Annotated in this window: 110 protein-coding genes, 3 tRNA genes, 3 rRNA genes, 1 pseudogene and 2 riboswitches (2 of these 119 only partly in view); of the genes and pseudogenes, 65 read left to right on the forward strand and 52 right to left on the reverse strand. The window is 43.1% G+C overall.

Annotation, left to right across the window (positions count from 1 at the left end; translation table 11 throughout):
* The 3 genes in view from rsmE to ruvX are tightly spaced (at most 16 nt apart) and all read left to right on the forward strand, a layout consistent with a single transcriptional unit that may run on beyond the window.
* A protein-coding gene (rsmE, locus tag AC30SH_RS00915) for a 16S rRNA (uracil(1498)-N(3))-methyltransferase (protein ID WP_109128795.1) crosses the window boundary here: on the forward strand, positions 1-438 show its 3' portion. It extends 297 nt beyond the left edge of the window; only the last 438 of its 735 coding nucleotides appear in the window; its start codon lies off the left edge, out of view; its stop codon occupies positions 436-438.
* A gap of 16 nt (positions 439-454) precedes the next feature.
* Entirely contained in the window at positions 455-1012 is a 558-nt protein-coding gene (locus AC30SH_RS00920; RefSeq protein ID WP_032998018.1) for a YqgE/AlgH family protein, read from the forward strand.
* Positions 1012-1431, forward strand: a complete 420-nt coding sequence (gene ruvX / locus AC30SH_RS00925) for a Holliday junction resolvase RuvX (protein WP_109128796.1) — start codon at positions 1012-1014, stop codon at positions 1429-1431. Before AC30SH_RS00920 ends, ruvX begins: the two co-directional genes overlap by 1 nt.
* Positions 1432-1529: 98 nt before the next feature.
* Here the strand turns inward: ruvX and eno are convergent, their stop codons facing one another.
* From eno to pyrG, 3 genes are all read right to left on the reverse strand, one after another.
* Positions 1530-2840 (reverse strand): phosphopyruvate hydratase, encoded by a 1311-nt coding sequence (eno, locus tag AC30SH_RS00930; protein ID WP_314885845.1) that lies wholly within the window; start codon positions 2838-2840, stop codon positions 1530-1532.
* Positions 2841-3041: 201 nt separating this feature from the next.
* Entirely contained in the window at positions 3042-3704 is a 663-nt protein-coding gene (gene thiE, locus AC30SH_RS00935; RefSeq protein WP_212510047.1) for a thiamine phosphate synthase, read from the reverse strand.
* Positions 3705-3762: 58 nt separating this feature from the next.
* A riboswitch (TPP riboswitch) is annotated at positions 3763-3862 on the reverse strand.
* Between the two features lie 144 nt (positions 3863-4006).
* Positions 4007-5641, reverse strand: a complete 1635-nt coding sequence (pyrG, locus tag AC30SH_RS00940) for a glutamine hydrolyzing CTP synthase (protein WP_485861563.1) — start codon at positions 5639-5641, stop codon at positions 4007-4009.
* A gap of 90 nt (positions 5642-5731) precedes the next feature.
* Between pyrG and brnQ the strand changes: the two are divergent.
* Positions 5732-7183: pseudogene (brnQ, locus tag AC30SH_RS00945) on the forward strand (branched-chain amino acid transport system II carrier protein).
* 49 nt (positions 7184-7232) lie between these two features.
* Here brnQ and nfuA read toward each other — a convergent pair.
* Both nfuA and AC30SH_RS00955 read right to left on the reverse strand, forming a co-directional pair.
* Positions 7233-7817: a Fe-S biogenesis protein NfuA gene (gene nfuA, locus AC30SH_RS00950; RefSeq protein ID WP_048750865.1), complete on the reverse strand. Its 585-nt coding sequence runs from the start codon at positions 7815-7817 to the stop codon at positions 7233-7235.
* 109 nt (positions 7818-7926) lie between these two features.
* The gene (locus AC30SH_RS00955; RefSeq protein ID WP_212510045.1) at positions 7927-8613 is read right to left on the reverse strand and encodes a phosphoribosyltransferase family protein; all 687 of its coding nucleotides are present in this window, start codon (positions 8611-8613) and stop codon (positions 7927-7929) included.
* Between the two features lie 154 nt (positions 8614-8767).
* Here AC30SH_RS00955 and AC30SH_RS00960 point away from each other — a divergent pair, with 154 nt between their 5' ends.
* Complete coding sequence (locus AC30SH_RS00960) at positions 8768-9583, forward strand: Cof-type HAD-IIB family hydrolase (RefSeq protein WP_212510044.1); 816 nt, start codon at positions 8768-8770, stop codon at positions 9581-9583.
* Positions 9584-9618: 35 nt separating this feature from the next.
* Here AC30SH_RS00960 and purN read toward each other — a convergent pair whose 3' ends face one another.
* Together purN and purM are read right to left on the reverse strand one after the other, a co-directional pair.
* Positions 9619-10257, reverse strand: a complete 639-nt coding sequence (purN, locus tag AC30SH_RS00965; RefSeq protein ID WP_489581968.1) for a phosphoribosylglycinamide formyltransferase — start codon at positions 10255-10257, stop codon at positions 9619-9621.
* Positions 10257-11297 carry a phosphoribosylformylglycinamidine cyclo-ligase gene (gene purM, locus AC30SH_RS00970; protein WP_485862718.1) on the reverse strand — a complete coding sequence of 347 codons (1041 nt, stop codon included), beginning with the start codon at positions 11295-11297 and terminating at the stop codon, positions 10257-10259. The genes purN and purM overlap by 1 nt, the downstream gene beginning before the upstream one ends.
* Positions 11298-11481: 184 nt before the next feature.
* Between purM and AC30SH_RS00975 the strand changes: the two genes are divergently transcribed.
* Entirely contained in the window at positions 11482-11982 is a 501-nt protein-coding gene (locus AC30SH_RS00975) for a surface-adhesin E family protein (RefSeq protein WP_485861567.1), read from the forward strand.
* A gap of 88 nt (positions 11983-12070) precedes the next feature.
* Here the strand turns inward: AC30SH_RS00975 and AC30SH_RS00980 are convergent, their stop codons facing one another.
* From AC30SH_RS00980 to AC30SH_RS00995, 4 genes are all read right to left on the reverse strand, one after another.
* Complete coding sequence (locus tag AC30SH_RS00980) at positions 12071-12469, reverse strand: hypothetical protein (protein WP_489581969.1); 399 nt, start codon at positions 12467-12469, stop codon at positions 12071-12073.
* Complete coding sequence (locus AC30SH_RS00985) at positions 12460-13203, reverse strand: hypothetical protein (protein ID WP_489581970.1); 744 nt, start codon at positions 13201-13203, stop codon at positions 12460-12462. Before AC30SH_RS00985 ends, AC30SH_RS00980 begins: the two co-directional genes overlap by 10 nt.
* A gap of 122 nt (positions 13204-13325) precedes the next feature.
* Positions 13326-13592, reverse strand: coding sequence for a hypothetical protein (locus AC30SH_RS00990; protein WP_489581971.1), 267 nt, complete (start codon positions 13590-13592; stop codon positions 13326-13328).
* Positions 13593-13594: 2 nt separating this feature from the next.
* Positions 13595-13822, reverse strand: coding sequence for a hypothetical protein (locus AC30SH_RS00995; protein WP_489581972.1), 228 nt, complete (start codon positions 13820-13822; stop codon positions 13595-13597).
* A gap of 149 nt (positions 13823-13971) precedes the next feature.
* Between AC30SH_RS00995 and AC30SH_RS01000 the strand changes: the two genes are divergently transcribed.
* Positions 13972-14310: a helix-turn-helix domain-containing protein gene (locus AC30SH_RS01000; RefSeq protein WP_315544344.1), complete on the forward strand. Its 339-nt coding sequence runs from the start codon at positions 13972-13974 to the stop codon at positions 14308-14310.
* 52 nt (positions 14311-14362) lie between these two features.
* Here the strand turns inward: AC30SH_RS01000 and clpB are convergent, their stop codons facing one another.
* Positions 14363-16933 carry an ATP-dependent chaperone ClpB gene (gene clpB, locus AC30SH_RS01005; RefSeq protein WP_489581973.1) on the reverse strand — a complete coding sequence of 857 codons (2571 nt, stop codon included), beginning with the start codon at positions 16931-16933 and terminating at the stop codon, positions 14363-14365.
* Between the two features lie 244 nt (positions 16934-17177).
* On the opposite strand from clpB, the gene AC30SH_RS01010 reads away from it, so the two are divergent.
* Positions 17178-17792, forward strand: a complete 615-nt coding sequence (locus tag AC30SH_RS01010) for a ComEA family DNA-binding protein (RefSeq protein WP_489581974.1) — start codon at positions 17178-17180, stop codon at positions 17790-17792.
* A 59-nt stretch (positions 17793-17851) separates the two neighbouring features.
* Here AC30SH_RS01010 and asd read toward each other — a convergent pair whose 3' ends face one another.
* The gene (asd, locus tag AC30SH_RS01015; RefSeq protein WP_489581975.1) at positions 17852-18964 is read right to left on the reverse strand and encodes an aspartate-semialdehyde dehydrogenase; all 1113 of its coding nucleotides are present in this window, start codon (positions 18962-18964) and stop codon (positions 17852-17854) included.
* A gap of 254 nt (positions 18965-19218) precedes the next feature.
* On the opposite strand from asd, the gene pyrR reads away from it, so the two are divergent.
* The 9 genes from pyrR to AC30SH_RS01060 all read left to right on the forward strand — a co-directional run bounded on the left by pyrR (position 19219) and on the right by AC30SH_RS01060 (position 27844).
* Positions 19219-19755, forward strand: coding sequence for a bifunctional pyr operon transcriptional regulator/uracil phosphoribosyltransferase PyrR (gene pyrR / locus AC30SH_RS01020; protein WP_109128830.1), 537 nt, complete (start codon positions 19219-19221; stop codon positions 19753-19755).
* 70 nt (positions 19756-19825) lie between these two features.
* Positions 19826-20749: a peptidylprolyl isomerase gene (locus tag AC30SH_RS01025; protein WP_489581976.1), complete on the forward strand. Its 924-nt coding sequence runs from the start codon at positions 19826-19828 to the stop codon at positions 20747-20749.
* Between the two features lie 78 nt (positions 20750-20827).
* Positions 20828-21691, forward strand: coding sequence for a 16S rRNA (adenine(1518)-N(6)/adenine(1519)-N(6))-dimethyltransferase RsmA (rsmA, locus tag AC30SH_RS01030; protein ID WP_489581977.1), 864 nt, complete (start codon positions 20828-20830; stop codon positions 21689-21691).
* A 14-nt stretch (positions 21692-21705) separates the two neighbouring features.
* Positions 21706-22533, forward strand: a complete 828-nt coding sequence (gene apaH, locus AC30SH_RS01035) for a bis(5'-nucleosyl)-tetraphosphatase (symmetrical) ApaH (RefSeq protein WP_489581978.1) — start codon at positions 21706-21708, stop codon at positions 22531-22533.
* A gap of 8 nt (positions 22534-22541) precedes the next feature.
* The gene (locus AC30SH_RS01040; RefSeq protein WP_489581979.1) at positions 22542-23174 is read left to right on the forward strand and encodes a glucose-6-phosphate 1-dehydrogenase family protein; all 633 of its coding nucleotides are present in this window, start codon (positions 22542-22544) and stop codon (positions 23172-23174) included.
* A 118-nt stretch (positions 23175-23292) separates the two neighbouring features.
* Entirely contained in the window at positions 23293-25881 is a 2589-nt protein-coding gene (gene leuS, locus AC30SH_RS01045; protein ID WP_489581980.1) for a leucine--tRNA ligase, read from the forward strand.
* A gap of 59 nt (positions 25882-25940) precedes the next feature.
* Entirely contained in the window at positions 25941-26444 is a 504-nt protein-coding gene (locus AC30SH_RS01050; RefSeq protein ID WP_212510033.1) for an LPS-assembly lipoprotein LptE, read from the forward strand.
* Positions 26444-27484, forward strand: a complete 1041-nt coding sequence (gene holA, locus AC30SH_RS01055; protein ID WP_489581981.1) for a DNA polymerase III subunit delta — start codon at positions 26444-26446, stop codon at positions 27482-27484. Before AC30SH_RS01050 ends, holA begins: the two co-directional genes overlap by 1 nt.
* 99 nt (positions 27485-27583) lie before the next feature.
* On the forward strand, positions 27584-27844 hold the full coding sequence (locus tag AC30SH_RS01060) for a DUF5339 domain-containing protein (protein ID WP_109128813.1): 261 nt from the start codon (positions 27584-27586) through the stop codon (positions 27842-27844).
* A 61-nt stretch (positions 27845-27905) separates the two neighbouring features.
* On the opposite strand, the gene mutT is transcribed toward AC30SH_RS01060, so the two are convergent.
* From mutT to secM, 3 genes are all read right to left on the reverse strand, one after another.
* A complete protein-coding gene (gene mutT, locus AC30SH_RS01065; protein ID WP_489581982.1) occupies positions 27906-28304 on the reverse strand; it encodes an 8-oxo-dGTP diphosphatase MutT in 399 nt (132 codons plus the stop codon).
* A gap of 86 nt (positions 28305-28390) precedes the next feature.
* Positions 28391-31099 carry a preprotein translocase subunit SecA gene (gene secA, locus AC30SH_RS01070; protein WP_489581983.1) on the reverse strand — a complete coding sequence of 903 codons (2709 nt, stop codon included), beginning with the start codon at positions 31097-31099 and terminating at the stop codon, positions 28391-28393.
* 75 nt (positions 31100-31174) lie between these two features.
* Positions 31175-31492 carry a secA translation cis-regulator SecM gene (secM, locus tag AC30SH_RS01075; protein WP_489581984.1) on the reverse strand — a complete coding sequence of 106 codons (318 nt, stop codon included), beginning with the start codon at positions 31490-31492 and terminating at the stop codon, positions 31175-31177.
* Between the two features lie 91 nt (positions 31493-31583).
* Between secM and AC30SH_RS01080 the strand changes: the two genes are divergently transcribed.
* Positions 31584-31895: a DciA family protein gene (locus AC30SH_RS01080; protein ID WP_489581985.1), complete on the forward strand. Its 312-nt coding sequence runs from the start codon at positions 31584-31586 to the stop codon at positions 31893-31895.
* A 39-nt stretch (positions 31896-31934) separates the two neighbouring features.
* Positions 31935-32342 (forward strand): MerR family transcriptional regulator, encoded by a 408-nt coding sequence (locus AC30SH_RS01085; protein WP_489581986.1) that lies wholly within the window; start codon positions 31935-31937, stop codon positions 32340-32342.
* Positions 32343-32406: 64 nt separating this feature from the next.
* Here AC30SH_RS01085 and AC30SH_RS01090 read toward each other — a convergent pair whose 3' ends face one another.
* From AC30SH_RS01090 to nadR, 3 genes are all read right to left on the reverse strand, one after another.
* Positions 32407-33630: an aromatic amino acid transporter gene (locus tag AC30SH_RS01090; RefSeq protein WP_489581987.1), complete on the reverse strand. Its 1224-nt coding sequence runs from the start codon at positions 33628-33630 to the stop codon at positions 32407-32409.
* Positions 33631-33740: 110 nt separating this feature from the next.
* On the reverse strand, positions 33741-34427 hold the full coding sequence (locus tag AC30SH_RS01095) for a metallophosphoesterase family protein (RefSeq protein WP_489581988.1): 687 nt from the start codon (positions 34425-34427) through the stop codon (positions 33741-33743).
* Between the two features lie 12 nt (positions 34428-34439).
* Positions 34440-35711, reverse strand: a complete 1272-nt coding sequence (nadR, locus tag AC30SH_RS01100; protein WP_489581989.1) for a multifunctional transcriptional regulator/nicotinamide-nucleotide adenylyltransferase/ribosylnicotinamide kinase NadR — start codon at positions 35709-35711, stop codon at positions 34440-34442.
* 235 nt (positions 35712-35946) lie between these two features.
* Positions 35947-36094, forward strand: a riboswitch (FMN riboswitch).
* 108 nt (positions 36095-36202) lie between these two features.
* Between nadR and ribB the strand changes: the two genes are divergently transcribed.
* On the forward strand, positions 36203-36847 hold the full coding sequence (ribB, locus tag AC30SH_RS01105) for a 3,4-dihydroxy-2-butanone-4-phosphate synthase (protein WP_212510024.1): 645 nt from the start codon (positions 36203-36205) through the stop codon (positions 36845-36847).
* 70 nt (positions 36848-36917) lie between these two features.
* Here the strand turns inward: ribB and tusA are convergent, their stop codons facing one another.
* Positions 36918-37157, reverse strand: a complete 240-nt coding sequence (gene tusA / locus AC30SH_RS01110; RefSeq protein ID WP_109128821.1) for a sulfurtransferase TusA — start codon at positions 37155-37157, stop codon at positions 36918-36920.
* Positions 37158-37243: 86 nt separating this feature from the next.
* On the opposite strand from tusA, the gene AC30SH_RS01115 reads away from it, so the two are divergent.
* The 15 genes from AC30SH_RS01115 (at position 37244) to slyD (ending at position 52190) form a co-directional block, all read left to right on the forward strand.
* Positions 37244-37855 (forward strand): YigZ family protein, encoded by a 612-nt coding sequence (locus AC30SH_RS01115; RefSeq protein WP_314886362.1) that lies wholly within the window; start codon positions 37244-37246, stop codon positions 37853-37855.
* 12 nt (positions 37856-37867) lie between these two features.
* Entirely contained in the window at positions 37868-39331 is a 1464-nt protein-coding gene (locus tag AC30SH_RS01120; protein ID WP_212510022.1) for a TrkH family potassium uptake protein, read from the forward strand.
* Positions 39331-39843, forward strand: a complete 513-nt coding sequence (gene hemG, locus AC30SH_RS01125) for a menaquinone-dependent protoporphyrinogen IX dehydrogenase (protein ID WP_212510021.1) — start codon at positions 39331-39333, stop codon at positions 39841-39843. The genes AC30SH_RS01120 and hemG overlap by 1 nt, the downstream gene beginning before the upstream one ends.
* 327 nt (positions 39844-40170) lie before the next feature.
* A 16S ribosomal RNA gene (locus AC30SH_RS01130) occupies positions 40171-41710 on the forward strand.
* A gap of 101 nt (positions 41711-41811) precedes the next feature.
* Positions 41812-41887 (forward strand) — tRNA-Glu (locus tag AC30SH_RS01135).
* Positions 41888-42087: 200 nt separating this feature from the next.
* Positions 42088-44984 (forward strand): 23S ribosomal RNA (locus AC30SH_RS01140).
* Positions 44985-45134: 150 nt separating this feature from the next.
* Positions 45135-45250, forward strand: a 5S ribosomal RNA gene (gene rrf, locus AC30SH_RS01145).
* The 16S, 23S and 5S rRNA genes sit together here with 1 tRNA gene alongside, the layout of an rRNA operon.
* 112 nt (positions 45251-45362) lie before the next feature.
* A complete protein-coding gene (gene def / locus AC30SH_RS01150; protein ID WP_314886256.1) occupies positions 45363-45875 on the forward strand; it encodes a peptide deformylase in 513 nt (170 codons plus the stop codon).
* Positions 45876-45941: 66 nt separating this feature from the next.
* Positions 45942-46898, forward strand: a complete 957-nt coding sequence (gene fmt / locus AC30SH_RS01155) for a methionyl-tRNA formyltransferase (RefSeq protein WP_212510019.1) — start codon at positions 45942-45944, stop codon at positions 46896-46898.
* On the forward strand, positions 46898-48259 hold the full coding sequence (rsmB, locus tag AC30SH_RS01160; protein ID WP_212510018.1) for a 16S rRNA (cytosine(967)-C(5))-methyltransferase RsmB: 1362 nt from the start codon (positions 46898-46900) through the stop codon (positions 48257-48259). The genes fmt and rsmB overlap by 1 nt, the downstream gene beginning before the upstream one ends.
* A 22-nt stretch (positions 48260-48281) precedes the next feature.
* Complete coding sequence (gene trkA / locus AC30SH_RS01165; protein WP_489581990.1) at positions 48282-49658, forward strand: Trk system potassium transporter TrkA; 1377 nt, start codon at positions 48282-48284, stop codon at positions 49656-49658.
* Between the two features lie 105 nt (positions 49659-49763).
* Entirely contained in the window at positions 49764-50150 is a 387-nt protein-coding gene (gene mscL / locus AC30SH_RS01170; RefSeq protein ID WP_006719513.1) for a large-conductance mechanosensitive channel protein MscL, read from the forward strand.
* A 91-nt stretch (positions 50151-50241) separates the two neighbouring features.
* Complete coding sequence (rraB, locus tag AC30SH_RS01175) at positions 50242-50676, forward strand: ribonuclease E inhibitor RraB (protein ID WP_212510017.1); 435 nt, start codon at positions 50242-50244, stop codon at positions 50674-50676.
* Positions 50677-50722: 46 nt separating this feature from the next.
* Positions 50723-51442, forward strand: a complete 720-nt coding sequence (locus tag AC30SH_RS01180; protein ID WP_212510016.1) for an SIMPL domain-containing protein — start codon at positions 50723-50725, stop codon at positions 51440-51442.
* 97 nt (positions 51443-51539) lie between these two features.
* Positions 51540-52190 (forward strand): peptidylprolyl isomerase, encoded by a 651-nt coding sequence (gene slyD, locus AC30SH_RS01185; RefSeq protein WP_212510015.1) that lies wholly within the window; start codon positions 51540-51542, stop codon positions 52188-52190.
* 54 nt (positions 52191-52244) lie between these two features.
* Here slyD and AC30SH_RS01190 read toward each other — a convergent pair whose 3' ends face one another.
* The 3 genes from AC30SH_RS01190 to rimO form a co-directional block, all read right to left on the reverse strand.
* Positions 52245-52463 (reverse strand): HP1242/YdcH family protein, encoded by a 219-nt coding sequence (locus AC30SH_RS01190; RefSeq protein WP_048750699.1) that lies wholly within the window; start codon positions 52461-52463, stop codon positions 52245-52247.
* Between the two features lie 127 nt (positions 52464-52590).
* Positions 52591-53064, reverse strand: coding sequence for a low molecular weight protein-tyrosine-phosphatase (locus tag AC30SH_RS01195; protein ID WP_308666412.1), 474 nt, complete (start codon positions 53062-53064; stop codon positions 52591-52593).
* A gap of 60 nt (positions 53065-53124) precedes the next feature.
* Complete coding sequence (gene rimO / locus AC30SH_RS01200) at positions 53125-54456, reverse strand: 30S ribosomal protein S12 methylthiotransferase RimO (RefSeq protein WP_489581991.1); 1332 nt, start codon at positions 54454-54456, stop codon at positions 53125-53127.
* A gap of 215 nt (positions 54457-54671) precedes the next feature.
* Here rimO and AC30SH_RS01205 point away from each other — a divergent pair, with 215 nt between their 5' ends.
* The gene (locus AC30SH_RS01205) at positions 54672-54956 is read left to right on the forward strand and encodes an alternative ribosome-rescue factor A (protein ID WP_048750702.1); all 285 of its coding nucleotides are present in this window, start codon (positions 54672-54674) and stop codon (positions 54954-54956) included.
* 16 nt (positions 54957-54972) lie between these two features.
* Complete coding sequence (locus tag AC30SH_RS01210; protein WP_311351845.1) at positions 54973-55269, forward strand: DUF5377 family protein; 297 nt, start codon at positions 54973-54975, stop codon at positions 55267-55269.
* A gap of 97 nt (positions 55270-55366) precedes the next feature.
* Here AC30SH_RS01210 and arsC read toward each other — a convergent pair whose 3' ends face one another.
* Complete coding sequence (gene arsC, locus AC30SH_RS01215; RefSeq protein WP_314955701.1) at positions 55367-55717, reverse strand: arsenate reductase (glutaredoxin); 351 nt, start codon at positions 55715-55717, stop codon at positions 55367-55369.
* Positions 55718-55794: 77 nt separating this feature from the next.
* On the opposite strand from arsC, the gene AC30SH_RS01220 reads away from it, so the two are divergent.
* Positions 55795-56853, forward strand: a complete 1059-nt coding sequence (locus AC30SH_RS01220) for an AI-2E family transporter (RefSeq protein WP_489581992.1) — start codon at positions 55795-55797, stop codon at positions 56851-56853.
* A gap of 419 nt (positions 56854-57272) precedes the next feature.
* On the opposite strand, the gene rsmD is transcribed toward AC30SH_RS01220, so the two are convergent.
* Complete coding sequence (gene rsmD / locus AC30SH_RS01225; protein ID WP_489582388.1) at positions 57273-57857, reverse strand: 16S rRNA (guanine(966)-N(2))-methyltransferase RsmD; 585 nt, start codon at positions 57855-57857, stop codon at positions 57273-57275.
* A 79-nt stretch (positions 57858-57936) separates the two neighbouring features.
* Here rsmD and ftsY point away from each other — a divergent pair, with 79 nt between their 5' ends.
* From ftsY to ftsX, 3 genes are read left to right on the forward strand one after another with little or no spacing between them, the layout of a single operon-like run.
* On the forward strand, positions 57937-59346 hold the full coding sequence (gene ftsY / locus AC30SH_RS01230) for a signal recognition particle-docking protein FtsY (protein ID WP_489581993.1): 1410 nt from the start codon (positions 57937-57939) through the stop codon (positions 59344-59346).
* 38 nt (positions 59347-59384) lie between these two features.
* Complete coding sequence (gene ftsE, locus AC30SH_RS01235; protein WP_048750711.1) at positions 59385-60035, forward strand: cell division ATP-binding protein FtsE; 651 nt, start codon at positions 59385-59387, stop codon at positions 60033-60035.
* 8 nt (positions 60036-60043) lie between these two features.
* A complete protein-coding gene (gene ftsX / locus AC30SH_RS01240; RefSeq protein ID WP_489581994.1) occupies positions 60044-60976 on the forward strand; it encodes a permease-like cell division protein FtsX in 933 nt (310 codons plus the stop codon).
* 67 nt (positions 60977-61043) lie between these two features.
* Here the strand turns inward: ftsX and AC30SH_RS01245 are convergent, their stop codons facing one another.
* Positions 61044-61685 carry a cation diffusion facilitator family transporter gene (locus AC30SH_RS01245; RefSeq protein WP_489581995.1) on the reverse strand — a complete coding sequence of 214 codons (642 nt, stop codon included), beginning with the start codon at positions 61683-61685 and terminating at the stop codon, positions 61044-61046.
* Positions 61686-61796: 111 nt separating this feature from the next.
* On the opposite strand from AC30SH_RS01245, the gene AC30SH_RS01250 reads away from it, so the two are divergent.
* Positions 61797-62195: a MerR family transcriptional regulator gene (locus AC30SH_RS01250; RefSeq protein ID WP_489581996.1), complete on the forward strand. Its 399-nt coding sequence runs from the start codon at positions 61797-61799 to the stop codon at positions 62193-62195.
* A 127-nt stretch (positions 62196-62322) separates the two neighbouring features.
* Here the strand turns inward: AC30SH_RS01250 and AC30SH_RS01255 are convergent, their stop codons facing one another.
* The 12 genes from AC30SH_RS01255 to AC30SH_RS01310 all read right to left on the reverse strand — a co-directional run bounded on the left by AC30SH_RS01255 (position 62323) and on the right by AC30SH_RS01310 (position 75532).
* Entirely contained in the window at positions 62323-62679 is a 357-nt protein-coding gene (locus AC30SH_RS01255; protein WP_489581997.1) for a diacylglycerol kinase, read from the reverse strand.
* 28 nt (positions 62680-62707) lie between these two features.
* Entirely contained in the window at positions 62708-64936 is a 2229-nt protein-coding gene (relA, locus tag AC30SH_RS01260; protein WP_489581998.1) for a GTP diphosphokinase, read from the reverse strand.
* 9 nt (positions 64937-64945) lie between these two features.
* Entirely contained in the window at positions 64946-66262 is a 1317-nt protein-coding gene (rlmD, locus tag AC30SH_RS01265) for a 23S rRNA (uracil(1939)-C(5))-methyltransferase RlmD (RefSeq protein ID WP_489581999.1), read from the reverse strand.
* A 1-nt stretch (position 66263) separates the two neighbouring features.
* A complete protein-coding gene (recO, locus tag AC30SH_RS01270; protein ID WP_314401150.1) occupies positions 66264-66977 on the reverse strand; it encodes a DNA repair protein RecO in 714 nt (237 codons plus the stop codon).
* A gap of 189 nt (positions 66978-67166) precedes the next feature.
* Positions 67167-68015, reverse strand: coding sequence for a translation elongation factor Ts (gene tsf, locus AC30SH_RS01275; protein WP_489582000.1), 849 nt, complete (start codon positions 68013-68015; stop codon positions 67167-67169).
* A 141-nt stretch (positions 68016-68156) separates the two neighbouring features.
* Entirely contained in the window at positions 68157-68879 is a 723-nt protein-coding gene (gene rpsB / locus AC30SH_RS01280) for a 30S ribosomal protein S2 (protein ID WP_048750720.1), read from the reverse strand.
* Between the two features lie 270 nt (positions 68880-69149).
* Positions 69150-70961, reverse strand: a complete 1812-nt coding sequence (locus AC30SH_RS01285) for a monovalent cation:proton antiporter-2 (CPA2) family protein (protein WP_314955727.1) — start codon at positions 70959-70961, stop codon at positions 69150-69152.
* A gap of 197 nt (positions 70962-71158) precedes the next feature.
* Positions 71159-71428, reverse strand: coding sequence for a sulfurtransferase-like selenium metabolism protein YedF (yedF, locus tag AC30SH_RS01290; RefSeq protein ID WP_209363221.1), 270 nt, complete (start codon positions 71426-71428; stop codon positions 71159-71161).
* 51 nt (positions 71429-71479) lie between these two features.
* Positions 71480-72691 (reverse strand): selenium metabolism membrane protein YedE/FdhT, encoded by a 1212-nt coding sequence (yedE, locus tag AC30SH_RS01295; protein WP_489582001.1) that lies wholly within the window; start codon positions 72689-72691, stop codon positions 71480-71482.
* A gap of 218 nt (positions 72692-72909) precedes the next feature.
* Positions 72910-73752 carry a patatin-like phospholipase family protein gene (locus AC30SH_RS01300; protein WP_485862766.1) on the reverse strand — a complete coding sequence of 281 codons (843 nt, stop codon included), beginning with the start codon at positions 73750-73752 and terminating at the stop codon, positions 72910-72912.
* Complete coding sequence (gene ygfZ, locus AC30SH_RS01305; protein ID WP_489582002.1) at positions 73752-74639, reverse strand: CAF17-like 4Fe-4S cluster assembly/insertion protein YgfZ; 888 nt, start codon at positions 74637-74639, stop codon at positions 73752-73754. Before ygfZ ends, AC30SH_RS01300 begins: the two co-directional genes overlap by 1 nt.
* A 29-nt stretch (positions 74640-74668) precedes the next feature.
* Positions 74669-75532, reverse strand: coding sequence for a YicC/YloC family endoribonuclease (locus AC30SH_RS01310; protein ID WP_489582003.1), 864 nt, complete (start codon positions 75530-75532; stop codon positions 74669-74671).
* Between the two features lie 118 nt (positions 75533-75650).
* Between AC30SH_RS01310 and rph the strand changes: the two genes are divergently transcribed.
* The 4 genes from rph to dusC all read left to right on the forward strand — a co-directional run bounded on the left by rph (position 75651) and on the right by dusC (position 78908).
* A complete protein-coding gene (gene rph, locus AC30SH_RS01315; RefSeq protein ID WP_296027639.1) occupies positions 75651-76367 on the forward strand; it encodes a ribonuclease PH in 717 nt (238 codons plus the stop codon).
* A 10-nt stretch (positions 76368-76377) separates the two neighbouring features.
* Positions 76378-77022, forward strand: a complete 645-nt coding sequence (gene pyrE, locus AC30SH_RS01320; RefSeq protein WP_489582004.1) for an orotate phosphoribosyltransferase — start codon at positions 76378-76380, stop codon at positions 77020-77022.
* Positions 77023-77105: 83 nt separating this feature from the next.
* The gene (djlA, locus tag AC30SH_RS01325; RefSeq protein WP_489582005.1) at positions 77106-77966 is read left to right on the forward strand and encodes a co-chaperone DjlA; all 861 of its coding nucleotides are present in this window, start codon (positions 77106-77108) and stop codon (positions 77964-77966) included.
* Between the two features lie 3 nt (positions 77967-77969).
* Positions 77970-78908 (forward strand): tRNA dihydrouridine(16) synthase DusC, encoded by a 939-nt coding sequence (gene dusC, locus AC30SH_RS01330; protein ID WP_489582006.1) that lies wholly within the window; start codon positions 77970-77972, stop codon positions 78906-78908.
* 113 nt (positions 78909-79021) lie between these two features.
* On the opposite strand, the gene AC30SH_RS01335 is transcribed toward dusC, so the two are convergent.
* Positions 79022-80083, reverse strand: coding sequence for an ABC transporter ATP-binding protein (locus AC30SH_RS01335; protein WP_489582389.1), 1062 nt, complete (start codon positions 80081-80083; stop codon positions 79022-79024).
* A gap of 17 nt (positions 80084-80100) precedes the next feature.
* Entirely contained in the window at positions 80101-81621 is a 1521-nt protein-coding gene (locus AC30SH_RS01340) for an ABC transporter permease (protein ID WP_489582007.1), read from the reverse strand.
* Positions 81622-81919: 298 nt separating this feature from the next.
* On the opposite strand from AC30SH_RS01340, the gene AC30SH_RS01345 reads away from it, so the two are divergent.
* Positions 81920-84529: a tetratricopeptide repeat protein gene (locus AC30SH_RS01345; protein ID WP_489573805.1), complete on the forward strand. Its 2610-nt coding sequence runs from the start codon at positions 81920-81922 to the stop codon at positions 84527-84529.
* Between the two features lie 170 nt (positions 84530-84699).
* Here AC30SH_RS01345 and AC30SH_RS01350 read toward each other — a convergent pair whose 3' ends face one another.
* The 3 genes from AC30SH_RS01350 to hflD all read right to left on the reverse strand — a co-directional run bounded on the left by AC30SH_RS01350 (position 84700) and on the right by hflD (position 87917).
* Positions 84700-85698 (reverse strand): iron ABC transporter substrate-binding protein, encoded by a 999-nt coding sequence (locus tag AC30SH_RS01350; RefSeq protein ID WP_489582008.1) that lies wholly within the window; start codon positions 85696-85698, stop codon positions 84700-84702.
* Between the two features lie 223 nt (positions 85699-85921).
* Positions 85922-87289, reverse strand: coding sequence for an adenylosuccinate lyase (gene purB, locus AC30SH_RS01355; protein ID WP_489582009.1), 1368 nt, complete (start codon positions 87287-87289; stop codon positions 85922-85924).
* A gap of 16 nt (positions 87290-87305) precedes the next feature.
* On the reverse strand, positions 87306-87917 hold the full coding sequence (hflD, locus tag AC30SH_RS01360; protein ID WP_048750781.1) for a high frequency lysogenization protein HflD: 612 nt from the start codon (positions 87915-87917) through the stop codon (positions 87306-87308).
* A gap of 125 nt (positions 87918-88042) precedes the next feature.
* On the opposite strand from hflD, the gene AC30SH_RS01365 reads away from it, so the two are divergent.
* Positions 88043-88459, forward strand: a complete 417-nt coding sequence (locus AC30SH_RS01365) for a copper chaperone PCu(A)C (protein WP_489582010.1) — start codon at positions 88043-88045, stop codon at positions 88457-88459.
* Between the two features lie 96 nt (positions 88460-88555).
* Here AC30SH_RS01365 and AC30SH_RS01370 read toward each other — a convergent pair whose 3' ends face one another.
* Positions 88556-88894, reverse strand: a complete 339-nt coding sequence (locus tag AC30SH_RS01370; protein WP_109128869.1) for a YggL family protein — start codon at positions 88892-88894, stop codon at positions 88556-88558.
* 30 nt (positions 88895-88924) lie between these two features.
* On the reverse strand, positions 88925-89692 hold the full coding sequence (trmB, locus tag AC30SH_RS01375) for a tRNA (guanosine(46)-N7)-methyltransferase TrmB (RefSeq protein ID WP_489582011.1): 768 nt from the start codon (positions 89690-89692) through the stop codon (positions 88925-88927).
* Between the two features lie 302 nt (positions 89693-89994).
* Here trmB and mutY point away from each other — a divergent pair, with 302 nt between their 5' ends.
* From mutY to AC30SH_RS01400, 5 genes are all read left to right on the forward strand, one after another.
* Positions 89995-91134: an A/G-specific adenine glycosylase gene (gene mutY / locus AC30SH_RS01380; RefSeq protein ID WP_314885127.1), complete on the forward strand. Its 1140-nt coding sequence runs from the start codon at positions 89995-89997 to the stop codon at positions 91132-91134.
* Positions 91112-91387 (forward strand): oxidative damage protection protein, encoded by a 276-nt coding sequence (locus AC30SH_RS01385; RefSeq protein ID WP_048750777.1) that lies wholly within the window; start codon positions 91112-91114, stop codon positions 91385-91387. Before mutY ends, AC30SH_RS01385 begins: the two co-directional genes overlap by 23 nt.
* A gap of 3 nt (positions 91388-91390) precedes the next feature.
* Positions 91391-92467 (forward strand): membrane-bound lytic murein transglycosylase MltC, encoded by a 1077-nt coding sequence (gene mltC / locus AC30SH_RS01390; protein WP_048750776.1) that lies wholly within the window; start codon positions 91391-91393, stop codon positions 92465-92467.
* Positions 92468-92675: 208 nt separating this feature from the next.
* Positions 92676-92751, forward strand: a tRNA-Phe gene (locus AC30SH_RS01395).
* A gap of 4 nt (positions 92752-92755) precedes the next feature.
* A tRNA-Asn gene (locus AC30SH_RS01400) sits at positions 92756-92831 on the forward strand.
* Between the two features lie 197 nt (positions 92832-93028).
* Here AC30SH_RS01400 and AC30SH_RS01405 read toward each other — a convergent pair.
* Entirely contained in the window at positions 93029-93622 is a 594-nt protein-coding gene (locus tag AC30SH_RS01405) for a YajG family lipoprotein (protein ID WP_314885128.1), read from the reverse strand.
* A 106-nt stretch (positions 93623-93728) separates the two neighbouring features.
* Between AC30SH_RS01405 and AC30SH_RS01410 the strand changes: the two genes are divergently transcribed.
* The 11 genes from AC30SH_RS01410 to mnmA all read left to right on the forward strand — a co-directional run bounded on the left by AC30SH_RS01410 (position 93729) and on the right by mnmA (position 103300).
* The gene (locus AC30SH_RS01410; protein ID WP_314885129.1) at positions 93729-94040 is read left to right on the forward strand and encodes a BolA family protein; all 312 of its coding nucleotides are present in this window, start codon (positions 93729-93731) and stop codon (positions 94038-94040) included.
* Positions 94041-94397: 357 nt separating this feature from the next.
* Positions 94398-95738 (forward strand): Na(+)-translocating NADH-quinone reductase subunit A, encoded by a 1341-nt coding sequence (locus AC30SH_RS01415; protein WP_489582012.1) that lies wholly within the window; start codon positions 94398-94400, stop codon positions 95736-95738.
* A 2-nt stretch (positions 95739-95740) separates the two neighbouring features.
* Positions 95741-96976, forward strand: a complete 1236-nt coding sequence (locus tag AC30SH_RS01420; protein WP_489582013.1) for an NADH:ubiquinone reductase (Na(+)-transporting) subunit B — start codon at positions 95741-95743, stop codon at positions 96974-96976.
* The gene (locus tag AC30SH_RS01425; protein WP_489582014.1) at positions 96969-97757 is read left to right on the forward strand and encodes a Na(+)-translocating NADH-quinone reductase subunit C; all 789 of its coding nucleotides are present in this window, start codon (positions 96969-96971) and stop codon (positions 97755-97757) included. The genes AC30SH_RS01420 and AC30SH_RS01425 overlap by 8 nt, the downstream gene beginning before the upstream one ends.
* Positions 97757-98386 carry an NADH:ubiquinone reductase (Na(+)-transporting) subunit D gene (locus AC30SH_RS01430; RefSeq protein ID WP_314815479.1) on the forward strand — a complete coding sequence of 210 codons (630 nt, stop codon included), beginning with the start codon at positions 97757-97759 and terminating at the stop codon, positions 98384-98386. Before AC30SH_RS01425 ends, AC30SH_RS01430 begins: the two co-directional genes overlap by 1 nt.
* Before the next feature lie 3 nt (positions 98387-98389).
* Entirely contained in the window at positions 98390-98986 is a 597-nt protein-coding gene (gene nqrE, locus AC30SH_RS01435) for an NADH:ubiquinone reductase (Na(+)-transporting) subunit E (protein WP_314885136.1), read from the forward strand.
* A gap of 11 nt (positions 98987-98997) precedes the next feature.
* Positions 98998-100233: an NADH:ubiquinone reductase (Na(+)-transporting) subunit F gene (gene nqrF, locus AC30SH_RS01440; RefSeq protein ID WP_048750768.1), complete on the forward strand. Its 1236-nt coding sequence runs from the start codon at positions 98998-99000 to the stop codon at positions 100231-100233.
* A 151-nt stretch (positions 100234-100384) separates the two neighbouring features.
* The gene (locus AC30SH_RS01445; RefSeq protein ID WP_314885137.1) at positions 100385-101473 is read left to right on the forward strand and encodes an FAD:protein FMN transferase; all 1089 of its coding nucleotides are present in this window, start codon (positions 100385-100387) and stop codon (positions 101471-101473) included.
* 73 nt (positions 101474-101546) lie between these two features.
* Entirely contained in the window at positions 101547-101804 is a 258-nt protein-coding gene (gene nqrM, locus AC30SH_RS01450) for a (Na+)-NQR maturation NqrM (protein WP_109083334.1), read from the forward strand.
* Positions 101805-101830: 26 nt separating this feature from the next.
* Positions 101831-102037 carry a tautomerase family protein gene (locus AC30SH_RS01455; protein WP_314885138.1) on the forward strand — a complete coding sequence of 69 codons (207 nt, stop codon included), beginning with the start codon at positions 101831-101833 and terminating at the stop codon, positions 102035-102037.
* 111 nt (positions 102038-102148) lie between these two features.
* Positions 102149-103300 carry a tRNA 2-thiouridine(34) synthase MnmA gene (mnmA, locus tag AC30SH_RS01460; protein ID WP_314885139.1) on the forward strand — a complete coding sequence of 384 codons (1152 nt, stop codon included), beginning with the start codon at positions 102149-102151 and terminating at the stop codon, positions 103298-103300.
* A gap of 97 nt (positions 103301-103397) precedes the next feature.
* On the opposite strand, the gene AC30SH_RS01465 is transcribed toward mnmA, so the two are convergent.
* Entirely contained in the window at positions 103398-104042 is a 645-nt protein-coding gene (locus AC30SH_RS01465) for a hypothetical protein (RefSeq protein WP_212509988.1), read from the reverse strand.
* A 266-nt stretch (positions 104043-104308) separates the two neighbouring features.
* On the opposite strand from AC30SH_RS01465, the gene pckA reads away from it, so the two are divergent.
* Positions 104309-105925 (forward strand): phosphoenolpyruvate carboxykinase (ATP), encoded by a 1617-nt coding sequence (gene pckA, locus AC30SH_RS01470; RefSeq protein WP_212509987.1) that lies wholly within the window; start codon positions 104309-104311, stop codon positions 105923-105925.
* Between the two features lie 65 nt (positions 105926-105990).
* Here the strand turns inward: pckA and ppx are convergent, their stop codons facing one another.
* The 5 genes from ppx to AC30SH_RS01495 all read right to left on the reverse strand — a co-directional run.
* On the reverse strand, positions 105991-107538 hold the full coding sequence (gene ppx, locus AC30SH_RS01475; protein ID WP_314885140.1) for an exopolyphosphatase: 1548 nt from the start codon (positions 107536-107538) through the stop codon (positions 105991-105993).
* 3 nt (positions 107539-107541) lie between these two features.
* A complete protein-coding gene (gene tamB, locus AC30SH_RS01480; RefSeq protein WP_489582015.1) occupies positions 107542-111417 on the reverse strand; it encodes an autotransporter assembly complex protein TamB in 3876 nt (1291 codons plus the stop codon).
* Positions 111418-111438: 21 nt separating this feature from the next.
* Complete coding sequence (gene tamA, locus AC30SH_RS01485) at positions 111439-113196, reverse strand: autotransporter assembly complex protein TamA (protein ID WP_315027956.1); 1758 nt, start codon at positions 113194-113196, stop codon at positions 111439-111441.
* 174 nt (positions 113197-113370) lie between these two features.
* A complete protein-coding gene (gene narL, locus AC30SH_RS01490) occupies positions 113371-114000 on the reverse strand; it encodes a two-component system response regulator NarL (RefSeq protein WP_212509983.1) in 630 nt (209 codons plus the stop codon).
* An 8-nt stretch (positions 114001-114008) separates the two neighbouring features.
* Positions 114009-115343, reverse strand: partial view of a class I adenylate cyclase gene (locus AC30SH_RS01495; RefSeq protein ID WP_489582390.1) — the 3' portion only. Its footprint extends 1167 nt past the window's final position; only the last 1335 of its 2502 coding nucleotides appear in the window; its start codon lies off the right edge, out of view — the gene reads right to left on this strand; its stop codon occupies positions 114009-114011.

Genomic DNA, 115343 nt, shown 5'->3' on the forward strand with positions numbered 1-115343 from the left:
GTTGAACTGGGTGTGAATGTCATTACGCCTCTGTGGTCGGAACGTTGTGGCGTGAAATTAGACGGTGAACGCATGGAGAAAAAAATTCAGCAATGGCAAAAAATTGCGATTGCTGCCTGCGAACAGTGCGGACGGAATACCATCCCGGAAATTCGTCCGTTAATGAAATTACAACAATGGTGTGCCGAACCAGATGACGCACTCAAATTAAATTTACATCCAAGAGCCAGTTATTCCATTCGTACTCTGCCGGCAATCCCTAAGGCGGGGGTTCGCTTATTAATCGGTTCGGAAGGCGGTTTGTCCCCACAAGAAATTGCACAAACCGAGGAACATGGCTTTGTGGAAGTCTTATTAGGAAAACGTGTATTACGCACTGAAACCGCAGCGATGGCGGCAATTACCGCCTTGCAAGTGTGTTTTGGTGATTTAGGATAGAGAAAAACGAAATATGATGGATTTACAAGATCATCTCTTGATTGCTATGCCCAATTTAGATGACAGTTATTTTTACCGCTCGGTGATTTATATCTGTGAACATAATGAAAAAGGTTCTATGGGATTGGTATTAAATCAACCGACAGATTTAAGTATTGCGGAGTTGGGTGCCAAGATGAATTTCATGATGGTTAGCAATCGCACTTATAGTGATAAGTTGGTACTTGCCGGCGGGCCGGTCAATGTTGATCGTGGTTTTATTTTGCATACCAACACCCATGAGCCTTTTGATCATAGTTATCGGGTGAACGACAACCTCATGCTGACGACTTCAGCGGATGTCGTGGATACTTTTGGTACGTTATTGGAGCCGGAAAAATACTTGGTGGCACTTGGTTGTGCGAGTTGGGAACCGAATCAGTTGGAACGGGAAATTATGAATAACTCTTGGTTAGTTGTACCAGCAACCGAGCAGATTTTATTTGATTTGCCGTACGAAGAGCGCTGGCTTGCAGCAAATCAATTGTTAGGTATTGATTCCCATAATTTTGCCGGTCAGGTAGGGCACAGTTAATGGGCATTACGGTTATCGCCTTTGATTTCGGCACAAAAAGTATCGGTTGTGCGGTCGGGCAAAGTATTACCGGCACGGCGCAATCCTTACCCGCATTCAAGGCGCAAGACGGTATTCCAAACTGGGAAGCCATTGAAAAGTGTATTCAAGATTGGCAACCTGAACGACTTGTGGTGGGGTTACCATTGAACATGGACGGCACGGAACAGCCGTTAACTTTACGGGCAAAAAAATTTGCTAACCGTCTTCATGGGCGTTTCAATTTGCCGGTGGAGTTACAGGACGAACGATTAACTACCACAGAAGCCCGTAGCGAGATTTTCGAGCGGGGCGGTTATCGCGCGCTCAATAAAAGTAAAGTGGATGGCATTTCAGCCTGCTTGATTTTAGAAAGTTGGTTTGAAAATTACGTTGAGTGACTGGTCATAAAATACATAAAAAATCACCGCACTTTTTATCTTTCAACAAAAAGTGCGGTGTTTTTTTAGCGCGTTTTAATAACCGCGATGGTTATTAATTAAGCTTGACCTTTAACCGCTTTCAAGCCTGGGAACGGCGCTGGTGTACCTGCGCGTTCTAATGCTTCTTCGATACGGATTAATTGGTTGTATTTCGCAATACGGTCAGAACGGCTCATAGAACCGGTTTTGATTTGACCTGCTGCGGTACCCACTGCTAAGTCAGCAATAGTTGCGTCTTCAGTTTCACCGGAACGGTGAGAGATCACAGCAGTGTAACCAGCATCTTTCGCCATTTTAATCGCAGCCAAGGTTTCACTTAAAGAACCGATTTGGTTGAACTTGATTAAGATGGAGTTTGCGATACCTTTTTCGATACCTTCTTTTAAGATTTTGGTGTTAGTTACGAATAAGTCGTCACCCACTAATTGAACGCGGTCGCCTAACACTTTAGTTTGGTATGCGAAGCCTTCCCAGTCAGATTCGTCTTGACCGTCTTCGATAGACACGATTGGGTATTGTTTGGTTAATTCTTCAAGATAGTGTGTGAACTCTTGAGAAGTGAATGAACGGCCTTCGCCTTTCATTTCATATTTGCCAGTTTCTTTGTTGTAGAATTCAGAAGATGCGCAGTCCATGGCTAAAGTCACGTCTTTACCTAATACATAACCTGCTTTTTCTACTGCTTCTTTGATACAGGCTAACGCGTCTGCATTAGAGGCTAAGTTTGGTGCGAAACCACCTTCATCACCGACAGCTGTGCTCATGCCTTTAGATTTTAATACTTTTGCAAGATTGTGGAACACTTCTGCACCGATACGAAGTGCTTCACGTAAGGTTTTCGCACCAACCGGTTGGATCATGAATTCTTGGATATCAACGTTGTTGTCTGCGTGCTCACCACCGTTGATGATGTTCATCATTGGTAATGGCATAGCGTAAACGCCTGGCGTGCCGTTAAGTTCTGCGATGTAAGCGTAAAGTGGTAAACCTTTAGACGCTGCGGCTGCTTTTGCGTTTGCTAAGGATACCGCTAAGATGGCGTTTGCACCGAAGTTAGATTTGTTGTCAGTGCCATCTAAATCGATCATGATTTGGTCGATTTCAGCTTGGTTAGACGCATCTTTACCAAGAATTGCTTCAGCAATCGGGCCGTTTACTGCGGCAACCGCTTTTAATACGCCTTTACCTAAGAAGCGGGATTTGTCGCCGTCACGTAATTCTAACGCTTCGCGAGAACCGGTAGATGCACCTGATGGCGCCGCTGCAAGACCGACGAATCCGCCTTCTAAATGCACTTCGGCTTCCACTGTTGGGTTACCACGAGAGTCGATAATTTCGCGACCAATGACTTTAACGATTTTTGCCATTTTATTTTCCTCATTAAGTTAATTAAAACGGGTTAGTTTGCTCTAAAAATGTCGGTATCATAAAGCTATTTTGTTCCTTTGTCTTGCAAAAACTACAGACAATTTGATTTTGCTCTATGTTTTCTGGCGTCTGAAGTGCGGTTCAATTTTAAGATGAATTTTTCAAGCTATTTCACCACGAATTTGAACGAAAATGTCTCGTCATTCGGCAAAATATTGCAGTAAATTTTTCACCGCACGTTGCCAGTCTTGCGTTTTGGTTACAGCGGAAATCACGGCTATGCTGCCTACCCCGGTGTCCAAAATATCAGGAAAATGCGAAGCACTGATGCCGCCGATTGCGACAGTCGGCATTTTACCTAAGTTTTTCACCTGTGCGGCCAAATTAGCAACGCCTTGAGGGGCGGAAGGCATCTCTTTGGTTTGTGTCGGGAAAATATGTCCGAGGGCAACATAAGAGGGGCGCAACGGTAACACCAGATCGACTTCTTCTTGATTGTGGGTTGAGACACCGAGACGTAGCCCCGCTTGTTGGATGGCGTTTAAATCCGCTGTGAGCAAATCCTCCTGCCCAAGATGGACGCCATAAGCCTGATACTTAATTGCCAACGGCCAAAAATCATCTACAAATAACCGAACTTGATACTGTTTGGCTAAGGTAATACAGCGCGCAATTTCCTCTTCCGCCTGTTCTGCAGTGCGATCTTTAATACGAATTTGTAACGTTTTCACGCCGGCGTGAATGAGCCTTTCAACCCATTCATAACTGTCCACGATGACATACAAGCCCAACTTAAATTCGGTGGGTGCAAAAGGGGCTTTGGGCGGGATGATTTCTGATAAATGAGACACGGCTTCCGACATGGTAATCTCCGATAAGATGAATAAAAAGTAGCTTGCGCGGAAGGTGTGATGAAATGTAAATGGCTAATAACTTGTTCCCTACGCGGGGATTAACCCACAGGTTCCACGGATCTCGCATTCATTGCGATCTCAGCCTTCCGGCACTCCGACAAGAGGGTTCTCAATATAGTGAAAGACAAGAGGCAGAACAAGAGCAAAGGCCATTTTTTGTGAAGTGGATCACGGCGAGAAAATAAAAAAGTGCGGTCAAAAATCCAAGTGTTTTTCTGATCGCACTTTCATTTCAATTTTTCAGAAAGCCGTTAGTCAGATTTTTTCTGATTGGTTTTTGCCGCTTTCACAAAGCCTTCGAATAACGGGTGACCGTCACGTGGCGTAGAGGTGAATTCCGGGTGGAATTGGCAAGCGACAAACCAAGGGTGGTTTGGCACTTCAATGATTTCCACCAGTTTTTTATCGGCGGATAAACCGGTCACTTTTAAGCCTGCTTTTTCGATTTGTGGAAGCAATACGTTATTGACTTCGTAACGGTGACGATGGCGTTCTTCAATGGTTTCTGCGCCATATAATTGACGTGCTAAGCTGCCTTCAATTAAATGACATTTTTGTGCGCCAAGACGCATGGTGCCACCTAAATCGGATTCATCGCTACGGACTTCTGTATTACCGTCAGCATCTTGCCATTCGGTGATTAAACCTACCACCGGTTGCTGACAAGTGCGGTCGAATTCGGAGGAGTTTGCCTGGCTCATGCCGGCAACATTACGGGCGAATTCGATGAGCGCCACTTGCATCCCTAAGCAAATACCTAAATACGGAATGTTGTTTTCGCGGGCATATTTAGCGGTGAGGATTTTGCCTTCCACACCACGATAGCCGAAGCCGCCTGGTACTAAAATACCGTCTAAGCCTTTTAAGATGTCAACGCCTTTGGTTTCTACATCTTGTGAGTCGATGTATTTAATATTTACGTTCAAGCGATTTTTCAAACCGGCGTGTTTTAAGGCTTCGTTTACGGATTTATAGGCATCCGGCAATTCGGTATATTTACCCACCATACCGATAGTGACTTCGCCCGTCGGGTTGGCTTGTTGATACAATACTTGTTCCCATTCGGATAAATCGGCTTCCGGGCAAGTTAAGTGGAAGCGATTGCAAATGAAATCGTCCAATCCTTGAGATTTCAAGAGTGCCGGAATTTGGTAAATGGAAGACACATCTTTTAACGAAATCACCGCGCGTTCCGGCACGTTACAGAATAATGCGATTTTGGCGCGTTCATTTGGCGGAATCATACGGTCGGAACGGCAAATCAGCACGTCCGGTTGAATGCCGATGGACAACAATTCTTTCACAGAATGTTGTGTCGGTTTGGTTTTGACTTCGCCTGCAGTCGGAATGTACGGCACAAGTGTTAAGTGCATGAAAATCGTGCGTTCACGTCCTACTTGTACGGCAAGCTGACGCAATGCTTCTAAGAACGGGAGGGATTCAATATCGCCTACGGTACCACCCACTTCCACGATGGCCACATCATGCCCCGCTGCACCATCAATTACGCGCGCTTTAATTTCGTTGGTAATGTGTGGAATCACTTGAATGGTGGCGCCTAAATAATCTCCGCGACGCTCTTTGCGTAACACTTCGGAATAGATTTTACCGGTCGTGAAGTTGTTACGTTTGGTCATTTTGGTACGGATAAAACGTTCGTAGTGACCTAAATCTAAATCGGTTTCCGCGCCGTCTTGGGTCACGAAAACTTCACCGTGCTGGGTCGGGCTCATGGTGCCCGGATCGACGTTGATATAAGGGTCGAGTTTCATGATCGTGACATTCAAACCACGCGCTTCTAAGATTGCCGCAAGTGATGCCGCTGCAATGCCTTTACCAAGCGAAGAAACCACGCCGCCTGTGACGAAAATATAATTGGTAGCCATAAGAAACCTATTTGTTGCTATTGGGATGGATGGAAAATTAGGATAAATATAATCTATCAAGACGGGAGCGTAGTTTACAACAAAGGCAGAATGAACTCAATTGCCGAACAGAGAATTACAGGAAAAGTGCAGTCAAATAATACAATGTTTTTTATGTGTTTTTCATCGTTTCGTTACGAATAATCAGGCTTTTATAGTAGAATCCGAAATGCGTCTTTATTTTATTACCAAAGAGAAACGACTATGTTTTCACGCAAAGATATTCTTGTTTTAGGCATGATGATTTTCGCCCTGTTTTTAGGCGCAGGAAACATTATTTTTCCGCCGATGGAAGGCTACACGGCAGGGCAACATTGGGCAACAGCTGCCTTGGGATTTGTGCTCACCGGCGTATTAATGCCGTTTATCACGCTGATTGTGGTGTCTGTGTTAGGTCGTGGCGAAGAACTCACCCGCGACCTTCCCAAATGGGCAGAGATCTTATTTTTAGCCACGTTGTATTTGGTCATTGGTTCTACGTTTGCGATGCCACGCATTACCAACGTCGCATACGAAATGGCATTTGTACCACTTGATATAGTGGCAGACACGTCAGTAAATCATCTGATTTTTGCGGTAGTCTTTAACATTATCGCCATGCTATTTATGTTGAAACCGAACACCATTATTTCCAGCGTGGGCAAATTTATGACCCCGGCCTTATTGGTGTTGTTAGTGGTGGTGACCGTAACCGTCTTTATCTCTCCCTTGTCGGATATTGTCGCGCCAAGCAAAAGCTATGCGGACAGTTCAGCATTGACCACCGGTTTAATTAGCGGTTATCAAACCATGGATGTCTTGGCAGCGATTGCTTTCGGCGGCATCGTAGCTCGCGCGTTAAGCGCAAAAAATATCACCGAACCGAAAAAAATCATGCGTTACACCATATCCGCCGGTGGCATTTCAGTGGTTTTATTAGCCGCACTTTATTTCTCCCTTTTCTATCTTGGCGCAACCAGTGACCAAGTGGCGCAAGGCGTCAGCAACGGTGGTCAAATTTTTTCTCGTTATGTGAACGTATTATTCGGCAAAGAAGGTTCTTGGATTATGTCCGGTATCATCTTCTTGGCAAGCTTAACCACTTTAGTGGGCGTGACCAGTGCTTGTGCTTACTATTTCGCTAAATTCTCTAACCGCTTGCCATATTCTTTCTGGGTAGTGGTGTTTACTGTCATGACGACCATCATTTCCGAAAACGGCTTAACGAAATTATTACAAGTGACGATTCCTGCATTGTTATTAATTTATCCGGTAGCAATCATGTTGGTCGTGTTGCAATTCGTCCGCGCTAAATTGCCTTGTGTGAAATTAACCTATAACGCCACGATTGCGGTCACCGTGTGTTTTAGTCTGTGCGACAGCTTAAATAACGTGGGATTATTGTCTGACGGCGTGAAACAATTCCTTGGCAATTTCCCATTATATGATAATGGTTTGGCGTGGTTAGTGCCGGCATTAGTCGTGATGTTCTTAACCATGTTGGTTGGTAAACGTGCAAAATAGTTTTCACAGACAACAAAAAACCACCTTTTCGGTGGTTTTTTATTTTGGTTTAATAATAAGAATGTTCGCCGCGTTGATGTTCCGTCACATCTTTTGCGCCTTTTAATTCATCCGGGAAGAGGCTGATTAATTGTTTTTCTACGCCGTCCTTCAAGGTGACATCCACCATGGAGCAACCGTTGCAACCACCACCGAATTGTAGAATCGCATACCCGTCATCGGTGATTTCCAATAAGGTGATTTTGCCGCCGTGGCTTGCTAATTGCGGGTTGATTTGGGTTTGAATGACATATTCCACGCGTTCGATTAACGGCGCATCATCTGCCACTTTACGCATTTTGGCGTTTGGTGCTTTTAAGGTGAGTTGTGCGCCTAATTCTTCCGTAACATAGTCGATTTCTGCGTCTTCCAAAAATGGCAGACTGATGTCATCCACAAAGGCAGAAAAGGTGTCGTATTTGAATTCTGTGTCGCTCGCTTCCACTGAGTTTGGTGGGCAATAAGAGACGCCACATTCCGCATTAGGCGTACCAGGGTTGACGACGAAAATACGAATGTTAGTGCCTTCTTCTTGCTGATCTAATAAACGGCGGAAATGTGCTTGTGCTTCCGCTGAAATGGTAATTTGTTGCATAACGCTCCCACGATAAAACCTAATTAAATTTGTCGGATATGATACGCTTCATGCGGTTTTTTTTCCACCTTTTGGTGTAATAAAAAATGCCGCTGCCTTATCATGCGTTTTATGTTCGGGCCAGCCCCCACACTTGAATATGTGTCACATTCGCTTTGCGTAATAACTTGGCGATTTCGTTTAACGTAGAACCGGTGGTGATCACATCGTCTATTAAGGCAACATGACGATAAGGAAAATCTCTGGCTTTATCGGAAAGTTGAAAGGCATTTTTGAGATTTTGACGTCGATCTTTGGCACTAAGGCCTCGTTGGGTCGGTGTGCGTTTGGTACGAGTAATTAAGTCGTTTTTGACGGGAACCTTGAGCCATTGGCTCAGTTGACGCGCCAATAAGTCCGCTTGGTTATATCCCCGTTGCCATTGCCGAACATGATGTAACGGCACAGGCAGGATCACCTCAGGCAAAGGCAATTGATGATTTCGTCGAGTTTCGCGGATGGCCAAATACAGCAGGCGCGCTAAAGTGCGGTCGAGTTGAAATTGTTTTTGAAATTTAAAGCGATGAATCAGCGTGGAAAGCGGTTCGTTGTAACGCCCGATGATGACCATGCGATCCCACGCCGGTTCCTGCTGTAAACAGTTGCCGCAGTGCAAGGCGTTTTCCATCAGTTCTGAACCACAGCAACCACAATAAGGAAAACGCCGAATCGTTCGATTACAACGGCTACATAAGCCATGTTTGGCAAGTTTAAGAGGCGCATGGCAATGCACGCAGCTGGATTGAAAAACGTTCATAAAAGCGACCGCACTTGATTAAGAAAACCGGCACATCATAAAGTGCGGTGCTTTTTTTCGTTGTTTTTTTGCCCGATTTTAGGATCTGCCTCGCAAAAATGCTAAAATCAGGCAACATTTCTGCCAGACAGTGAATTTAATAGAAGAGAAAAGCATGACAATCCCGAATTATCGAGACCAAATCAAAGTGGTCTTTTTTGATATTGACGATACGTTGTTTATGAAAGAACGTGATTTTCTGCCGGCAACGGTGCCGGTGTTTATGCGTAAGTTGAAAGAAAATGGCATTATTCCTGCCATTGCCACAGGGCGTACTCGTTGTGCTTTCCCGCATAAATTGAAGCAGGTGATAGAGCAGGAAGGCATCGATTTGTTTGTGACCATGAACGGGCAAATGGCGAGTTATCGCGGGCAAGTCATTGAGAAACATGTGATTCCAACGGAAAAAATTCGCCGTTTAGTGCATTTTTTTGAGCAACATAATATGCCTTATGCGTTTGTCGCGGATCATACGGTGGCGGTTTCAGAGCGGAATTCAGTGGTGCAGTTTGCGATGGATCCGATCTTGAAAGATTACATCGTGGATAAAGCCTTTTTTGAAACAAATGATGTTAGCCAAGTGCTGCCGTTTTATCGCGCGGAACAGGATGAGTTGGTGCGGAATTCAGGCGTATTAGATGGCTTGCGCGTGGTGCGTTGGCATGAAGATTCTGTGGATTTATTTGATGCAGAAGGCTCGAAAGCACGTGGTATTCAAGCGGTGGTCAAGCATTTGGGACTACAGATGGATAATGTGATGGCGTTCGGTGATCAATTAAACGATTTGGAAATGTTAAGCACCGTGGGCGTAGGTGTGGCGATGGGCAATGGACATGAAAAACTCAAAGCGATTGCCGATCATGTGGCGGAACAGCTTGACCAAGACGGCATTTATCGGTTTTTACTCAAAGCCGGATTAATTGACGAATAAAAAATAACGCGCTGAAAAGCGCGTTTTTTATATCTTTAGTCAATCGCATAACCTTGCGGTGGTAAGCGGTTGCCGTCTAAATAGGCATGGTTGTCGATTAACTTGAGTCTTCCCTCAGCAAACCATTTTATTGCCAACGGATAAAAACGAATTTCCTGTTCTTTGACCCGTTGTTCAATATCCGCAATGTCATCTTCGGCAAAAATAGGCACTTTGGCTTGTAGCACAATGGCGCCGCCATCTACTTCTTCATTTACAAAATGAATGGTCATACCATGCTCTGTTTCACTGGCTTCGATGGCTTGTTGGTAGGTATGCAGCCCGGGATATTTGGGTAATAAAGAAGGGTGAATGTTGAGAATTTTTCCCGCAAAGCGTTGGGTAAATTCTGCCGTAAGGATTTTCATATAGCCGGCAAGCACAATTAAATCCGCACCGAGATTGTCGATTTCATCTGCAATATGGCGATCCATAGCGAGATTGTCGGCATAGTCACTACGTAAAAAAGTGCGGTGAAAAATACCCGCACTTTTTGCCCGCTGTAGCCCAAAGGCATCCGCTTGATTGCTAAACACGCCGACGACTTCACCGTCAATATAGCGCGATTCACAAGCATCAATAATCGCCTGTAAATTCGCGCCATAACCGGAAATAAGAACAACGATTTTTTTCATTAACGAATAACAACTTGCGGTTCGTTTTCATCAGTGAGATGTTGAATATCCCCGATGACCCAAGCGGTTTCACCAGCCTGTTGTAGCAGGCCTAATGCGGTTTCCACGTCTTCTTGTGGCAATGCAATCACCATACCCACGCCACAGTTAAAAGTACGATACATTTCGTAGTCGGTGATATTGCCTTGTTGTTGCAACCAATCAAACACCGCAGGCCATTGCCAGCTGTTTTCATTGATCACCGCTTTGACGCTGTTTGGTAACACGCGCGGGATATTTTCCCAGAAGCCACCACCGGTTAAGTGAGCGATGGCGTGAACATCCACGTGTTTGATTAATTGCAAAATGGATTTTACGTAGATTTTTGTCGGTGCTAGCACATGATCGGCTAATGGACGGCCTTCTAACTGTGCTTCGGCTGGATTTACGCCGGCAACATCAATTACTTTCCGAATTAAAGAATAGCCATTGGAATGTGGACCGCTAGAAGCAAGGGCGATTAATGCATCGCCAACTTTGACTTGACTGCCATCAATGATTTCGGATTTTTCCACCACGCCGACGCAGAAACCGGCAAGGTCGTAATCGCCTTCGTGGTACATGCCCGGCATTTCAGCCGTTTCGCCGCCCACTAAAGCACAGCCGGATTGTTCACAACCATTTGCAATGCCTTTAATGACGTTGGCGGCAACATCTACATCCAATTTGCCAGTGGCATAATAATCCAGGAAGAACAATGGTTCGGCACCTTGCACCACCAAATCGTTTACACACATTGCCACCAAATCGATACCGATACTGTCGTGACGATTTAAATCAATGGCTAAACGCAATTTTGTGCCGACACCGTCAGTACCTGACACCAAAATCGGCTCTTTATATTTAGACGGAATGGCACAAAGTGCGCCGAAACCACCTAAACCGCCCATCACCTCAGGACGAGTGGTGCGTTTTACTTCAGGTTTAATGCGTTCAACTAATTCGTTACCTGCATGGATATCCACGCCGGCATCTTTATAACTTAAGGATTGTGTACTCACGATGGCTTCCCGTTAATGATGACTAAATTAATTAGGGCGCCATTGTACACGCTTACGCAAACGTTTGCGATACGTGTAAAGGATTTTTCTCCGAAAGCCGGCTTTCAATTAGCTATTGAACAAGAATTGTGCCAAAATGAAAGGCATAGGAATAGTGCCCTTTGGCGTGAATAAGGAGTCTGATATGAAAAAAACGTTTGTATTTTTAACCGCACTTTTATTAGCTGCTTGCTCTTCTTCGCCTTCCACCAAGCCGGCGTTAAATTCTCAAGTCAACGCGAAAGCGCAGGGCGATGTGCCGCTTGTTCCGCCGAAAGATACGAAAAACGGATTTTTACAACTTGTACCGGGTATTTTTTATTATGTAGACACCAATTCTGTTTGGGTAGATAACAAGGACAAACGCCTGATTCATTTTGATGTGGTGATTAACTTGGATAAAGGGTTATATGTATTTAAAGATCATCCGACGCTTTATGCCAAATCTATGCGCCAATATAAAATTTTAAATTGTGAGAGCCACTATTTCACCCATGTGCGCAGCGATTTCTACGCTGATTTTTGGGGTGACGGTATTCGCACCGCGCCGAAGCGTCAATCTCAACATACTATCGCGTTACAGCCACAATCTTCCCTTTATACTTTAGGGCAAGTGATGTGTGCGAACATGTACCGTCGGAAATAAGAAAAGAAAAAGTGCGGTGAATGTTGACCGCACTTTCTGTCATCGAGATAACAAAAAAGCCATTTAGCATTCACTAAATGGCTTTTTTTTATCGCTTAAATAATCTTTGAAAAAATGATTTTTTGGGCTGTTTATTGATTGGTTGTTCAGTAGAATTTTGTTTAGATGAAGTTATTAATTCATTTATCTCAGATAAATCCATCCTTATGTTCTTATCTAATACCCAATGTCGGTAACCATACCAGTTCTGATCAAATAATATATTTATTTCAGCATTAAATTTGGAGTAGCTTTTTAATAATGATATAAGATGTGTATAAATTAGTTCAGGCTGAGCACAATATCCATATACACTATATCTATTTTCACTTGGTTGCCTTGTTCTTACAGTTATAACTCCTTTACCTTTTTCATAGATATCAAAAATGGAGCTTTCAAATGTATCGATATCATCTTCATTGTACCCATTCTCTAATGTTACAAACATAAAAAAGAAAACGGATAATCAATAGAGCCAACTAAGTGATTTGCCAACTTATTTCGCATAGGGATAAAGCCATTCATTATCCCTACCTCTTCACCTGATAATGCTGGGAGAAGATATCTATCAAAATGATATCCTTCATTTTTGCTAGAATGTCCTAGCTCATTAATCCATATATTATTAAATGTATCGTATAGTTTAGATAGAGGTATAGGATTTTCTGGCATGTAATCTAACATTTTTATTGAATTTATTTTGCTGTACATACTCCATTCACCTAAAACAAATCGAATAATTACAAAGGCAATATCAAATCTATCTTCACTTATGTTTTCAGAAAAAAACTCAAGATCAATCAAACTTTGATTTTTTGATAATTTAAATTGAATGTTATAGGAATCGGTAAAATCTAATTTATATTGATTTATCATATCCTCTTCAATTAATGATATTCTTAAACCAAAATCGATTTTCGTTTTATCTAAAAACCACAAATAAATGAGATTATTAATATTGCTGTAATCTAAGTTTATTATGAATATTCTTCCGGTTATTTCAGGAAAATATCTAAAACCAATACTTATAGTAGGAAAGTAAATTTTAAATATTTCATTCAAATGATCAACAACATCTAGAGTATCAACCGTTGATAAATCAATATCTTTATATTCTTTATAAATATCTTCCCAAAAAGATATGGCTGTGGTTTTTACATCTACTATTTCTTCAATCTTCATTTTCTGAACCTTATTATGTCATCTTCTAATTTTATAGGGATTTCAATTATTGATAATAATTTTTTTAAATAAATTTTAAGAGAGATAGAAAAAATAGCAGATCATATCTGATCTGCTATTTATTAGATAATTATTTTAATCTCATAATCTGAAAAACAATCTTTAATATCCTCCAAATTTTCTGATATTTTAGATTTATATTGATCTAACTCATCCTTTATAATATCTTCTTTAGAAAAGACTAAGATTATTCTTACATCTTGATTGTTTACTAATTCTTTTTTTGCTTCTAGGAAAATGTATCCTTTAGAAGTCATACTTTCTATCATATAAGCATGTTTTTCTTCACTATTACAAATGAATCTTAGTGTTAGATTATAGGTTTTCATAGTTACCTTTTTACTCTCCCCGTTTCAGGATCAAATTCAACAGTATATGAGCAGGATCCCCTTTTCTGAATTGAAAATCTATAACCTGTGGGGCTTTCATATACACAAGTATGAAATACTCCATCACTTGGAATATCCTCTTGTAAATTAGCATATTCCCAATAAGCAAATGCTTGAGAAGCACTAGCTAATCCAGCAAATAAAATGGTTATTTTCTTTAGGTTAATCATAAATTACCTCTGTTAGTATTCTAAATTTTACTGAATTAAATATGCGATTTACGCATATTTAATAAAATTATATGCTCACTGAGATATTCAGTCAATGCAAAAAATCATAAAAAATAATGCTATGAATGAATAAAATAGCAAAAGAATTTATGGTTCAACCAATCGCAAGTGATGTGGATCGCGCAGTCGGACAACGCATCCAACAAAAACGTAAAGAACTGGGTTACACAGCAGAAAGATTGTCTGAATATGTCGATATCTCTCAACCACAACTTTCCCGCTATGAACGCGGTACAAACAAAATCAACATGTCTCATTTAGTCGCGATTGCTACTTTTCTAAAAACACCGATTAGCTACTTTTTTGCAGATTGTATGGAGTTGGCGGAATGGAATCATGATGAACTAGATAGATATTGGCAGGAATTAACGACACCACAAAAGACAATGCTTGTTGCCTTTTTAAAAGAATTAAAAAAGACAGATTAAAGAAACAAAAAAGTGCGGTTGAAATTAACCGCACTTTTGCATTTAAGATAATCTATTGTTTAGCCACAATTTTGCCATCAACGTAATCCACGCTAATCGGTTTTTCCGGTAACAAACTGCCGGAAAGGATTTGTTGCGCTAACGGGTTCTCAATTTCTTGCTGAATCGCACGTTTTAACGGACGCGCGCCGTAAATCGGGTCATAGCCGATTTCGCTGATGAAATCGAGGGTGGCATCCGTAAAGTGCAACACATAGCCACGGCTTTCCATGCGGTTGATTAAGCGTTTTAACTGAATTTCCGCAATGGCGCGAATGTTGTCTTTATTCAACGGATGGAACACGACGGTTTCATCAATTCGGTTAATAAATTCCGGACGGAAATGTTGGCTCACCACAGACATCACTAACGCTTTCATGTCGTCGTAGCTTTCTTCTTGGTTGCCTTGAATCAAATCGGAACCCAAGTTAGACGTCATGATCACAACGGTATTGCGGAAATCCACGGTTCTGCCTTGTCCGTCGGTTAAACGGCCGTCATCCAACACTTGCAACAAGATGTTGAACACATCGTGGTGCGCTTTTTCCACTTCGTCGAGTAAAATCACAGAATACGGGCGACGACGCACAGCTTCGGTTAAATAACCGCCTTCTTCATAACCCACATAGCCCGGAGGTGCACCTACCAAACGGGACACGCTGTGTTTTTCCATGAATTCGGACATGTCGATACGCACCATGGCATCTTCGCTGTCGAATAGGAATTTAGCTAAAGTCTTACACAATTCGGTTTTACCCACACCGGTTGGCCCTAAGAACAAGAAGGAACCAATTGGGCGATTTGGATCGGAAAGACCGGCACGACTACGACGAATGGCGTTCGCCACGGCATCCACGGCTTCGTTTTGCCCGATAACCCGTTTGTGCAATTCTTCTTCCATGCGTAAGAGTTTTTCTTTTTCGCCTTCCATCATTTTGGCGACTGGAATGCCGGTGGCGCGGGAAAGCACTTCGGCGATTTCCTCATCGGTCACGCGGTAGCGTAATAGGCTCATTTCCTTGCCTTCGCCAGTTTCTGCCTGCGCCAGTTGTTTTTCCAGCGATGGAATCACGCCGTATTGCAATTCGGACATTTTATTTAAATCGCCGGCACGACGGGCTTGTTCCATTTGGGTGCGCGCGTCTTCTAGTTTTTCCTTGATATGCTGCGTACCGGAAAGGGCGGCTTTTTCGGATTTCCACACTTCTTCTAATTCAGCGTATTCACGTTCTTTTTCCGCCAATTCTTTTTCTAACATTTCCAAGCGTTTGCGGCTGGCATCATCATCTTCTTTCTTCAATGCCTGCTGTTCTAACTTCAGTTGGATAATGCGTCGTTCCAAGCGATCCAATGGCAACGGTTTGGAATCGATTTCCATCCGAATGCTGGATGCCGCTTCATCGATCAAATCGATGGCTTTATCCGGCAACTGACGATCGGAAATATAGCGATTCGACAAGGTTGCCGCGGCGACAATGGCCGGGTCGGTAATTTCAACGTGGTGGTGCAATTCATAACGTTCCTGTAAGCCACGCAAAATAGCAATGGTATCTTCCACGCTTGGTTCGCCCACAAACACTTTTTGGAAACGACGTTCAAGAGCCGCGTCTTTTTCAATGTATTGGCGATATTCGTCTAACGTAGTCGCGCCTACACAATGCAATTCACCGCGTGCCAAACTTGGTTTTAACAAGTTGCCGGCATCCATGGCACCGTCGGTTTTACCCGCACCCACCATGGTGTGAATTTCATCAATAAATAAAATGACACGGCCTTCTTCCTGCGCCAATTCTTTCAAAACGGCTTTCAAGCGTTCTTCAAATTCACCGCGATATTTTGCTCCGGCGATTAACGCGCCCATATCGAGTGAAAGTACGCGTTTGTTTTTCAAACCTTCCGGCACTTCGCCGTTCACAATACGTTGTGCCAATCCTTCCACAATGGCGGTTTTACCCACGCCCGGTTCACCGATAAGCACAGGGTTGTTTTTGGTGCGGCGTTGCAATACTTGAATGGTGCGGCGGATTTCTTCATCACGCCCAATCACCGGATCCAATTTGCCACTTTCCGCGCGGGCAGTTAAGTCGATAGTATATTTTTCTAAGGCTTGGCGGCTTTCTTCCGCATTTTGGTCATTCACGTTTTGTCCTCCACGAATATGATCGATGGCTTGTAAAATTTGGTCTTTTTTCGCACCGCACTTTTTCAGTATCTCGCTGATGGCGCCTTTTTCTTCCAAGGCAGCAAGTAAAAAGAGTTCGGAGGAAATAAATTTATCCTGCCGTTGTTGCGCCAATTTATCGCATAAATTCAAAAGGTTAAGCAACTGACGGGAAAGTTGTACATCACCGCCATTGCCGGACACTTGCGGAAGTTTGGCAAGTTCGTTGTTGAGTTCGTTACGCAACACGGCAACGTTCACGCCGCTTGCGGTTAGAATCGGCGCTACTGAACCGTCTTGTTGATTTAACAAGGCACTCAATAAATGCACCGGTTCAATAAATTGATTATCCTTGCCAATCGCTAAAGATTGCGCTTCAGCAATGGCTTGTTGGAATTTGGTCGTAAATTTTTCAATATTCATAGTATTTCCTTCTTCGTTCCATGGATGTTCTGTTGAACATTTGTTCGCCAAATTTAAATAAGATCGTTTTGAGGGATTTCAAGAGAAAAAATAAAAAATTTAGTCTTGCCTATGAATTTTTTAGATTTGATAGGTTTTATTTGTTTGAACTTTTAGTACATCTTTGGCTCTAACAAAAGCGTTTATCATAGAAAAGTGCGGTGTTTTTTCACCGTCTTTTTATTTAGTAAAAAAGGAAGAAAACATGAAATCATTAAAATCTTTGTTGGCGTTAGCGGTTGCTATTGCTGTTTCCTCCACTGCATTGGCGGAAGAAAGTGTTTTATCTGAAGTGAAAGAAGGCGCAAAATCTGCATGGCAAACTGTGAAAGAAGACAGTAAAGTGGCTGGCACTAAAATAAAGAATGGTGCGGTGAAAGTAAAAGAGACGACGAAAGAAAAATTCGGCGAGGCCAAGGATGCAACCAAAGAGAAATTTAGCGAAGCTAAAGATGCAACAAAAGAAAAGTTGGCTGAGGTGAAAGAGGTTACTCAAGAAAAAGTTGCAGAAGGTAAGAAAGCGATAAAAGACAAATTACGCAATGACAAACCGGCGCAGGTGGAAGATAAATCTACCGCGAAAGAAAAAAGTGCGGTGGAAAATAAAGCCAAAATGACACAAGGTAAAAAAGTGGATATTAATACCGCGGATGCGGCGACATTAGAAAGTTTGTCCGGTATTGGTGAGGCGAAAGCCAAAGCGATTATTGAATATCGCGAGAAAAACGGCAAGTTTAAAAATCTCAATGATTTATCCAAAGTCCCAGGTATTGGCGATGCGACGTTAGAAAAAATGAAATCTCACGTGCGTTTTAATTAATTTTCCAAGACAAAAAGAAGGGCTGTATTGAACAGCCCTTTGTTTTTAGAAAATAGAGATTATTTTACTAATTGCACTAAAATACGGCGAATTGGTTCTGCTGCACCCCATAATAATTGGTCGCCCACAGTGAATGCCGCCAAATATTCCGGCCCTAAGTTGAGCTTACGTAAACGTCCTACCGGAACGCTTAATGTGCCGGTGACTTTGGTTGGCGTGAGTTCACGCAAGGTACTTTCTTTATCGTTTGGAATGACCTTCACCCACTCATTGTGTGATGCCAAAATTTGCTCGATTTCTGCCAGTGGAATGTCGCGTTTTAATTTGATGGTGAATGCTTGGCTATGGCAGCGTAATGCACCGATACGCACACATAAACCGTCAACCGGAATTGGATTGTCGCTTAACCCTAAAATCTTATTGGTTTCCGCATAGCCTTTCCATTCTTCTTTGGTTTGACCACTTTCTAATAATTTGTCGATCCAAGGGATCAAGCTGCCTGCAAGAGGCGCACCAAAATTATCAATAGGGAAATCCTTATCGCGCATTTTCGCGGTAACAGCGCGTTCAATATCTAAAATAGAGGAATTCGGATCTGCTAATAAGCCTTTCACTTCACCGTTTAATTCGCCCATTTGCACTAATAATTCACGCATGTTTTTAGCACCGGCACCACTGGCGGCTTGGTAAGTCGCAACGGAGATCCATTCCACTAAATCTTTCTCGAATAAACCGCCTAATGCCATTAACATTAAACTTACGGTACAGTTACCGCCCACATAGGTTTTTACACCGTTTTTCAAGCCTTCGCTGATGACATGTTGGTTTACTGGATCCAACACGATTATCGCATCCTTTTCCATACGTAGTGCAGATGCTGCATCGACCCAGTAGCCGTTCCAACCGGTGGCTTTTAATTTTGGATAAACTTCGTTGGTGTAATCGCCGCCTTGGCAGGTCACGATAATGTCGAGTTTTTTCAGTTCTTCAATATCGAATGCATTTTTTAAGGTGCCTGCATTTTTGCCACCGAAAGTCGGTGCAGGCTGTCCAGCTTGGGAAGTCGTAAAGAAAACCGGATTGATATTTGCAAAATCATTTTCTTGCTGCATGCGATCCATTAAAACGGAACCGACCATTCCGCGCCAACCGATAAAACCAACGTTTTTCATAAGTTTGTCCTTCTAAATAAGATTGAAAATATGTTGTGTAAGCGCGTAATTAATAGCAAGAGAACGCAAATAAAAGCAAGTATTTTTCCGATATTTTTTAACTTTTTAAAATAATCCCAGAACTGACCGCACTTTTTCTTTTATTTATCTTGATGTTAAGGTCAAAAAAACGGGGGGATTGATATGAGCAAAGCGATTGAATTTATGCTATGTTAAATATCGTTTTTATTGTGCTAATGGGTGGCTTTAACTTTATGGAAAAAATCATTATTGATGAAAATCAGTTTTTTAGAACGATTTCTCGTATCTCACATGAAATCATTGAAAAACATCATACGCTAGATAATTTGGTCATTGTCGGTATTAAACGACGGGGAGCGGAAATTGCGGCATTAATTAAACATAAAATTAAAGAATTAACGCAAGTTGAACTCCCATCTTTTGATTTGGATATTACCTTTTATCGTGATGATCTTGAGCCAACCCAAGAAGAGCGGGTGCCTATTTATAGTGGCGCTTCTGATTTTATTAACATCCAACATAAAGAAGTGATTTTAGTGGACGATGTGCTGTTTACCGGTCGCACGATTCGTGCTGCGTTGGATGCGTTAGTGGATTTTGGACGTGCAGCAAAAGTGGAATTGGTGATTTTTGTGGATAGAGGGCATCGTGAATTACCGATCCGTGCTGATTATGTAGGGAAAAACGTACCAACCAGTCGTAGTGAAAATATTCAGGTACGTACCATGAAGTTTGACCAATGTTACGAAGTGGCGTTATTAACGAAATAAATTTGTGAACCTTTATTAAAATTGATAATCTAACCAACAATTTCAACCCTATAATGGAATATTAACGAAGATGAATTTGAAGTCTGTTTTGTTTGTCGCACTTGGTTTTTTGGCATTTATTGCAAATGCGCAAGCTGAGGAAAAAGTGGTTGCGACAGTAAACGGCGTTCCTGTGTTGGAAAGCCAAGTAAAAAGTGCTTTAACTAAGAAAAATAATCGCCAAGCAGCTTTAGATAAAGTGATTGACGACATTTTGGTTGCGCAGGCAGTAAAAGAATCCGGAGTCTCCGTTAATAATGCGCAAGTGGATCAAATTATTGAAGGCATCGCAGCGCAAAACGGTTTAACGTTCGGTCAGTTACTCGATGCCCTTGATTATCAAGGCATTAGTTATGCGGCATATCGTCAACAAATTGCGCAACAACTGATGATGTCGGAAGTACGTAATCGCGCAATTAGCCAAAGCGTTGATGTCTCTCGTGAACAGGTTGAAGCATTAGCGAAAAAAATGTTGGCGGATGCTAAGGCAAAAGGTAACGTGGCGAAACTGACGGATACCCAATACGAAGTGCGTCATATTTTGTTAAAACTCAACCCTTTATTAAACGATGCACAGGCCAAAGCACAGCTTGAACAAATCCGTGCGGATATTCTTGCTGGCAAAACAACGTTTGCTGATGCCGCATTAAAATATTCAAAAGATTATTTATCTGGTGCTAACGGCGGTAGCTTAGGTTATGCTTTCCCGGAAATGTACGTGGGTCCGTTTAATAAAGCAGTACGTACAACAAAACCAGGCGTGATTAGTGCGCCGTTTAAAACCGAATTTGGGTGGCATATTTTGGAAGTGACCAATACCCGCCAGGCGGACCGCACAGAAGATGCTTATCGTCAAAAAGCCTACGAGCAAATCGTTAATCAGCAATTGCAAGATTCGGCACGCGACTGGGTACAAGCGTTGCGTAAACGAGCCAACATTAAATACATAAATTAACGGAAATCCCGACCCAATGGTCGGGATTTTGCTTTATAATACACCGCACTTTTCATTATTTTTATAAGATCTTATTCAATGAATTCAAAAAAGCATTTAGGCCATACGGCGCGTAAACGGTTCGGGCAAAATTTCTTGCACGACAATAATGTAATTCAAAATATCGTGGCGGCAATTTACCCGCAAGCTAACCAATTTTTAGTGGAAATCGGTCCTGGGTTAGGCGCATTGACAGAGCCGGTTGCGGAGCAGGTAGATCGCTTGACCGTATTGGAGCTTGACCGCGATTTGGCGGAACGTTTACGTCACCACCCGTTTTTACATCAAAAACTCAATGTCATCGAAACCGATGCCATGCAGTTTGATTTTTCCTCCCTTTATGAACAAGAGCATTTGGCAGAGAAAGGGCAAAAATTGCGCGTGTTTGGTAACTTGCCGTATAACATTTCTACGCCGTTAATGTTCCATTTGTTTAAATATCACAACATCATTCAAGACATGCATTTCATGTTGCAAAAAGAAGTGGTGAAACGCCTATGTGCTGCCCCAAATAGTAAGGCTTACGGAAGATTGACTATCATGGCGCAATATTTTTGCCAAGTCATGCCGGTGTTGGAAGTGCCGCCAAGTGCCTTCAAGCCTGCGCCGAAAGTCGATTCTGCCGTGGTTCGTTTAATCCCGCATACCACACTGCCGTATCCGGTGAAAGATTTGTATTGGCTGAATCGCGTCTGTTCTCAGGCATTTAATCAACGTCGTAAAACGTTGCGTAATGCCTTGTCCGGCTTATTTTTACCGGAAAATTTGACCGCACTTAACATCGATTTAAATGCACGTGCAGAAAATCTTAGCATTGCCGATTATGCCCGTTTATCGAACTGGTTGGCGGATAACCCGCCGGCAGAGGTGAGCAAAGAGGATGTGGTGGATTCGGAAGCATAAAAGAGCGGTCAAAAATGGCGACATATTTAGTGGGCGACCTACAAGGTTGTTATGACGAATTGCAGATGTTATTGGATCGAGTGAAATTCGACCCAACACAAGATACACTTTATTTAACCGGTGATTTGGTGGCGCGGGGCGATAAATCGTTGGAATGTCTGCGTTTCGTTAAATCTTTGGGAACTGCCGCTTACACCGTCTTAGGTAATCATGATTTACATTTAATTTCCACCGCACTTGGCATTAAAAAAATCAAACCACGTGATCGTGTTGCACCGATTTTTGCCGCACCGGATTTTTTTGAATTAATCCATTGGCTACGTCAACAACCTTTGTTGATTCACCACGAACAGTTGAATTTCGTCATGACGCACGCCGGTATTTCGCCCGATTGGGATTTGGCAACCGCCAAAGCTTGCGCCAATGAAGTGGAGAATGTGCTGCGCCATGGTGATTATCGCTATCTCATTGAAAATATGTATTCGGAACAGCCTGATCGTTGGTCGCCAAATTTAAAAGGACTGGATCGTCTGCGTTACATTATTAATGCTTTTACTCGCATGCGTTTTTGCTATCGGGATCATCGCCTCGATTTTGCATGTAAGTTACCTATTAAGGATGCGCCGGATAACCTTGCACCCTGGTTTGCTTTAGACAATCCGCTGTATCAAACCGAAAATATTGTTTTTGGCCATTGGGCGAGCTTAGTGGATGAAATCACGCCATCGAATATTTATGCCCTCGATACCGGTTGCGTTTGGAACAATCGTCTCACTCTGTTGCGCTGGGAAGATAAGTGCTATTTCACCCAAAGTGCGGTCAAAAATTACAGTGATTTTTAGGAAAAATTATGAATTTCATTAATGCCGATGCGTGCGATCTCTTCAACATTCCCTTCTTCCAATTTGCCCAAATGAAAAAGTTTTGTCCCGAAGATATTCCGCATATTAAGGCGGATTACAAAGCCCATTGGGAACGGTGGAAAGCCACCATTTTGCAAGTGGCTGCCGAACTCGGTACGCCCTTTGCCAAGCCGCATATTGAAAGTTGGACGAACGGTTGGCAAGTACGAGGGCATTTCTTTGCCTATTTTAAATATGAATATAACCTCAATTCCGCCGCGATTTTGTCGGTGTTACTGAATCGTCGTCGTTTATCGGTGAGTTTAGATTGGCATTGTTATCGCGCTGATCGGTCACAAATTAACGTGCAGCAATATAATCAATGGCTCGAGCATGTTGATTTTGCCCGCTTTGCCGAATTGGATATTTGGCGTGGTGATGAAAACGAATGCGATGATTTCCGTAAAGTCAGCCAGTTGAGCCAAAAGGACTTAACTTTGCGTTCTGACGAGGATTTTTGGTGCATTGGGCGAAATGTAGAAAAAACGGAATTAGATAAATTAGATGTGACGCAATTTATTGTGGAAAGCATTCGTGATTTATTGCCATTATATGAGGCTTGCCATCAAGTTAAGCCGTAAAAAATATCCGAAATTCCCACCGCACTTCCTGTTATTTTTCCCTATTTTACGCTATTCTATGGCGTATTTTGTAAGTTAAAACCCGCTAAAGTGCGGTCTATTTTTAAGGTGATTTTTTATGCAAGAACAATATCGTCCTGATTTGCTTGAACCGGAAGTGCAAAAATTCTGGCAGGATAATAAAACTTTCAAAGCGGTACAAGATAACAACAAAGAAAAATATTACTGTCTTTCCATGTTGCCGTATCCATCCGGCCGTTTGCACATGGGGCATGTGCGTAATTACACCATCGGTGATGTGGTTTCCCGTTATCAACGCATGATTGGTAAAAACGTATTGCAACCAATGGGGTGGGATGCGTTTGGTTTGCCGGCGGAAGGCGCGGCGGTAAAAAATAATACCGCCCCGGCAAAATGGACTTACGAAAATATTGAATACATGAAAAATCAGTTGCAACTGCTCGGTTTCAGTTATGACTGGGATCGTGAAGTGACCACCTGCCGTCCGGAATATTACAAATGGGAACAATGGTTCTTTACCGAGTTATACAAAAAAGGCTTGGTGTATAAGAAAACCTCTACGGTGAACTGGTGCCCGAACGATAAAACTGTCTTGGCAAACGAGCAGGTGCATGAAGGTTGTTGCTGGCGCTGCGATACGCCGGTGGAACAAAAAGAAATTCCACAATGGTTTATTAAAATTACCGACTATGCCGAGCAATTATTGAACTGCTTGGATGACTTGCCACAATGGCCGGATCAAGTCAAAACCATGCAACGTAACTGGATCGGTCGTTCTGAAGGCGTGGAAATCACCTTTGATATTAAAGACACCAACAAAAAATTAGCCGTTTATACCACCCGTCCGGACACGTTCTACGGCGTGAGTTATGTGGCGGTAGCGGCAGCTCATCCATTGGCGACACTTGCGGCGCAAAATAATCCTGAATTAGCAGAGTTCATTCAAGAAGCGAAAAACACTAAAGTTGCGGAAGCGGACATCGCCACCATGGAGAAAAAAGGTATGGCTACCGGTTTGTATGCGGTGCATCCGTTAACCGGTGAACAAGTGCCTGTGTGGGTGGCGAACTTTGTGTTAATGCATTACGGTACCGGCGCGGTAATGGCTGTGCCGGCACACGACCAGCGCGACTATGAATTCGCACAAAAATACGGTTTGGCAGTGAAACAAGTGATCGAACCGATGAACGGTGAAGAAATTGATTTAACCAAACAAGCCTTTACCGAACACGGCAAACTGATTCATTCCGCTGAGTTTAATGGCTTGCCATTTGATGCGGCATTTAATGGCATCGCCGATAAATTAGAAAAATTAGGCGTGGGCAAACGCCAAGTGAATTACCGTTTACGCGACTGGGGCGTCTCTCGTCAACGTTATTGGGGCGCGCCGATTCCAATGTTAACCTTGGAAAACGGTGATGTAGTGCCGGTGCCAATGGAAGATTTACCTATCATTCTGCCGGAAGATGTGGTGATGAATGGCGTGAACAGCCCGATTAAAGCGGATCCTGAATGGGCGAAAACGACCTATCAAGGCAAGCCGGCGTTAAAAGAAACTGACACCTTCGACACCTTTATGGAGTCTTCTTGGTATTACGCCCGTTACACTTGCCCGGAATATCAACAAGGCATGTTAAACAGTGAAGAAGCGAACTACTGGTTGCCGGTGGATCAATATATCGGCGGTATCGAGCATGCGACCATGCATTTATTGTATTTCCGTTTCTTCCATAAATTATTGCGTGATGCAGGCCTTGTTACCAGTGATGAACCAGCAAATAAATTGTTATGCCAAGGCATGGTGTTAGCGGATGCGTTCTATTACACCAGCCCGACCAATGAACGTATTTGGGTTTCACCAACCAAAGTGACTTTAGAGCGTGACGACAAAGGTCGTATCGTGAAAGCGGTGGATGATGAAGGCCATGAGTTGGTGCACGCCGGTATGACGAAAATGTCGAAATCCAAAAACAACGGCATCGACCCGCAAGAAATGGTGGAAAAATACGGCGCGGACACTGTGCGCTTGTTCATGATGTTTGCCTCGCCTGCGGAAATGACCTTGGAATGGCAAGAATCCGGTGTGGAAGGCGCGAAACGTTTCTTAGCGCGTGTATGGAATTTGGTGTTTGAATACAGCAAAAATCCAACAAAAACAGCCGTCAATCCGACCGCACTTTCTAGCGTTCAAAAAGCGTTACGTCGTGATGTCCACAAAACCATTGCGAAAGTAAGCGATGACATTGGTCGTCGTCAAACGTTCAATACAGCGATTGCGGCAATCATGGAATTAATGAATAAACTCACCCGCGCACCGTTAGATGACGAGCAAGATCGTGCAGTGATGGCAGAAGCCTTGAGCGCTGTCGTGCGTATGCTTTATCCAATTACACCGCACATTTGTTTCCGTTTATGGAAAGAACTGGGTAATCAAGACATTATTGACTTTGCGCCTTGGGTGGAAGCGGATCCTGATGCGATGATTGAAGATGAAAAATTGATTGTGGTTCAGGTGAACGGAAAAGTGCGTGGTAAAGTCACTGTCGCTGCAGATGCAGATGAAGAAAGTGTGAAAGCGATCGCCTTTGCCGATGAAAACGTCAAACGCTTTACCGACGGAACGCAAATCGTTAAGGTAATTTACGTTGCTGGCAAATTACTTAATGTTGTGGTGAAACCGCAGTAATCTAATCAAAAAATGACCGCACTTAACGCAAAGTGCGGTCGATTTTTAAGGTGATTTTTATGTTTAAACAGCTCAAATCCTTACTTCTTACCGCCAGTGTTTTTGCTTTATCCGCTTGCGGATTTCATTTCCAAAACGGTGAATTGATTCCGCAAGAATTGCAAACCTTACACTTGGAAAGTAGCGATCCTTATAGTGACATGGCGGTGTCTATGCGTCGTCAATTACAGTTGAATAATGTTAATTTGGTAGAAGCTAAGGCGGGTGTGCCGGTTTTACGTTTGAATAAGACAACGACATCTGAGCATGTGGTTTCTATTTTTAAACAAGGTCGTGAAGCAGAAAAACTCTTAGTTTTAGACGTAGAAGCCAGTGTGAAATTGCCAAATAAAGAGGCTTTCCCAATTTCGACTAAAGTGAATCGTACGTTCTTTGATTATTCTCGAGCAGCCTTGGCGAAATCTTCGGAAAAAGAGGTGATTTGGCAAGACATGCGTGAGCAAGCGGCTCGTCAGTTAATGAATAAAATGGTTGCCTTGCAACATCAAATTCAAGTGAAATAATGAACCGTTTATTTCCTGAGCAACTTATCCCTTCGTTAGAGCGCAAATTAGCTGCGCTCTATTTTTTAGTGGGGGAAGATCCGTTATTAATTGAAGAAAGCCTGGATGCTATTCAACAAGCGGCAACGAAAGCGTTATTTGATGAAAAAATCCAGTTGGAAATTAATGCCTCTACCGACTGGAATGATTTGTTCGAGCGGGTGCAATCCATGGGCTTATTTTTCAATAAGCAGATTATCGTATTAGATTTACCTGAAAATTTGACCGCACTTTTACAAAAAAATCTGTCGGAGTTTATCTCTTTACTGACGCCTGATGTGTTGCCGGTGCTGCGTTTTACCAAGTTGACCAAAACCACGGAAAAACAAGCGTGGTTTGTGGCGGCTAACCAATATGAACCGCAAGCTGTCGTCATTAATTGCCAAACACCGAATGCGGAGCAGTTGCCTCGTTGGGTGACAAATCGGGCAAAATCATTGGGCTTAAGCATTGATCAGGAAGCGGTACAGTTGCTTTGTTATAGCTATGAAAATAATCTGTTGGCACTCAAACAAACGCTGCAATTACTGGATTTGTTGTATCCTGATCGTAAATTGACCTTTGCTCGTGTTAATAGCGTGGTGGAGCAGTCTTCAGTGTTTACGCCGTTTCAATGGGTGGATGCCATGCTGGCGGGGAAAGCGACTCGCGCTTGCCGGATTTTAAATGGTTTAAAAGAGGAAGATGTTCAGCCGATTGTTTTATTACGCACGTTGCAGCGGGATTTAATGACATTATTGGAACTTGGCAAAAGCGACCAACGACCATCGCTTGATTCGTTATTACCTACCTCTCAGCTGCGTGAACACTTTGATCGTTTAAAAGTATGGCAGAACCGCAGGGCGTTGTTTACGCAAGCGGTCCAACGTTTAACTTACCGTAAACTTTATCTTTTCTGTCAACAGCTTGCGGAAGTTGAGCGTAGTGTAAAACAAGAATTTAATGATGATGTTTGGCTGCAACTGGAAGCGTTATCCATTGAGTTTTGTGCTACCTCATAATGCCTAATGGTTATTATTGTTTCTCTTTATCGCTAAAATTCGTATAATAGGCTGTCGCCTGACTTGAGGTGATATTTTCAAACCATTATGGAGAAAAAAATGAAAAAACTATTAGTTGCAGTATTATTATCCGGTTTTGCAATGTCCGCATCTGCTGGCTTATCTAAAAGCTGTGAAACATATTTTGCTGAAATCGACTCTTTTGTGAGTGCAGTACCTGCAGCACAACAAGCGATGATGAAACAACAATATGAAGCAAGCAAACAACAATTATCTGCTTTACCAGAAGCTGCACAAGAGCAAGCTTGCTCCCAAGCAACTGAACAATTAAAACAAGCTAAAGCAGCAATGGGCAAATAATCTGGCTTTTTGTTTTTTTTCAAAGACCCGACATATGTTGGGTCTTTTTTATGGGTGAGAGTTAGGATTCGGCTAATAAACGTTGAATGAGTTTGGCATTTGCCGGAGGGAATTGACCGGCATCCAGTTCGTTTTGTGCCAACCAGAAACCTTCTTGTCCCTCACGCCCAAAGGGCTCGCCAACCCATTCTTCTACCAGATAAAAAAAGAAAGAAATCACTTTAGTTGGATATTCAAATTCAAAACGCTCAAACAGCTGTGCATTGAGTACCACAATACCGATTTCTTCTTCTAGTTCTCGTTTTAATGCCTGTTCCGGTGTTTCGTCTTTATCAACCTTACCGCCAGGAAATTCTAGGGACTGTGCAAAGTCTTGCCCTTCTAAGCGTTGAGTTAAATAAATTTGTCCAAATTCGTTACGAATAATCCCTGCTGCAACCTGTACAAGCGGTTTCCTCATTTTTCTATCCTTCACTGAATATTCATGAAAAAAAGTGCGGTTAAAAATTTAATTGTTTTTCTAACCGCACTTTTATTTATTTCCAATTAATGTCTGGCACGACTGCCGTGGCAATGTTTGTATTTTTTACCAGAACCACATGGACAAGGTTCATTACGCCCGATTTTATGGTGTTCTTCCACCGCATTTTGAGCGCCTTGTTCATCCTGTGATTCTTCATTGTGATACTGCATTGTTGCCGCCTCTCGTTCCGCCAATTCTTGACGTAAACGTTCTGCTTCTTCCATTTCCTCTTGTGTGCGAACTTGAACGCGACTTAAGGTGGTGACCACGCTTAATTTCAAGGCTTCCAACATTTCGGTAAACATTTGGAAGGACTCTTTTTTGTATTCCTGTTTCGGATCTTTTTGTGCATAACCGCGTAAATGAATACCGCGACGCAAGTGATCCATGGCAGATAGATGTTCTTTCCAAAGTTCATCTAAGGTTTGTAACATCACGCCTTTTTCAAAATTACGCATGGTTTGTGCACCGGCCAATTCTTCTTTGCGTTTATATTCATCAGTAGCTGCTTGAATAATACGCTCACGCAAGGTTTCTTCATGCAGATGATTGTCTTCATCCAGCCATTTGCTGATAGGTAAATCCAGCGCGAAATCTTGTTTTAAACGTTGCTCCAATGCCGGCACATCCCATTGTTCTTCCAGTGATTGTGGTGGAATGTATTGATCGATAACGCTGTTGAATACGTCCTGACGAATCACATCGATGGTATCGGAAATATCGTCATTTTCTAACAATTCATTACGTTGTTCATAAATCGCATGGCGTTGATCATTTGCCACATCATCAAATTCAAGTAAGTTTTTACGCCCATCGAAGTTGTGTGCTTCCACTTTGGCTTGTGCAGAGGCAATGACTTTTGCCAACAGCTTAGATTCCATGGCCTCGCCAGGTTGACTGAAGGCTTTGCGCATCATGTTAAGTTTGCCTTCATTGAGGTAAATACGCATTAACGCATCGTCTAAGGATAAATAGAAACGGGAAGAGCCCGGGTCCCCTTGACGACCGGAACGACCGCGCAACTGGTTGTCGATGCGACGGGATTCGTGGCGTTCAGTACCGATAATGTGCAAGCCACCGGCTTGTTTTACGATGTTATGACGTTCTTGCCATGCAGCTTTGATTGCCTCAATTTGTTCCGCTGTTGGATTTTCCAGTTTATCCACTTCAGCTTTCCAGTTACCTCCTAACACGATATCGGTACCACGTCCCGCCATGTTGGTGGCGATAGTAACGGCGCCCGGATACCCTGCATTAGCGACGATTTCCGCTTCTTGTGCGTGGAACTTGGCGTTCAACACATTGTGTTTAATACCGGCTTTATTCAGCGCATTGGAAAGCAGTTCGGATTTTTCAATGGAGATTGTACCGACCAAAACAGGTTGGTTACGTGCTACACAATCTTTGATGTCTTCAATAATGGCATCAAATTTGTATTCTTCTGTTTCAAACATCACATCAGTGCGATCATCACGAATCATCGGACGATTGGTTGGAATCACGACGGTTTCTAAGCCATAAATTTTTTGGAATTCAAAGGCTTCCGTATCCGCCGTACCGGTCATTCCCGCTAATTTCTCGTATAAACGGAAATAGTTTTGGTAAGTGATAGAGGCGACAGTTTGGTTTTCGCTTTGAATGCGAACCCCTTCTTTGGCTTCGATGGCTTGGTGTAAGCCGTCCGACCAACGACGACCTGCCATCGTACGACCGGTGTGTTCATCGACGATAACAATCTCGCCATCTTTTACAATGTAATCCACATCACGTTCAAATAAGGTATGAGCGCGCAATGCTGCCATAACGTGGTGTAACAAAGAAATTTTAGACGGTGAATAAAGGGATTCGGTGTCTTTCATGAATCCATGTTCAATTAACCATTGTTCGCATTTTTCTTGCCCACGTTCGGTCAAGTAAGCTTGTTTGGTTTTTAAATCCAACGTGTAATCACCCGTGCCTTGATATTCTTCGGTATCTTCTTTGTCTTGTTTAATTAAGACAGGAATCAACTTATCGATAGCAATATACAGTTCGGAGCTGTCTTCTGCCTGACCGGAAATGATTAACGGTGTACGCGCTTCATCGATTAAGATGGAGTCTACTTCGTCCACTAACGCATAGTAGAGATCTTTTTGAAAACGCTCTTGCGGTGAATGCGCCAAGTTGTCACGCAAATAGTCAAAACCTAGTTCGCTGTTGGTGGCATAAGTAATGTCTGCGGCGTATGCTGCGCGTTTTTCTTCCGGTGACATACCCGGCACGTTTACGCCAACGGTTATCCCCAAAAATTCAAATAATGGACGATTAGTTTCCGCATCGCGGCGGGCAAGATAGTCATTCACGGTAACCACATGCACGGCTTTGCCCGGTAATGCGTTCAAATAGCATGGCAATGTCGCAGTTAAGGTTTTCCCTTCACCGGTACGCATTTCCGCGATACAGCGACTGTTAAGCACCATACCACCGATAAGTTGAACGTCGAAATGACGCATACCAAGCACACGTTTACTGGCTTCACGCACAGTAGCAAATGCTTCCGGCATTAAACTTTCCAAGGTTGCGCCTTGTGCTAAACGGTCACGGAATTCCACCGTTTTGGCTTTGAGTTGTTCATCGCTTAACGCTTCGTATTCCGGCTCAAGTTTATTAATTTTGACGACGATTTTATTGAGGCGACGTAAAACACGATCATTACGACTGCCAAAAATTTTGGTTGCAATAGTTCTAAGCATAATTTTTTCTTTTAAAAACAGATAAATGAAATCGTTTAATGATATTAAACGATGGCGTAAATTAGATAGTCGAGGTTAAATCAATGCGGGCCCGGCACGAATTGGCGCATGAGAAATAAAAGGCGAACGCGTAAAGTGCGGTTCGTTTTGCGAGAAAATTTCAACCGCGGGTAATACATGTTGCGGTTGGTATTGTTGCTGTCGGGTTTGTTGTAATAAAGACACCGCCGTTAAAATTTGAGGCGCATTTTGTTGTTGCGTATTTTGATAGTTTTCATTACCAACAGCGGCCGGATAATTCAATTCCTGCGTTACGGGCAAAACAAAAATTGCCAGCATGCCGAGGAGCAGTCGCGACCAAAAATTGTGTTTGCTTTTGTTGGAAATAATCATAGGGATTTCACTATCAAAAAATTGTCGGTATTGTAGCGGAATTTCGCTACAATGTCATAAATATTAGGGCAGAGAAGCGGAAAACAAGGCAATGCGTTATCAAAAACCGATCAATATTCACACCTTATTGCAAGATTCACCCTTGGCGAAAATGATGCAAAAAGGCATTCGATTGAATGCATTAAATCAGCAAATGAAAGATTTTTTCCCTGTGGAATTTGCCGGGCTGTATCGTATTGCCAATATTGAACAACAGAGTTTGCGCATTGAGGTGGCCAATGCCATGGTTCGCCAAAGCTTTTTGTTTCGCCAACAGGCATTATTGGGCGTTATTCAGCAGCATTTGCCAGAAATTACCGAATTAATTTTTTACATTAACCCTGAATTTCGTCCTGAGGCATAAAAGTGCGGTGTCTTTTTCAGGCGTTTTTTCGGAGATGAGATGAAAATAGGGAAGTTAGCCAAAGCGGTTGGTTGTAGTGTGGATGCTATTCGATTTTATGAACAAAAAGGCATCATGCCACGCCCGTTGCGTTCTGCCGGTGGTTTCCGTTTATACACGGACGAACATTTGCAGCGCTTGTCATTTATTTGTTATTGCCGATCTTTGGATATGTCCCTAGAAGAAATCAAATTGCTCTTGAGTTTGGACACTGCATCGGAACAACAAAAGACCGAAATTAATCAATTACTCGATCGGCATATTCAAGACATCGCCAAGCATATTCATCGTCTGCAACATTTACGCATGAATTTGCTGCAATTAAAACAGCAATGTGGCGAGTCTGAGCAGCAGAATTTACTGCAGCTCTTGCAACGTAGTCATGCAAAGTTTAGACCAATAAAATAATTTGAAACGCCATAAAAAAGCACCGCACTTAGTAAAAAAGTGCGGTGCTTTTTTTTATTTGTTTTTAGCCGATAACTTGCGGGAGAACACCAGCTTGAATCAGGAATGGGATGACGATGATTAAAATCCCAATAAGCAAAGCGACAACCAGTGCGAAGTTTCCACCGGCAACGCGATAAGGTAAATTTTTATGTTGTTTTCTTGTACGCCATGCTAATCCGATAGGCAAAATCAAACAGTAGAAAGCACACAATAAACCGGCATAACCTAATGCCGCCAAGAACCCATTTGGATAGAATAGGGCGAACAGCAACGGCGGAATAAAGGTGGTGATGGTTAAGCTGATTCTGTTTGCCGGCATTTTGGCTCGTTTGAATAAATCGTTGAGCCCTTCAAATAAACCTAATGCCACGCCCAAGAAAGAGGTGATTAAGGCAAGAGAGTAAAAGACGCTTAATACATTACTCAAACTGTCGGTAAGTGCTTTAGTGGCGTTGATTAAGCCGGTGAGCGTTGGGTTGTCTTTTAACACGGCAATGAATTCACGTTGGCTTAAAATGCCGTGAGTCGCAAGCTGCCATAATAAGTAGGCAACTAATGGAATGGATGTGCCAATAATAATCGCGTTTTTAAAACGTTTTACATCGCCGTCTAAGTAGCTATTGATGCTGCCCATGACGACATGGAAACCGAAAGAGGTAAAGAAAATCGGTGCGGCGGATAAAATCAACGCATAATCCAATGGCTTTTCCATGAGGTTTTCAAGGCTGATGCGTGGCAACATCATGGCTAGTACAAGAATGAAGATGATTATTTTGCCAGAAAAGAGTAAACGGGTAATGCCATCAACGCCGCTAGTACCAATAACCACGAAGGCACCAAGAAGCACAGTGAAAGCAAGAATCGAGATTTTCAGCGTGTTGTCATTTGAACCAAATAAATCTGTCGGTAATACGTTGGCTAACAATGAGCCGCCGCCGGTCATATAGGCAGCCGATAAGGCGTAAAGGAGAACAAACAAAGAGACCGTAGAAATGACGCGTCCTGGCATGCCAAAGTATTTTTCTGCTAAGGTGGCGACACCGTCATCTTTACGTTGTGCGGTTTGATACACTTCTACAAACAACAATCCGCTGTAAGCGAGAAGTAACCAAAGCCCGAACAACAAGGCGGCAGTAAAGCCAAAGCCCATGCCGGCAGAGGTTAATGGCATGGCTAACATGCCGGCGCCAATAGAGGTTCCTGCGATAATTAAGGCACTGCCCAAGGTTTTATTTTTTAACAACATAAAAAATCCTAAAAAGTAAACGAGTAGGTAACATAAAATAACCCTATAAGACCTATAAATAAATAGCTTTTATGCAAAGTGCAGTCAGATTTTGGGGATTTTTGAGAAAATTATAAATTTCGGTCATCAACGCCGATATGAAGGTAGTTGCCTTGTATATCACATAAGCTGCGAAATCCTACGTTGATAATTTGATAACCTTGTTGTGCCGGTATCGTATATTGAAAATTTTCGTGGTGATGGCCGTGATAAATTTGTGTGACGCCCATTTTTTCAGCCAGTTGATTGATGACGGCAAAACCTGATGGATGCGGTTTTGGCGCTTCATGACAAATCAAAATGTCGGCTTGTTGCTGCTCTAACACTTCAATATCTGAAGGGAAAATTGAGGTACGGTGACGTAACGGCACACCGCCGCGCCAGATTTTTTCTTGTGGACAATATTGGCAATAATGAATTGGGTCAAAGAAAAGCGGTTTGTTTGGCGGCATCCAGATTTGCCCACGAAACACGCCGCCAAGTCCTGCGATGCGTTTCCCTTGAATTTCTTGTACCCGACCATGTAGGCTGCGCGTATGCCATTCCGTTCCCCAAAGGGATTCAAAGGCTGCAATGGTTTTACTGTCGTGGTTGCCGTGAATAAACCAAAGATCCGCATATTGTGCCAGTTTTTCTAACGGTTCCGGGGTGGTGAGTTGTAAATCGCCAAGAATGACCAATGCCACATCCTTATGTTCTTTTATGAACGGATAAAGGTGGTCAAAACTGCCATGGGGATCGCCTGCAAATAAAATCATATTCTCTCTAATTTAAAAAATGGAATGCCCATGCTCGCTATTGAGTTCGGGGAGTTCTTCTTCGTTGAGTATCTTTTCAACGATGGCTTTAACTTGATTGTAACGGTCTAAATAACTCGGTGATTCAATTTCAATGTAAGGCACTTTGTATTTATCTAACAATTTTTTGAGTAAATGTTGAAAACGTTGTCGTTGTTTTTGGCTGCCTAAACTGCGTAAACCATCGTCCACCCATTGGGTATTATTGTTTAGCAAAATGGTCACATCAAAAGGGTATTCTTTAATCATGGAATCCAAAAATGGATGCGCTTTACCTTCATACTGAATACAAAATGCCTGTGTTGTAATAAAGTCTGTATCAATAATCGCCACTTTATGCGCATGACGCACAGCATAGTCAATGTAGCGTTGATGCCCTAAGGCCATTTGTGGATAGTCGGAATATTGCATTGCTTGCTCGTCACCGCCCAGTTGTTCAAAGACGAATTCGCGACCATATTCCCACGCAGACGTGGTGTTAAATACGGTGGCCAGTTTGCTCACCAATACGCTTTTCCCGCTGCTTTCGCCGCCCAAAATTGCAATGGTTTTAGAGAAGAATGGGCGTACTTCTTTCGGAATGAATTTCCAATAATGGAACGGTTTATTACGAATTTTTGTAGCAGAAATATTAAAGAATTCTCGTTCAGGATCGACCAAAGAAACTTCTAGATTTAAATACTTTTCATAAGGTGCTTTGTCTTGAATTTCGCTACTGAATACTATACTAGGTTCAAATCCTTTTTCTTTAAATAATTCCTTCACGCGTTCAGCCCAAGCCGGCCAACCATTTGGATAACTTGGTAAACCGTCCTCAATTAAATGGTGAATGAAAATTTGATTCTTTTGATACTTAAAAATTTGTTGCATCCAACGCAAGCGATCTTGCACTGTTGGCATACGCTTCATTTTGCTGTCGTAAAAGAGTTTCAAATCGCGTTCGGTGTCGCTACACACAATAACATGAACTTCATCAACCTTACTGAACGCTTCATAAATCATATTAATATGACCGGTATGCACGGGATAAAACTTACCGAAAATAACACCGACTTTTTTATGATTCGGCTCGGTAATTTGTAGTGCACGATGAATCGCACTCAGTTTGTTTGCGCTTGGGTTTTTAATTTTTCCGCTCACTAACTGATTGAAATAAGCGCGGGTGATATTGGCGCGTTGGCAAATATCATTGACCTTGAGGTTCAGTTGTTTACGTTTTTCTTGTAAATAATAAAAAGCGGACATACTCATCTCCTTATGAAAGAAAGCATGGGCAAAAGTGCGGTCGAGATTTATCGTGTTTTTACGCAAGTAGTTTAATGATGAAGATGCGTTAATACAGGAATATGTTGTATAACATGCACTATTTTTGAGGAATCTAGCATAGATGCCTCAATTTGGTGAATGATTTGCGCTATTGTATGCAAATCAGCTCTAAATAAAAACATTTTTTCTTCATTTGCTTTGCGCTATACTGTGCCCGCATTCTCAGGGCAGGGCGAAATTCCCTACCGGTGGTAAATATGTTTAAACATAAAGCCCACGAGCGTTTGCCTTTATAGGCAAAGTCAGCAGATTTGGTGTAATTCCAAAGCCGACAGTTAAAGTCTGGATGAAAGAGAATTTTAGTGACTTAATTTATTAGGTCGCTCTTGTTGTTATATGCGATTGATATTGGCAACACTCCCTCATCAGCCCTGGTTCTGGTATCTCAAGTTTTAACGAAGGAATTTACTATGAATCAGTCATTATTATCCCAATTCGGCACCGCAGAAGAACGCGTTATTAACGCGATCAATACCTTTAAACAAGGCCATGGCGTGCTTGTTCTTGATGATGAAGATCGTGAAAATGAAGGCGATCTGATTTTCCCGGCAGAAACCATTACTCCCGAACAAATGACGATGTTAATTCGTTATGGTAGCGGCATTGTGTGTTTATGTATCACGGATGAGTTGTGCCAACAATTAGCCTTGCCACCGATGGTGTCTGATAACACCAGCGTGAATAAGACGGCATTTACGGTGACGATTGAAGCGGCGAAAGGCGTGTCCACCGGTGTTTCTGCGGCAGATCGCGTGACAACGATTAAAACAGCGATTGCCGATGGCGCAAAACCGGCAGATTTACACCGTCCGGGCCATGTGTTTCCATTACGTGCGGCAAATGGTGGTCTGCTGGAACGTCGCGGGCATACAGAAGCGTCAGTTGAATTAGCTCGTCTTGCCGGCTTTAAACCTGCCGGGGTGATTTGTGAAATCACGAATGATGATGGCACGATGGCAAGAGCACCACAGATTGTTGAATTTGCGAAAAAGTTTGGCTACGCGGTAGTGACAATTGAAGATTTAGTTGAGTATAAATTACAACAAAAATTGTGATGAATCTTTGATGGAAAGTGCAGTGGGTTTTAGAAACGTTTTTAAAACCCACTGCACTTTTTTTTTGGTGTTATTTTCCTTTTTTCACCCAATAGCGATAAGGTATTTGATCCGTTTCGCTATGTAGCAACGTATGATCCATAAATTGGCAGAAACTAGGAATATCCCGAGTCGTTGCCGGATCATCAGCAAGCATTAGTAGTACGTCGCCTTCTTGTAAATGGCGAATATGTTTGCGTATCAACATGACCGGTTCCGGGCAACGTAAGCCAATCGTATCAAGTGTTTGGGTGATTTTGATATTATCCATCTTTGTTGTTTATTAGGAAAAATTACGGGATATAATACAGAAAGTATGATACAAAATCAGCAAAATTCCTTAAGCGCATCAAACGTATGATTGAATACCGAATTCCGAAAAGTGCGGTAGATTTTTCCGAAGAAATTAAAAAAAGCCGTTTTATTACTTATTTGCAACATACGGAAGGTTTAGAGCAAGCAAAAGCGTTCTGGACGGAAATTAAGGCATTGCATCCAAGTGCGCGTCATTGGTGTTGGGCAGCTGTTGCCGGTAGTCCGAATGATTCTCAACAATTTGGATTTTCTGATGATGGCGAACCGAGCGGTACTGCCGGAAAACCGATGTTAGCCGCGTTGCAAGGGAGTGGATTGGGTGAAATCAGTGCGGTGACGGTGCGTTATTATGGCGGTATTTTGTTGGGCACCGGTGGATTGGTTCGTGCTTATAGTAGTGGGGTTCAACAAGCATTAAAATTGTTGGAAACTGACATGAAAGTGAACTATGCACATTATGAAGTGCGGTGCGATTATCCACAGATTAGCGGACTGCAGGCATTATGCGAGCATCATGCAGTGTTGATTTTGGCACAAGATTTTCAGGCTCAGGTTATGTTAAGTTTGGCGATTCGCCCCGATAAATTCGCGTTTTTTCAGCAAGCGTTAACGGAACGATTCGCCGGGCAGTTAGGTTTAGTAAAAATAGAATAAGAGAGATTTTTAGTGCATTTTTTATCCATTTTACGCATTGTCGGGATTTTAGTGATGTGCTTTTCCTGCACCATGTTATTGCCTGCATTTGTCGCGTTATTATACGGTGATGGCGGCGGTAAAGCCTTTATTCAATCCTTTGTGATGAGTGCGATTGGCGGTGCAATTCTTTGGTGGGCCTGTCATGAACATAAGGAAGAATTGCGTTCGCGGGAAGGTTTTTTAATTGTTGTGGCTTTTTGGGTTGTTATGGGAAGCCTTGGCGCTATTCCTTTTATTCTTTCTGATAATCCGGATTTAACGGTATCTTCCGCCTTTTTTGAAGCTTTCTCCGGTTTAACAACCACCGGCGCAACAAATATTGTTGGGTTAGATAATCTGCCGAAAGCGATTTTGTTCTATCGCCAGTTATTACAATGGCTTGGTGGGATGGGGATCATTGTATTAGCAGTGGCGATCATTCCTTTATTAGGAATCGGTGGTATGTCTCTTTATCGGGCGGAAATTTCGGGGCCGCTTAAAGAAAACAAAATGCGTCCACGTATTGCCGAAACCGCTAAAACTTTGTGGCTTATTTATGCTTCTTTAACTCTACTTTGTGCCTTTTCCTACTGGCTCGCGGGCATGTCACCTTTTGATGCGATTACCCACAGCTTCTCTACCGTTTCTATCGGTGGTTTTTCGACACATGATAGCAGTATGGCGTATTTTAATAGTCCTGCCGTCAACCTTATTACCGTTGCTTTTTTACTGATTTCTGCTTGTAACTATGCGCTGCACTTCAATGCGTTTTCTAATCTTGGTAAACGGAATATTTTTGTGAGTTATTTTCGCGATCCGGAATTTCGTTTCTTTATGTTTATCCAGATCGCTTTGGTGACGATCTGCTTTTTTATGTTATTAAGCAATCATCATTTTGATGGGACTTTCAAGAATCTCGAGCAAGCAGCCTTCCAATCCGTATCGATTTCAACGACAGCAGGTTACACCACATCTAGCTTTGACCAATGGCCATTATTTTTGCCTATTCTACTTTTATTTGCTTCTTTTATTGGCGGATGTGCAGGTTCTACAGGTGGTGGTTTAAAGGTCATACGTATTTTAGTTCTTTCACTACAGGGAAAACGCGAGCTTAAACGCTTAATTCACCCGAATTTAGTGTACCCCATCAAACTAGGTAAGCGTGTTCTGGATGAGCGGGTAATACAAAGTATTTGGGCATTTTTCTCTGCCTATTTACTGGTTTTTGTGGTGTGCTTACTGGGGGTTATCAGTTGTGGTGTTGAAACGTTCGATGCGTTTAACGCGGTTATTGCCTGTTTAAATAACCTCGGACCGGGGCTTGGTTCGGTGAGTAGCAATTTCGTCAGTATTCCCGATAGCGCTAAATGGATCCTTACGTTAACCATGGTGTGTGGGCGTTTGGAAATTTTCTCGCTGTTAGTTTTATTTACACCGGCATTTTGGAAATCCTAATGAAAACACTTATCTTATATTCCACTCGTGATGGACAAACTAAAAAAATAGCCAACTACATTGCAGGAATTATTCACGAAAATGTTGATGTGAAGTCAATTACTGATATGTATGAGTTGGCTAATTATGATCGCATTATTATCGGAGCCTCGATCCATTATGGGCATTTTAATAAAGCGCTTTATAAAACATTAGAAAAACATACCGTACTTTTGAACCAAAAAACTACAGCCTTCTTCGGAGTCAATTTGACTGCACGAAAACCCGAAAAGTCTACGCCAGAGACGAACGTTTATGTGCGTAAATTTTTACAGCGTATTACCTGGAAACCGACAATGTCAGCTGTATTTGCCGGTGCGTTATTTTATCCACGCTACAATTTCTTTGATCGTATTATGATTCAGTTGATTATGCGAATTACGGGAGGAGAAACAGATCCAACGAAAGAGATCGAATATACGGACTGGCAAAAAGTGCGGTCATTTTCTGAGGTATTTTTGCAGCTAAAATAAGCGAATTGTATTTTTTCTAATCTGTCGATAAGAAAATGCAAAAAATTACTTGATCCATTTATCTTGAACCCTATAATACGCCTCCGCCCCGCAAGGGAGAAAAAATAAATAAATTTTTTCTTGACGATAAATGGAAACTTTACTTATAATTCGCAACCTTGCTTATGCAAATGTTCTTTAACAATCAATCAGACAAACTGTGTGGGCACTTGAAGATTCGTTTTTATCATTAAAGATTTTAAAATTGAACTGAATAGTGCTACGAAAAACGTTTATTTATTTATAGATAGATTACTTAGCTAGCAGTATTGAGCGATTAAACTTTTTGAACTGAAGAGTTTGATCATGGCTCAGATTGAACGCTGGCGGCAGGCTTAACACATGCAAGTCGAACGGTAACAGGAGAAAGCTTGCTTTCTTGCTGACGAGTGGCGGACGGGTGAGTAATGCTTGGGAATCTGGCTTATGGAGGGGGATAACGACGGGAAACTGTCGCTAATACCGCGTAGAGTCGAGAGACGAAAGTGCGGGACCGCAAGGCCGCATGCCATAGGATGAGCCCAAGTGGGATTAGGTAGTTGGTGGGGTAATAGCCTACCAAGCCGACGATCTCTAGCTGGTCTGAGAGGATGACCAGCCACACCGGGACTGAGACACGGCCCGGACTCCTACGGGAGGCAGCAGTGGGGAATATTGCGCAATGGGGGCAACCCTGACGCAGCCATGCCGCGTGAATGAAGAAGGCCTTCGGGTTGTAAAGTTCTTTCGGTATTGAGGAAGGTTGTTGTGTTAATAGCACGACAAATTGACGTTAAATACAGAAGAAGCACCGGCTAACTCCGTGCCAGCAGCCGCGGTAATACGGAGGGTGCGAGCGTTAATCGGAATAACTGGGCGTAAAGGGCACGCAGGCGGACTTTTAAGTGAGGTGTGAAATCCCCGGGCTTAACCTGGGAATTGCATTTCAGACTGGGAGTCTAGAGTACTTTAGGGAGGGGTAGAATTCCACGTGTAGCGGTGAAATGCGTAGAGATGTGGAGGAATACCGAAGGCGAAGGCAGCCCCTTGGGAATGTACTGACGCTCATGTGCGAAAGCGTGGGGAGCAAACAGGATTAGATACCCTGGTAGTCCACGCTGTAAACGCTGTCGATTTGGGGATTGGGCTTTAAGCTTGGTGCCCGAAGCTAACGTGATAAATCGACCGCCTGGGGAGTACGGCCGCAAGGTTAAAACTCAAATGAATTGACGGGGGCCCGCACAAGCGGTGGAGCATGTGGTTTAATTCGATGCAACGCGAAGAACCTTACCTACTCTTGACATCCATGGAATCTTGTAGAGATATGAGAGTGCCTTCGGGAACCATGAGACAGGTGCTGCATGGCTGTCGTCAGCTCGTGTTGTGAAATGTTGGGTTAAGTCCCGCAACGAGCGCAACCCTTATCCTTTGTTGCCAGCGATTTGGTCGGGAACTCAAAGGAGACTGCCGGTGATAAACCGGAGGAAGGTGGGGATGACGTCAAGTCATCATGGCCCTTACGAGTAGGGCTACACACGTGCTACAATGGCGTATACAGAGGGCGACGAAGCCGCGAGGTGGAGTGAATCTCACAAAGTACGTCTAAGTCCGGATTGGAGTCTGCAACTCGACTCCATGAAGTCGGAATCGCTAGTAATCGCGAATCAGAATGTCGCGGTGAATACGTTCCCGGGCCTTGTACACACCGCCCGTCACACCATGGGAGTGGGTTGTACCAGAAGTAGATAGCTTAACCTTCGGGGGGGCGTTTACCACGGTATGATTCATGACTGGGGTGAAGTCGTAACAAGGTAACCGTAGGGGAACCTGCGGTTGGATCACCTCCTTACCAAAGATAGACTCGACTTTAAGTGTTCACACAGTTTGTTTGATGGTTGTAGACAAGGAAAGAACAACAATATCAAAGAGAAGAGAGCATCTTTACATGCTGTCCCCATCGTCTAGAGGCCTAGGACATCGCCCTTTCACGGCGGTAACCGGGGTTCGAATCCCCGTGGGGACGCCATTTAAAGATGATTTTTCATCTTTACTGTTCTTTAAAAATCTGGAAACAAGCTGAAAACGAGACTTTCAAGAAAGTCTGAGTGAGAGTGATTGATAAAAGGCGATTGCTCTTAATTAACTGTTATTAATCGTAGCTGAAGTGTTTGAAAGTTGTTGTTTAATATTATTTAAATAATAAGGTAAGAATACTTGAGGTTGTATGGTTAAGTGACAAAGCGTACAAGGTGGATGCCTTGGCAATCAGAGGCGAAGAAGGACGTGCTAATCTGCGAAAAGCTTGGATGAGTCGATAAGAGGCGTTTAATCCAAGATGTCCGAATGGGGAAACCCAGTGGGTGAAGAACCTACTATCATTATCTGAATCCATAGGATAATGAGGCGAACCGGGAGAACTGAAACATCTAAGTACCCCGAGGAAAAGAAATCAACCGAGATTTTGTGAGTAGCGGCGAGCGAAAGCGAAGGAGCCTGTTAGTGATAGCGGAAGTATTAGAGGAATTGGCTGGGAAGCCGAATCGTAGAGGGTGATAATCCCGTACTCGAAAATACTTTTGTGGTACTGAGCTAACGACAAGTAGGGCGGGACACGTGATATCCTGTTTGAAGATGGGGGGACCATCCTCCAAGGCTAAATACTCCTGATTGACCGATAGTGAACCAGTACTGTGAAGGAAAGGCGAAAAGAACCCCGGTGAGGGGAGTGAAATAGAACCTGAAACCTTGTACGTACAAGCAGTGGGAGCCCGAAAGGGTGACTGCGTACCTTTTGTATAATGGGTCAGCGACTTATATTTTGTAGCGAGGTTAACCGAATAGGGGAGCCGAAGGGAAACCGAGTCTTAACTGGGCGGCTAGTTGCAAGGTATAGACCCGAAACCCGGTGATCTAGCCATGGGCAGGTTGAAGGTTGGGTAACACTAACTGGAGGACCGAACCGACTAATGTTGAAAAATTAGCGGATGACTTGTGGCTGGGGGTGAAAGGCCAATCAAACCGGGAGATAGCTGGTTCTCCCCGAAATCTATTTAGGTAGAGCCTTGAGCGGACACCTTTGGGGGTAGAGCACTGTTTCGGCTAGGGGTCCATCCCGGATTACCAACCCGATGCAAACTACGAATACCAAAGAGTGATACTCAGGAGACACACGGCGGGTGCTAACGTCCGTCGTGGAGAGGGAAACAACCCAGACCGCCAGCTAAGGTCCCAAAGTCTATATTAAGTGGGAAACGAAGTGGGAAGGCTTAGACAGCTAGGATGTTGGCTTAGAAGCAGCCATCATTTAAAGAAAGCGTAATAGCTCACTAGTCGAGTCGGCCTGCGCGGAAGATGTAACGGGGCTCAAATATAGCACCGAAGCTGCGGCATCAGACGTAAGTCTGTTGGGTAGGGGAGCGTTGTGTAAGCGGATGAAGATGGTTCGAGAGGGCTGTTGGACGTATCACAAGTGCGAATGCTGACATAAGTAACGATAAAACGGGTGAAAAACCCGTTCGCCGGAAGACCAAGGGTTCCTGTCCAACGTTAATCGGGGCAGGGTGAGTCGGCCCCTAAGGCGAGGCTGAAAAGCGTAGTCGATGGGAAACGGGTTAATATTCCCGTACTTGGATAAACTGCGATGTGGGGACGGAGTAGGTTAGGTTAGCGTGCTGTTGGATATGCACGTTTAAGTTGGTAGGTGGGAAGTTTAGGCAAATCCGGACTTCCTTAACACTGAGAGATGATGACGAGGCTCTACGGAGCTGAAGTAACTGATACCACACTTCCAGGAAAAGCCACTAAGCTTCAGGTTTATCTAAACCGTACTGAAAACCGACACAGGTGGTCAGGTAGAGAATACTCAGGCGCTTGAGAGAACTCGGGTGAAGGAACTAGGCAAAATAGCACCGTAACTTCGGGAGAAGGTGCGCCGGCGTAGATTGTAGTCCCTTGCGGGCGAAGGTTGAACCGGTCGAAGATACCAGCTGGCTGCAACTGTTTATTAAAAACACAGCACTCTGCAAACACGAAAGTGGACGTATAGGGTGTGATGCCTGCCCGGTGCTGGAAGGTTAATTGATGGTGTAATCGAAAGAGAAGCTCCTGATCGAAGCCCCAGTAAACGGCGGCCGTAACTATAACGGTCCTAAGGTAGCGAAATTCCTTGTCGGGTAAGTTCCGACCTGCACGAATGGCATAATGATGGCCAGGCTGTCTCCACCCGAGACTCAGTGAAATTGAAATCGCCGTGAAGATGCGGTGTACCCGCGGCTAGACGGAAAGACCCCGTGAACCTTTACTATAGCTTGACACTGAACATTGAATTTTGATGTGTAGGATAGGTGGGAGACTTTGAAGTAGTCACGCCAGTGATTATGGAGTCGTCCTTGAAATACCACCCTTTAACGTTTGATGTTCTAACGAAGATTACGAAACGTGGTCTCGGACAGTGTCTGGTGGGTAGTTTGACTGGGGCGGTCTCCTCCCAAAGAGTAACGGAGGAGCACGAAGGTTTGCTAATCACGGTCGGACATCGTGAGGTTAGTGCAATGGTATAAGCAAGCTTAACTGCGAGACAGACAAGTCGAGCAGGTACGAAAGTAGGTCATAGTGATCCGGTGGTTCTGCATGGAAGGGCCATCGCTCAACGGATAAAAGGTACTCCGGGGATAACAGGCTGATACCGCCCAAGAGTTCATATCGACGGCGGTGTTTGGCACCTCGATGTCGGCTCATCACATCCTGGGGCTGAAGTAGGTCCCAAGGGTATGGCTGTTCGCCATTTAAAGTGGTACGCGAGCTGGGTTTAGAACGTCGTGAGACAGTTCGGTCCCTATCTGCCGTGGGCGTTGGAGAATTGATTGGGGCTGCTCCTAGTACGAGAGGACCGGAGTGGACGCATCACTGGTGTTCCAGTTGTCTCGCCAGAGGCATTGCTGGGTAGCTACATGCGGAAGAGATAAGTGCTGAAAGCATCTAAGCACGAAACTTGCCAAGAGATGAGTTCTCCCTGTCTTTAAGACAGTAAGGGTTGTTTAAGACTAAGACGTAGATAGGTGCGGTGTATAAGTGTAGTGATACATTGAGCTAACGCATACTAATTGCCCGAGAGGCTTAGCCATACAACGCTCAAGTGTTTTTGGGGTTACCCTGGACATGAGCGAGTTGGAAGGATAACAGTTAAGAGAATGGACGTAGAAGAGAGAGTTGAGAGAAGGCTTGTTTTTAGATTAAGAAGACGCGAATAAGAAGAGATAGAAATCATAAAGAATATTGGCGGCGATAGTGCGGTGGGCCCACCTGATTCCATACCGAACTCAGAAGTGAAACGCCGTAATGCCGATGGTAGTGTGGGGCATCCCCATGTGAGAGTAGGTCACCGCCAAGCCTGATATGAACCCCTGATGTGAGAGCATCGGGGGTTTTTGCTTTTTACAGCATAGGAATTTTATGAGAAAAAGGCTACAATAACGCACTTATTTTAAATTCTAAGAGAAATTATGACTGCTTTAAATGTACTTATTTATCCAGAAGAACATCTGAAAGTTGTTTGCGAGCCCGTATTGGAAGTCAATGACGAGACCCGTAAAATTATTGACGATATGTTTGATACCATGTATCAAGAAGAAGGCATTGGTTTAGCCGCACCTCAGGTCGATATTTTACAGCGTATTATCACTATCGACATTGAAGGTGACAAACAAAATCAATTGGTATTAATTAACCCTGAAATTTTGGATTGCGAAGGTGAAACCGGTATTGAAGAAGGTTGTTTATCTATTCCCGGATTTCGTGCTTTAGTGCCTCGCAAAGAGAAAGTGACAGTAAAAGCCCTCGATCGTGATGGTAAAGAATTTACCTTAAAAGCCGATGGTTTACTGGCTATTTGTATTCAGCATGAAATTGATCATCTTAACGGTATTCTTTTTGTAGATTATCTTTCTCCGTTGAAACGTCAGCGCATAAAAGAAAAGCTGATGAAAGTGAAAAAACAAATGGAAAAGCAAAAATAATTGTGAATCCTCCAGAAGTGCGGTAATTTTTAGCCGCACTTTTATTTATCTATGACGTAGAACATTATGAAACCACTCAATATTATCTTTGCCGGCACGCCGGACTTTGCTGCACAGCATTTACAAGCTTTACTCAATTCTTCCCATAACATTATTGCTGTTTACACCCAGCCGGATAAACCTGCCGGTCGTGGTAAGAAATTGCAAGCCAGCCCGGTAAAACAATTAGCCGAGCAACACCAGATTCCTGTCTATCAACCGAAATCCTTACGAAAGGCAGAGGCGCAATCCGAATTGTGTGCGTTGCATGCAGATGTCATGGTTGTGGTTGCTTATGGTTTGATTTTGCCTCAAGCCGTTTTAGATGCACCAACCTATGGTTGCTTAAATGTGCACGGTTCTTTGTTGCCGCGTTGGCGTGGTGCAGCACCGATTCAACGATCAATTTGGGCAGGCGATGCACAGACCGGTGTCACGATTATGCAAATGGATGCCGGGTTGGACACAGGCGATATGTTGCATAAAGTGTATTGTGATATTTTACCTACTGAAACGTCCACAAGCCTTTATAACAAACTGGCAGAGCTTGCGCCGTCGGCGTTAATTGATGTATTGGATAATTTAGGAACCGGTAAATTCACCGCGGAAAGACAAGATGACACCCAAAGCAATTATGCCGACAAACTTTCCAAAGAAGAAGCCAAGTTAAATTGGCAGCTATCGGCAGCGCAGTTGGAACGCAACATTCGCGCATTTAATCCTTGGCCGATGGCTTATTTGGAATTAATGGATGGACAGAATAATCCGCAAATGCTGAAAGTGTATCAAGCAACCGTGTTGCCCCATGTGAATAAAACCCCTGGCACGATTTTAGCCGCAGATAAACAGGGTATCCAAATCGCGACAGCGGATGGCGTACTGAATTTATTGCAATTACAACCGGCAGGTAAGAAACCGATGTCAGCGCAGGATTTATTAAATGGGCGTGCTGATTGGTTCCAAGTGGGTAAGGTACTTGCCTAATGGGAAAACAATATTCATCTAAAAAAACACCGCTAAAAATAACCGCACTTTCGACGCGAGCGATGGCGGCGAAAGTGATTTTGCAAGTATTGGATGAAGGGAAATCCTTGTCCACGTTGATACCGGAAGCACAATCCTCGGTGAAAGCACAAGATTTGCCGTTATTGCAAGAAATTTGTTTCGGTATATGTCGCGTCTTGCCTCGTTTGGAACAAATCATCAAACGCCTTGTGGATAAACCACTTAAAGGCAAAACGCGCATTGTGCATTGTTTGTTGTTGGTCGGTTTATATCAGTTGCTTTATATGCGTGTGCCGGCGCATGCCGCGGTAGATGAAGTGGTGAATGCGACAAAATCCTTAAAATCTGACAGTTTTCGTGGTTTGGTGAATGGGGTGCTGCGTCGATTTTTGCGCGAACAAGAGGATATTCTTGCGATTGTGGATAAACATTGGCAAACGCTGCATCCCGATTGGTTTGTGAATAAACTGAAAAAGGTTTATCCGAACTGGCGCGAGATCATTGAAGCCAATAATCAAAAGCCACCCATGTGGTTGCGGGTGAATACGCAAAAAAACAGCTTGGAAACTTACCGCACTTTATTATCGGCGCAGCAGATGGAAACGCAGGTGACGTCTCATCCGCAGGCGCTGGGGTTAACTCAGCCGACAGCCGTGCAAAATTTACCGTTGTTTGCCGAAGGTGGTGTGACAGTCCAAGATCTTCATGCCCAATGGGCTGCGTTATTATTACAGCCGCAAAATCATGAGGTTATTTTAGATGCCTGTGCGGCACCGGGGGGCAAAACTACCCATATTTTAGAATTGGCGCCACAGGCTGATGTAATGGCGTTGGATGTGGAAGAAAATCGTTTGCAGCGCGTGACAGAAAATTTAGCGCGGATGCAACAGCAGGCGACTGTGGTGTGTGGCGACGCGGCGAATCCACAAGCATGGCTAGACAAATTGGGTAAAAGTGCGGTGCGTTTTGACCGCATTTTATTAGATGCACCTTGTTCTGCCACCGGGGTAATTCGCCGTCATCCGGATATTAAATGGTTACGTAAAGAGGCTGATATCGAGCAGTTAGTCGCTTTGCAAGGGCAGATTTTGGATGCATTGTGGCATTATTTAAAACCCAACGGGGTGTTGTTGTATGCCACTTGTTCTGTGCTTGTAGAAGAAAATAGTCAGCAGATTGAGCGCTTTTTACAAAAGATACCTGATGCGCAATTGCTCCCGTTGGATTTACCGCCCGATGTACTTGAGCATAATCAAAGTGCGGTCGGTTTTCAGTTTATTCCACAGATAAACGGTGGCGACGGTTTTTATTACGCGAAATTGATGAAACGTCAGGGCTAACATTAGCCATGGAGAGAATCAAATGAAGATAATTATTTTAGGCGCAGGGCAAGTCGGTTCTACCTTGGCAGCCAATTTGGTCAGTGAAGACAATGATATTACTTTGGTTGATGATGAGTCGTTACGTTTGGAGCATTTACGCGATAAACACGATTTGCGGGTGATGCAAGGTTTAGCCTCTTCGCCAAAGATGTTACGTGATGCCGGTGCACCTGATGCCGATTTATTAATTGCGGTGACCAGTTCTGATGAAATTAACATGGTTGCCTGCCAAATTGCGTATACCTTGTTTAATACGCCAACCAAAATTGCCCGCATTCGTAATAGTGAATATTTGAAGGAAAAAGAGAAATTATTTTCCGCGGAAGCATTTCCTATCGATCACATTATTTCACCGGAAAATTTGGTGACGCAGGATATTGTCCGTTTAATTAGCTATCCTGGTGCATTACAAGTTGCGCATTTAGCGAAAGATAAGATCAGTTTGGTTGTGGTGAAAGCCTATTACGGTGGGCCGTTGGTTGGTTACTCTATTTCTACGCTGAAAGAACATTTACCGCATATTGATTGCCGTATTGTGTCGATTTTGCGCCAAGATAAAGTGATTCGTCCACAGGGGTCAACAATCATTGAAGCCGGCGATGAAATTACGTTTATTTGTGCCACCGTGCATATTAAAGCGGTGATGAGTGAACTACAACGCCTCGAAAAACCCTATAAGCGCATTATGATTGTGGGCGGAGGAAATATCGCCACCGGTGTAGCGAAGTTGTTAGAAGAGCATTGCACGGTAAAACTCATTGAGCGGGATGCTGAAAGGGCAACGATGCTTGCGGAAAAATTATCAAAAACGTTGGTGTTCAACGGAGATGCTTCCGATCAGTCTTTGTTGTTTGAAGAGCATATTGAAAATATCGATGTATTTCTTTCTCTTTCAAGTGATGACGAAGCCAATATTATGTCTGCGTTATTGGCAAAACGGCTTGGCGCAAAAAAAGCCATGGTGTTGATTCAGCGTATTGCGTACATCAATTTGATTCAAGGCGGTACCATTGATATTGCGATTTCTCCACAGCAAGCGACGATTTCTGCGTTGCTTGGACATGTGCGTAAAGGGGATGTGGCAAATGTCGTTTCGTTGCGTCATGGATTAGCGGAAGCGCTTGAAATTATCATTCATGGCGAAGAAAGTAGCTCTCATGTTATCGGTCGCATGATTAATGAATTAAAAATGCCTACCGGTGCGGTGATTGGCGCTATCTTACGAGGCAATGATGTATTGATTGGGGATTCAAGAACCGTTATTCAAGCAGGCGATCATGTTGTGGTGTATTTAAGCGAGAAAAAATATATTTCCGATGTCGAGAAATTATTCCAACCAACCGCATTTTTTATTTGAATAAAAATTGTTATTTCTGCGCAAACTCACTATAATGTGCGCCTTTTTTAACCAGTCGGTAAATGTTTTGCCGTTGATTTTTTGACTTATCTTAGGAGAACGTCTATGAGCTTTATTAAAGAGTTTCGTGAATTTGCCATGCGTGGCAATGTTGTTGATATGGCAGTCGGTGTGATCATCGGTGGTGCATTCGGCAAAATCGTCAGTTCATTAGTGGCAGATGTTTTTATGCCGGTATTAGGTATTTTAACCGGTGGGATTGATTTTAAAGACCTTAAACTCACTTTGGCGGAAGCTGCTGGTGATATTCCGGCAGTGACATTAAACTATGGTGTCTTCATTCAAAACGTATTTGATTTCATCATCATTGCGTTTGCAATTTTTATGATGATTAAAGCGTTGAATAAATTGAAGAAACCAGTCGAAGCAGTCAAAGAACCTAGCGCTGAAGAAAAATTATTGACTGAAATCCGCGATTTACTTAAAAAATAATTTTTATTAGATAAAATCTTCTCCTTGTGAGAAGATTTTTCTTTATTCCCTTTTCTATTCCATTCTTCTTATTTTTCAGTAAGGAAAAATTATGAGCGATTTACTTGAATTACAAAACGAAACCCGCGAGATCATCACTGATTTATTAAATGATGGTAGTGATCCGGATGCGCTTTATATTATTGAACACCATATTTCCCATCATAATTTTGATCTGCTTGAGAAAATTGCCATGGAGGCGTTTAAAGCAGGGTATGAAGTGTCTGAAGCAGAAGAGTTTGAAGAAGAAAATGGCAAGGCGATTTTCTGCTGTGACATCATCAGCGAAGTGGAATTGAAACCGGAAATCATTGATGCACAACAAAAAGAATTGTTGCCATTATTGGAAAAGTATAAAGGCAACTACGACGGTTGGGGAACCTATTTTGAAGATCCGAATGCGGATGACGATGAATATGGTGATGACGGTGAATTTTTTGATGAAGACGATGACTTAGATGATGACGAGGATCTCGTTAAACATTAAAAAACGATCTGAAAATCGACCACACTTTTATCTGTAGGAGACACTTATGAAATTAAAACATTTCGCTTTATTGCTTTTGCCTTTAAGTATGGCCTTGACTGCCAATGCGGAAACAAAACCCACTGATGATCTGGAAAAAACGGTGATCTCTTTTAGTACGGAAGTGACTAAAGAAGTGGATTATGATGTCATGGAAGTGACACTTTTCATCAAAGATGAAAATAAAAATTTAAAAGAATTAAACCAAACTATTAATCAGAAAGCGAATGCCGCGCTAGAGGTGATTAAAAAACAAAGTGCGGTGGAAATTAAGAAAAATACACGTAGCACACAGGTGCGTTATGATAGCAAAGGTAAGCAATCTGGATGGATTGAGCGTGCCGATTTAGTGTTGGAGAGCAAGGATTTTGTGGCGCTATCTCAAGTGATTTCTGACTTAAATGATACTTTTGCGATTGCCGATGTAGTTCATAAGCTATCTAAAGAAGCCACAGCAAAATTTGAAGATGAAATAATTAAAGACGTCTTGGCTCAATTCCAACATAAAGCGCAGTTGATCCAAACTTCCCTGAATGCGAAAGGTTATGAAGTGGTAAATTTGAATCTGGATAGCAAAAATGAGATACCGTATTTGTATGAAGGTATGAAATCGGTTCCTAAAATGAAATCTTTTTCTTCAGAGGTGGCTGATGAAGTGAATCTGAATAATAATGGTAAAGTGGAATTAAAAGCCTCAGTGAGTGCACAAATTTACTTATTAAACTAATCCCTTTTTCCCGAATGAGATTTTTTATAAAATGACAACGCTTTTCTGCGGTTAAGGTTGACGCAGAAATTCTCTTTTAAAACAAACGAGGTAAACAATGAAAGTTGCAAAAAATGTGGTGGTAAGCATCGCTTATCAAGTTCGTACGGAAGATGGTGTGTTAGTAGATGAAGCACCGGTAAATCAACCGTTACAATATTTACAAGGTCATAATAACCTTGTTGTGGGTTTAGAAAATGCCTTGGAAGGCAAATCTGTGGGCGATAAATTTGAAGTTCGCGTGAAACCGGAAGAAGGTTACGGTGAATACAACGAAAATATGGTGCAACGCGTACCAAAAGATGTTTTTGTTGGTGTGGAAGATTTAGAAGTGGGTATGCGTTTCATCGCGGATACCGACATGGGCCCATTGCCTGTGGTGATTACCGAAGTAGGCGATACGGATGTTGTGGTTGATGGTAACCATATGTTAGCCGGTCAAGAATTACATTTCACTGTGGAAGTAGTTGATACCCGTGAAGCAACATTAGAAGAAATCGCACACGGTCATTTGCATGAAGAAGGTGGCTGCTGTGGCGGTCATGGTCATGATAGCGATGAAGAAGGTCATGGTTGCGGTTGTGGTGGTCATCACCACCACCATCATCATGATCACGATCATCACCATGACGGCTGCTGCGGTGGTCATGATCATCACGACCACGATCATCACCATGGCGGTGGTTGCGGCTGTGGCGGCAAACACTAAAAATGGCCATAAAAAAGACCGCACTTCAATGCGGTCTTTTGTTTTTATGCTCGTTTATTTTGCACTTGCCTTTTTCAAGACTTCGTACATCGAATCTTTCAAACGTAATTTTTCCTTTTTCAACATTTCCACTTCATTGTGCGTACCCAATTCAATATTGGATTCGATGTTTTTAATACGTTGGTCTAGTTCATTATGTTTATCAAATAAATTTGCAAAGTAAGCATCTTCAACTTTCAGTTTGGTAATTAGATCTCTAAATTCTGGAAACATAGTGGAAATACCTCATTATAAATTTTACACGGCATAACGGCAGTTATGCTGGCATTATCTTACCGAATTCGCGGAGAAATAAACGTGCGAGAGATCACAAAATGCATGTATCAAATTAACATTTCTATCACAAATGATGGGTTTGACGAATTTTTGTTAACAAGGCATCGCAACATTGATCGAGCAAGGCATAAGTTTGCTGAAAGTTCTTGGTATACCAAGGATCCGGAATGTGATCGATGCCTAAATCAGGACAAAGTGCGGTGATTTGAAACAGTTTTTCCGGATGATGTCCAAATAGCTTTTCCAAATCCCGTAAATTTTCATTGTCCATGGCAATCAGATAATCAAAATCCGCCCAATCTTTTGACCGCACTTTACGGCTGACAAAATCATTCGACGCGATTTTATGTTGATCCAGTATGTCGGCAGTGCCACAGTGCATGCTTTCGCCGTCGTGCCAACCGGAAGTGCCGGCGCTGGCAGTGAGGATTTTGTGTTGCAAATGGGCTTGTTTGATTTTTTCCCGCATAACATATTCCGCCATAGGAGAACGACAAATATTGCCTAAACAGACGAAAAGGATTTTGATTGGTTGCATTTTTTTCTCTCTCAAAAGTCATAAAAAAAATCCTCATGGCGAGGATTTTTGTTGAAGGAATTAACAGGTTCCCCATAAATCGTATTCATCGGCATCCGTAATCTGCACAGCAATCACGTCGCCAATATTGACCGCACTTTGGCTTTGATTATCTACATAGACCAAGCCATCAATTTCCGGCGCATCTGCCATGGAACGACCAATAATGCCTTCTTCGTTGATTTCATCCACAATGACTTTCAACGTTTTGCCGATTTTTTGTTGTAAACGGGCGGCGGAAATAGCTTGTTGGAGTTGCATGAAACGATGATAACGTTCTTCTTTCACGTCTTCCGGTACTTGATCCGGCATCTCTGTCGCTTCTGCACCTTCTACCGGGCTGAATTTGAAACAGCCCACGCGATCTAGCTGTGCCTCTTTCAAGAAATCTAACAGCATTTGGAAATCCTCTTCCGTTTCCCCTGGGAAACCAACGATAAAGGTGGAGCGTAAGGTTAATTCCGGGCAAATTTCACGCCATGCTTTAATGCGCTCTAAAGTGCGGTCGATTTTGCCGGGTCTTTTCATGGCTTTCAGAATTTTCGGGCTGGCGTGTTGCAATGGAATGTCCAAATAAGGCAACAGCTTGCCTTCCGCCATGAGCGGAATCAATTCGTCCACGTGCGGATACGGATAAACATAGTGCAAGCGAACCCAAATGCCCAAATTGCCTAATTGGCGACACAAGCTGATTAAATTGTTTTTAATTGGCATGCCGTTCCAGAAGACGGTTTTATTCTGGTTTTCTTTGGTTTGGTCTAAGGCGTAAGCGGAGGTGTCTTGGGACACGATTAACAGCTCTTTTACGCCGGCATCCACCAAACGTTTGGCTTCATCCAAGACTTGAGTAATCGGACGACTGTCCAAATCGCCACGCATGGACGGGATAATACAGAAAGTGCAACGATGATCGCAGCCTTCGGAAATTTTTAAATAGGCGTAATGTTTTGGCGTAAGTTTCACACCTTGCGCCGGTATTAAACTTTCATACGGATTATAAGCCGGTTTCGGTACGTATTTTTGCACCTGGTTCATCACGGTTTCATAACTGTGTGGGCCGCTGATTTCCAACACTTTTGGGTGAACTTGGCGAATTTGATCTTCTTTTGCACCAAGGCAGCCGGTCACAATCACTTTGCCGTTTTCTTCCAAGGCTTCGCCAATGGCTTCCAAAGATTCTTGTACGGCGCTGTCAATAAAGCCACAGGTGTTCACGATCACTAAATCAGCATTTTCATAGCTTGGAATAATGTTATAACCGTTGGAACGTAATTCCGTCAGAATACGTTCTGAATCCACTAAATTTTTCGGACAACCAAGGCTGACAAAGCCGATGTTTGGGGTAGAACTCATAAATTTTCTCAAAAAGTCTATCGAGGGTAATAAAAAAGGGGCTAATTCTACCTTTTTTTGTACAAAAAGGCGACAGTGAAATGCCAATAAAAATCGGGTTTTCGTGCTTGCCTTTCCGTGCAACGGCTTTTCATTTCAGTGGAATCCGCTATAATGTGTGCCGTTTTTTAGCCCTTAAAAAACACATTATATTTTCATTCACAAGAGGAAAAATCATGGCAAAACAAAAACATGCCTTGCAGACACCGCCTCAAAATTCGCAAGGAACGATGACCTATCAGCATCAGCGCGGTGTGATTAAAGAGAATGCAATTCAAGCCTTATTACACGATAAACTCTTTCGCCAACGCGTTGAACGAAATAAGAAAGGCAAAGGCAGCTATCAACGTCAAGCGAAACACGCGAATCGTTATTACGAAAAGCCCGATAATAAGATTTCTATGATCAGAGATTTTATTATCGGGCTTTTTTCTATTCGTAAAGTTTATGTAATGTATTGATATGAATGAGGTTATTATGACAGTGAAAACAGAAATTTTATTTAACAACACATGGAACGTCAGAATCAGCGATCCGGGCGAAGAAGGGGCGAAAAGCCACTTTTTTGAAACCATTTATGTGACGTTGGAAGCACATATCGACGGCAATGAAACAACATATACCTTTACCCGCAAAGTAGAAGACCAAATTAAAATTAAAAAAGATTTCACTGATTTGGATGAATTATTCATTTACTTGAGTGAACAAATTTCTCCGGTAGCATTGGGGCATTTGGGGATTAAAATCGGCAATTTAGGGCTTGCAAAAGATTAACCAATAAAAAATAAACCCGACATGGCATCGGGTTTATTTTTGTCTGCTTACACCATAAAGTGCGGTCACAAAATCCAACGGATTTTTAACGGTGTTTTTATAAAATGGATAACACGCTTTCCGGCGGGCGTCCGATTTTGGCTTTATTGCCATTCACCACAATCGGGCGCTCCAATAATTCGGAATGTTGTGCAATAGCATTGAGTAAATCCTGTGCTGTCAGGCTTGGATTATCCAACCCCAAGGTTTTATACAGCTCATCTTTGGTTCGCATCATTTGGCGAATATCTGTAATACCCAATTTATCTGCAATGCTTTGTAGCGTTTCAACATCGTAGTTCTGTTGTAAATACAGTTCGATGGTCGGTTGAATATGATGGCTTTCCAACAAGGCTAATGTTTCACGGCTTTTGGAACAACGAGGGTTGTGGTAGATAGTAATCGACATAGAAATTCCTCTTGCTTAATGTGTGATTTGCATAGATTTTACCTTATAATCAGGCAGGTTTTATAGAGGAATCAAACATGATTGAAATGTTTAAAAGTTGGTATAACCGACGCTTCACCGATCCGCAAGCCATGGGATTGGCGGCGATTTTGCTGTTCGGTTTCGTGTCCATTTATTTTTTTAGCGATCTCATTGCACCGTTGTTGGTGGCGATTGTGTTGGCCTATTTATTGGAATGGCCGGTACGCTTATTAAATGAAAAATTGAAGTGTCCCCGCTTAGTGGCTGCGATGTTGGTGCTAGGCAGTTTTATCAGCTTGGTTTTTGTTGTTGTATTAGTTTTGATTCCGAATTTGTGGGCACAGTTAGCGAATTTATTAAGTGATTTACCTCACATGTTTAATCGCTTTAACGAGTGGCTTTTATCTTTGCCGGAACGCTATCCGGAACTGATTGATGCACAAACCGTGGAATCTATTTTCGGTACGGTAAAAGAGAAAATTCTCAGTTTGGGTGAATCGGCATTAAAACTCTCTCTGGCATCTATCATGAACTTGGTGACGCTCGGGATTTATGCTTTCTTGGTGCCGTTAATGGTGTTTTTCCTACTTAAAGATAAACGTCAGCTTATTGAGGGCGTCAGCCGTTTTCTGCCGCGTAATCGCACGCTTGCCTCAAAAGTGTGGGTGGAAATGCAACAGCAAATTGCCAATTATATTCGTGGTAAATTGGTAGAGATTTTAGTGGTTACCGCTGTCACTTATGCCATCTTCTTAACTTTCGGTTTGAATTATCCGTTGCTATTGGCCGTGGCGGTTGGGTTTTCCGTCTTGGTGCCTTACATTGGAGCGGTATTGGTCACAATTCCGGTCGTGTTGGTCGCGATTTTCCAATTCGGTGACACTCACACATTCTGGTATATCTTGATTGCTTTCGTCGTTTCCCAATTATTAGACGGAAATCTCCTCGTGCCCTTTTTATTTTCCGAGGTCGTCAATCTTCATCCATTAATTATCATTATTGCAGTGTTGATTTTTGGCGGTTTATGGGGATTTTGGGGCGTCTTTTTTGCTATTCCGCTGGCAACTCTCGTGAAAGCGGTGGTCAATGCCTGGCCTTCTAACGAAACACTTTAAAAGGGTGAGATTGTCACCGTAAAAACGTTAGAAAAAAAGACCGCACTTTGGGTTGAACAGTGCGGTCTTTTTTTTACGCTGAATTTTAATTCGGTTTATTTCCCAAATACCAGATTTAACACCAATGCAATGCCGTCTTCGTTATTCGTGGAGGTGACTTCTTTGCCGGTTGTTTAATGGCGTTAGAGGCGTTGCTTATGATTAACATTTTATGTACATCCTTGAGGTTGTATGGTCGCAGTTTGACACTTAAGCTTGTAATTTCGCTTTCTTGCCCTTTTCCGATAGCACTTTATTATCGCTTAGAATTTGTGAGCGCCTAGATGAATCTAACAGAGTCGGCATTTGGGATTCATGTGAATTTTTTTCGGTAAGACTAATAAGACTAGGTAAACATTGACGTGACGAAATAGCGGAGATTACTCCGCTTGATATAACCGATAACTCACTTGCCCACTGTCTTTCTGTTTTAACACCACCCAGTTTTCCGGTACATTCGGATTTTTGCCTTTTTCCGTTTCCACATAAACCAAGGCTTGCGGACGCAGCCAGTTATTTTGTGCGAGCAAGGTAATGGCTTGCTCGGCTAAATTAAAATGAAACGGCGGATCGAGAAAGACCACATCAAAGTGCGGTTGATTTTTCGGCTGATTTAAAAAGTGCAGGCTATTTTGATTCACGACTTGCGCGCGATCGGCACATTTCAAGGTTTGAATATTCTTGCTTAACTGCTGCGCCACCGCTTTTTCCAATTCCAAAAAAGTGACTTTTGCTGCTTGGCGCGAAAGCGCTTCAAAGCCAAGAGAACCGCTACCGGCAAAACAGTCTAAGCATTCACTGTCAACGATATAAGGCATGAGCCAGTTGAACAGGGTTTCTTTTACACGATCGCCGGTAGGGCGCAAACCTTGGGAGGGCAGCACCGGTAATTTTCGCCCGCGCCATAGACCGGCGATAATGCGCACTTCGCCTTTCGTGCTGTGTTGTGTTGTTGCTTTTTTCATATAAATCGGCAGGAAAATGATGTGTTTTTTTGCTAGAATGAGCGGCATTTTATCAAGTTTAAACAAGAGTGGGCAATTTATGTCAGATGAAAAGAAAAAAGGCGGATTTTGGTCTTGGTTTGGATTAGGCAAAAATAAACAGGAAGTATCAACGGAACTGAAAGATCCGGAATCAAAAGAACAGCTTCCTAATGAATCTGAAGTGCAAGAAACGACAGAAAAAACAACCGCACTTTTAGATGAAACTGCGCGCGAAAATCCATCAACAGAAGAGATATTGATGGCGCAAGCGTCCACGCTTGTGCCTGAAAACCATGAAGTTCAAGTAGAGATCTCTCAAGAGGAAAACCCAGCGGCACAAGCGTGGACGCTTGCGCCATCGGATGAGTCAACTCAATCTATTGAAGAAACGCTAGAAAATTCAACCGCACTTTCTGAGAGCGAAGCAGAAGTACAAGTCGAAAGTGCGGTGGATATTGAAGATGAATCTGTCGTGGAAACGGAAGAACACGAAGAAGAAAGCGCTGTTGCCGACATCGTAGGAACACAGGAAAAACCAAGCGAAGGTGGTTTTTTTAGCCGATTACTCAAAGGCTTGGTAAAAACCAAACAAAATATTGGGACAGGCTTCCGCAGTTTCTTTCTTGGTAAAAAAATCGATGATGAATTGTTTGAAGAATTGGAAGAACAACTTCTCATTGCCGACATCGGTGTGCCGACAACTACAAAAATTATCAACAACTTAACGCAACATGCGACCCGTCAGCAGTTACAAAACGCAGATACCTTATACCAACAACTTAAACTGGAAATGGGCGAGATCGTAAAACCGGTGGCGCAACCATTACGCATTGATGGCAGCAAAAAGCCTTATGTGATTTTAATGGTAGGGGTGAATGGCGTAGGTAAAACCACCACTATCGGTAAACTGGCGCGTAAATTCCAAATGGAAGGCAAATCCGTTATGTTGGCAGCGGGTGATACTTTCCGAGCCGCTGCGGTGGAGCAGTTGCAAGTGTGGGGCGAGCGTAATCATATTCCGGTGGTGGCGCAAAGCACCGGTTCCGATTCGGCATCGGTGATTTTTGATGCGATGCAATCGGCGGCTGCGCGCAATATTGATGTGCTCATTGCCGACACTGCCGGTCGTTTACAAAATAAAAATAACCTGATGGACGAGCTGAAAAAAATTGTCCGCGTGATGAAAAAATACGATGAAAGTGCACCGCATGAAATTATGCTCACTCTGGATGCGGGTACCGGTCAAAATGCCATTAGCCAAGCCAAGTTATTTAACGAAGCCGTTGGGCTTACCGGCATTAGCTTAACCAAATTGGATGGTACCGCAAAAGGCGGCGTGATTTTTGCCATCGCCGACCAGTTTAATTTGCCGATCCGCTATATTGGCGTAGGTGAAAAAATTGAAGATTTACGCGAATTTAACGCAGAAGAATTTATTGACGCTTTATTTGCCCATGAAGAGGAATAAAGTGCGGTTCAAAAATGACGTGTTTTTAGAGAAGAAAAATGATTCGATTTGCAAATGTGAGTAAAGCTTATTTAGGCGGAAAACCGGCGCTGCAAGGGTTAAGCTTTCATTTACCGGTGGGTAGTATGACCTACTTGGTGGGGCATTCCGGTGCAGGAAAAAGTACCCTGCTGAAATTAATTATGGGCATGGAACGTGCCAATGGCGGGCAAATTTGGTTTAACGGGCACGACATTACCCGTTTATCCCACCATGAAGTGCCGTTTTTACGCCGTCAAATCGGCATGGTGCATCAAGATTATCGCTTATTGTCCGATCGTTCAGTGTTGGATAACGTGGCGTTGCCATTGATTATTGCCGGACAACATCCGAAAGATGCCAATAGCCGTGCGTTGGCAGCATTGGATCGTGTGGGATTGCGTGATCGTGCGAATCACTTGCCGGCACACTTGTCCGGTGGTGAACAACAACGCATTGATATTGCGCGTGCAGTGGTGCATAAACCGCAATTATTGTTGGCAGATGAACCCACCGGCAACTTAGATAGCGCACTCTCTTTAGAAATTTTCAATTTGTTTGAAGAGTTCAATCGTCTCGGCATGACGGTGTTAATCGCCACTCATGACATGGGTATCGTGCAACAAAAACCGAAACCTTGCTTGGTGCTTGAGCAAGGTTATTTACGCTAGGAGGTAACATGAGTTTTCGTCTGAATTTCCCTTTTGGCGTGCAAAGTGTATACGTGTTGCGTGCGGTGTTGGCGGATTTATTGAAACGTAAGTTTGCGACATTGCTAACCGTGTTGGTGATCGCCGTCTCTTTAACGATTCCGACCGTGAGCTATTTGCTTTGGAAAAATATTCATCACGCCACCACGCAGTTTTATCCCGAAAGTGAATTAACCGTGTATTTACATAAAAACTTGTCGGAAGAGGATGCCAATTTGGTGGTGGAAAAAATCCGTCAGCAAGAAGGGGTTGAATCACTAAATTATATTTCCCGTCAGGAAAGTTTGAACGAGTTTCGCCATTGGTCAGGTTTTAGCGAAGAGTTGGACGTGTTGGATGACAACCCTTTGCCGGCAGTGGTGATGATTAAACCAAGCAAAGCGTTTAACGAGTCGCAAAAACGCAATGAATTACGGGAAAACTTGGATAAAATCAAAGGTGTTCAAGAAGTCCGTTTGGATAATGATTGGCTGGAAAAACTGACCGCACTGACGTGGCTAGTTGCACATGTGGCAATTTTTTGTACCGTGCTGATGGCAGTTGCCGTTTTCTTGGTAATCGGCAACAGTATTCGCGCTGATGTTTACAGCAATCAAGCAAACATTGAAGTGATGAAATTGCTCGGTGCTACCGATCAATTCATCCTGCGCCCGTTCCTTTACACCGGCATGATTTATGCTGCACTGGGCGGTTTCTTCGCGTGTATTTTCAGTAGCCTCACCATTGGCTATTTCACCGGTGCAGTGAAATATGTGACCGATATCTTTGCCGTCAATTTCAACTTGAACGGCTTGGGATTGGTGGAATTCCTTTTCCTAATCGTGGTTTGCATCATCATGGGCTATATCGGCGCATGGTTATCCGCTACGCGTTATATTCGCTTGTTGGACAAGAAAGGTTAGACGCTAAAAATACAAGCGAAAAAGACCGCACTTGATAAAAAGTGCGGTCTTTTTTGTTACAGTTTTTTTAATGTTGGTGTGGTGTTGTATCAAAATACGATTCATTGTTTCGTAATGCTTTACAGGCTTGATAGACAACAGAAGCACCGCTTCGCAATATTAGTAGGCTTAAAATACTGCTGGCGACAAGGTCAACCCATTGCCAGTTTAGTAGCCATGCGCTTAATCCGGCGATAATTGCCACCAGTGAGCCAAACAGGTCAGCTAATACGTGTAAATAGGCGGCTTTGATGTTTAAGTTTTCATGATCGCCTTTCATCATTAGCCAAGCTACGAAAATGTTTACCAAGAGCCCAGTGATAGCAACGCCTAGCATAGGCAACGCCAACATTGTCGTTGGGTATTGCCAACGTTCTGTCGCTTCCACCAAAATCCATACTGCCACCACAATCAGAGAAGTGCCATTTAACAGCGCGAACCTTTTTTGGTTTTGTGCATTTAAAAACAAAGCAATGAGGGCGAGGAGCAACGATAGGCTGTCATTTGCCATATGCCCGGCGTCAGCCATTAAGGCGAGGCTATTAAAATAATAGCCTCCTAAAAACTCGATGATCATATAGCTGCTGATAATGACCAAACTGGTGCTTAAAATCTTTTTATTTGTTGGTGTATGAGCGTGTGAATGTTCGTGTTTGTGTTGATGTGGCATCTCGTTCCTTCCTTACTTAATTTGTTTGAGTGCAGAACAGCTTAAAGCCCGTAGGGACTACGGGATCAAGTATTTTTTGTTAGAATGGTAAAAATTTTTGGGGAGGAAGAAATGAAAGTCAATGAACTGAGTAAACGCACGGGGATTAATTTAGAAACCATTCGTTACTATGAAAAACAAGGTATCTTACCGGAACCAAAACGACAGGCTAACGGTTATCGATCGTATGACGAAGAAAGCATAACGCAGCTTATTTTTATTAAAAACTGCCGTACGCTAGGTTTTTCTTTAGAAGATATTAAACAACTCAATGCACTCAAATTTCACACTGCTAATCATTATCATGCGGACAAATTGGTGCTTAAGCAACTGGCGTTAGTAGAAGAAAAAATTTCTCAATTACAAGATATTAAAGCGTTTTTACAATCCATCGCCATTAAGGGAAAACATAGTGAGTCGGAATGCAAAGCCATAGCAGGGCTTCAGGCAAAAATAAAGGAGACGGTTTAAGGAGTCTCCTAACAAAATGTGTTCGCTATTTTAGCTTGCTTTAACGCCACAGAATCTCCATTGATTTCGTGCAATGAGTTGCACGCTACGGAAAAAGATCAAAGTGCGGTCAGTTTTGACTACGTTTTTAATTAAACAACATAAACGCCCAGGTGATTGCGACGATAACTAACGCAATAAATACCGCAGCTGAGCCCTGATCTTTGGCGCGACCGGAGAGTTCGTGGCGCTCGGTGCCGATACGATCCACTACGGCCTCGATGGCGCTGTTGAGCAGTTCCACGACCAATACTAGTAACACGCTGCCGATCATCAGTGCTTTTTCAATGGCATCATCGCCAAGCCATAATGCCAAGGGAATCATGAAAAGGCAGCAGAAAAGCTCGTGGCGAAAAGCGGTTTCATATTTGACCGCATTTTTTAAGCCTTGCATGGAATATTGAGTCGATTTAATTAAGTGGGTTAGCCCCGTCGTTTTGTCCATTAGGTTTTCCTTTGTTTATTTATTGTTATTAGAGGCGTTTAGCTTCAATGACATCATCCAGTTTTTCCAAACGGGACAGAATTTTACTCAACATTTCCACGTTGTTCAGCTCAATTTGCATGTCGATGTTTGCCACTTGGCGTTTTGTATCCGTACGGGAAGACACACCGAGTACGCTGATTTTGTCGTTTGCCAGCACGGTGGTGATGTCGCGCAATAAGCCGTTGCGATCTGACGCCACAATGCGAATATTGAGATGGAAGCCGTTAGAATAATTATCACCCCAACGGGATTCCACCACGCGTTCCGGGTGAACGCTTTGCAGCTCAAGGAATTGCTCGCAATCACAACGGTGAATGGAAATACCACGCCCCATGGTGATGTAACCCACAATGCTGTCGCCCGGAATCGGTTGGCAACAACGTGCAATATGGTGCATCAAGTTGCCAACGCCTTCGACGATAACGCAATCTTTGCGTTCCGTTTTTTGTTGTGCGTTAGCCGCACTTTTGGTGCTGACGTGACGCAAGATTTCTTCATCCACTTCCTGTGCGGAAATTTTGATGAATTTGTTTTGCAGGAAGTTGATTAACGGCCCGATACGAATATCACCGCCGCCAATGCCCGCGTATAAATCATCGAGATTTTTTAGGTTGTAACGCGGCAAGGCTTGTTGTTCCACTTGTTTTAAGCTGATGCCCAGGCGGTTAATTTCGCTTTCCAACAATTCTTTGCCGGCCGGAATGTTTTTATCACGATCCTGTTTTTTGAACCACGCGTGTATTTTTGCACGGGCTTTTGCCGTATGAGTAAAGCCGAGATTCGGGTTAAGCCAGTCACGACTTGGGTTTGGGTTTTTCTGGGTGATGATATCTACCTGATCGCCCATTTGGAGCTGATAGGTGAACGGCACAATGCGTCCGCCCACTTTGGCACCGATACAACGGTGACCGATTTCACTGTGAATGGCGTAGGCAAAATCCAGTGGCGTGGAGCCTGTTGGCAAATCCACCACTTCGCCTTTCGGCGTAAAGACATACACGCGATCATCAAACACTTGGCTGCGTAATTCCGCCATCACTTCGCCGGAGTCGGTAATATCGTCTTGCCACGCCAAGAGTTTGCGTAGCCAGGCGATTTTTTCTTCGTAACCGGAACGGCCGGCGCTGGCGCCTTCTTTGTATTTCCAGTGCGCCGCAACACCCAATTCGGCATCATCGTGCATTTGTTGGGTACGAATTTGCACTTCTATCGGCTTGCCGCCTTTACCCAACACCACGGTGTGAATAGATTGGTAGCCGTTCGGTTTCGGGTTGGCGACATAATCGTCGAATTCTTTTGGCAGATGTTTGAAATGGGTGTGTACAACGCCAAGTGCGGTGTAACAATCTTGCAATTTTTGCACGACAATACGCACTGCACGGACATCATATAAGTCGTCGAACTCTAAATGTTTTTTCTGCATTTTTCGCCAAATGCTGTAAATGTGTTTCGGGCGACCGTACACTTCGACTTGTGGGATGTTTTCTTGTAAATAACCGGAAAGCTCGGTAACAAAATCGGCGATGTATTGTTCGCGGTCAAGGCGGCGTTCTTTTAATAATTTGGCGATGGCGCGATATTGTTCCGGATGCAAATAACGGAAACAGTAATCTTCCAGTTCCCATTTGAGCTGTCCGATGCCTAAGCGGTTGGCAAGCGGGGCGTAAATATTGGCACATTCTTTGGCGGCGAGGACGCGTTCTTCTTCCGTATAATTTTTTTCGGCATCACGCAAAAAGGCGATACGTTCCGCTAATTTGATAATCACACAGCGGAAATCATCTACCATGGCGAGCAACATTCGGCGCACGTTATCCACCTGCAAGCTGCTGGCAGAATGGGTGATGTTGAGTTGGCGAATATTGTCCATTTCGATAACACCGCGTACCAGTTTGCTGATATTCGCGCCGAAATCTTCTTCAATTTGGGCTAAATCCACCAGTTGATCGCGGACAATAGGGAAGAGCATGGCGGTGAACAAGCTATCGGCATCCATGTTTAAGCTGTTGAGGATTTCCACCATTTCCACGCCGAACGTCAGCAAATGGGCTTCTTCCTGCTGGTGCTCGGCACGCAAGGTCATTTTCTGTTGCGAATAATGCCATGCCGTCATTAAGTTGGCTTTGACATTTTCCGCTACATTCAAGTTAGCGCACCATTTTTCAATCTCAAAATCTTTAGGATTTAATAAATGAGATCCTCTCACAGCGACCATAATGAATCCTTATCTTTTTCGAAATAAACTTATCGACTCCAAATGACCGGTTTGTGGGAACATATCGATCATGGCGACTTTATCCAATTGATAGCCTGCGTCACGCAAGATTTCCGTATCTCGCACGAGTGTTGCAGGATTGCAAGAAACATACAGAATGCTTTCAGCCTGTAACTGACAGAGTGCATTTAAAGCAAATGCCGCCCCTGTGCGTGGTGGGTCGAGCAAAATTTTATTGAAGGGTTGCTGCGCCCACGATTGACTGATAAAGGGTTTATCCAAATCGGTCCGGTAAAATTGGACATTATGACAACCGTTTCGTTCGGCATTGGCGCGGGCTTTTTCCACCATCGCAGAAACGCCTTCAATTCCTACCGCACTTTTTACTTTGCGACTTAGCGGTAAGGTGAAGTTGCCCATGCCACAGAATAAATCTAACACATGATCCTGTGGATTAAGCTCCAACCAGTCTAACGCCGTTGCGATCATTTGACGGTTTAATTGTGCATTAATTTGAATGAAATCGCGAATATCAAATTGCAACGTGATGTCATCGTCTAAACGGTAATAAGGCTGTTCGCCATACCAATGTTCAATGTTGTCATGTTCTTGTACAAATAACATGAGTTGGTGTTGTTCGGCAAACCGTAATAATAAAGTGCGGTCAGTTTCACCGATGTTTTTTACATGGCGCAATAACATGGCGATGCCATTGTCTGCCGCAACAAGTTCAATATGCCCCAGTTGTTGTGGTGTTGTCCATTGCTCGAAAAGTGCGGCCACTTTGGGCAATAAATCATTCAGCGGGTGTTCCAGCACCAAGCAATGTTCAATCGGAATAATTTGCTGTGAATTTTTACGCCGTAAGCCGATATTCAGCTTACGGTTTTTGGTGTCAAATAATACGCTTAAACGTACCCGACGACGGTAATGCCAAGGTTCGCCTTGCAATAACGGCATGAAATGAATAGGCGCCGGCTGTAAACGGGATAAGCGTTGAACCAATGCGGTTTGCTTGGCAGAACGTTGTAATTCAATAGGAATGTGTTGATTTTGGCATCCCCCGCATTGTTCAAAATAAACGCATGGCGGTGTTTGGCGCTGCGGGCTTGGGCGTAAAATACGCTGTGCTACGCCTTGACCGTATTGGCGTTTTTCTTCCAATACGCGAACTTCTACGCTTTCTTGCGGCAAGGCGTTTTCAATAAACCAGGTTTTGCCGTTGATTTTAGCCACACCTAATCCTTGATAATCTAGATCAAGAATATGTGCGGTGAAATTTGCGGTCTTTTTCTTTGGTTTGTTGTCGCTGTAAAGTAATGCCATGTTATTTTGAATATAAGCTGTGTTGGGTGAATAATTCTCGGCTTTTCAACGGTTTGTCGCCTAAATACGGTTTTAATGCAATACGCGTGAAGCGTTTAGCTGCCGATAACACGGCAGGATCATCAAATTGGGTTTGCTCGAATGCCAATAATTCATGCCCGTAAAAGGTTAAATTATCTTTGATTAAGGAAGCAATAAAGCCTTTTTCTTCACGGTAACGATAGGTCATGTCCGCTTCCACGGGTTTGCCGGAGCCGGCACAATGAGTGAAATCAATGCCATAGCCTAAGGTGCGCAAGAGTTGAAACTCAAAGGTGCGTAGCGCAGGCTCCACGTGGGTTTGTGATACGGCTAATTGCGTTAAACATTGCAAATACTGTTGGAACAATTGCGGATAGGCCGTTTCCGGTTCCAATACGCGGCAAACGAGTTCGTTTAAATAAAAGCCGCTGTATAAGGCAACATTTTGTAAGGGCAAGGCAATGGCGGCGGGTTCTGCTTTGGTGAGAATTTTCAGATCACCACGACCGCTCCAACGTAGCAGTAAAGGCGTAAAGGGTTGTAACACGCCTTTTAGCATGGAGCGCTTTGCCCGTGCGCCTTTTGCCAATACGCTGATACGCCCGAAATCTTCTGTTAGTAGATCTACCAATAAGCTGGTTTCGCTGTAAGATTTGCGATGTAGTACGAAACCGCGTTGCCAATTTTCGATGATGTTACCCTTTCGTCGATAAAAAATCGGTGTTTATTTTAGCAGATTTCCCACCGCACTTTGTGGGATTTTATGGGGGGATTTTAGAAGAAAAGGAAATGGGATATAACGAAATTGCTACAAGGAAGATTTCGGAACAATAGACAATAAAAAAGCAGGTTTTTACACCTGCTTTCTTGCTCAAATGTTCAATTAAGCTTTAGACATGGCAGCAACTTCTGCTGCGAAGTCGGTTTCTACTTTCTCGATACCTTCGCCTACTTCTAAACGGATGAAATTAGAGATTTCAGCACCTTTTTCTTTTAACAAATCGCCAACGGATTTAGATGGATCCATCACGAATGGTTGACCGGTTAAAGAAACTTCGCCGGTGAATTTCTTCATGCGACCTTCAACCATTTTTTCTGCGATTTCACGTGGTTTACCGGATTGCATTGCGATATCCACTTGGATGTTACGCTCATGTTCAACCACATCAGCCGGAACATCGCTTGGGTTAACGTAGTCTGGACGGCTTGCTGCAACGTGCATTGCAATGTGTTTTAACAATTCATCGTCTGCGCCTTTACCTGCCACTAATACACCAATTTTCGCGCCGTGTAAGTAAGAGCCGACAACATCGCCTTCGATGTAAGCCACACGACGGATGGTCATGTTTTCACCGATTTTCGCCACTAATGCAGCACGTTTTTCTTCAAATTGTGCTTGAAGTTGTTCGATGGTTGCGCCTTTGTTTGCTGCTGCGAAATCAGCTACTTCGTTGGCTAAGCCTAAGAAACCGGCATCTTTTGCTACGAAGTCAGTTTCACAGTTCATTTCAACTAATACACCGAAACCATTTTGTACGCGAGCAAGGATAACACCTTCAGCTGCAACACGACCCGCTTTTTTCGCCGCTTTTGCTTGACCAGATTTACGCATGTTGTCGATGGCTAATTCGATGTCGCCGTTTGCTTCAACTAATGCTTTTTTACATTCCATCATGCCTGCGCCGGTACGTTCACGCAGTTCTTTTACTAATGATGCTGTGATTTCAGCCATTTTAAAATCCTCTGTCGGTTAAAGTGAGGTGGAAAAAGACCGCACTTTTAGCTCTAAAAAATACAGGGAGCTATTTAGCCCCCTGCTCATTAATTAATCGTCTGATTAATAAGGGCTTACGCCTTATCGCAATCGCCAGAATTATTCTGCGGCTTGCGCTAATTCTTCAGCAACCGCTGCTTCGTTACCACGACCTTCTTTGATCGCTGCAACAGCAGAAGAAAGATAAAGTTGAATTGCACGTGCTGCGTCATCGTTACCCGGGATAACGAAATCTACGCCGTCCGGGCTAGAGTTAGTATCAACGATAGCAAATACCGGAATACCCAAGTTGTTTGCTTCTTTCACTGCGATATGTTCGTGGTCTGCGCCGATAACGAATAATGCATCCGGAAGACCGCCCATCTCTTTGATACCGCCAAGGCTTAATTCAAGTTTTTCCATCTCACGGGTACGCATTAACGCTTCTTTTTTGGTTAATTTGTCGAAAGTGCCGTCTTGAGATTGAGTTTCTAAATCTTTTAAACGTTTGATGGATTGACGAACTGTTTTCCAGTTGGTCAACATACCGCCTAACCAACGGTGGTTTACATAGTATTGTTGACAGTCTAATGCTGCTGCTTGCACTGCATCGGTCGCTGCGCGTTTGGTACCAACGAATAATACTTTACCGTTGTTGCTCGCAATGCGGGTTAACTCAGCTAATGCTGCGTTGAACATTGGAACGGTTTTTTCAAGGTTGATGATATGAACGCCGTTGCGTGGTCCGAAAATGAATGGTTTCATTTTTGGGTTCCAGTAACGAGTTTGGTGACCGAAGTGAACGCCTGCTTGAAGCATATCGCGCATAGAAACTTGTGCCATAATAATTTTCCTTTTTTTGGGGTTTAGCCTCCACATATCCAGCCAATCGACCGTTTGGCACCCCGATTTAGCCTTTCTGATATGTGTGTGTTTTAGTAAATTGATTAAAAAATAAACGTTATTTTTAAACAGCAAAATAACGGGGTGCTTTATACCATAAAGTGCGGTTGGTTTCCAGCGGATTTTGTTGTGAGAGGAAAATTAACATAAAAAACGGGTAAAAAAACGACCGCACTTTAGGGCGTAAAGTGCGGTCGTTTTTGCGGTGTTTTATTCCTCTTCTTTTTTCTTTGCTCTCAGAATGATTTCTTGGATGTCGGCCGCCATTTTTTGATCACATTCGCGGGCAATGTCACGCATGAGCGGATTTTGGAATAACCCCATGTTGGGGTCATAAACTTGTGACATGAGGGCGACTTCATGGCGATCCGCATCAAAATAATAGTCGCCGATTTCTTTCACTAATTCCGGTTCCATGCCTAATGTTTCCAGTGCGCGTTTACCCGCACGCACGGCGGAATCGAAGGTTTCACGGATAATTTCGTCTGCGCCGGCTTCGTGTAAGGCAAAGGTGCTGAAACGGTCGTAAGCACGAGCAATAATTTTAATATTCGGATTCACTTCACGGGCAAAGTGCACGATGTTTTCCGCTTGTTCTTTATTGTTAATGGCGACGACTAACATATCTGCTTGTTCTAGACCTGCGGCGATCAGAAATTCGCGACGGGAAGCGTCACCAAAATAGGATTTAATGCCGTATTCATTAAAGCCTTTGATCATGTTCGGATTCAAATCAACAATAGTGGTAGCGTAGCCGCTTAAGCGTAATAAGTCATTTACGATTTGACCAAAACGTCCCATGCCGACGATGAGAATCGGATGTTGTTCATCGATTTCATCGGCCGGTAATTCTTCTGCAGTCGGTTTGGGCGCAAATTTTTCATATAAAACCAATATAATGGGGGTTAACACCATGGACAGCACCACGATTGCGGTCATGTTGGCATTGACGGTTTCATCGATGACTTTCTGGTTGAAGGCTTGTGCAAATAAAACAAAGGCAAATTCCCCGCCTTGAGCCATGAGTAAAGCACGCTCTATGGCGGTTTTATGTGTGCTTTTTGCTGCGCGCGCAACAAGATAAATACAGATACCTTTTGTTAGCATTAAAGCGAATACACCGATACCAATTAGCATCCAGTTTTCAACCACGACGGTGAGATTTAGCGACATTCCCACACCGAGGAAAAATAGCCCTAGCAATAAACCACGGAACGGTTCAATATCTGCTTCCAATTGATGGCGGAAAGCAGATTCCGACAGCATGACGCCGGCAACAAAAGCGCCCATGGCTTGTGATAAGCCTGCTTCTTCCATCAGTAATGCCGAGCCTAATACCACAAATAAGGCAGCAGCGGTCATCACTTCGCGTGCTTTGGCGTTTGCCAAAATACGGAACACCGGATTCAAAATGAAACGTCCAATAAGTACAAGGATAGCCAACGCAACTAAGGCGATGGAGGCGGATTCCCACCAAGAAATGGTACTTTCGGTTTCGAGTGGGGAAAGGTAGGTCACGATAGCCAGTAACGGCACGATCAGTAAATCTTCAAATAATAAGATCGACACCATTTTCTGCCCCGGGCGGGTAGACAGGAGTTTGCGTTCCCCCAACACTTGCATCACAATGGCAGTAGAGGTAAGCACGAAACCGGAAGAACAAATAAAGGCGACCTCCCAAGAAATACCGAATTGTACGGATACGAGGGTCATTAGCAGAGCAGAGATCACGACTTGTAAACTGCCCAGCCCGAAAATTTGTTTACGTAAGCTCCATAAATGGGACGGTTTCATTTCCAAACCGATCATGAATAGGAACATTACCACGCCAAATTCTGCAATGTGCAAAATAGCGTGAGAATCGGTTACTAATTTTAACCCGAAGGGGCCAATAATTAAGCCGGCGGCTAAATACCCCAGCACCGAACCTAAACCAATACGTTTAAATAATGGCACCGCCACAACAGCAGCACCTAATAACGTGACAACACGAATTAAATCACCTGCCCCCTGAGCTTCCATCTTGTTCCCCCGAAATAAATGTTATAGTGATGAATATTAAAAAATTTGCTTATTCTAGCGTTTTTTGGGGCGAAATGTTGAGGAAATAGGCAAATTTTGTGATAGGCTTAGTCAATTTTTTTAAAGAAATTATCTCCTCCTTTCTTTGGAAGAAATAAAGCCCGTATCAAACGGGCTTTGGTTTTTCTGAACATTGATTAACGCTGAATCAAATAGCGTAATTTTGTGCCATCTTGTTCCACGCTTAATAACGTATAACCGTGGTTTTTGGTGTCCACCGGAATGTTGTTGATGGATTGTGCGCAGTCGCTGAGTAATTCCAGAATTTCGCCTTCTTTTAATTCCGGCATGGTTTCTAGCATAACAATAGCCGGATACGGACAAGGTTCGCCAACGGTGTCGATGGTGTAATCCGGAACGATGTCTTTAGGATCTTTATCTAATTTGTGTACAACGGTAAATGCCATAATGTGTTTTCCTTCTGTGAAATAAAAATAACGTCAGATCAAACCGCACTTTTACGCCTGTGCGAGAGCGGCGATTTTGGCTTTTGCTTTGGCAAGAAAGCGTTTTTCCCACCAGACGACAGCGATTAAGCAGAGAATCAATAAACCGTAGTTCACCAATAATCCGCCTACCGGACCAAATTCTTTCAGTAAGTTCAGTTTTTCGTAGTCAAGCGCCAATGCCGGTGCCAAATCATCCCAAGCGTAGGCAAGATAAGTAGAGCCGATCACGTTGCCGATACCCACCCACATAAAATGCACTTGGCCTTCCATCGCACGGTACATCCAACCGGTTTCACAACCGCCGGCTAATACAATACCGAAACCGAACAATAAACCGCCGATAATCGCATTCGGGCCTGCCCACATGATTTTTGCCGGAACGCCTAATTGAATGTAGCTGAAGACGCCGATGGTGCCCGCAAGAATACCGAAAATGATCGCTTTTGCCATGTAAGCGCGACCGGTCACCCAAAGATCACGGAACGCGGAAGTGAAGCAGATTTGCGCACGTTCGATAAGTAAACCGAATGCTAAACCACACAACATGGCAAAACCGAGTTTGATGGATTGGGTCATGACATAAAGAGAGGCAATAAAGTAAGCGAAGAACACGACCATACCGATCCAAAAACGGCGTTGTGCTCTTCTCGGATCTGTTTCTTGTAATTTTGCGGCGCCTTTTTTCAATTCCAATTTCACGCGGAACATCGGCAATAAAGTGACTTTTACGCCGGCGTAAGTTCCAAGTGCGGTAGCAATGGTGAAAAACCACGCGTGCACGGAAAATTGTGGAATACCGGTAAATAACGAGGCAAGGTTACAGCCCATCGCCAAACGTGCGCCGAAGCCGGCAATGGCGCCGCCGATTAAGGCTTGTACAATGCGACGTTTATGTGGCTGGTTTCGCCATTTTACGTTGTTTGCCCACAAGGCTGCGGAGATACAACCGGCAAACATGCCTAAGATCATCACGCCATCGACACGGGTGAAAATCGTGCCTTGCATACCGATGATTTTGTAGTAGCTCCAATCGGACACATCAACGCCCAAGGCTTGTAATGCATGGCCACCCCAACGGGTAAATTCGCCGGTAACCGCCCAGTAGGTGCCGGTAACGCCGAAATAATAGGCCGAGATTAAACCGGCAGCGATAACGGCGATGACGGGATTCCAATATTTAATTAAATATTGTTGTTTGAACTGTTGTAAAACTTCGTTCATTTTTAATCCTATTAAAGTGAATGAAAGTATTACAAGGAAGGTATAACAATGAGAAAAGGCTCAAAAGAAAGGCTTTGTCATTTCCTATACACAAACTTGCGATATAAATGAAATTACAAATTAGATTTGCGGGCGCTAGTCTAAAGAATTGTTAATATTTCTGCAACAACATTTTGTGCAGAAAATTGGCAAAAGTGCGGTGGATTTTTCCTATGTTTTTACTTGGTCAGGTAGGCTTTTAGGGCCGGTAGAATGTCTTGCCCGTCACGGACACCTAAGTCATACATTGCCTGCACTTTGGCGATGTCCTTTTCAATACGGCGAATAGGCAGTGTGACAGAAGGGCGAATAACAAAAATCTCCCCTTGTTCGTTAAGACGAATAACATCTTCTACTGCTCGGTTATAGTCGGCATAGCGATTGGTCAGGCGTTCGACCAGTTTTGGGTAACAGCGATAAAAAGCCTTAAAAATTAGCGGATTGGTCGGCGTTTTGCGGTAATCCAATGGACGGGTGAGAATGACGATGATTTTGTCGTAGCCCAACTGTTGACAGAAACGTAACGGAATACTGTCTGCAATGCCGCCGTCTAAATATTTTTTGCCATCGATTTCCACCATTTTTGACACGAAAGGCATGGCGGAGGTGGCACGCAGGGTTTCCATTTGCTCAAAGGCATCGTGGATTTTCACATATTCTGCTTCTCCGCTTTCCACGTTGGTTAACACCGTGTAGAAGTCGATGCCGGAACGGGCGAATGCTGCTTGATCGAACACGTCCAATTCAAAAGGCAATTGATAGAAGGCAAAGTCTTTGTTGACGATATTGCCCGTGGTGAACAGGCTGTGCCAGCCCATGTAGCGTTTGTCATTGAGGTATTTTTTGTTGTAACGCAACACGCGGCCACGTTGTTTGGAAGGAAAATTCACACCGAACAATGCCCCGGCGGACACGCTGACAATGCCGTCAATGTGAATCTGTTCATCCAAGAAGACATCCAACACGCCGGCGGTGAACATCCCGCGCATGGCGCCGCCTTCCAATACCAATCCGACTTTCATCAGCTTAACTCATAAGGCAAGGGTTGCATGTCGAGCAAGGTTTGGTCGTTCGGCAAGCGGAATGCCTGACCGTCTTCCAACGGCGTATTTAACACGGCTTGCAACCACAAAATGCCGTGAAAATTGACCGCACTTGTGATGGTGCCGGTGGCTCGCCAATTGTCGCCAAGTGCCATTTCCAATGCCGAACCGATGTCCGGTAGACTTTCTGTTTGCGCGGCAAAAATAAAGAGAGCGCGTTTATTGGCGCCACGATATTTCGCACGTGCCACGGTTTCTTGCCCGATGTAGCAACCTTTTTGGAAAGAAATCGCTTGTTCGATACTTTGCAGGTTTAACGCTTGCGGAATAAATTCTAATTGGGTCGCTGCCGCTAAACCAGGCACGCCATCTTGAATATCCAATAAATCCCAAGCCTCCGCTTCAACAGTAGCTTCAAGGGCTAAGCGGGTCGGGTGGAGTAAAATCACGCGCGGTTGTTGTCCATTTACATCAATGCGAATTTGCGCAGAAAATTGACCGCACTTTTCGATGCCTTTTGTGCCGGCTGCGCCGAGAATTTGCCAATCTAGTGACGTAAACGTGACTTTGGAAAACACCGCATATTTTTTCAGTTGATCCAGTGCCGATGGCAATAATTCACTTTTTAACAGCATATAAAAGGTCTGTTCGTCTTGACGAATTAAACGGAACAGCGCGCTCATTTTGCCTTTCGGATCGCAATGAGCGGTAAGGGTGGATTCACCGCCTGCCAATTTGGTGACATCGCAAGTGAGTTGCCCTTGCAAATATTTTTCCGCCTCCGTGCCTTCAATTTGAATCAGCGAGTAGTGCGTTAACGGACAAATAATGTCGTCCTGTTGTGCCGTTAAAAGGGAATAGGCCATCGTACTTTCCTTAAAAAAATATCAATCAATTACTCAAGATTTTGAATTTGTTCGCGCATTTGCTCAATTAACACTTTCAGCTCAATGGCGGAATTGGTCACATCAACATTGATGGACTTGGACGCCAAGGTGTTGGATTCGCGGTTGAGCTCTTGCATCATGAAATCCAACTTGCGTCCCACTGCACCGCCTTTACGCAGAATGTTTTGCGTTTCTTTGACGTGTAATTGCAAACGATCCAATTCTTCGGCGACATCAATGCGTTGCGCCAACATAATCAGCTCTTGCTCTAAACGTTGTGGATCCGGTTGCAGTTGCACTTCTTCAAAGCGTTGCAACATGCGCTCGCGTTGCCATTGTAAAATCTCCGGCATTTTGGACCGCACTTTTTGCTGTTCTTCATTGATGGCGTCAAGGCGTTGTGTCAGTAACGTGTGGATTTTTTCCCCTTCGCGTTGACGCATAGCGATAAATTCCTCGACAACTTGGTCAAACGCCGCCAATAAATCTTGGCTGATTAAATCTACATCTTGTTCCGGCACTTCCACCACGCCCGGATAACGCAACACGTCGGTTAAATTGAGCTCACCTTCGCCCGCTTGCTGTTTTAGCCATTGTAAAGATTGCAATACTTGCGTGGCGAGTTCTTGGTTAATGTGTAATTCTGTCGCGGCTTGCTTTTTGTTATCAATACGCAAGGTACATTCGATTTTGCCACGAGTGAGTTTTTGACGCAGGGTTTCGCGTAAGGTGTTTTCTAAACTGCGGAATTGTTCCGGCAGGCGGAAAAAGGTTTCTAAATAACGTTGATTAACCGAACGGATTTCCCAAACTGCGTTTCCCCAGTCTTTTTTGATTTCTAAACTGGCGAATGCCGTCATGCTATAAATCATAATAATTCCTTCATTTTTAGGCGCTAAAATTTGCGTTCTATTGTACTGCCAAATTTCGTTTCTGTCATTTTGCGTGCTAAAATGGCGCGATTTTTTATTGCTTAACGAGGAATTTTTCATGCGTCCGAATCAACGTGCCAACAACCAAACCCGCCCGATTAAAATCACCCGTCATTACACCAAACACGCGGAAGGTTCCGTGCTGGTGGAATTTGGCGATACCAAAGTGTTGTGTACTGCCACCGTAGAAGACGGCGTGCCGCGCTTTTTAAAAGGTCAGGGACAAGGTTGGGTTACGGCGGAATACGGCATGTTGCCACGTTCTACCCACAGCCGTATGCAACGTGAAGCGGCAAAAGGCAAGCAAGGCGGACGTACTTTAGAAATTCAGCGTTTAATTGCCCGTTCCTTACGCGCTATGGTGGATTTAGAAGCGCTTGGCGAACGTTGTGTAACCTTAGATTGTGATGTGATTCAAGCGGATGGTGGCACACGCACCGCCTCCATTACCGGCGCTTGCGTGGCGTTATGTGATGCGTTGAACGGCTTAGTAGCAAACGGCACATTAAGCAAAAATCCGCTGAAAGGATTGGTGGCGGCGATTTCTGTCGGCATCGTAAACGGCGACGCGGTATGTGATTTGGAATACGTGGAAGATTCCGCCGCAGAAACAGACATGAACGTGGTCATGATGGAAGACGGCCGCATGATTGAAGTGCAAGGCACCGCAGAAGGCGAACCGTTCAGCCATGAGGAATTATTAACCTTATTAGATCTCGCCAAACAAGGCTGTGAGGTCATTTTCCAAACCCAACGTGCGGCATTGGCAGAATAAGGGTAGGAAGATGGAAAACTATAAACAACAGTTTATTGAATTCGCCCTTGCCCGTCAGGTTTTAAAATTTGGTGAGTTCACCTTGAAATCCGGCCGTGTGAGCCCTTATTTCTTTAACGCCGGTTTGTTTAACCAAGGCACCGATCTTGCCCGTTTAGGTGAATTTTATGCGGCAGCCTTACAAGATGCCGGTTTGCAATACGACATGATTTTTGGCCCGGCGTACAAAGGCATTCCTATTGCCACTGCGGTATCCATTGCGTTATTTAACCGCTTTGACATCAATAAACCGGTATGCTTTAACCGCAAAGAAACCAAAGATCACGGCGAAGGTGGCAATTTAATCGGCAGTCCGTTGCGCGGCAAGGTGTTGTTGGTGGATGATGTGATCACTGCCGGTACGGCAATTCGTGAATCCATGCAAATTATTCAAGCCAATGAAGCGCAATTAAGCGCGGTGTTAATTGCTTTAAACCGTCAAGAGCGTGGCAACGGCGAGCTGTCTGCGATTCAAGAAGTCGAGCGCGATTACCAATGCGACGTGTTATCTATCATTGATTTTGCCGATTTGATGGCGTTCATTGAAACTCAACCGGAATACCAACAATATTTACCGGCAATGCGCGCTTATCGTGAGCAATACGGCATTAAATAAAGCGAAAGTGCGGTTGTTTTTTCACGCGTTTTTCAATTTGCTGAGAAAATCCACCGCACTTTTTTGACCCTAACGGAGTGACAATGAATTTTATTGGGAAATTTTTAGGTGCCTTAATCGGCTTTCGATTGGGCGGTTTCTTTGGCATGTTGGCGGGAGTGTTTCTTGGCCATCTTGCAGACAAAAAACTGTATGAGCTGGGCACAGTCAATTCTTCTTTCTTCAAAACGAAAACCACCCGTCAACTACTGTTTATGCAAACCACCTTTGCGGTGTTGGGGCATTTAAGCAAAGCCAAAGGGCGTGTCACGGAAAATGACATTCTGTTAGCGACCCATTTAATGGACCAAATGCAACTAGACGATGCCGGTCGTCGTTTAGCGCAAGAGGCATTTAATCGTGGCAAACAGACAGATTTTCCGATTCGTCAGGTGATTCGTGAATTTCGTCTGGGTTGCGGACAACGTGCCGATTTGTTACGAGCATTTTTATCCGTGCAAATTCAAGCCGCCTTTTCCGATGATCATTTACATGATAATGAAAAAGACGTGCTGTTTATTGTTGCTGAAGAACTGGGCTTATCTCGTGTTCAATTTGAGCAAATGTTGGCGATGGAAATGGCGGCGCGTCACTTTGCACGCGGCGGTTTTTATCAACAAGGCGGCTACTACGAGCAACATTCCGGCTCCCAAGGCGGCTATCAACAGCAATCTCAATCCTCTTCCGGCCCGACCTTAAACGATGCTTATCAAGTGCTTGGCGTCAGCGCGACAGACGATCAGCCCATAGTGAAACGTGCTTATCGTCGTTTAATGAATGAAAATCATCCGGATAAATTAGTGGCAAAAGGGTTGCCACCGGAAATGATGGAAATGGCGAAAGAGAAAACCCAGCAAATTCAAGCCGCATACGACTTGATTTGCAAAGCCAAAGGTTGGAAATAACCTTTGCGCGTCATTTTAGCCCCGATGCAGGGCGTGCTTGATCCTCTCGTACGTCAATTATTAACGGAAGTGAACGATTACGATTTGTGCATTTCCGAATTTGTCCGTGTGGTGGATCAACGCCTCCCGCCGAAAGTCTTTTATCGCCTTTGCCCTGAATTGCTCCAACAGGGCTGCACGGCAAGTGGCACAGCGGTGCGCGTGCAACTGCTCGGACAACATCCTCAATGGCTGGCGGAAAACGCTGAACTTGCTATTCAATTAGGCTCCCACGGCGTTGATTTAAACTGTGGCTGCCCGTCGAAAACCGTCAACGGCAGCAACGGCGGCGCTTCTTTGTTAAAACAACCGGAACTTATTTACCAAGCCACCAAAGCCATTCGTCAAGCCGTTCCATCAGAACAGGTAGTGAGTGTTAAAGTACGCTTAGGCTGGGATTCCCCCGACTTTGCTTTTGACATTGCGGATGCGGTGCAACAAGGCGGTGCGACCGAAATAGCCATTCATGGACGCACCAAAGCGGATGGTTATCGCGCTGATCGTATCAACTGGCAAAAAATTGGTGAAATTCGCCAAAAACTCCATATTCCTGTGATCGCCAACGGTGAAATTTGGCGTTGGGAAGACGGGCAACGATGCTTAGAAATAACCGGCTGTAAAGATTTAATGGTTGGTCGTGGGGCGCTCAATATGCCTAATTTAAGCCGTGTGCTAAAACATAATGACGCGCCGTCAAGCTGGGCTGAAATCATGCCGATTTTGCGCAAATACGCCACATTAGAAAATTGCCACGACAGCGGTTTTTACCACGTGGCACGCATTAAGCAATGGCTGCAGTATTTGAAATGTGAATATAAAGAAGCAACGAATTTATTTGAGAGCGTAAAACGTTGTCATGATGGAGATGAGTTAAGGGTGTTGTTGGAAGCGCACTTGGGCTAGCTTCCTGTTTGAAAAATCACTGAAAAATGCACCGCACTTTTTAACTCATGAGTTCATTAATGGCGCTTTCCTTTTACCTACAACGTAAATTGCAACCGCTATAAAGTCAACACTTATTCCCCATAAAACAAGCCCGTACCATATAAATAAACGTCAACTTCATCTCCCACATACAACTCAATGCCATGGTGTTCCTCTAACTCAATATCGAACCCGTTTATTTCAAGCCGAATCGCCGTAATTTTTCCTTTGAATTCCACATTTTTTACCACCGCGTTAAAAAGTGCGGTCGGATTTTGAGGTGTTTTTAACAGGCTGAATTGTTCCGGACGGAGAAGTAGCGTGCCGCCGCTTTGTTGCCCTTGGCTTTTGTCTATGACGGCAATGTCACCTAATTGGCAATGTGCCGTTGAAGGTGAATTTAAGGTTGCCGGCAACACAATGCTTTCGCCAATAAAGGTGGCAGTGGAAAGGTGTTGTGGCGACCAATAAAGCGTGCGGGGATTCGCGATTTGTAAGATTTCTCCATTTTGCAGCACCGCAATTTTATCGGCATAACGCAAAGCCTCGTCGCGATCATGGGTGACAAAAATGGCGGAAGTACCACTTTGGCGGAGTGCTTGCAACATGTCATGACGGATTTGTTGGCGCAGATGTTCATCTAAGGCGCTGAACGGCTCGTCTAATAAAATCAGTTCAGGATTTGGCGCAATGGCGCGTGCCAAGGCGACACGTTGTTGTTGCCCACCGGAAAGTTGGTGTGGAAAACGGTCGGCGAGCGCACAAATACCGGTGAGCGCCATCACTTCGTCAATGCGTTGTCGTTCTTCCGGGGAACGACCTTTGCCATCGCCCAACCCGTAAGCAATATTGCGATACACATTCAAGTGTGGAAATAACACGCCTTCTTGCACCACATAACCTAGCCGTCGCTGTTGTGGCGGAATATTGCAATTTGCGCTAAAAATCAACCGCTCTTTTAGGTAAATTTCACCGTTATCAGGTTGTTCAAAACCGGCAATAGCACGTAGCAAAGTCGTTTTTCCACAACCGGAAGCACCGAGTAAAAACAAGATTTCGCCACTGTGCAATTCAAGGGAAATATCACGTAGCACATGCGTCTGCCCGAAATGTTTATTGAGGCAGTGGATTTGGAGGAGTGGTGTTGTTTGCATAGAAGTTTGTATTGTCATTATTTAAACGCATATTTTTTAAGTAAAAACACCGGAATGCCGGAAAATAGCATGAGCATTATGGCATAAGGCGTGGCGGCTGCATATTGGGCATCGCTAGTGTATTCCCAAACGGCGATGGATAAGGTTTTGATGTCGTTTGGCGTGAGCAATAAGGTGGCAGTAAGCTCTTTCATCAGGTTTAAAAACACCAACGCAAAGGCACCGGTAATGCCCGGCAACATGGCGGGAATGGTGAGCGTACGGAAAATATAAAAATGACTACGCCCAAGGCTTTGCCCTACTTTTTCGACGTTGTCGGAAATTTGTTCCAAGGAGCTACGCAACGTGGTTTGTGCCAAGGGTAAATACAACATGAAATAGGCGACTATCACCATGAGGAAAGTTTGGTAGAAAGAATAGGCGTAGTTAATGGTGAAATACACCAAGGACAAGGCAATTACCAAACCCGGCATCGCATGCAATAAATATGGCAGGCGGTCAATCCACACAGTGAGGCGACTACGATAACGCACAGCACTCCAAACGAGTGGCAGCGCGCAAAGCACGGTGAGCCCCGCGCCTAAACCGGAAACCAGCAAAGAATTGCTGAAGGCTTCAAAAAAGGCGGAAAAATCCACCGCACTTTCAATAGACGTGCCTACAAACATCCAGTGAATCAACATGATGAGTGGTACACCGATGCTGAGGATAAAAATGGTGAGGAAAAAAATAACAGTCAAGAATTGCTTGCCGGCCGTTAAATTTTTCACCGGATAAGGGCGAGTCACCCCTTTGCCGCTGTTATACAGGATTTGTTGTCCACGAAAGAAAATTTCGCCGAACACGATTAAGGCACAAATCACCATTAACACCGCCGACAGTAACGCCGCCGTATTGTTATTAAAGGCCATTTCATACTCTTGGAAAATAGCCGTGGTGAAGGTTTGATAATTCAAAATAGACACGGCACCGAATTCTACCAATGTATGTAACGCGATGAGTAAAATACTGCTGCCGATAGCCGGTTTTAACTGGGGGAATATGGCATACCAAAAGGTATCGCGACGGCTTTTGCCAAGCGAAAGACTTACTTCCTCCAATGACCGATCCAGCCGTTTTAACGTGGCGGCAACAGGCAAATAGGCAAGCGGAAAATAGCTTAAGGTCATAATGCCAATCGTGCCCCAAAAGCCCTCGACGCTAAAAGTGAGACTAATCCAGGTGAAACAACTAACAAAGGCAGGAATACAAAGCGGCAAGGTCATCGCCACTTGAAAAAAGGGCTTACCCCAAAAACGATAGCGCTCCAATAAAAAGGCGCAAACCGTGCCAAGGATGATGGAAAATGTCGTCACACACACCATCAACAACAACGTATTGCTCAACAGCTCCCACATACGCGGCCGCCAAAGCAATTCAATACTGCGCACCCAACCCACATCAACCGCCCGAACCACCACATAGAGAAACGGTAGAATCAATGGCAAACTGATCAGAATAATCAAGGCGGTTAGCCAAAACGGAGGATTACGGCTCAAGGGGCTGTCCTTTTGAGTATTGGGTTAAAATTAACGGCTCTCGCTAGTATAGCTGTATGCCAAGCACTGTCAGTTACCGGTATCACCTGAAAGCTGTTGTTGGCACAAATTAACTATACAAAATTTCTTCATTTTGTGTTCAGTGTGTCATTATATCTTCCTTTCCGAAATTAAAATAACTAAAATTCTCATTAAGTGATTTTTAAGATGAATTATATAAATAAATTTAATGGATTGTGTCTTTTTATTACTAACGAAATTTAATTTCCGTTAAGGCATTTTCATAAGGAATAAAACAATGAGTGTTAATGATTTAATTCAAGAAGGTGTGAGTTTATTCAAAAGCAATAATTTTGATCAAGCAATTGCAAAATTTAATCAGGCTTTAGATGAGATTGAAGATAAAAACTCTCAACTTGAGGAACAAAATAATATTCACTCTTGGCTTGGTGGTTGTTATTTCGAGCAAGCACGGAAGGTTGGAGATATAACAGAGGCGAAGGGGTTATTTGCCCAAGCTATTGAGCACCACCAAGAGCAACTTAAACTTGCCAAACAGCTGACTGATAAGCAAACAGGTATTCAAAAGCAAAACAATGCTCAATTTGGGCTTGGTCGTTGTTATTTCGAGCAGGCATTGAAGGTTAGAGATACAACAGAGGCGAAGGGGTTATTTGCCCAAGCTATTGAGCACCACCAAGAGCAACTTAAACTTGCCAAACAGCTAACTGATGAGCAAACACGAATTCAAAAGCAAAATAATGCTCAATTTTTGCTTGGTCTTTGTTATTTTGAGCAGGCACGGAAGGTTGGAGATATAACAGAGGCGAAGAGGTTATTTGCCCAAGCTATTGAGCACCACCAAGAGCGGCTCAAGCTTGCCGAACAGCTAACTGATGAGCAAACAGGTATTCAAGAGCAAAATAATGCTCAATTTTGGCTTGGTCGTTGTTATTTAGAGCAGGCATTGAAGGTTAGAGATATAACAGAGGCGAAGGGGTTATTTGCCCAAGCTATTGAGCACCACCAAGAGTGGCTCAAGCTTGCCGAACAGTTGACCGAAGAGCAAACAGGTATTCAAAAGCAAATCAATGCTCACTCTTGGCTTGGTCGTTGTTATTTAGAGCAGGCACGGAAGGTTGGAGATATAACAGAGGCGAAGAGGTTATTTGCCCAAGCTATTGAGCACCACCAAGAGTGGCTCAAACTTGCCGAACAACTGACCGATGAGCAAACAGGTATTCAAAAGCAAATCAATGCTCACTCTTGGCTTGGTCGTTGTTATTTAGAGCAGGCACGGAAGGTTGGAGATATAACAGAGGCGAATAGGTTATTTGCCCAAGCTATTGAGCACCACCAAGAGTGGCTCAAGCTTGCCGAACAACTGACCGATGAGCAAACACGTATTCAGCAGCAAATCCATGCCCAATCTTGGCTTGGTCGTTGTTATTTCGAACAGGCGATTAGAACCAAAGACATAACGAATGTAAAAGATTTATTTGAAAAAGCAATTAACCACCATTATAAACACCAATTACAACTCGCTGAACAGCTGACTGATGAGCAAACACGTATTCAGCAGCAAATCTATGCCCAATTTTGGCTTGGTCGTTGTTATTTTTCACAAGCGACTAAAATTGAAGATAAGTTACAAACTGAAATTTTGATTAAAGATGCGGAGGGCTATTTTTTAGGTTCCTTGGAATTGTTACCACTATTTGATAATGAACAAGAAAGAAAAAGAGTTGAAAAGATAATTTACCACTATTTAAGAAACATTTGTTTTCTTAGAAGTAATTGGATTCTTTATTTTAATAAGAAAAAACAAGATATAAGTAAGGCGTTATTTTCAGATGAGGATAACAACTTGGATAGAAAACTAAAGGAAGCAATTTCTACTATTTTAGCCGTTTTAAATATTCCTCCGATTGAATTGGGTTCAACCCCGCTTGCGCATTACACATCTTCCACAGTGTGTAACAAACTATTTGGTGTTGTTCATGAGGATGATTCTAGTCCAATGACTAGTCCAATGAGAATAGGCAGTTCCACCTATATGAATGATCCTTCTGAAGGAAAAGGGTTACTGGAATTGTTATCGCTACAAGATTTGGAATTGGAAAATAAAGCAGATTGTTCACCTCACAATGCTTTCTTTGCCTGTTTTTCTGCTCGTGTGAATGATTTAAATCAATTTCGCTTATATGGCAAAGAAGATGGTGTAGAAGCTTCGGGCTGTTGCTTGGTATTTAATAAAAATAGAGATTGGTTGAAAGAGCCTGACATTTCAGCACCCTTCCGTAGTTTTCTAAAAAATCTGGACGAAAATTCAGCTGAATTTAAGGAGACGGATATTTCCAACGTGGAATATGAAAAACTACCACTTTATCAAGTTGCTTATATTGCATATAAAGATGAATACATTGCCGAAGAAAAATGTGAAAGATGGCTTGATAACTCATTTGGAATCTGTTTGAAGCCGATAGGTGAAAATAAGGTTTGGCATAATTTTCGTCTTGATCAACTTAAGGAGGCCCTACAAGAGCTTGTTGGCTTTTTTAAGGAGAAAGACCATGTTAATGATAAAAACAAAAATGCGTTGGAATATATTCGCTATTTATTTAAAGACTTTGCCTTCCGTGATGAAGAAGAATTCCGGGTGCTAAAAATGGCAGAAATCGGCTCAGAGGAAATTGAATATTGCAAAACGACCAAATCCATTTATTTACCTTATGCTGATATCAGCTATATGGTAGATGAAGTGATTTTGGGCACCAATTATGAGAAAACTCATATCAGATACAAAGCAGAAGTATTTCAACACCAGATGAAACAAAAATGCCCATATGTTAAGGTTTCTCGTTCATCATTGCCGATTTATGCGAATCCTCCGATTAAGAATGACTAAACCCAAAAAGTTTCCATCTTATTGGAAACTTTTTCTTGTTTAGCTATTTCGCTCGCAACAAAAAAGCCACCCGAAAAACGTGTCAAAAAACGACCGCACTTTCAGGTGGCTTTTTATATTTTTAACTGTACCCACGGTATTTCACGTTGAGAGACACTGTGGTGATACGATTATTTCAATCCCGCTTGCTCAATTAATTTATTGGCTTTTTCTTTGTCTTGCGCCGTTGTTGCGGTGACTTCAGGGGCTTCTAGTTTTGCGTAAGGTTCCATGTTGAATGGAGAAACCACGTCAGTGCGTAATGGGTATTCTGCGCGGGCAGCCACAAGCGCTTCTTGGCCTTTTTTGCTGGCTAAGAATTCGACGAATTTTTTCGCTTCTTCTTTATTTTTGGAGCCTTTTAACACTGCGGCACCGGAGTAGGTGACTAATGCACCCGGATCTTGGTGACGAATGAAATACAAACGAGAGTTTAATTTATCTTCGCCTTTTTCTTTTGCTAAGGCATACCAATAATAGTTGTTAATCAACGCAGCCGGCACTTCGCCATTTTCAACGGCTTGTAATGCCACGCTGTTTTTCGCATAGAGTTTGCCATTTTCTTTCAAGCCTTTTAACCAGTCTAACGCCGCTTGTTCGCCTTTTAGTTTGGTGATGGCTACAACTTGTTCTAAGAATGCACCGGAAGTTGGCACATAACCGATTTTATCTTTCCATTTCGGCGTGGCGTAATCTAATACGGATTTTTCCATGTTTTTTTCGGAGAGTTTATTTTTGTCATAAACCACCACACGGGAACGACCGCTTAAGGCAATCCAGTCTTTTTTCGGTGCTACCGGTACGCCTTTATATTGGGTTTGTTTGATGATGTCGGCAGAGAGGGGTTCGAGTAGGTCTGAGCCAGATAATCCGGCAAAGGAGGCGACTTGTTCAGTATAGAACACATCAGCCGGGGTTTTGTCGCCTTCTTCTTTTAATTGACCGGCAAGCTGTTCGCTTTTGGCGCTGTTTAAGGTCACTTTGATGCCGGTTTCTTTGGTAAAGGCTTCGGTGACGGCTTTGGCCGCTTCTTTGTGTTGACCGTTATACACGGTAATGTCAGCGAAAGTGGCGCTAGAGAATGCCAATGCTGCGGTAAGTGTTGCTAGTTTTAATGCGTTAAGTTTCATAAATGCTCCTTTTTAAATGATGTGATTTAAATAGATTGTTTCCTAAATGTTAAATTTTAACGGGGTTATTTTAGGGGAATATTCTTATAAATGCAAATTATTCTCAATATTAAGATTGGGGTTTAACGTAAAAAGTGCGGTAGATTTTTTCAATGAATTTTGGCGAGAGAAAAGGGTAAAAAGAAAAACGGTCGTATGTGGTACGACCGTTTTTTTAATGACGTTATAGTTTTTCCACTAACTGCACTGCGGCGCCAATATAGCTTGCCGGGGTGAGTTGTTGCAAGCGCGTTTTTTCTTCTGCCGGAATGTCTAATTTCTCAATAAAATCAAACATCGCTTTGGCATCAACGCATTTGCCACGAGTGAGTTCTTTTAGTTTTTCGTACGGTTTTTCAATGCCGTAACGACGCATCACGGTTTGAATCGGTTCGGCAAGCACTTCCCAGTTTTGATCCAATTCTTCGCGCAAATGGGCTTCGTTCACTTCTAATTTGCTGATGCCTTTTTGGGTCGCCGCATAGGCGATTAAGCAGTAGCCTAAACCTACGCCAAGGTTACGCAACACGGTGGAATCGGTTAAATCGCGCTGCCAGCGGGAAATCGGTAATTTGCTGCCTAAGTGCGCCATCACCGCATTTGCTAAACCGAGGTTGCCTTCGGAGTTTTCGAAGTCGATCGGGTTGACTTTGTGCGGCATGGTAGAAGAACCGATTTCACCGGCGATAGTACGTTGTTTGAAGTGATTTAATGCGATATAACCCCACAGGTCGCGGTCGAAGTCGATCACGATAGTGTTAAAACGTGCTACGCAATCGAACAATTCAGCGATGTAGTCATGGGGTTCGATTTGGGTGGTGTACGGGTTCCATGTTATGCCCAAAGACGTCACGAATTCTTCGCTGAAGGTATGCCAATCAATATTCGGGTAAGCAGACAAATGGGCGTTATAGTTGCCCACGGCACCGTTGATTTTGCCCAGAATATCGATTTGTTGTAACTGTTTGTATTGGCGTCTTAAACGATACACCACGTTGGCCATTTCTTTGCCCACGGTGGTTGGCGATGCCGGTTGACCGTGCGTACGGGAAAGCAATGGAATGGTTTTATATTGCTCGGCAAGTGCGGTGATTTTTTCGATTAAATTTTGCCACTCCGGCAACAACACTTCTTCGCGTGCGGTTTTTAACATTAATGCGTGGGAAAGGTTGTTGATGTCTTCGGAGGTGCAGGCAAAGTGAATAAATTCGCTGATTGCCGCTAATTCAGGCAATGCCGCACTTTTTTCTTTAAGGAAATATTCCACCGCTTTCACATCATGGTTGGTCGTTCTTTCAATTTCTTTAATGCGCTCGGCATCTTCAAGAGCAAAATTGGCGACAATTTGGTTAAGGCAATCGTTTGCTTCTTTTGACAAAGAAGGCACTTCAGTGATTTGTGCGGTCGCTGCCAATTTTTGTAACCAACGAACTTCCACCGTAACGCGGAATTTTAATAATCCGAATTCGCTGAAAATATGACGTAAACGGGCGGTTTTGTCTTGATAACGACCATCAATCGGGGAAAGTGCGGTTAGCGCGCTAAGTTGCATAGATGAAAGCTCCATATTAAAGAGAAGAGAGAATGTGTTGTGCCGTGGTGGCGATTTTGCGGCGGAAAAATAGCAGTTGCCATTTGGTGCCGCCCACTTGTTGCCACAAAATAGCGGAACGGATGCCGGCTAATAACGCGGCGCGAATGCGATTTTGTGTGCCTAAATGCTGTAAATATTGAGTCACGCCAGTCACTTGAATTCGGCGACCTAACGGGCTGATAACGTCCACATAAATGCCGGCAAAATTAGACAGCATCTGTTCGTCGAGTAAGTGGTAATGTTCCAGCTGTGTGGGTAAATATTGAATGCGGCGTGCCAATTCTTGTTTGGCTTCCGGGGTTTTGTTGAGTTTTGCCGCCAATGCTAACAGACTGAGCCAATAACGACCTAGTTCCGGCTCGCTGCCGTTAAGCTGTTCGCAAAGTGTGGTTAACCCCAATTTCAGGTTGTTTAGCTCGCCGCCAAAAACATCTAATGCCGTATCCGGTGCGGTTTGTAGCAAACTGTTTAAACCAGTTTCTAATGCCGTTGAGTCCGCTTCGCCATTTAACGCCAGTTGTTGCACTAATTTTGCTGCTTGGCAGACGCCGGCTAGGGCGAGTGTAATGTCGTAATAATTTGCCATTGAGGTTTTAGAATTGCATAAAATAGGTATAAAAAAGTGGGCGGTAATATAGCATTTTTCTGCTATATTTTAAAGGCAATCGGCAATGCCGACGAAATCAATAAGAAATGAAAAAGGAGAAAACGATGCGACGTATTTTTAAAACGTTGTTTTTTATGACCGCACTTTTGCCTCTTGGCTCGTTAGCAAAAATCAGTGTGACCAATCCGATCATTTTTGCAACCCAACAGGCGGGTGAACCAACAGCTGTTTTTATGGAATTGCATAATGACGGTAACGAAGCCGTTAATCTTGCGATGGTGCAGAGCAATCAGCCGGTAAATTTGGTTTTGCACGGCACACAAAACGGCAAAATGATCACCTCGGACGGCATTGAAATTCCTGCCAAAGGTAACGTAAAACTGAAGCCGGGCGGTTTGCATATTATGGTGTTTGATTCTGCTACGGCTTTGCAGGCTGGGGGACATTTTCCGCTGACGTTGCTGTTTGATAATGGTGAGAAAATTCAAGTTAAGGCGAATGTCGTTAAGTATTCACAGTAATATTCTGTAAAAAGACTTAAAAAAATGACCGCACTTTTTATTACGCTTTGTGGGCGCAGAAAGTGCGGTCTGTTTTTTAGCTATTTTTAATAGCGATTATTTTGTTGGGTAATCCCACCAAATATCAAATAATTCGCTAACTTCCACTTGTTCTAAGCCGTTTTGCGTCAACCAGTTTTTCACTAATTCTTGGTGAGACGCATCGCATTTACCGATTTTTTCTAAGCACACTAAACCTTCCCAGTGTAAGTAGCCGCTGCCTTCGTAAGCCAAGCCGTTTTGTTGGATTACTTCGCTGATGAAACGGTCAACGGTGCTGTCGATTTGTTCTACGGAAGTGCCTTCAGCAAATTGCCATTGCACTAAAAAGCCTAACTCTTGGAATTCGGCGATATGCATTTTTTTGCGTTGTCTTTGGTTACGTTTAATAGCCATGATGATTTCCTTCTATTGAGGTGGATGAAATTAAGATTTGATGAAATACAGATCCCATACGCCGTGCCCGAGACGGTGGCCGCGTTCTTCAAATTTGGTCAATGGGCGAAAATCAGGGCGAGGGATGTAGTCGTTTGTGTCTGACGTATTGCGTAATTGCGGATATTGTTGCAACACGTCCAACATATGTTCCGCATAGTTTTGCCAGTCGGTTGCCATATGAATGAAAGCACCCGCCTGTAATTTATTCAATAAACGGTCGATAAAGTGCGGTTGCACGATTCGGCGTTTGTGATGTCTTGCTTTGTGCCACGGATCCGGGAAAAACAGTTGTAACCCGCCGAGACTTTGATCAGCAATGCTGTCGCGTAGAATTTCGGTGGCATCGTGACAAATGACACGTAAATTAGTGACGCCTTTTTCTACGGCATAGGCGATACAAGCGCCTACACCCGGTGTATGCACTTCAATGCCTAAGTAATTTTTATCAGGATTTTGCGCTGCCATTTCCACCAACGAACTACCCATGCCGAAGCCAATTTCCAAAATGACAGGATTGTCGTTGCCGTAAATTGCATTGAAATCAAATGGCTGCGGTTGATAGTCCAAGCCGAGCACCGCCCAGTTTTGGTTCATGGCGTTTTTTTGATAATCGCTTAAGCGTCCTGTGCGTAACACGAAGCTGCGCACCTTGCGTTTATAACGCCCGTCTTCGGTAAACTCGGCGGCCTCAACGGTTTTACGTTTTTGGTCGGCAAAAGTCGGTTGAATGGAATGTTCTGATTGCGTTTCTAACATGAATTCTTTGAAGTTGAAATTATTGTCTGCGGAAAATTTTAGCGGCTGATTATAGGCTGTTTCCAACGCATTAGCAATTTAGCCGGTTTAAACGGTAAAGGATTTCTTGAAGTTTACTGAAGGTGCATTGTACTTTGTGATAAACTTTGCCGGTTTTTGTGTTATCAAGCGGTTGAAAAACAGCGAATATTTTACGCACAATCGAATTAGGTTCGGTTGTTTGCCCCCTTGGATTGGCGGGAAATTGACGTTCAAAAACGTTGTTTTTTGCGACCGCACTTTTATTGAATGTATCAGGATCTATGCTCGCTCAATCATCTCCCCATGCGTCTTTTGCACATGCCGTACTGACGTGGTATGCCAAATACGGACGAAAAAATTTGCCGTGGCAACAAAATAAAACCTTATATGGTGTTTGGCTGTCCGAAGTGATGTTGCAGCAAACGCAGGTAGCGACAGTTATTCCGTATTTTGAGCGTTTTGTTAAAACGTTCCCCAATTTGACCGCACTTGCTGATGCGCCGTTAGACGAGGTGCTGCATTTGTGGACTGGCTTGGGGTATTACGCACGGGCGCGAAATTTGCATAAAGCCGCGCAAATCATGCGTGATCACTATGGCGGTATGTTTCCGACAGAATTTGAACAAGTGTGGGCATTGCCCGGTGTGGGGCGAAGTACTGCGGGGGCGGTGTTGTCTTCTTGTTTAAATGCGCCTTATCCCATTTTGGACGGTAACGTGAAGCGGGTGTTATCCCGTTATTTTGCTGTGGACGGTTGGCCGGGCGAGAAGAAAACGGAAGACCGTTTGTGGCAATTAACGGCCCAGATGACGCCAACAGAACAGGTGGCGGATTTCAATCAGGCAATGATGGATCTTGGTGCAATGGTGTGTACGCGAACTAAGCCAAAGTGCGATCTTTGCCCGCTAAAAAAGGATTGTCGAGCAAATGCCGAACAAAATTGGCAAGCCTACCCCGGCAAAAAGCCGAAAAAAACGCTACCGGAACGGGAGAGTTATTTCTTGTTATTAGAACAAAATGGCAAGATTGCGTTGGAACAACGGGAAAATAGCGGTTTGTGGGGCGGGTTGTATTGTTTCCCACAATTTACTGAAAAGCAGGCGTTGCTAGCTTATTTGGCGGCAAACGGGATTAAGCAATATCAGGAGTGGCCGGCATTTCGCCATACATTTAGCCATTTTCATTTAGATATTTATCCAATTTATGCGCAAGTTGGCAGCTTAACCGAGACCGCAGATGAGGATTGTTCCCCTTGGAAAAAAGTGCCGAAAAAAACGGAGGAATATCAATCAGACCTATTAAGTGCGGTCAAATATTGGTATGATCCGCAACATCCTGAACCTATCGGGTTGGCAACGCCCGTGAAGAATTTATTAACTCAATATGTAAGGAATCATTATGGCAAGAATGGTGTTTTGTGAACGTTTAAAACAAGAAGCCGAAGGGTTGGATTTTCAGTTGTATCCGGGCGAATTGGGTAAACGTATTTTTGATTCTATTAGTAAACAAGCATGGGCAGAATGGATGAAAAAACAAACCATGTTGGTGAATGAGAAAAAATTAAACATGATGAATGCGGAGCATCGTAAGTTATTGGAACAGGAAATGGTGGGCTTTCTTTTTGAAGGCAAAGATGTGCATATTGAAGGTTACACTCCTCCTGAAGCGAAATAAAAAATGAAGAAGTATTTAATTTTAGCCCTTATCCCTTTTTTATATGCTTGTGGCGGCGGTTCGCATCATCGGGGATTGGATTACGATGAAGCCTTTGCAAAAGATACCCGTGGCTTGGATATTTTAACCGGACAATTTGCCAATAATATCGACCGCATTTGGGGGGTAAACGAGCTGTTAGTGGCGAGCCGTAAAGACTATGTAAAATATACGGATCGTTATTTCACCCGTAGCCATGTGAGTTTTGATGAGGGCTTGATTACTATCGAAACGCAGGCAGATTTAAACCGTTTACATAATGCTATCGTCCATACATTATTGATGGGCTCTGATGCGAATGGCATCGATTTATTTGCCTCCGGTGATGTGCCGATTAGTTCTCGCCCTTTCTTGGTTGGGCAGGTGATCGATAACCGTGGAGGCTCTATTGCAGATCAGTTTGCCGCAAGTAATTTCGCCACGTATTTAATTCAAAATAAATTGCAAACGCGTCGTTTATCGAATGGCAATCAAGTGCAATTTGTGGTGATTCCAATGATTGCTAATCACGTGGAAGTACGTGCACAAAAATATTTACCGATTGTGCGTAAAGTTGCGCGTCGTTATGGATTGGATGAAAGTTTAATTCTGGGCATTATGCAAACAGAATCGAGCTTTAACCCGTATGCGATAAGCTATGCTAACGCCATGGGCTTAATGCAAGTGGTGCCGCACACCGCGGGACGTGATGTGTTCCAAATGAAAGGCATGAGTGGTCAACCAAGTAAAAATTATTTGTTTGATCCTGAGAAAAACATTGATGCCGGTGCTGCGTATTTATGGTTGCTACAAAATAAATACTTAGATGGTATTACGAATCCGACATCAAAACGCTTTGCCATGATTTCGGCGTATAACAGCGGTGCCGGTGCGGTATTGCGCGTATTTAACGATGATAAAGAGATGGCCATGATGAAAATTAACCAGCTTTATCCGGAACAAGTGTATCGTATTTTGACTACTAGCCACCCATCCGCGCAGGCGCGAAATTATTTAGTGAAAGTTGATAAAGCGCAAAAGAGCTATCGTGTCAGACGTTAATCGCAATCTTTTGTGAAACTTATTGCCCGCTTAATAAATATTGAGCGGGCTTTCTTTTTATATAAGAAGTAAAAAATTTTCGATAAATGTAGCATTTATGTACGTTTCGCTTGTTAAATGTGCAAACAAGTTAATTATTTCGTATTTTTTAAAAATAGATGTTGACTTGAAATTCAAAAAAACGTTTAATACGCACCACTGATGAGTTGCCTCGATAGCTCAGTCGGTAGAGCAGGGGATTGAAAATCCCCGTGTCGGTGGTTCGATTCCGCCTCGAGGCACCACTATTCCTCCTTAGTTCAGTCGGTAGAACGGTGGACTGTTAATCCATATGTCGCAGGTTCGAGTCCCGCAGGAGGAGCCAAATTCTAGAAAGCCGCTAAGTAATTAGCGGCTTTTGTTTTTTCTGATTTTGTATTTTGCAAAGCAAAAAATAACGCATAAATCGGAATGAAATTTACACGTTATTTTTATCTTGGGATTGTGGTCTAAAAACACTTGGTTTTTGTACCGCTCTTTTCTGAACTCAGCTAGAAAGTGCGGTGGTTTTTCACTGTGTTTTTAGTTAGCGTATTGGTTAATTGCCTGAGTGACTTCTTGGTCTTTATAAATAGATTGAACGATGTCATTAAAGGTTTCACCTAACACCTTTTGGATCTCTGCGTTTTTGGCCGAGAATGCACCCGAGTGGCTACGTGTTGTACCAATATTTTTGGTGAATTGACCTTTAGCACCTTGAACATGAATGGCTAACTGGATTTTGCTATCGATATCGTAGCGTAAGTTTCCTTGATTCACTTTGGCAAAAAACTCTTGCACGTTTACAGTGACTGCCGCATTGGCATTATTTGCCGTACCGATACGGAAACCTTTGCTGATAAGGTTTTGTTGTTCAACTTGTTGGAATAGCTCGGTGACACTTGGCATAGCCGATAATTTTACGAGTTTCCCATCGGCAACATAACTGGAAATCTCAGGGGCTTGGCGCATATCGCGAGTGGTGACGTAAACAACAGCGGATTGGTTTACATTCATGCTCGCTTGTGGCGCAGCAGGTGTAAAACGTAACGTATTGGATTCACTTTGGCAACCACACAATAATGCACTTGAAAGTAAGACTGAACCGAGTACTAAGGTTTTCATGTTAAATTTCATAATATCCTCATAAGTTTAAATAAATTTGTATTATTCTTACAAAGTTATAACTGATTGTATAGTCTCTCCCATTTAATTTAATCATTTGTTTTAGGAAGAAAGAAATATGTCAAAACAACAAGAATTAGAGCAACGATTACGCCAAGAATTTCAACCGCACTTTATTGCGGTTGAAAATGAAAGCTATATGCACAGTTCTGGGCGTGGTGCAGATTCACATTTTAAAATCGTGTTAATAAGTGACGTCTTTGAGGGGAGCAGCAAAGTTGCTCGTCACCGCAAAATTTATCAATTACTCTCTCAAGATTTACAAAATGGCATTCATGCCTTGGCATTGCATCTTTACACCAAGCAAGAATGGGATGAATTAGGGCAACAATTCCCAAAATCACCTCATTGTGCGGGTGTTGGGCAATAAGTCTCTTACCTCTTTGTAATTACCCAATAAAAATTTAAAAATTGATTTTTGGCAAATAATGTGAAGTTTTTCACAAAAATACATAAACAATCGGCTTTCAAAGTGGTAAGAACGTTATTATTTGGTTAAAATAAGCCAATTTTTTTAGCAAAAATTTAACGTTTTTACAGACGAAAATGTCCGTAAAATTGAAACAGAATTTGAGTTTTATTTTTATCGGTTGGAGAGTGGTTATTTAGGCATAGCGGTGTTTTGCCGTTTTCTTCTTTAATCATTTCAACAACTATCACTCAAGACGAGGTAATAACCTTAGGGTTATTGCTGTATTTTTAATCTAACAAAAGTAGTGCAAACAATATGATTACGATTAAAAAAGGCTTGGATCTTCCTATTGCAGGAAAACCGGAGCAGGTAATCCATAACGGGAATACCGTTACTGAAGTTGCTTTGCTTGGTGAAGAGTATGTGGGAATGCGCCCTTCTATGAAGGTTCGCGAAGGTGATGTAGTGAAAAAAGGTCAGGTGCTTTTTGAAGACAAAAAGAATCCTGGTGTCATTTTCACCGCGCCTGCGAGTGGCACGATCACAGCAATTCATCGTGGCGAAAAGCGTGTATTGCAATCTGTGGTAATTAAAGTTGAAGGCGATGAAGCGCTTTCTTTCGATAAATACCCGGCAGCTGAATTGAACACGTTAAGTGCGGAGCAAGTGCGTAAAAATTTACAGGAATCCGGTTTGTGGACAGCGTTCCGTACCCGTCCATTCAGCAAAGTTCCTGCGATTGATGGCGTACCTTCATCCATTTTCGTTAATGCGATGGACACGAATCCGTTAGCGGCAGATCCTGCGGTTATTATTGCTGCGTCCGAAAATGATTTCGTCAATGGTTTAACTGTGTTAAGTCGTTTACATGACGGCAACATTCACTTATGTAAAGCGCCTGATAATAAAATTCCAGCATCACATGCGAGTAATGTGGTGATTAATGAATTTGCAGGTCCTCATCCGGCGGGGTTAAGTGGTACTCACATCCACTTTATTGATCCTGTAGGAATGAATAAAACTGTTTGGTATATCAACTATCAAGATGTGATTGCTATCGGTAAATTATTCACAACCGGCGAGCTTAATGTAGAGCGTGTGGTTTCTCTTGCAGGACCTCAAGTAAAAGCACCACGCTTAGTGCGTACAGTTATTGGGGCTAACCTTTCCCAATTAACGAAAGATGAATTAAGTGCGGGTGAAAATCGCGTTATTTCCGGTTCGGTACTTTGCGGTCAAACAGCAAAAGGTGTTCACGACTATCTCGGTCGTTATGCATTGCAAGTTTCTGTGATCGAAGAAGGTAATGAAAAAGAATTCTTCGGCTGGATTACGCCACAACCGAATAAATATTCGATTACTCGTACCGTATTAGGTCATTTCGGTAAAAAATTATTCAACTTTACTACCGCAGAAAATGGTGGTGAGCGTGCGATGGTACCAATTGGTAGCTATGAGCGTGTCATGCCGTTGGATATTTTACCGACATTATTATTACGTGATTTAATCGTGGGTGATACCGATGGTGCACAAGCGTTAGGTTGTCTTGAATTAGACGAAGAAGACTTGGCGTTATGCTCTTTCGTTTGCCCGGGCAAATATGAATACGGTTCAATCTTGCGTCACGTTTTAGATAAGATTGAGAAGGAAGGTTAAAAATGGGTTTGAAAAATCTTTTTGAAAAAATGGAACCCGCGTTTTTACCAGGCGGTAAATACAGCAAGCTTTATCCGATCTTTGAATCGATTTATACCTTGCTTTATACACCGGGTACAGTAACGCACAAAAACACACATGTTCGCGATGCGTTAGACTCAAAACGTATGATGATTACGGTTTTCCTAGCATTGTTCCCAGCGATTTTCTACGGTATGTACAATGTGGGTAACCAAGCGATCCCAGCCTTAAATCAATTAGGCAATTTAGATCAATTAATTGCTAACGATTGGCACTATGCACTTGCAAGTTCATTCGGTTTAGATTTAACCAATAATGCAACTTGGGGCTCAAAAATGGCGTTAGGGGCGATTTTCTTCTTACCAATTTACTTAGTGGTGTTTACCGTATGTACGGTGTGGGAATTATTATTCTCAGTTGTGCGTGGCCACGAAGTGAATGAAGGGATGTTTGTTTCTACCATTTTATTTGCCTTAATCGTTCCGCCAACATTGCCACTATGGCAAGCCGCACTTGGTATCAGTTTTGGTATCGTGGTGGCAAAAGAAATCTTCGGTGGTGTAGGTCGTAACTTTATGAACCCTGCGCTTGCTGGTCGTGCATTCTTATTCTTCGCTTATCCGGCTCAAATTTCCGGTGACTTAGTATGGACTGCGGCAGATGGTTTCTCTGGTGCAACCGCACTTTCACAATGGTCACAAGGTGGTCAAGCAGCATTGCAACATACGGTTACCGGTGAACCAATCACTTGGATGGATGCATTCATTGGTAATATTCCCGGTTCAATGGGTGAGGTTTCAACGCTCGCATTGTTAATCGGTGGTGCAGTGATCGTGTTCACCCGTATCGCATCTTGGCGCATTATGGCGGGTGTGATGATCGGTATGATTGGCACAGCAACCCTATTCAACCTTATCGGTTCTGATTCTAACCCAATGTTCTCCATGCCTTGGCATTGGCACTTCGTATTAGGTGGTTTTGCTCTTGGTATGATCTTCATGGCAACTGACCCCGTTTCCGCTTCATTTACTAATACCGGTAAATGGTGGTACGGCGCATTAATTGGTGTGATGGCAGTATTAATTCGTACAGTGAACCCAGCTTATCCAGAAGGGATGATGTTAGCGATCTTATTTGCAAACTTGTTTGCACCAATTTTCGACTACATCGTGGTTCAAGCAAATATCAAACGTCGGAGAGCAAGAACAAATGGCTAAATTTAATAAAGATAGCGTTGGCGGTACAGTTACCGTTGTTGTGTTGCTAAGTTTAGTGTGTTCTATCGTGGTTTCTGGTGCTGCAGTAGCATTAAAATCCAAACAAGATGAACAAAAAGCACTCGACGTTCAACGTAACATTTTAACTGTTGCCGGATTAATGAAAGAAGATAATGCATCAGTAATTAAAGACACTTACAGCAAATTTATTGAACCACGTTTAGTGGATTTGCAAAGTGGTGATTTTATTCAAGCATCAAAAGACGATGTAGAAAAATTTGACCCCAAAACAGCGGTAAAATCGACCGCACTTAGCCAAGCAATTCCTGCTGAGCAAGATAAAGCGGGTATCAAAGTGCGTGCAAATCAGGCGCGTGTTTACCTTGTCAAAGATGAGCAAGGCAATGTAACCCAAGTTGTATTACCAATGTATGGTCGCGGTTTATGGTCAACGATGTATGGTTTTGTTTCTGTTGCACCAGATGCGAATACCATCAAAGGGATTACTTACTATGATCAAGGTGAGACAGCCGGTCTTGGCGGTGAAATCGCCAATCCGCGTTGGCAAGCTCAGTTCGTTGATAAAAAATTATTCGATGAACAAGGAAACCAAAAATTCAAAATCTACAAAGGTAGCTCTGCTGCAGATAAAGAGCACGGTGTAGATGGTTTATCAGGTGCAACTTTAACCAGTAACGGTGTTCAAGGTTCATTTGATTATTGGTTTAGCCAAAATGGTTTTGGTCCATTCTTAGCAAAATTTAAAGCGGGGGCAAGATAATGGCTGATGCAAAAAGCAATTTAAAAGCACTTTTGCTTGATCCAATCGCGAAAAACAACCCGATTGCATTACAAATTTTAGGTATTTGTTCTGCATTAGCGGTAACCACTCAATTACAAACCGCGATCGTTATGGCAATTGCAGTAAGTTTAGTAACTGGTTTTTCCAGCATGTTCATTTCAATGATTCGTAACTACATTCCGAACAGTATCCGTATCATTGTACAACTGGCGATTATCGCGTCTTTGGTAATCTTGGTTGACCAAGTGTTAAAAGCCTTTGCTTATGGTTTATCCAAACAATTATCCGTATTTGTAGGCTTGATTATCACTAACTGTATCGTAATGGGTCGCGCAGAAGCGTTTGCGATGAAATCCCGTCCATTGGAAAGTTTTGTTGACGGTATCGGTAATGGCTTGGGTTACGGTGCGATTTTATTAATCGTGGCGACCTTACGTGAATTAATCGGTTCCGGTCGTTTACTTGGCTTTCCGGTATTCCAAACCATTCAAGACGGCGGTTGGTATCAACCGAACGGTTTGTTCCTTCTTGCACCAAGTGCGTTCTTTATTATCGGCTTCATCATTTGGGGCTTAAGAACGTGGAAACCTGAGCAACAGGAGAAATAATCAATGGAACATTATATTAGCCTATTTGTGAAGGCGATCTTCATTGAAAACATGGCGCTTTCTTTCTTCTTGGGAATGTGTACTTTCCTTGCCGTGTCGAAAAAAGTGTCAACGGCATTTGGCTTGGGTATTGCAGTCGTGGTTGTATTGGGTATTGCTGTTCCGGCAAACCAATTTGTGTACGAACACGTTTTAAAAGACGGCGCCTTGGTTGAAGGGGTAGATTTATCCTTCTTAAACTTCATTACTTTTATCGGGATTATTGCGGGTCTTGTTCAATTACTTGAGATGGCTTTAGATAAATTCTTCCCAGCATTGTATAACGCACTCGGGATTTTCCTTCCGCTTATCGCCGTAAACTGTGCGATTTTCGGCGGCGTATCTTTTGCGATTCAACGTGAATATACCTTTGTCGAATCTGCCGTTTATGGTATCGGTGCAGGCCTAGGTTGGATGTTAGCAATCGTTGCACTTGCAGGCTTAACCGAAAAAATGAAATATGCCGATGTGCCGGCCGGTTTGAAAGGTTTAGGGATTACCTTTATCTCTGCCGGTTTAATGGCGCTTGGCTTTATGTCATTCTCCGGTATTCAGTTATAAGGAGTGCATAAATGAACGAAACAACAATTCTTGTACTCGGTGTTGCAGCCTTTACCGCGATCGTTTTAGTGCTTGTGGCAATCATCTTATTTGCTAAATCCAAACTAGTCGATTCCGGCGACATTACTATTAAGATTAATGATGACCCGAGCAAAGCGATTACTTTACCAGCCGGTGGGAAATTACTTGGCGCACTGGCCAGCAAAGGTATTTTCGTGTCTTCTGCCTGTGGCGGTGGTGGCTCTTGTGGTCAATGTATCGTTAAAGTAAAAAGTGGTGGCGGTGAAATTTTACCGACAGAGTTATCTCACATCACTAAACGTGAAGCGAAAGAAGGCTATCGTCTTTCTTGCCAAGTTAACGTTAAAGGCAATATGGATATTGAATTGCCGGAAGAAATCTTTGGTGTGAAAAAATGGGAATGTACCGTTATTTCTAACGATAACAAAGCAACCTTCATCAAAGAGCTTAAGTTGGCGATTCCTGAAGGCGAAGAGGTACCATTCCGTGCCGGTGGTTATATCCAAATTGAAGCTGATCCACATGTGGTGAACTATAAAGATTTCGATATTCCGAAAGAATACCACGAGGACTGGGACAAATACGATTTATGGCGTTATGTATCCAAAGTAGATGAGCATATTATCCGTGCTTACTCTATGGCATCTTATCCGGAAGAAAAAGGCATCATCATGTTGAACGTGCGTATTGCAACGCCTCCACCACGTCAACCGGATGCCCCTCCAGGACAAATGTCTTCTTATATTTGGTCATTAAAACCGGGTGATAAAGTGATCATTTCAGGTCCATTCGGTGAGTTCTTCGCGAAAGAAACGGATAATGAAATGGTCTTCATCGGTGGTGGTGCAGGTATGGCGCCAATGCGTTCTCATATCTTCGACCAATTAAAACGTTTGCACTCTAAACGTAAAATGTCTTTCTGGTATGGTGCGCGTTCTAAACGTGAAATCTTCTATCAAGAAGACTTTGACCAATTACAAGCTGAAAACGATAACTTCGTATGGCATGTGGCACTTTCTGATGCATTGCCGGAAGACAACTGGACAGGCTACACAGGCTTTATTCATAACGTGCTTTATGAAAACTATTTGAAAAATCATGAAGCGCCTGAAGATTGTGAATACTATATGTGTGGACCTCCGGTCATGAACGCTGCGGTAATCAAAATGTTGAAAGACCTCGGTGTTGAAGACGAAAACATCTTATTGGATGACTTTGGTGGTTAATCCCGTTTAGGTTTAAAAACACCGTAAAAACGACCGCACTTTCTTCTTAAGTGCGGTCAATTTTTACAGCGTTTTCCATCTTGATTCATCACATGCAAATCAATTTCAACAGTTGGTTTGCGTGTGATCCATTTTATGTTAGGAAAGTATTGTGAAAATCTCTCATTTATTCGTTCGCGGGCTTACTTTTGTCGCCATCGCATTGACCTTAAGCGCTTGCGATCAGAAAGCGACGTCACAACAAGCAGAAACGCAGCAAGCAGTGGCAGCAAAAAATGAAATAGTTGCCCTGAGTGGTAAAACGATGGGAACCACTTATCACATTAAATATTGGGGCAATAATGAAGTTTCTATCACATCACAACAAGCGCATGAACAGATTGAAGTGATTCTGAAAGAGGTGAACGCCAAAATGTCCACTTACATCCAGGATTCTGAAATCAGTCGTTTTAATCAAAATACACAGACGAATACACCGATTGAAATCTCGGCAGATTTTGCGCTTGTGGTTAAAGAAGCAATGCGTTTAAATCAGGTGACTCAAGGTGCGTTGGATGTGACCGTTGGACCGCTAGTTAATCTTTGGGGCTTTGGACCGGAAAAGCGTGTGGAAAAGCAGCCAACGCAAGAGCAAATTACTGAGCGACAAGCTTGGGTAGGGATTGATAAGTTGTCACTCACTGACGAGAGTGGTAAGTTTTTCCTCGCAAAAGCCGTACCACAGCTTTATGTAGATCTTTCTTCTATCGCTAAAGGTTTCGGCGTGGATCAAGTGGCAGATTACTTAGAAAGTATTCACGTACAAAACTACATGGTGGAAATCGGCGGTGAAATTCGTGCTAAAGGAAAAAATGCCGAAAATAAACTGTGGCAGATTGCGATTGAACGCCCAACCTTTGACGGTAAGCAAGCAGCCCAACAGATCATCGGTTTAAATAATATGGCGATGGCAACATCAGGTGATTACCGTAATTATTTTGAACAAGATGGTGTGCGTTTTTCCCACGAAATTGATCCGAAAACAGGCTACCCGATTCAACACGCGTTAGCCTCAATTACCGTATTAGCGTCAAGCTCTATGACTGCTGACGGACTTTCCACCGGTTTATTTGTATTAGGCGAGGAAAAAGCGTTAGCGGTGGCTGAACGGGAAAATTTGCCGATTTTTATGATCATTAAAGACGGCAAAGGTTATCGTACGGAAATGTCTTCTGCATTTAAGCAATTCTTGGCTCAGTAAAAAACAGAGTGAGAAAGGACCGCACTTTGAGTGATAAAGTGCGGTAGATATTTAGAGTATTTATGGAGAGATTATGAAATTATTCTTAGTGACTTTTGGGATTTTCATCCTGATTATTTTGGCCATGGCATTGGGCTATATCGTAAAACGCCAAGCCCTCAAAGGCAGTTGCGGCGGTTTATCTTCCCTAGGCATTGCAAAGGCCTGCGACTGTGACAAGCCTTGCGATACGCTCCAAGAAAAATTGGATGCAGGCGATGAAAATGCCAAGGCAGAATATGAACAAAAATTCGCACTAAAAGAGAAAGCTCAGTTTTACGAAGTGAAGTAGTTCTAACGTTGTGATGAGAGAACAGTATGCCGTATGTCAATATTAAAGTGACCGGTGGCGCAGAAGCTCCGACAGCTAAACAAAAAGCAGAGTTAATTGAAGGTGTCACCCATTTATTACAGAAAGTGTTAAACAAAAATCCTGAAACGACAGTGGTGATTATTGATGAGGTCGATATGGACAACTGGGGGATTGGAGGGAAAACGGTGACTTCTCGACGTTCAACGAAGTGATTATGCCGTAACCTGTATGAAAGCGCCCGAAATTGTCGGGCATTTTTACTCTTACTTGATTTGCGGTAGAATGCCCAATTATTTATTTAGTGGAACGTTTATTACTCAACTATGAAATCACAAACTTACGAAAAACATTTCCCGAAACTCTCTGCTGAGCAACTTACCCAAAATGCCAGGAAAAAAGTGATTTGTGGCATGTCCGGCGGAGTGGATTCCTCCGTGTCTGCTTTTATTCTTCAACAACAAGGCTACCAAGTGGAAGGCTTGTTTATGAAGAATTGGGAAGAGGATGACGACACTGATTATTGTACAGCTGCCGCGGATTTAGCGGACGCTCAGGCTGTGTGTGACAAGCTTGGTATTAAGCTGCATAAAATCAATTTTGCAGCAGAATATTGGGACAATGTATTTGAGCATTTCCTGAGTGAATACAAAGCAGGACGCACCCCAAATCCGGATATTCTGTGTAACAAAGAAATTAAATTTAAAGCCTTTTTAGAATATGCCGCAGAAGATTTAGGCGCGAATTATATCGCTACCGGGCATTATGTACGCCGTCGCGGTACTGATGATAACGCACAATTATTGCGCGGTTTGGATGCTAACAAAGATCAGAGCTATTTTTTATACACATTGAGCAGTAAGCAAGTGGGACAAAGTCTGTTTCCGGTGGGCGACATTGAAAAACCAATTGTACGCGCCATTGCCGAAGATTTAGGTTTGATCACGGCGAAGAAAAAAGATTCTACCGGCATTTGTTTTATTGGTGAGCGTAAATTTAAGGATTTCTTATCCCGTTACTTGCCGGCGCAACCGGGCAACATTCGCACGGTAGAGGGTGACATTATCGGTCGCCATGATGGTTTGATGTATCACACGTTGGGGCAACGCAAAGGCTTGGGCATTGGTGGCGTGAAGGGTGCCAGTGAAGAAGCATGGTATGTGGTGGAAAAAGATCTTGTCAATAACGAGTTAATTGTGGCGCAAGGACATGATCATTCGGCTTTACTTTCTACCGGTTTAATCGCACAACAACTACATTGGGTCGATCGTCAACCGATTCGTGAACCGTTGCGTTGTACGGTGAAAACCCGTTATCGCCAAACGGATGTGCCTTGTACGATTGAGCCTATCGATGATGAAAGCATCAAAGTTATTTTTGATGAGCCGCAAATTGCCGTCACGCCGGGGCAATCAGCCGTCTTCTATTTGGATGAGGTGTGCCTTGGCGGCGGTATCATCGAGCAACAGCTAAAATAGAACAGAAAAGTGCGGTCTAAAATTCATATGTTTTTTAGACCGCACTTGACAATAATAAAGCCACCTATTTAGGTGGCTTTATTTTTTCGTGGAAAGATTAATTTTTGACAAAATCGCTAAAAGTAAGCTCGTATTCATCACCATCCCGACTGTAGGAAATAAAGCGCGGGAATTTCTCCCCTTCGTGTTTTTTCACCACAATATCTTTGCCACCGGTTTTAAACTGATAGGTGATTTCAGTCACTTCTTGTTTGTTGTATTTCACTTGTTTTTTCGTTGTGTTTAGCACTACGTTTTCCATTGGATAAAGCTTTTTACCATTGGTGATTTGGAAGCTGTTCGGCAGTTTGTCGTAATAACTGAGTTGGAACGCGACAGTAAATAAATCGTAGGTTGGCAAGGTGAGAGGTTCGGTTTTTAAGCCCTCTTTCACTTTGCCGTATTCAATTTGGCGATTGGCAATTTTTGCTTCTGCATAAGGTTTGTCATTGCGGGTGTCTTTGTAGCTGAACATGTTAAAAACATTGCTACTTTGCGCACCTTTCGAGATAAATTGAATTTTGTACAAGGGAATATTGATGTTGGCATTGATTGTATATTCAAAGCCATCGGAATGAAAATGCACATAAGCAGGCATGAGATAATTGGAGCTGTATTTGATGTTCAAATCCGTTGCTTCGGCAGCTTGTACACCGGGAATATAAAGTAATGTCGCAAGTAAAAATAATTTGAGTAATTTCATGTGATTCCTTTTATCTCATTAAATTGTTGTGCAACTTCGAACGAGCCTTCAAGCATAAGTTCCCACTTGAAAGTGCGGTGCTTTTTGGACGCGTTTTGATAAAGCAGTGAGTAGCTTTTCCAAAAGGCGGATAAATTCTCCCTAAAATCGAATAAAAAAGAAAGTAATGTTCAAATATTTGATCAAGATAACAGTTTTTAGGTAGAAATTTTCATAGAATAAGCACAGTTTTTATTTTTAACACTTTTAACACAAAGAGGTAATCTATGACTGACTTAAGTAAAGTTATTAAAGAACTTGAAGCGCTTGGTATTCATGATGTCAAAGAGGTTGTTTATAACCCAAGTTATGAACAATTATTTGAAGAAGAAACTAAACCGGGCTTGGAAGGTTTTGAAAAAGGTACGTTGACCACAACCGGCGCCGTGGCTGTTGATACCGGCATCTTTACCGGTCGTTCACCTAAAGATAAATATATTGTGTTGGATGACACCACAAAAGACACTGTTTGGTGGAATTCCGATGCAGCGAAAAACGATAACAAACCAATGACCCAAGAAACTTGGGTGAGCTTGAAAGGCATTGTGACTAAACAACTTTCCGGTAAACGTCTATTTGTGGTTGATGGTTTCTGTGGTGCTAGCGAACAAGACCGCATTGCGGTACGTATCGTGACTGAAGTGGCATGGCAAGCACATTTTGTGAAAAACATGTTTATTCGTCCGACAGAAGCTGAATTAAAAGATTTCAAACCAGGTTTCGTGGTGATGAATGGTTCTAAATGCACCAACCCGAACTGGAAAGAGCAAGGTTTGAACTCTGAGAACTTCGTTGCATTTAACTTGACTGAACGTGTTCAGTTAATCGGCGGTACTTGGTACGGCGGTGAAATGAAGAAAGGTATGTTCTCCATGATGAACTACTTCCTACCGCTTAAAGGCGTTGGTGCAATGCACTGCTCTGCTAACGTAGGTAAAGATGGCGATGTGGCTGTATTCTTCGGCTTGTCCGGTACCGGTAAAACCACCCTTTCTACCGATCCAAAACGTGAATTAATCGGTGACGATGAACACGGTTGGGATGATGTGGGTATCTTCAACTTTGAAGGTGGCTGTTACGCGAAAACTATTCACCTTTCTGAAGAAAACGAACCGGATATTTATCGCGCAATCCGTCGTGATGCGTTATTAGAAAACGTGGTTGTGCGTGCAGATGGTTCCGTTGACTTTGATGACGGTTCTAAAACAGAAAATACCCGCGTGTCTTATCCGATTTATCACATCGATAACATCGTTAAACCGGTTTCCCGTGCAGGCCACGCAACGAAAGTGATTTTCTTAACTGCAGACGCATTCGGCGTGTTGCCACCGGTTTCTAAATTAACACCGGAACAAACTAAGTACTACTTCTTATCAGGCTTTACTGCAAAATTAGCGGGTACAGAACGTGGTATCACCGAACCAACCCCAACTTTCTCAGCTTGTTTTGGTGCTGCATTCTTAACTTTACACCCAACTCAATATGCGGAAGTTTTAGTGAAACGTATGCAAGCTGCAGGTGCAGAAGCCTACTTAGTCAACACCGGTTGGAACGGTACAGGTAAACGTATCTCTATTAAAGATACTCGCGGTATTATCGATGCGATTTTAGATGGTTCTATCGAAAAAGCTGAAATGGGCGAATTACCAATCTTCAACTTGGCAATTCCTAACGCTTTACCAGGTGTTGACCCAGCTATCTTAGATCCGCGTGATACTTATGCAGACAAAGCACAATGGGAAGCAAAAGCGAAAGATCTTGCCGGTCGTTTCGTGAAGAACTTCGAAAAATATGCAACAAATGCTGAAGGTAAAGCATTAATTGCTGCAGGTCCTAAAGCGTAACCTGACGAAAGAATAAAAATCCCCGCTATCATCCGCGGGGATTTTTTTATGGGAGAGTAAATCAATTAACGAGTTGATAAGGATAAGCCCAATGTCTGCAAGAAACGATGTTCTAATGCGAGATCGTTTTTCACTAATGGGTTATGTTGTAGATAATCCGTTTCAAATGTTAAGTGCCAATCCACCAAAGTGCGGTCCGTTTTTAATGTGATTTTTTGAGGTTTTTCTGTCGCTTGACGGGCTCGATTGAGGATAATTGCTAAGCGTAAAATGCGAATTAATGCCAGCACATCTTGCTCGTGATAACGAGAAAATTTAAACATCTCCGGCAATTTGAAATTCCCTAAGTGATAACGCGCCAAAGTTGACAGCAAACGATGTTGCTCGTTGTCATAACCCGGTAACTCAGTGTTGTATAAAATATATGCAGAGTGTTTTTGTAGATTTTTGTGATTGATGACAATCCCCACTTCATGTAAACGCGCAGCCCACAAGAGAACGTCTTTCATTTCAGCAACTATTTCTTGGTTTTGCCAATGTTGGTATTGCTCAAATAGTAACGAGGCACTTTGATATACCCGTTCGCCCTGTGCTTGGTCAATATTAAACTGTTCCATCAGACCAAGTGCGGTGCGTTCACGAATATTATTGACTTGGAAGTTTTGCTCCAAGCTATACATCACCCCTTCCCGCAGTGCACCGTCGGAATAACGCATTTTTTCAATGTGAAAGTTTTCAAAAACTGCACTTAAAATGGCCAAGCCCGGCACAAAAACGTCAGCACGATCATGATTTAGTCCGTTAAATTGGATTTGATCAAAGTGGCTAAATTGCAGTGTTTGTTGAATTAGTTGGTTTAAACGTTCAGCCGTAATGGTGCCATTCGGATCAATGTTTTCACAAATAACTTGATGGACGGTTTTAATCGTGCCGGACGAGCCGAGCACGGATTGCCAACCCAAATTTTGGTATTCCCAAGCAAGATCTTCAATTTTGTTTAAAGCACTTTGTTTTGCCAGACGAAAATTTTCTTCATTGATTTGGCCGTGAGGAAAAAATTGTTTTGCAAAACTCACACAGCCCATGTGGCGGCTTTCGTAAATTAATGGTGTAAAGTTATCACCGATGATCATCTCTGTTGAACCACCGCCGATATCGATAACAAATTTTCGGCCAATTTCAGGTTGTGTATGGCAAACGCCAGCGTAGATGGTTTTTGCTTCCGTTTTACCGCTGATAATATGAATAGGATAAGGGAAGACTTTTGCCGCTTGACGTAGAAATTCTTCATTGTTCACAGCACGGCGTAAGGTATATGTGCCTACGACATTGACGTTATCCGCCGGAAAACCTTGTAAGCGTTCTGCAAATAATGCCAAGCAGTTAACACCACGTTCAATCGCAGCTGGACTTAGCACTTGGTTCTCATCTAACCCCTCGGCAAGTTGTACTTTTTGCTTAAGGCGGGAAAGTACTTGTAGTGTGCCGTTTACAATACGGGCAATAATCATGTGAAAGCTATTGGAACCGAGGTCAATGGCAGCAATTTCACGCACCTCGCCACGTCGTGCATGCAGTTCATTGGCTTTACTGAGTAAGTTTTCGTTATTCATAGATTAAAATTCAAACTGGTAGAGTAAATCAAAGGCTTGATTAACGCCTGATACCGATTGTACATAAAGTTGTGGTAACAAGCGATAACGCAAGGTCACTTCAGCTAAGCCATCGAATAAACCCACACCATATTTGACTTGTAAACGTGGTGTGATATTGCCGCTCACTACCACTTTAGAACTGTCGCCGACACCTTGTGTGCCGAGATTCAGATCTTTAATTCCGAAGGCTTTTCCAATGCCACCTACAACATTCCCGGTCTTAGCTAACCCCATACCTAATAGGGCTGCACCCACAGAGCCACTTGAAGATGCATCGCCACTGTTTTCTAAAGAACGTCCGGTGAGAATGTAGGCTAAAGCCTGATCCTGTGGCATGCCGGGCTCGGAGAAAACAGTCATGCTTGGTGAGCCGGCTAATCCAGTGACTTTCACGCCGGCAGTGACGCTATTGTCCTCCATCGCTTCTGGGTTGCGAATGGCTTCAATATTTAAGAATGGCTGGGAAGGCTGTCCGACAAAACTGATTAAGCCTTTGCGAATAATCAAATCCTGCCCAAAGGAGGCGTAACGCCCATTTTTAAGATTAACTTCGCCGTATAAACCCAGGTTCCCCTTTTCTTGTCTTACGCTAAGCAAGCCATGTAAATAGGTTTTGAGCCCATAAGCCTTTAAGCTGACATCATCCCCAATATGAATTTTCAGATCTGATTTTACTGCCATGCCGCTTCGTGTTTCTGCCGGAATATTTTTTGGCAATGTTCTTTTTGCTTTACCGTCCAAAATGATTTCATCACCACTGACTTCAACAGCGCTCTCCGGCAAGCTTTCAATGGCGATTCGTGCTTTGGGAATCTCAATATTTCCCGATAATTCTAAGAGTTTTGGCGAGGCAGTGATTTCAACATTCGGACTGATGGTCAATTTTGCCATTGATGGGATATCCACTTTAAATTTCTCTGCTTGCGCGTTCAAGCGGGTGCGCCATTCATTGATATTCTTCCAATAGGCTTCACCGCTGAGATTTAAGCGACTGTCATCTGTTTGTACAAATCCTTTTAGCGTGGAGTTGGTACCGGCAAAATGTAACGCTAATTCGCTATTTTTAATATCGAAAGGTAAGGCCCGAATTTGGGCGTTCAGTTGTTTAAGTAAAATATCGCCGTTCAGTGTTGGTGCGCTTAGGTTTCCACCTAATGTGAGATTGGCTTTGAGTTCTCCACTGACTTTTTCATCGTTTGCTAAAAGTTGGTTAACAATTGCAGGATTAAGATGAGGAATCGTAAAAGTACCACTCAGTTTACGAGTGTTAACAATATCCTGCAATTTTAAATCGGCATTGATTTTGCCTTGTTCCTGAACATGAACTTCTGTTTTTAAGGCAAGATCGTTATTTGCTAAATTGGCATTTAGCACGACTTTTGGCATGTCTAATTTAAAAGTCCGGTAATCTAATTTTTTTGCCAAAGATAAGGCATTGCCGTTGATTTGTATCTCAGCTGATAGTGGTGCCTGTGTTGACCAGACTACTTTTCCTTTGCTATTCAGCTGGCCTTTCAAAAGCTCCTCTTCAAGTATTTTATTGATAAATGCTAAATCAAAGCGTTTGATTTCAAAAGGTATTTCACCATGAGTGCCGACATTAAAGGTTTGCGGAAAACAAAGATCTATGTTGCTGTGCATCCAGCAATGGGCGGCAATGGTGCTTTGGGTGCTTTTATTGTCGTATGTGACAGCCACGCTTTTGTTTGTTTGGATGTGGCCAAACTCCGTTTTTAGCATAAGTTGGCTAATCGTGCCTTGCCATTGTTGTAAAGTGCGGTCGAAATTTCCGATGATATTCATGTTGGCAGCAATGGGATTTCCTTCTGAAATTAGCTGCAAACTGTGTTTTTGCTCATCTCCTGAAACAGAGAGTTGGAGGTTATTGACCTTGATGTCATTGTAATGAAATCCATTGAGCTGGGCATTAAGCTGACCTTGGATTTGTTGCTCGGTATTTAGCTGCCCCTTAACGCTGGCTTGAGCAAGGTCGATGTCGTAGAAATGAAACTGTTTTGCGGTTAAATCTACGACAAGATTTGGGTGCATAATGTTGCCGGTTACGGCGCTCTTGCCATTAACTGAGGCGGATAAACCGGTCAATAAACCGCTTAAATTCGGCGCATTAATATCAAGAGTAAAATCGGAAACGGAACCAAGGTTGCCTTGTGCGTTGATTTTGTTGTCGCCATAAGTGAACGTGAGCTGCGGCACATTAAGTAATGGCTGTTCTGCCATATGTAAATTACCGGTTAGGCTCAATGGGCGTTGCGACAGTGAACCTTGCAGATCGATGTCTGAAACCGAAATTTCTGGCTTGCCTTGATTGATTCTTCCCTGTGAATTTAAGCTGCCGGAAATGATTGCCGGAAAATCGGCTAAGTAGGCATTAAGCGGCATCTTTGCTAACGCTAAATGCCCATTCCATTCCACACCATCACGCCAATTTAATTTGCCTGTTAAATCTGCCGTGCCATTTAAAGTATTGAGTTTGAGTTGATTAATCGCGATGTCGGATAAATGGGCCACGGCTTGTAATGCCAAATCGCTGTTTGGTATTCCCATGCCACTGACCGCACTTTTGAGTTGTATTTGTGCGGCAGCTAAGTTGCCGTCTACGGTCAAATTGAAATCCTGAATTTTTAAAGGATCCTTGTTATTAAAAGGGTATTGTGCTTGAGGCACAGTCAAGTTCACTTGAAGCGGAAGGTTGGGTTCAGCAGCCTGAATTTGAGCATTCAGTTGTGACTCCAACGCGCCCTGGGTTTGCCAAGAAAGTGCGGTCTGTTTTTTTAATGCGCCTGAGAGACGGATTTCCGCTTGGCTTGCCGGCAAAATAAGTTCGTTATTTTGGCGTATATCGTTAATTTTTACGGTGGCATCAAATTGCAACGGAAAATTTTGTTGGCGTTCTAGTTGGCCATTCGCTTGTAACTGACCAAGCGAGCTTTGCACATCAAATTTAGCTAGTTCGATAATATCATCAGTTGCGCTTGCTTGAAGTTCTGCAGCAGAAACGAGGATATCTTGCTCGACAGTATTTTTCCCACTGAGACTTTGATATCGCCAGTTTTTGCCTTGCACGCCTTGAATGTGTATCGCAAAAGGCAGTTCAATTTGCTGCAATTCACTAAACAGCGGTTTACGGAGAGACTGTTCCAACTTTTCCCATTGAATTGGTGTGGAAGTTTCAGTCTTTTTAGACGTATCGGTATTTTTTTTGGTTGAGGTTAAATCGTGAATAAAGCTGAAATTCTCAATTTGTGTCGGCGCTAATGTTAATCCATTGGCGTTATTTAAACTTGCTGCTGTATGGAATGTACCTAAAGTGATTTTATTTTTATCAAGAGATAATGAGAAATCGTTAACGGCTAACCGATTGATTTGCACCGAGATAGGTAGGAACACATGTTTCATGTTCCCGTTGCTTTTCTTTTTAGGCTCAGAGGGTGGCAGCAAGGCGGTGTCAATCAGAATGGATGGTTGTGTCAGGGTGATATCATCAATGCACACGTCTAAATGCCATAAACAGCTTAATTGCAGCTGCAGATGCGCTTCCTCAATATGGGCATCCACACCTTCTGTCTGAAAGCGAAGATGTTTTAATGTTAATCCTTCTTTTAAATTGCCTTGTGCTTGTTCAATGGAAAGGGCATCCAGTCCTGCATCTGCCCAGTGGAGGAGTTTGTGCTGACCACTTTCTGTTGAAAGGAGGGCGAATAGGGCAAAAATAGGTAAAAAAATGACCGCACTTATGAGGCATAAAAGCCATCGCCAAAGGCGTTTTGGCGATTTTACTTTCGTTGTTTGAGCCGCTTTTTCTGTCTGTTCTGTCATGAAGTAATCCGTGTTATGTTGCTATATTTCACTACCCAGCCCGATATAAAACTGAATGTTTTTACTCTTGTCTTTGTCTTGTATCGGGGTGGCAACATCAAATTTAATGGCGCCTACCGGCGAGGCCCAGCGCAAGCCAAAGCCCGCACCATAGCGTAATTCATCAGGTTTAAAGCTATTTGCCGCTAGACCGGTATCAGCAAAGGTAGCTAGCCACCAGCCGGGATAAGCCTGATATTGGTATTCAAGGGTTCCTGTCGCTAAACGGGAGCCGCCGACTAATTTGCCATTTCGATCTTTTGGCGAGATTTTTTTATAACCATAACCACGTACGCTGCGATCGCCGCCGGCAAAGAAACGTAATGAAGGTGGAATTCGGTGAATATCTGCAGTGTTGAGTACGCCAATTTCTAGACGAGTAAGAAAACGGTGATTTTGCGCATAGGTTCTGACCCAAGCGGTGGACGCTTGAATTTTCCAGAAATTGACATCAGAAATCCCCAATTTACGTCCAAAATCGAAGGTAATACGTTGTGAATCACCCCAATCAGGAAAGGCACCACCGCGTAAACGGGTACGGGTTAACGAGGTTGTAGGATATAGTAATAGCGTTTTGTCGGAGATATCCGCTTGGGTAAAGGCATCGTAGCGCAAGCGTAAACCTAAGGAATACTGCCATCCGGTAGGATGGTTCCAATAGCGTAGTGCGGCAAGAGTTGATGAGGTTGTTTTGGTATCGTTCTTATTTTCACGTTCAAAACCGCCGGAATATTCATAGTAATAATTCAGCGGATTTTTCAGTAGGGGCATTTTATAGGTCAGTTCGAGCGTTTGCTTCGGTGAGGAAAAATAGAGATTGCTTCTGACACTATGCCCGCGATCATTGATCCAAGGTTTCGTCCAACTCCATTGAAAACGAGGCCCAACATCGGTGGAATAACCTAGTCCGACATTCATAATATTTTTTTTGCGTGGATAGAGCAGCACATCCACATCCACTAATTTCTTTTTATCGTCTAAGTGCGGTTGCAATAGTACTGAGCTGAACCAGTTTGAGGAGGAATAATTGTTGGTTAAGGTAGAAAAATCACTCATTAAATAGGGTTCATTTGAGTGAATGTTAAGCATGTTGCGTAAATATTCTTCTCGAATTTGCGCGTGTAAGAAATGAATTTTCCCATAGTGGTAGCGTTTTTTGCTATCGAAGGTGAGATTCCACCAAGCTTCGCGTGTGGATTTCATCACTTCTAAACGGGATTGTTCAAATTCTGCATCAAAATAACCGCGAAATAGCGCGAGTTGTTGCAGTTGGTTTTTATAATCTTCGTAAGTTTCGTGATTGAGTATGGTGCCGGTTTTAGGAGCCTGTTTTTCCAGTTGCATGAATTCCGGATCTTGTTTGGCCTCCCCTTTAATCACAATGTCTGTGGCAGCGATTTTTACCGGTTCGCCTACGGTAATGTGAGCGATTAATAGCGGCTTGTTCTTGGTTCGCGGTTTTAATTCAAATTGAATCTGGTGATCATAATAGCCTAAAGCACGCAGACCTTTATCAACGGCTTTGCTGACAATATCTTGATAACGTTCAGAGCCGTCTGCCTCTTCTTTATCGATGGCATTGAGGTGAATTTGGATATTGTTTTTTAACGTATCGTTTTTTACCCCATCAATTTGTAAATCAACGAGATATTCGGCGTAGGCGGAGGAATGCCAAAATAAGCACGAAAATACAAGTGCATAGAAACGTTGACTTGCTTTTTTATTGAACAATTGCTTCATATAACTCCCACATTAAACCTTGGTAGTTTACTCGTTAGGTTTTTTCCCTGCAATGCTTCGCCTATACAAAGTGCGGTGGATTTTTTCGATATTTTTAAGAAAAGGGGACGAGTAAATTGATAATAAAAAAATAGCCGACAATGCTGTCGGCTATTTCTTGTGAAATTATACGGTTTAGCCGTTTTTATGCTCAAAATAAAGCACTGTTGCGGCAACGCGTGAGTGAACGTTAAGTTTACGTAGCAAATTACGAATGTGTACTTTGACGGTTTCTTCCGAAATAAACAATTGGCCGGCAATTTGTTTATTGGAAAGACCGGTTGCCACTAAACGCAATACGTCAATTTCACGATCGGTAAGAGAGTCAATAGGGCTTTGCGAAGATTGACGCTCTAATAAGAGATTTTTAATGGAATCACTGAGGATAGCTTCACCTTGAGCGATGCGTTTTAGTTGAGAAAGCAATGTGTCGGGTTCGGTATCTTTTAATAAATACCCGTCCGCACCGGCATCAATTAAGGTAAAAATGTCGTTTTTAGCATCAGACACAGTCAAAATGACAATGCGAGCATCAACGTCTTCTGCTCTCAATGCTTTAAGCGTATCTAAACCGGAGAGTCCTTTCATATTCAGATCTAAAATAATGAGATCCGGTGAGGTTTGTAGCGCTAAATTAATCCCTTCAGAACCATTGCCTGCACCGCCAACAACCTCGAAACCTTCTTCTAATTCAACAAGTTGTTGTATGCCGCGACGCATTAACGGATGGTCATCAATAATTAAAACTTTTAATTTGTCATTCATGTTACACCTCAAGACAAAGCCAAACGGCTATGGAAAGGAACAATCGTTATTCCTTCTTCTGTCATTAATAATTGGTAGAATTGTGGATAATTAAAATCGCGTTGTACGATTTTATACGGATTCTCATTTTCATCCAAGCCTGAGAGTTGATAAATTCGATTTATCTCATGAATTTTTTTCTCTTTTGTACCATCACAGTTGCGGTAAACCTCAAGGCGATTCAGTTCATCTAAAATATAAACGTTAAAACTGCCGTTTGGATTATCTTCAAAGAAGAATTGCAGGAAACCTTCCGTTGCAAATCGATCGATTTCTCGTGGATACTTTTGATGCTTCGTTGGAACCGGATCCGTTGCCGCTGCTTTTTTATTAAGTGCGGTGTCAAATTGATGTGTTTTTGTGACCCGCCCGTGATGAATTTCTTGCAAACTAATACCGCGTTCTTCAAAGAAAAATTGCCAGTTTTTTCCCGCTACTCGCAATAAATTGTTTTTCGGCGGTTCGGTGACCCCGAGTTGGATGCTGATACATTTATTAATGAGTGTCGTGACGATGCGGCGTAAGGCATGTCGATAGTAACGGCTATAACAAAAAACTTGTACAAATTTCGGTGATGGCGCACCACGATAAATTTTGTTGGAAAGCACTTTTAACGCCAATAAAATCGCATTTGCTCCTTCAAAATGTAATGTTCTGATCTCATTCCATACATTACGGTAGGTTAAGTCAATGCTGCCGACCAAGCTTTCTTCGTTCGGACCAAAGCTAAACAAATCACTGGCTTGGATTGTTGGCTTGATGTCCCTCAGCTGTTGAGTCGGGTCTTGAGTTAAATTGATAATGACGGCAAGACTACGGATTTCGCAAGGATGGCTGAGATCGGCGTTGCTTGCAAAGGTCGTTTCAATAGGGAATGTTAAACGGAGGTCGGTGACAAACTGGCGCAACGTTTTTAGTTCTATGTTATCGCTAGAAATAAATAATTGCGTATTGGCGGTTAATAAACGATTGAAATAGGCCCAAGCCACAAGTTTATTCAAGCTTTCGTTATATTCGATGTAACGAGGATGACGACAACCTTCCACGTCCGGCGTTTGATTGATGACATACCAACCGTCTTTAAAATGTCGATTATGTTTGACTTCAATAAACGTCAACGCCGGTTCTGATAAATCCACAGCCAGTTGTGGGTTGAGTAAGGTCACTTTACCCGGCAACTCTTCAAAAGCAGCGTACAGTTTACGTGTCAGCACACTCATGTCTTGTGGCATGATGCTGGCATTCACTTGGTGTTTACGTGCAAAATGGACTAAGTTGCGATAGCTCAACATGAGGAATTTAAT

The organism is Aggregatibacter sp. HK296, assembly GCF_980469475.1.

Bases quoted from the DNA above. Each gene is read 5' to 3' on its own strand.
- AC30SH_RS01465 (WP_212509988.1), bottom strand. From the start codon at position 104,042: ATGAAATTACTCAAATTATTTTTACTTGCGACATTACTTTATATTCCC.
- arsC (WP_314955701.1), bottom strand. From the start codon at position 55,717: ATGTCGATTACTATCTACCACAACCCTCGTTGTTCCAAAAGCCGTGAA.
- yedE (WP_489582001.1), bottom strand. From the start codon at position 72,691: ATGAACGAAGTTTTACAACAGTTCAAACAACAATATTTAATTAAATAT.
- ftsY (WP_489581993.1), top strand. From the start codon at position 57,937: ATGTCAGATGAAAAGAAAAAAGGCGGATTTTGGTCTTGGTTTGGATTA.
- relA (WP_489581998.1), bottom strand. From the start codon at position 64,936: ATGGTCGCTGTGAGAGGATCTCATTTATTAAATCCTAAAGATTTTGAG.
- AC30SH_RS01405 (WP_314885128.1), bottom strand. From the start codon at position 93,622: ATGAAATTTAACATGAAAACCTTAGTACTCGGTTCAGTCTTACTTTCA.
- pyrE (WP_489582004.1), top strand. From the start codon at position 76,378: ATGGAAAACTATAAACAACAGTTTATTGAATTCGCCCTTGCCCGTCAG.
- trkA (WP_489581990.1), top strand. From the start codon at position 48,282: ATGAAGATAATTATTTTAGGCGCAGGGCAAGTCGGTTCTACCTTGGCA.
- rph (WP_296027639.1), top strand. From the start codon at position 75,651: ATGCGTCCGAATCAACGTGCCAACAACCAAACCCGCCCGATTAAAATC.
- AC30SH_RS00980 (WP_489581969.1), bottom strand. From the start codon at position 12,469: ATGTTTGTAACATTAGAGAATGGGTACAATGAAGATGATATCGATACA.
- ftsE (WP_048750711.1), top strand. From the start codon at position 59,385: ATGATTCGATTTGCAAATGTGAGTAAAGCTTATTTAGGCGGAAAACCG.
- AC30SH_RS01040 (WP_489581979.1), top strand. From the start codon at position 22,542: ATGAATTTCATTAATGCCGATGCGTGCGATCTCTTCAACATTCCCTTC.
- def (WP_314886256.1), top strand. From the start codon at position 45,363: ATGACTGCTTTAAATGTACTTATTTATCCAGAAGAACATCTGAAAGTT.
- nqrE (WP_314885136.1), top strand. From the start codon at position 98,390: ATGGAACATTATATTAGCCTATTTGTGAAGGCGATCTTCATTGAAAAC.
- AC30SH_RS01430 (WP_314815479.1), top strand. From the start codon at position 97,757: ATGGCTGATGCAAAAAGCAATTTAAAAGCACTTTTGCTTGATCCAATC.
- secM (WP_489581984.1), bottom strand. From the start codon at position 31,492: ATGATTATTTCCAACAAAAGCAAACACAATTTTTGGTCGCGACTGCTC.
- nadR (WP_489581989.1), bottom strand. From the start codon at position 35,711: ATGTCCGCTTTTTATTATTTACAAGAAAAACGTAAACAACTGAACCTC.
- leuS (WP_489581980.1), top strand. From the start codon at position 23,293: ATGCAAGAACAATATCGTCCTGATTTGCTTGAACCGGAAGTGCAAAAA.
- AC30SH_RS01310 (WP_489582003.1), bottom strand. From the start codon at position 75,532: ATGATTTATAGCATGACGGCATTCGCCAGTTTAGAAATCAAAAAAGAC.
- ruvX (WP_109128796.1), top strand. From the start codon at position 1,012: ATGGGCATTACGGTTATCGCCTTTGATTTCGGCACAAAAAGTATCGGT.
- AC30SH_RS01085 (WP_489581986.1), top strand. From the start codon at position 31,935: ATGAAAATAGGGAAGTTAGCCAAAGCGGTTGGTTGTAGTGTGGATGCT.
- AC30SH_RS01010 (WP_489581974.1), top strand. From the start codon at position 17,178: ATGAAATCATTAAAATCTTTGTTGGCGTTAGCGGTTGCTATTGCTGTT.
- ygfZ (WP_489582002.1), bottom strand. From the start codon at position 74,639: ATGGCCTATTCCCTTTTAACGGCACAACAGGACGACATTATTTGTCCG.
- AC30SH_RS01250 (WP_489581996.1), top strand. From the start codon at position 61,797: ATGAAAGTCAATGAACTGAGTAAACGCACGGGGATTAATTTAGAAACC.
- pckA (WP_212509987.1), top strand. From the start codon at position 104,309: ATGACTGACTTAAGTAAAGTTATTAAAGAACTTGAAGCGCTTGGTATT.
- narL (WP_212509983.1), bottom strand. From the start codon at position 114,000: ATGAATGACAAATTAAAAGTTTTAATTATTGATGACCATCCGTTAATG.
- ftsX (WP_489581994.1), top strand. From the start codon at position 60,044: ATGAGTTTTCGTCTGAATTTCCCTTTTGGCGTGCAAAGTGTATACGTG.
- mltC (WP_048750776.1), top strand. From the start codon at position 91,391: ATGAAGAAGTATTTAATTTTAGCCCTTATCCCTTTTTTATATGCTTGT.
- AC30SH_RS01345 (WP_489573805.1), top strand. From the start codon at position 81,920: ATGAGTGTTAATGATTTAATTCAAGAAGGTGTGAGTTTATTCAAAAGC.
- AC30SH_RS00955 (WP_212510045.1), bottom strand. From the start codon at position 8,613: ATGAACGTTTTTCAATCCAGCTGCGTGCATTGCCATGCGCCTCTTAAA.
- mutT (WP_489581982.1), bottom strand. From the start codon at position 28,304: ATGAGGAAACCGCTTGTACAGGTTGCAGCAGGGATTATTCGTAACGAA.
- AC30SH_RS01025 (WP_489581976.1), top strand. From the start codon at position 19,826: ATGAATTTGAAGTCTGTTTTGTTTGTCGCACTTGGTTTTTTGGCATTT.
- AC30SH_RS00960 (WP_212510044.1), top strand. From the start codon at position 8,768: ATGACAATCCCGAATTATCGAGACCAAATCAAAGTGGTCTTTTTTGAT.
- AC30SH_RS01080 (WP_489581985.1), top strand. From the start codon at position 31,584: ATGCGTTATCAAAAACCGATCAATATTCACACCTTATTGCAAGATTCA.
- AC30SH_RS00985 (WP_489581970.1), bottom strand. From the start codon at position 13,203: ATGAAGATTGAAGAAATAGTAGATGTAAAAACCACAGCCATATCTTTT.
- rsmD (WP_489582388.1), bottom strand. From the start codon at position 57,857: ATGAAAAAAGCAACAACACAACACAGCACGAAAGGCGAAGTGCGCATT.
- thiE (WP_212510047.1), bottom strand. From the start codon at position 3,704: ATGTCGGAAGCCGTGTCTCATTTATCAGAAATCATCCCGCCCAAAGCC.
- mscL (WP_006719513.1), top strand. From the start codon at position 49,764: ATGAGCTTTATTAAAGAGTTTCGTGAATTTGCCATGCGTGGCAATGTT.
- pyrR (WP_109128830.1), top strand. From the start codon at position 19,219: ATGGAAAAAATCATTATTGATGAAAATCAGTTTTTTAGAACGATTTCT.
- AC30SH_RS01060 (WP_109128813.1), top strand. From the start codon at position 27,584: ATGAAAAAACTATTAGTTGCAGTATTATTATCCGGTTTTGCAATGTCC.
- AC30SH_RS01180 (WP_212510016.1), top strand. From the start codon at position 50,723: ATGAAATTAAAACATTTCGCTTTATTGCTTTTGCCTTTAAGTATGGCC.
- AC30SH_RS01455 (WP_314885138.1), top strand. From the start codon at position 101,831: ATGCCGTATGTCAATATTAAAGTGACCGGTGGCGCAGAAGCTCCGACA.
- slyD (WP_212510015.1), top strand. From the start codon at position 51,540: ATGAAAGTTGCAAAAAATGTGGTGGTAAGCATCGCTTATCAAGTTCGT.
- AC30SH_RS01350 (WP_489582008.1), bottom strand. From the start codon at position 85,698: ATGAAACTTAACGCATTAAAACTAGCAACACTTACCGCAGCATTGGCA.
- purN (WP_489581968.1), bottom strand. From the start codon at position 10,257: ATGAAAAAAATCGTTGTTCTTATTTCCGGTTATGGCGCGAATTTACAG.
- AC30SH_RS01095 (WP_489581988.1), bottom strand. From the start codon at position 34,427: ATGATTTTATTTGCAGGCGATCCCCATGGCAGTTTTGACCACCTTTAT.
- fmt (WP_212510019.1), top strand. From the start codon at position 45,942: ATGAAACCACTCAATATTATCTTTGCCGGCACGCCGGACTTTGCTGCA.
- AC30SH_RS01245 (WP_489581995.1), bottom strand. From the start codon at position 61,685: ATGCCACATCAACACAAACACGAACATTCACACGCTCATACACCAACA.
- AC30SH_RS01425 (WP_489582014.1), top strand. From the start codon at position 96,969: ATGGCTAAATTTAATAAAGATAGCGTTGGCGGTACAGTTACCGTTGTT.
- AC30SH_RS01090 (WP_489581987.1), bottom strand. From the start codon at position 33,630: ATGTTGTTAAAAAATAAAACCTTGGGCAGTGCCTTAATTATCGCAGGA.
- AC30SH_RS01115 (WP_314886362.1), top strand. From the start codon at position 37,244: ATGATTGAATACCGAATTCCGAAAAGTGCGGTAGATTTTTCCGAAGAA.
- holA (WP_489581981.1), top strand. From the start codon at position 26,444: ATGAACCGTTTATTTCCTGAGCAACTTATCCCTTCGTTAGAGCGCAAA.
- nfuA (WP_048750865.1), bottom strand. From the start codon at position 7,817: ATGCAACAAATTACCATTTCAGCGGAAGCACAAGCACATTTCCGCCGT.
- AC30SH_RS01285 (WP_314955727.1), bottom strand. From the start codon at position 70,961: ATGGAAGCTCAGGGGGCAGGTGATTTAATTCGTGTTGTCACGTTATTA.
- rlmD (WP_489581999.1), bottom strand. From the start codon at position 66,262: ATGGCATTACTTTACAGCGACAACAAACCAAAGAAAAAGACCGCAAAT.
- pyrG (WP_485861563.1), bottom strand. From the start codon at position 5,641: ATGGCTACCAATTATATTTTCGTCACAGGCGGCGTGGTTTCTTCGCTT.
- mnmA (WP_314885139.1), top strand. From the start codon at position 102,149: ATGAAATCACAAACTTACGAAAAACATTTCCCGAAACTCTCTGCTGAG.
- nqrM (WP_109083334.1), top strand. From the start codon at position 101,547: ATGAAATTATTCTTAGTGACTTTTGGGATTTTCATCCTGATTATTTTG.
- asd (WP_489581975.1), bottom strand. From the start codon at position 18,964: ATGAAAAACGTTGGTTTTATCGGTTGGCGCGGAATGGTCGGTTCCGTT.
- tamB (WP_489582015.1), bottom strand. From the start codon at position 111,417: ATGACAGAACAGACAGAAAAAGCGGCTCAAACAACGAAAGTAAAATCG.
- djlA (WP_489582005.1), top strand. From the start codon at position 77,106: ATGAATTTTATTGGGAAATTTTTAGGTGCCTTAATCGGCTTTCGATTG.
- rraB (WP_212510017.1), top strand. From the start codon at position 50,242: ATGAGCGATTTACTTGAATTACAAAACGAAACCCGCGAGATCATCACT.
- nqrF (WP_048750768.1), top strand. From the start codon at position 98,998: ATGAACGAAACAACAATTCTTGTACTCGGTGTTGCAGCCTTTACCGCG.
- tusA (WP_109128821.1), bottom strand. From the start codon at position 37,157: ATGGATAATATCAAAATCACCCAAACACTTGATACGATTGGCTTACGT.
- AC30SH_RS01365 (WP_489582010.1), top strand. From the start codon at position 88,043: ATGCGACGTATTTTTAAAACGTTGTTTTTTATGACCGCACTTTTGCCT.
- AC30SH_RS01050 (WP_212510033.1), top strand. From the start codon at position 25,941: ATGTTTAAACAGCTCAAATCCTTACTTCTTACCGCCAGTGTTTTTGCT.
- AC30SH_RS01255 (WP_489581997.1), bottom strand. From the start codon at position 62,679: ATGGACAAAACGACGGGGCTAACCCACTTAATTAAATCGACTCAATAT.
- hflD (WP_048750781.1), bottom strand. From the start codon at position 87,917: ATGGCAAATTATTACGACATTACACTCGCCCTAGCCGGCGTCTGCCAA.
- tamA (WP_315027956.1), bottom strand. From the start codon at position 113,196: ATGAAGCAATTGTTCAATAAAAAAGCAAGTCAACGTTTCTATGCACTT.
- rsmB (WP_212510018.1), top strand. From the start codon at position 46,898: ATGGGAAAACAATATTCATCTAAAAAAACACCGCTAAAAATAACCGCA.
- ppx (WP_314885140.1), bottom strand. From the start codon at position 107,538: ATGAATAACGAAAACTTACTCAGTAAAGCCAATGAACTGCATGCACGA.
- AC30SH_RS01220 (WP_489581992.1), top strand. From the start codon at position 55,795: ATGATTGAAATGTTTAAAAGTTGGTATAACCGACGCTTCACCGATCCG.
- AC30SH_RS01415 (WP_489582012.1), top strand. From the start codon at position 94,398: ATGATTACGATTAAAAAAGGCTTGGATCTTCCTATTGCAGGAAAACCG.
- AC30SH_RS01190 (WP_048750699.1), bottom strand. From the start codon at position 52,463: ATGTTTCCAGAATTTAGAGATCTAATTACCAAACTGAAAGTTGAAGAT.
- apaH (WP_489581978.1), top strand. From the start codon at position 21,706: ATGGCGACATATTTAGTGGGCGACCTACAAGGTTGTTATGACGAATTG.
- AC30SH_RS01205 (WP_048750702.1), top strand. From the start codon at position 54,672: ATGGCAAAACAAAAACATGCCTTGCAGACACCGCCTCAAAATTCGCAA.
- AC30SH_RS01410 (WP_314885129.1), top strand. From the start codon at position 93,729: ATGTCAAAACAACAAGAATTAGAGCAACGATTACGCCAAGAATTTCAA.
- rimO (WP_489581991.1), bottom strand. From the start codon at position 54,456: ATGAGTTCTACCCCAAACATCGGCTTTGTCAGCCTTGGTTGTCCGAAA.
- tsf (WP_489582000.1), bottom strand. From the start codon at position 68,015: ATGGCTGAAATCACAGCATCATTAGTAAAAGAACTGCGTGAACGTACC.
- clpB (WP_489581973.1), bottom strand. From the start codon at position 16,933: ATGAATATTGAAAAATTTACGACCAAATTCCAACAAGCCATTGCTGAA.
- AC30SH_RS01385 (WP_048750777.1), top strand. From the start codon at position 91,112: ATGGCAAGAATGGTGTTTTGTGAACGTTTAAAACAAGAAGCCGAAGGG.
- mutY (WP_314885127.1), top strand. From the start codon at position 89,995: ATGCTCGCTCAATCATCTCCCCATGCGTCTTTTGCACATGCCGTACTG.
- AC30SH_RS01370 (WP_109128869.1), bottom strand. From the start codon at position 88,894: ATGGCTATTAAACGTAACCAAAGACAACGCAAAAAAATGCATATCGCC.
- AC30SH_RS01210 (WP_311351845.1), top strand. From the start codon at position 54,973: ATGACAGTGAAAACAGAAATTTTATTTAACAACACATGGAACGTCAGA.
- eno (WP_314885845.1), bottom strand. From the start codon at position 2,840: ATGGCAAAAATCGTTAAAGTCATTGGTCGCGAAATTATCGACTCTCGT.
- rsmA (WP_489581977.1), top strand. From the start codon at position 20,828: ATGAATTCAAAAAAGCATTTAGGCCATACGGCGCGTAAACGGTTCGGG.
- AC30SH_RS01000 (WP_315544344.1), top strand. From the start codon at position 13,972: ATGGTTCAACCAATCGCAAGTGATGTGGATCGCGCAGTCGGACAACGC.
- AC30SH_RS01195 (WP_308666412.1), bottom strand. From the start codon at position 53,064: ATGCAACCAATCAAAATCCTTTTCGTCTGTTTAGGCAATATTTGTCGT.
- ribB (WP_212510024.1), top strand. From the start codon at position 36,203: ATGAATCAGTCATTATTATCCCAATTCGGCACCGCAGAAGAACGCGTT.
- AC30SH_RS01420 (WP_489582013.1), top strand. From the start codon at position 95,741: ATGGGTTTGAAAAATCTTTTTGAAAAAATGGAACCCGCGTTTTTACCA.
- rpsB (WP_048750720.1), bottom strand. From the start codon at position 68,879: ATGGCACAAGTTTCTATGCGCGATATGCTTCAAGCAGGCGTTCACTTC.
- secA (WP_489581983.1), bottom strand. From the start codon at position 31,099: ATGCTTAGAACTATTGCAACCAAAATTTTTGGCAGTCGTAATGATCGT.
- AC30SH_RS00995 (WP_489581972.1), bottom strand. From the start codon at position 13,822: ATGATTAACCTAAAGAAAATAACCATTTTATTTGCTGGATTAGCTAGT.
- AC30SH_RS01300 (WP_485862766.1), bottom strand. From the start codon at position 73,752: ATGAAAGTCGGATTGGTATTGGAAGGCGGCGCCATGCGCGGGATGTTC.
- hemG (WP_212510021.1), top strand. From the start codon at position 39,331: ATGAAAACACTTATCTTATATTCCACTCGTGATGGACAAACTAAAAAA.
- AC30SH_RS00920 (WP_032998018.1), top strand. From the start codon at position 455: ATGGATTTACAAGATCATCTCTTGATTGCTATGCCCAATTTAGATGAC.
- AC30SH_RS01335 (WP_489582389.1), bottom strand. From the start codon at position 80,083: ATGCAAACAACACCACTCCTCCAAATCCACTGCCTCAATAAACATTTC.
- AC30SH_RS00975 (WP_485861567.1), top strand. From the start codon at position 11,482: ATGAAAAAAACGTTTGTATTTTTAACCGCACTTTTATTAGCTGCTTGC.
- trmB (WP_489582011.1), bottom strand. From the start codon at position 89,692: ATGTTAGAAACGCAATCAGAACATTCCATTCAACCGACTTTTGCCGAC.
- purB (WP_489582009.1), bottom strand. From the start codon at position 87,289: ATGCAACTTAGCGCGCTAACCGCACTTTCCCCGATTGATGGTCGTTAT.
- AC30SH_RS00990 (WP_489581971.1), bottom strand. From the start codon at position 13,592: ATGAAAACCTATAATCTAACACTAAGATTCATTTGTAATAGTGAAGAA.
- yedF (WP_209363221.1), bottom strand. From the start codon at position 71,428: ATGGCATTTACCGTTGTACACAAATTAGATAAAGATCCTAAAGACATC.